Annotated in this window: 87 protein-coding genes, 2 riboswitches and 1 other annotated feature (1 of these 90 running past the window's edge); of the genes, 70 read left to right on the forward strand and 17 right to left on the reverse strand. The window is 45.6% G+C overall.

Annotated elements, in window-relative coordinates:
* Window positions 1-411 precede the first annotated feature (411 nt).
* Together OB236_RS38810 and OB236_RS38815 are read right to left on the reverse strand one after the other, a co-directional pair.
* Entirely contained in the window at window positions 412-1,173 is a 762-nt protein-coding gene (locus OB236_RS38810) for an SDR family oxidoreductase (RefSeq protein ID WP_262688824.1), read from the reverse strand.
* Window positions 1,174-1,203: 30 nt separating this feature from the next.
* On the reverse strand, window positions 1,204-1,572 hold the full coding sequence (locus OB236_RS38815; RefSeq protein ID WP_076236170.1) for a MerR family transcriptional regulator: 369 nt from the start codon (window positions 1,570-1,572) through the stop codon (window positions 1,204-1,206).
* 302 nt (window positions 1,573-1,874) lie between these two features.
* Here OB236_RS38815 and OB236_RS38820 point away from each other — a divergent pair, with 302 nt between their 5' ends.
* The 4 genes from OB236_RS38820 (at window position 1,875) to OB236_RS38835 (ending at window position 5,600) form a co-directional block, all read left to right on the forward strand.
* Window positions 1,875-3,065, forward strand: coding sequence for a macrolide family glycosyltransferase (locus tag OB236_RS38820; protein ID WP_262688825.1), 1,191 nt, complete (start codon window positions 1,875-1,877; stop codon window positions 3,063-3,065).
* Window positions 3,066-3,142: 77 nt separating this feature from the next.
* Complete coding sequence (locus OB236_RS38825; RefSeq protein ID WP_262688826.1) at window positions 3,143-3,553, forward strand: GNAT family N-acetyltransferase; 411 nt, start codon at window positions 3,143-3,145, stop codon at window positions 3,551-3,553.
* A gap of 36 nt (window positions 3,554-3,589) precedes the next feature.
* On the forward strand, window positions 3,590-4,429 hold the full coding sequence (locus OB236_RS38830) for a helix-turn-helix transcriptional regulator (RefSeq protein ID WP_262688827.1): 840 nt from the start codon (window positions 3,590-3,592) through the stop codon (window positions 4,427-4,429).
* 205 nt (window positions 4,430-4,634) lie between these two features.
* The gene (locus tag OB236_RS38835; RefSeq protein WP_262689077.1) at window positions 4,635-5,600 is read left to right on the forward strand and encodes an aldo/keto reductase; all 966 of its coding nucleotides are present in this window, start codon (window positions 4,635-4,637) and stop codon (window positions 5,598-5,600) included.
* A gap of 178 nt (window positions 5,601-5,778) precedes the next feature.
* Here the strand turns inward: OB236_RS38835 and OB236_RS38840 are convergent, their stop codons facing one another.
* A complete protein-coding gene (locus OB236_RS38840) occupies window positions 5,779-7,455 on the reverse strand; it encodes a hypothetical protein (RefSeq protein WP_262688828.1) in 1,677 nt (558 codons plus the stop codon).
* A 635-nt stretch (window positions 7,456-8,090) separates the two neighbouring features.
* Here OB236_RS38840 and OB236_RS38845 point away from each other — a divergent pair.
* The 12 genes from OB236_RS38845 to OB236_RS38900 all read left to right on the forward strand — a co-directional run bounded on the left by OB236_RS38845 (window position 8,091) and on the right by OB236_RS38900 (window position 25,161).
* Complete coding sequence (locus OB236_RS38845) at window positions 8,091-8,789, forward strand: fibronectin type III domain-containing protein (RefSeq protein WP_262688829.1); 699 nt, start codon at window positions 8,091-8,093, stop codon at window positions 8,787-8,789.
* Window positions 8,719-9,189: an S-layer homology domain-containing protein gene (locus OB236_RS38850; protein ID WP_262688830.1), complete on the forward strand. Its 471-nt coding sequence runs from the start codon at window positions 8,719-8,721 to the stop codon at window positions 9,187-9,189. Before OB236_RS38845 ends, OB236_RS38850 begins: the two co-directional genes overlap by 71 nt.
* A gap of 328 nt (window positions 9,190-9,517) precedes the next feature.
* Window positions 9,518-11,335, forward strand: coding sequence for a cache domain-containing sensor histidine kinase (locus tag OB236_RS38855; RefSeq protein WP_262688831.1), 1,818 nt, complete (start codon window positions 9,518-9,520; stop codon window positions 11,333-11,335).
* A gap of 41 nt (window positions 11,336-11,376) precedes the next feature.
* Complete coding sequence (locus tag OB236_RS38860; RefSeq protein WP_262688832.1) at window positions 11,377-12,960, forward strand: response regulator; 1,584 nt, start codon at window positions 11,377-11,379, stop codon at window positions 12,958-12,960.
* Window positions 12,961-13,135: 175 nt separating this feature from the next.
* Complete coding sequence (locus OB236_RS38865) at window positions 13,136-14,017, forward strand: ABC transporter permease (protein ID WP_408638577.1); 882 nt, start codon at window positions 13,136-13,138, stop codon at window positions 14,015-14,017.
* Between the two features lie 2 nt (window positions 14,018-14,019).
* Window positions 14,020-14,889 (forward strand): carbohydrate ABC transporter permease, encoded by an 870-nt coding sequence (locus OB236_RS38870; RefSeq protein ID WP_262688834.1) that lies wholly within the window; start codon window positions 14,020-14,022, stop codon window positions 14,887-14,889.
* A gap of 67 nt (window positions 14,890-14,956) precedes the next feature.
* Entirely contained in the window at window positions 14,957-16,540 is a 1,584-nt protein-coding gene (locus OB236_RS38875; protein ID WP_262688835.1) for a type 2 periplasmic-binding domain-containing protein, read from the forward strand.
* A 200-nt stretch (window positions 16,541-16,740) separates the two neighbouring features.
* Window positions 16,741-17,232: a DUF5597 domain-containing protein gene (locus OB236_RS38880; RefSeq protein ID WP_262688836.1), complete on the forward strand. Its 492-nt coding sequence runs from the start codon at window positions 16,741-16,743 to the stop codon at window positions 17,230-17,232.
* A 155-nt stretch (window positions 17,233-17,387) separates the two neighbouring features.
* Window positions 17,388-18,932, forward strand: a complete 1,545-nt coding sequence (locus tag OB236_RS38885) for a glycoside hydrolase family 43 protein (RefSeq protein WP_262688837.1) — start codon at window positions 17,388-17,390, stop codon at window positions 18,930-18,932.
* A gap of 33 nt (window positions 18,933-18,965) precedes the next feature.
* Entirely contained in the window at window positions 18,966-20,999 is a 2,034-nt protein-coding gene (locus OB236_RS38890) for a beta-galactosidase (RefSeq protein ID WP_262688838.1), read from the forward strand.
* Between the two features lie 37 nt (window positions 21,000-21,036).
* Entirely contained in the window at window positions 21,037-23,049 is a 2,013-nt protein-coding gene (locus OB236_RS38895) for a beta-galactosidase (protein WP_262688839.1), read from the forward strand.
* A 36-nt stretch (window positions 23,050-23,085) separates the two neighbouring features.
* Complete coding sequence (locus tag OB236_RS38900; protein WP_262688840.1) at window positions 23,086-25,161, forward strand: glycoside hydrolase family 65 protein; 2,076 nt, start codon at window positions 23,086-23,088, stop codon at window positions 25,159-25,161.
* Window positions 25,162-25,246: 85 nt separating this feature from the next.
* Here OB236_RS38900 and OB236_RS38905 read toward each other — a convergent pair whose 3' ends face one another.
* Window positions 25,247-25,915: a TetR/AcrR family transcriptional regulator gene (locus tag OB236_RS38905; protein WP_262688841.1), complete on the reverse strand. Its 669-nt coding sequence runs from the start codon at window positions 25,913-25,915 to the stop codon at window positions 25,247-25,249.
* Window positions 25,916-26,143: 228 nt separating this feature from the next.
* On the opposite strand from OB236_RS38905, the gene OB236_RS38910 reads away from it, so the two are divergent.
* Together OB236_RS38910 and OB236_RS38915 are read left to right on the forward strand one after the other, a co-directional pair.
* On the forward strand, window positions 26,144-27,310 hold the full coding sequence (locus OB236_RS38910) for an MFS transporter (RefSeq protein ID WP_262688842.1): 1,167 nt from the start codon (window positions 26,144-26,146) through the stop codon (window positions 27,308-27,310).
* 78 nt (window positions 27,311-27,388) lie between these two features.
* Entirely contained in the window at window positions 27,389-28,822 is a 1,434-nt protein-coding gene (locus tag OB236_RS38915) for an aldehyde dehydrogenase family protein (protein ID WP_262688843.1), read from the forward strand.
* A gap of 102 nt (window positions 28,823-28,924) precedes the next feature.
* Here the strand turns inward: OB236_RS38915 and OB236_RS38920 are convergent, their stop codons facing one another.
* Genes OB236_RS38920 through OB236_RS38930 form a run of 3 tightly spaced genes read right to left on the reverse strand, consistent with a single transcriptional unit; the run spans window position 28,925 to window position 31,668 of the window.
* Window positions 28,925-29,707 (reverse strand): sugar phosphate isomerase/epimerase family protein, encoded by a 783-nt coding sequence (locus OB236_RS38920; protein WP_262688844.1) that lies wholly within the window; start codon window positions 29,705-29,707, stop codon window positions 28,925-28,927.
* Between the two features lie 22 nt (window positions 29,708-29,729).
* The gene (locus OB236_RS38925; protein ID WP_262688845.1) at window positions 29,730-30,611 is read right to left on the reverse strand and encodes a TolB family protein; all 882 of its coding nucleotides are present in this window, start codon (window positions 30,609-30,611) and stop codon (window positions 29,730-29,732) included.
* A gap of 31 nt (window positions 30,612-30,642) precedes the next feature.
* Window positions 30,643-31,668 carry a sugar phosphate isomerase/epimerase family protein gene (locus tag OB236_RS38930; RefSeq protein WP_262688846.1) on the reverse strand — a complete coding sequence of 342 codons (1,026 nt, stop codon included), beginning with the start codon at window positions 31,666-31,668 and terminating at the stop codon, window positions 30,643-30,645.
* A gap of 284 nt (window positions 31,669-31,952) precedes the next feature.
* Here OB236_RS38930 and OB236_RS38935 point away from each other — a divergent pair, with 284 nt between their 5' ends.
* From OB236_RS38935 to OB236_RS38980, 10 genes are all read left to right on the forward strand, one after another.
* Window positions 31,953-33,758, forward strand: coding sequence for a methyl-accepting chemotaxis protein (locus OB236_RS38935; RefSeq protein ID WP_262688847.1), 1,806 nt, complete (start codon window positions 31,953-31,955; stop codon window positions 33,756-33,758).
* A gap of 139 nt (window positions 33,759-33,897) precedes the next feature.
* Window positions 33,898-36,129 (forward strand): AraC family transcriptional regulator, encoded by a 2,232-nt coding sequence (locus OB236_RS38940; protein ID WP_262688848.1) that lies wholly within the window; start codon window positions 33,898-33,900, stop codon window positions 36,127-36,129.
* Between the two features lie 167 nt (window positions 36,130-36,296).
* A complete protein-coding gene (locus tag OB236_RS38945; protein ID WP_262688849.1) occupies window positions 36,297-37,955 on the forward strand; it encodes an extracellular solute-binding protein in 1,659 nt (552 codons plus the stop codon).
* A gap of 22 nt (window positions 37,956-37,977) precedes the next feature.
* Complete coding sequence (locus tag OB236_RS38950; RefSeq protein WP_317259429.1) at window positions 37,978-38,958, forward strand: ABC transporter permease; 981 nt, start codon at window positions 37,978-37,980, stop codon at window positions 38,956-38,958.
* Window positions 38,959-38,979: 21 nt separating this feature from the next.
* Window positions 38,980-39,858, forward strand: coding sequence for a carbohydrate ABC transporter permease (locus OB236_RS38955; protein ID WP_262688851.1), 879 nt, complete (start codon window positions 38,980-38,982; stop codon window positions 39,856-39,858).
* A 271-nt stretch (window positions 39,859-40,129) separates the two neighbouring features.
* Window positions 40,130-40,834 (forward strand): response regulator transcription factor, encoded by a 705-nt coding sequence (locus OB236_RS38960; protein WP_262688853.1) that lies wholly within the window; start codon window positions 40,130-40,132, stop codon window positions 40,832-40,834.
* Window positions 40,806-42,221, forward strand: a complete 1,416-nt coding sequence (locus OB236_RS38965) for a sensor histidine kinase (RefSeq protein ID WP_262688855.1) — start codon at window positions 40,806-40,808, stop codon at window positions 42,219-42,221. Before OB236_RS38960 ends, OB236_RS38965 begins: the two co-directional genes overlap by 29 nt.
* Window positions 42,222-42,316: 95 nt before the next feature.
* Window positions 42,317-42,859, forward strand: coding sequence for an FG-GAP repeat domain-containing protein (locus OB236_RS38970; RefSeq protein WP_262688857.1), 543 nt, complete (start codon window positions 42,317-42,319; stop codon window positions 42,857-42,859).
* 75 nt (window positions 42,860-42,934) lie between these two features.
* A complete protein-coding gene (locus OB236_RS38975) occupies window positions 42,935-43,639 on the forward strand; it encodes a phosphatase PAP2 family protein (protein WP_262688859.1) in 705 nt (234 codons plus the stop codon).
* A 114-nt stretch (window positions 43,640-43,753) separates the two neighbouring features.
* Window positions 43,754-43,888: an FtsW/RodA/SpoVE family cell cycle protein gene (locus OB236_RS38980; protein WP_317259430.1), complete on the forward strand. Its 135-nt coding sequence runs from the start codon at window positions 43,754-43,756 to the stop codon at window positions 43,886-43,888.
* A gap of 60 nt (window positions 43,889-43,948) precedes the next feature.
* On the opposite strand, the gene OB236_RS38985 is transcribed toward OB236_RS38980, so the two are convergent.
* On the reverse strand, window positions 43,949-44,815 hold the full coding sequence (locus tag OB236_RS38985; RefSeq protein ID WP_262688861.1) for a helix-turn-helix domain-containing protein: 867 nt from the start codon (window positions 44,813-44,815) through the stop codon (window positions 43,949-43,951).
* A gap of 221 nt (window positions 44,816-45,036) precedes the next feature.
* Here OB236_RS38985 and OB236_RS38990 point away from each other — a divergent pair, with 221 nt between their 5' ends.
* The gene (locus OB236_RS38990; protein WP_262688863.1) at window positions 45,037-45,981 is read left to right on the forward strand and encodes an aldo/keto reductase; all 945 of its coding nucleotides are present in this window, start codon (window positions 45,037-45,039) and stop codon (window positions 45,979-45,981) included.
* 14 nt (window positions 45,982-45,995) lie between these two features.
* A complete protein-coding gene (locus OB236_RS38995) occupies window positions 45,996-47,003 on the forward strand; it encodes a zinc-binding alcohol dehydrogenase family protein (RefSeq protein WP_262688865.1) in 1,008 nt (335 codons plus the stop codon).
* A 101-nt stretch (window positions 47,004-47,104) separates the two neighbouring features.
* Here OB236_RS38995 and OB236_RS39000 read toward each other — a convergent pair whose 3' ends face one another.
* Window positions 47,105-47,548, reverse strand: coding sequence for a hypothetical protein (locus OB236_RS39000; RefSeq protein ID WP_262688867.1), 444 nt, complete (start codon window positions 47,546-47,548; stop codon window positions 47,105-47,107).
* Window positions 47,549-47,789: 241 nt separating this feature from the next.
* Here OB236_RS39000 and OB236_RS39005 point away from each other — a divergent pair, with 241 nt between their 5' ends.
* The 17 genes from OB236_RS39005 to pdaA all read left to right on the forward strand — a co-directional run bounded on the left by OB236_RS39005 (window position 47,790) and on the right by pdaA (window position 72,330).
* Window positions 47,790-48,470: a response regulator transcription factor gene (locus OB236_RS39005; RefSeq protein WP_262688869.1), complete on the forward strand. Its 681-nt coding sequence runs from the start codon at window positions 47,790-47,792 to the stop codon at window positions 48,468-48,470.
* Window positions 48,467-49,867, forward strand: coding sequence for a sensor histidine kinase (locus OB236_RS39010; protein ID WP_262688870.1), 1,401 nt, complete (start codon window positions 48,467-48,469; stop codon window positions 49,865-49,867). Before OB236_RS39005 ends, OB236_RS39010 begins: the two co-directional genes overlap by 4 nt.
* A 123-nt stretch (window positions 49,868-49,990) precedes the next feature.
* Window positions 49,991-53,941, forward strand: coding sequence for a response regulator (locus OB236_RS39015; RefSeq protein WP_262688872.1), 3,951 nt, complete (start codon window positions 49,991-49,993; stop codon window positions 53,939-53,941).
* 51 nt (window positions 53,942-53,992) lie between these two features.
* Window positions 53,993-55,585 (forward strand): ATP-binding protein, encoded by a 1,593-nt coding sequence (locus tag OB236_RS39020; protein WP_262688873.1) that lies wholly within the window; start codon window positions 53,993-53,995, stop codon window positions 55,583-55,585.
* A gap of 358 nt (window positions 55,586-55,943) precedes the next feature.
* The gene (locus tag OB236_RS39025; protein WP_262688876.1) at window positions 55,944-56,897 is read left to right on the forward strand and encodes a uroporphyrinogen decarboxylase family protein; all 954 of its coding nucleotides are present in this window, start codon (window positions 55,944-55,946) and stop codon (window positions 56,895-56,897) included.
* A gap of 14 nt (window positions 56,898-56,911) precedes the next feature.
* Window positions 56,912-58,081: a trans-sulfuration enzyme family protein gene (locus OB236_RS39030; RefSeq protein ID WP_262688877.1), complete on the forward strand. Its 1,170-nt coding sequence runs from the start codon at window positions 56,912-56,914 to the stop codon at window positions 58,079-58,081.
* A gap of 127 nt (window positions 58,082-58,208) precedes the next feature.
* Window positions 58,209-59,942: a histidine kinase gene (locus OB236_RS39035; RefSeq protein ID WP_262688878.1), complete on the forward strand. Its 1,734-nt coding sequence runs from the start codon at window positions 58,209-58,211 to the stop codon at window positions 59,940-59,942.
* Window positions 59,943-59,964: 22 nt separating this feature from the next.
* Window positions 59,965-61,545, forward strand: coding sequence for a response regulator transcription factor (locus tag OB236_RS39040; protein WP_262688880.1), 1,581 nt, complete (start codon window positions 59,965-59,967; stop codon window positions 61,543-61,545).
* Between the two features lie 146 nt (window positions 61,546-61,691).
* Window positions 61,692-63,038 carry an ABC transporter substrate-binding protein gene (locus OB236_RS39045; protein ID WP_262688882.1) on the forward strand — a complete coding sequence of 449 codons (1,347 nt, stop codon included), beginning with the start codon at window positions 61,692-61,694 and terminating at the stop codon, window positions 63,036-63,038.
* A 75-nt stretch (window positions 63,039-63,113) separates the two neighbouring features.
* Window positions 63,114-64,025 (forward strand): carbohydrate ABC transporter permease, encoded by a 912-nt coding sequence (locus OB236_RS39050; protein ID WP_262688883.1) that lies wholly within the window; start codon window positions 63,114-63,116, stop codon window positions 64,023-64,025.
* A 3-nt stretch (window positions 64,026-64,028) separates the two neighbouring features.
* Window positions 64,029-64,883 (forward strand): carbohydrate ABC transporter permease, encoded by an 855-nt coding sequence (locus OB236_RS39055; protein WP_408638573.1) that lies wholly within the window; start codon window positions 64,029-64,031, stop codon window positions 64,881-64,883.
* Window positions 64,884-64,914: 31 nt separating this feature from the next.
* On the forward strand, window positions 64,915-65,910 hold the full coding sequence (gene mgrA / locus OB236_RS39060; protein ID WP_262688885.1) for an L-glyceraldehyde 3-phosphate reductase: 996 nt from the start codon (window positions 64,915-64,917) through the stop codon (window positions 65,908-65,910).
* A 175-nt stretch (window positions 65,911-66,085) separates the two neighbouring features.
* Window positions 66,086-66,313: a cold-inducible protein YdjO-related protein gene (locus tag OB236_RS39065; protein ID WP_076236146.1), complete on the forward strand. Its 228-nt coding sequence runs from the start codon at window positions 66,086-66,088 to the stop codon at window positions 66,311-66,313.
* Window positions 66,314-66,461: 148 nt separating this feature from the next.
* Complete coding sequence (locus OB236_RS39070) at window positions 66,462-66,605, forward strand: hypothetical protein (protein ID WP_262688888.1); 144 nt, start codon at window positions 66,462-66,464, stop codon at window positions 66,603-66,605.
* 101 nt (window positions 66,606-66,706) lie between these two features.
* Window positions 66,707-68,827, forward strand: a complete 2,121-nt coding sequence (gene abc-f / locus OB236_RS39075) for a ribosomal protection-like ABC-F family protein (RefSeq protein ID WP_262688890.1) — start codon at window positions 66,707-66,709, stop codon at window positions 68,825-68,827.
* A 665-nt stretch (window positions 68,828-69,492) separates the two neighbouring features.
* Window positions 69,493-71,412, forward strand: a complete 1,920-nt coding sequence (gene thrS, locus OB236_RS39080; protein WP_262688891.1) for a threonine--tRNA ligase — start codon at window positions 69,493-69,495, stop codon at window positions 71,410-71,412.
* A 126-nt stretch (window positions 71,413-71,538) separates the two neighbouring features.
* A complete protein-coding gene (gene pdaA, locus OB236_RS39085; RefSeq protein ID WP_408638574.1) occupies window positions 71,539-72,330 on the forward strand; it encodes a delta-lactam-biosynthetic de-N-acetylase in 792 nt (263 codons plus the stop codon).
* Window positions 72,331-72,407: 77 nt separating this feature from the next.
* Here the strand turns inward: pdaA and OB236_RS39090 are convergent, their stop codons facing one another.
* A complete protein-coding gene (locus tag OB236_RS39090) occupies window positions 72,408-73,286 on the reverse strand; it encodes a TetR/AcrR family transcriptional regulator (protein WP_262688893.1) in 879 nt (292 codons plus the stop codon).
* Window positions 73,287-73,526: 240 nt separating this feature from the next.
* On the opposite strand from OB236_RS39090, the gene OB236_RS39095 reads away from it, so the two are divergent.
* From OB236_RS39095 to OB236_RS39110, 4 genes are read left to right on the forward strand one after another with little or no spacing between them, the layout of a single operon-like run.
* Window positions 73,527-74,060 (forward strand): GbsR/MarR family transcriptional regulator, encoded by a 534-nt coding sequence (locus OB236_RS39095; RefSeq protein WP_262688895.1) that lies wholly within the window; start codon window positions 73,527-73,529, stop codon window positions 74,058-74,060.
* Window positions 74,061-74,080: 20 nt separating this feature from the next.
* Window positions 74,081-77,191 carry an efflux RND transporter permease subunit gene (locus OB236_RS39100; protein ID WP_262688896.1) on the forward strand — a complete coding sequence of 1,037 codons (3,111 nt, stop codon included), beginning with the start codon at window positions 74,081-74,083 and terminating at the stop codon, window positions 77,189-77,191.
* Window positions 77,192-77,235: 44 nt separating this feature from the next.
* Window positions 77,236-78,486 carry an efflux RND transporter periplasmic adaptor subunit gene (locus OB236_RS39105; RefSeq protein WP_262688898.1) on the forward strand — a complete coding sequence of 417 codons (1,251 nt, stop codon included), beginning with the start codon at window positions 77,236-77,238 and terminating at the stop codon, window positions 78,484-78,486.
* Window positions 78,487-78,518: 32 nt separating this feature from the next.
* Window positions 78,519-80,297, forward strand: coding sequence for a hypothetical protein (locus OB236_RS39110; protein ID WP_262688900.1), 1,779 nt, complete (start codon window positions 78,519-78,521; stop codon window positions 80,295-80,297).
* Between the two features lie 11 nt (window positions 80,298-80,308).
* On the opposite strand, the gene OB236_RS39115 is transcribed toward OB236_RS39110, so the two are convergent.
* The gene (locus OB236_RS39115; RefSeq protein WP_262688902.1) at window positions 80,309-80,770 is read right to left on the reverse strand and encodes a hypothetical protein; all 462 of its coding nucleotides are present in this window, start codon (window positions 80,768-80,770) and stop codon (window positions 80,309-80,311) included.
* 119 nt (window positions 80,771-80,889) lie between these two features.
* Window positions 80,890-81,059: riboswitch (cyclic di-AMP (ydaO/yuaA leader) on the reverse strand.
* Window positions 81,060-81,565: 506 nt separating this feature from the next.
* Window positions 81,566-81,763: riboswitch (cyclic di-AMP (ydaO/yuaA leader) on the forward strand.
* Window positions 81,764-81,885: 122 nt separating this feature from the next.
* On the opposite strand from OB236_RS39115, the gene OB236_RS39120 reads away from it, so the two are divergent.
* The 8 genes from OB236_RS39120 to OB236_RS39150 all read left to right on the forward strand — a co-directional run bounded on the left by OB236_RS39120 (window position 81,886) and on the right by OB236_RS39150 (window position 91,126).
* Complete coding sequence (locus OB236_RS39120; RefSeq protein WP_076236136.1) at window positions 81,886-82,293, forward strand: hypothetical protein; 408 nt, start codon at window positions 81,886-81,888, stop codon at window positions 82,291-82,293.
* A gap of 193 nt (window positions 82,294-82,486) precedes the next feature.
* Window positions 82,487-82,564 carry a potassium-transporting ATPase subunit F gene (locus tag OB236_RS40290; RefSeq protein WP_408638578.1) on the forward strand — a complete coding sequence of 26 codons (78 nt, stop codon included), beginning with the start codon at window positions 82,487-82,489 and terminating at the stop codon, window positions 82,562-82,564.
* Window positions 82,565-82,647: 83 nt separating this feature from the next.
* Entirely contained in the window at window positions 82,648-84,327 is a 1,680-nt protein-coding gene (gene kdpA, locus OB236_RS39125) for a potassium-transporting ATPase subunit KdpA (protein ID WP_262688904.1), read from the forward strand.
* 21 nt (window positions 84,328-84,348) lie between these two features.
* Window positions 84,349-86,379 carry a potassium-transporting ATPase subunit KdpB gene (gene kdpB / locus OB236_RS39130; protein ID WP_262688906.1) on the forward strand — a complete coding sequence of 677 codons (2,031 nt, stop codon included), beginning with the start codon at window positions 84,349-84,351 and terminating at the stop codon, window positions 86,377-86,379.
* 63 nt (window positions 86,380-86,442) lie between these two features.
* A complete protein-coding gene (gene kdpC / locus OB236_RS39135; RefSeq protein ID WP_262688908.1) occupies window positions 86,443-87,048 on the forward strand; it encodes a potassium-transporting ATPase subunit KdpC in 606 nt (201 codons plus the stop codon).
* Between the two features lie 114 nt (window positions 87,049-87,162).
* The gene (locus OB236_RS39140; RefSeq protein ID WP_262688909.1) at window positions 87,163-89,496 is read left to right on the forward strand and encodes a histidine kinase; all 2,334 of its coding nucleotides are present in this window, start codon (window positions 87,163-87,165) and stop codon (window positions 89,494-89,496) included.
* A gap of 113 nt (window positions 89,497-89,609) precedes the next feature.
* A complete protein-coding gene (locus OB236_RS39145) occupies window positions 89,610-90,791 on the forward strand; it encodes a MalY/PatB family protein (protein WP_262688910.1) in 1,182 nt (393 codons plus the stop codon).
* 92 nt (window positions 90,792-90,883) lie between these two features.
* Window positions 90,884-91,126, forward strand: coding sequence for a hypothetical protein (locus OB236_RS39150; RefSeq protein ID WP_262688911.1), 243 nt, complete (start codon window positions 90,884-90,886; stop codon window positions 91,124-91,126).
* 34 nt (window positions 91,127-91,160) lie between these two features.
* On the opposite strand, the gene OB236_RS39155 is transcribed toward OB236_RS39150, so the two are convergent.
* The 3 genes from OB236_RS39155 to OB236_RS39165 all read right to left on the reverse strand — a co-directional run bounded on the left by OB236_RS39155 (window position 91,161) and on the right by OB236_RS39165 (window position 94,356).
* Window positions 91,161-91,946, reverse strand: coding sequence for a carbohydrate ABC transporter permease (locus OB236_RS39155; RefSeq protein ID WP_262689082.1), 786 nt, complete (start codon window positions 91,944-91,946; stop codon window positions 91,161-91,163).
* 66 nt (window positions 91,947-92,012) lie between these two features.
* Complete coding sequence (locus tag OB236_RS39160) at window positions 92,013-92,957, reverse strand: carbohydrate ABC transporter permease (RefSeq protein WP_262688913.1); 945 nt, start codon at window positions 92,955-92,957, stop codon at window positions 92,013-92,015.
* Between the two features lie 28 nt (window positions 92,958-92,985).
* Window positions 92,986-94,356, reverse strand: a complete 1,371-nt coding sequence (locus OB236_RS39165; protein WP_262688915.1) for an ABC transporter substrate-binding protein — start codon at window positions 94,354-94,356, stop codon at window positions 92,986-92,988.
* Between the two features lie 259 nt (window positions 94,357-94,615).
* On the opposite strand from OB236_RS39165, the gene OB236_RS39170 reads away from it, so the two are divergent.
* The 3 genes from OB236_RS39170 to OB236_RS39180 all read left to right on the forward strand — a co-directional run bounded on the left by OB236_RS39170 (window position 94,616) and on the right by OB236_RS39180 (window position 100,625).
* A complete protein-coding gene (locus tag OB236_RS39170) occupies window positions 94,616-96,415 on the forward strand; it encodes a sensor histidine kinase (protein ID WP_262688917.1) in 1,800 nt (599 codons plus the stop codon).
* Complete coding sequence (locus OB236_RS39175; protein ID WP_262688918.1) at window positions 96,396-97,994, forward strand: response regulator; 1,599 nt, start codon at window positions 96,396-96,398, stop codon at window positions 97,992-97,994. Before OB236_RS39170 ends, OB236_RS39175 begins: the two co-directional genes overlap by 20 nt.
* 201 nt (window positions 97,995-98,195) lie before the next feature.
* A complete protein-coding gene (locus OB236_RS39180; protein ID WP_262688920.1) occupies window positions 98,196-100,625 on the forward strand; it encodes a sialidase family protein in 2,430 nt (809 codons plus the stop codon).
* 137 nt (window positions 100,626-100,762) lie between these two features.
* Here OB236_RS39180 and OB236_RS39185 read toward each other — a convergent pair whose 3' ends face one another.
* A complete protein-coding gene (locus OB236_RS39185; RefSeq protein ID WP_262688921.1) occupies window positions 100,763-101,482 on the reverse strand; it encodes a 3-ketoacyl-ACP reductase in 720 nt (239 codons plus the stop codon).
* A gap of 167 nt (window positions 101,483-101,649) precedes the next feature.
* Here OB236_RS39185 and OB236_RS39190 point away from each other — a divergent pair, with 167 nt between their 5' ends.
* Entirely contained in the window at window positions 101,650-102,399 is a 750-nt protein-coding gene (locus tag OB236_RS39190) for an SDR family NAD(P)-dependent oxidoreductase (RefSeq protein ID WP_262688922.1), read from the forward strand.
* Window positions 102,400-102,423: 24 nt separating this feature from the next.
* On the opposite strand, the gene OB236_RS39195 is transcribed toward OB236_RS39190, so the two are convergent.
* Window positions 102,424-103,302: an AraC family transcriptional regulator gene (locus OB236_RS39195; protein WP_262688924.1), complete on the reverse strand. Its 879-nt coding sequence runs from the start codon at window positions 103,300-103,302 to the stop codon at window positions 102,424-102,426.
* 110 nt (window positions 103,303-103,412) lie between these two features.
* Here OB236_RS39195 and OB236_RS39200 point away from each other — a divergent pair, with 110 nt between their 5' ends.
* Window positions 103,413-105,284, forward strand: a complete 1,872-nt coding sequence (locus tag OB236_RS39200) for an ADP-ribosylglycohydrolase family protein (RefSeq protein WP_262688925.1) — start codon at window positions 103,413-103,415, stop codon at window positions 105,282-105,284.
* A 69-nt stretch (window positions 105,285-105,353) separates the two neighbouring features.
* Here OB236_RS39200 and OB236_RS39205 read toward each other — a convergent pair whose 3' ends face one another.
* Entirely contained in the window at window positions 105,354-107,951 is a 2,598-nt protein-coding gene (locus OB236_RS39205; RefSeq protein ID WP_262688926.1) for a LuxR C-terminal-related transcriptional regulator, read from the reverse strand.
* A 253-nt stretch (window positions 107,952-108,204) separates the two neighbouring features.
* On the opposite strand from OB236_RS39205, the gene OB236_RS39210 reads away from it, so the two are divergent.
* From OB236_RS39210 to OB236_RS39235, 6 genes are all read left to right on the forward strand, one after another.
* Entirely contained in the window at window positions 108,205-109,320 is a 1,116-nt protein-coding gene (locus OB236_RS39210; protein WP_332843824.1) for a sensor histidine kinase, read from the forward strand.
* Window positions 109,256-109,549 carry an ATP-binding protein gene (locus OB236_RS39215; RefSeq protein ID WP_262688930.1) on the forward strand — a complete coding sequence of 98 codons (294 nt, stop codon included), beginning with the start codon at window positions 109,256-109,258 and terminating at the stop codon, window positions 109,547-109,549. The genes OB236_RS39210 and OB236_RS39215 overlap by 65 nt, the downstream gene beginning before the upstream one ends.
* A 23-nt stretch (window positions 109,550-109,572) precedes the next feature.
* Window positions 109,573-109,826: a binding site (T-box leader), on the forward strand.
* A gap of 59 nt (window positions 109,827-109,885) precedes the next feature.
* Window positions 109,886-113,026: an isoleucine--tRNA ligase gene (gene ileS, locus OB236_RS39220; RefSeq protein ID WP_262688932.1), complete on the forward strand. Its 3,141-nt coding sequence runs from the start codon at window positions 109,886-109,888 to the stop codon at window positions 113,024-113,026.
* A gap of 136 nt (window positions 113,027-113,162) precedes the next feature.
* Window positions 113,163-113,546, forward strand: coding sequence for a PilZ domain-containing protein (locus OB236_RS39225; RefSeq protein WP_262688934.1), 384 nt, complete (start codon window positions 113,163-113,165; stop codon window positions 113,544-113,546).
* A gap of 194 nt (window positions 113,547-113,740) precedes the next feature.
* On the forward strand, window positions 113,741-114,682 hold the full coding sequence (locus OB236_RS39230; RefSeq protein WP_262688936.1) for an aldo/keto reductase family protein: 942 nt from the start codon (window positions 113,741-113,743) through the stop codon (window positions 114,680-114,682).
* A gap of 159 nt (window positions 114,683-114,841) precedes the next feature.
* On the forward strand, window positions 114,842-115,343 hold the 5' portion of the coding sequence (locus tag OB236_RS39235; RefSeq protein ID WP_262688938.1) for a TrmB family transcriptional regulator. 293 nt of this gene lie beyond the right edge of the window; 502 of the gene's 795 nt are visible here — the first part of the coding sequence; the start codon lies at window positions 114,842-114,844; its stop codon lies beyond the right edge, outside the window.

Here is a 115,343-nt window from a genome sequence, read left to right on the forward strand (position 1 = left end):
ACGATGGAAGAAGCACTGTTTTTATGAACCGACCGCGGAAGAATGTGAAAATGTATATAATACATTTTAATTTAATAAACGAAAAGAACTCAGGATCTCTTAACCTGACTTGTCACAGCCATGTGTCGGTTGACAAGAACTTTATCTCATGAAGTGCCGCGTAAATCGCGGCTTCTTTGGGTTTAGTGGAATAAAGTTGTTGTCGGGTTAGAGATTGAACTAGCGGAGAACGATGCTTCAAAAACAACCAGAACGCGGCAGCCGTGTTGTGTTTATGGGCAGCTTAGTTGAATCAGGGAGAACTATAATAAGAAAACTCGCCAACATTGCGGCGAGTTTTGCTTTTTTGTATATGCCAATAACAAATTCAAAACACGGTACACATTGTTACCACTTTATTCGCAGTTATGGTCATTCCATTGTGCTTTTCATTGCCTTGTACATATTTTCTACGTGTTTGTCAACATCATCCCGTGACATGCGTAAGCGATCCACGGAAGTACCATATCCAATTTCCTTTTTACCCTCTTCTAGTCCTTTGAAAATTCCATCTGCGAAGGCGTCTAGTGGTTCTCCATGCACATGTAACCCCGCTCCACCTAAATCTGTATTCACTGCTGGAGGAGCAACTTCAATGACTTCTACAGACGTTTCAGAAAGTTGGTGTCTTAGACTCACTGTAAATGAATGAAGCGCCGCTTTTGTTGCTGAATAAATCGGAGCGATCACAAACGGTGTAAAAGCTAGCCCGGATGTCACGTTAATGATAGCTGCCTCTTCTTTTGCTGCAAAATATGGAGCGAACAGCATAGAGAGATGGAAAGGTGCTTCAATGTTGGTTGTGATTTCTTTACTGAAATAACTCCAATTGTTTTTCGCGTCCGCTTGTAACACATTAAAGCGTTGTTGGATCCCTGCATTGTTAACTAATACATTCACTTCTGGATAGTTCGCTGTTACCCAATCAAACAAGGCAACACGCTCGGATTCAATATCCAAATCACTTACACGAGTAATAAGACTTGGGAATTTTTCTTTCGCATTTTGAAGAATATGTTCACGTCGTCCACTAACAATGACTGTATTTTCAGCTTTGATAAAACGTTCTGCAAAAGCTAATCCTATCCCAGCACTTCCGCCGGTAATAAGTATTGTATTTCCTGAAAGCTTCATGATCGTTCCTCTTCTCCATTATTTTTCGTCTTATTTATGTTGAATGCGTTGGGTATAACGTGTAATTTTTACTTGAATTCCCTTTAGGGATTCTGTCATCGATGATATTTCAGCTAGCACAGCTTGCTTGTGATGATTCATCATTTCAAGCCGCAGTTCAATAGTTTTGTCTCCTTCTACCACCCAATCGATATATTGCTTAATATCACTTATTGGCATGTGCGTGCTTTTTAAACAAATAACGGTTTCGAGGAGCGAAATTTGATCTTCTGAAAATAACCGTCTACCAGCTGCATCACGCTCGATTAATGGTAGTAATCCTTTTTTTTCATAATAACGTAACGTTGATTCAGGAATATTGAATTTGGTGGCAGCTTCGCTAATTGAACAATATTTCATTTGGAGACCTCCAAAATATATCTTACTACGTCGACAGGAATATCATACGACTTAAACCTTGGTTTAAGTCAACAAAAAATATTAACGGGTACTATGAGGGGCTTGCTTCGCGGCATCTCCTCTTTTGTTTAATAAACTAACAGCTAGAATAGAGGAATAATATGGTGATCAACATTTTGAAATTTTCAAGTATTGTACTATGATAAACTTAACTTAATTCCATTATTTGATCTGAGCGATGGTAGGGGAAGCCCCTTACTCTTACACAATTTAGAGAATAGTATACCTAAGGAGTGATAGAAATGGCGCGTGTTTTATTTATTAATGGTGGATCAGAAGGACATATCAATCCAACTATTGGAGTTGTGCAAGAGCTTATTTCGCGTGGAGAAGAGGTTGTATACTTTTGTATAGAAGCTTTTCGGGAGCGTATTGAGAAGACGGGAGCTTCCGTACGAACATTTGACGATCAAAAATTTATAAAAGCCTTCATCTCAGGTGGAAGAAACTATTTACTCGAAAGAATCAACGGTCTTTTACTTACGACAGATATAGTCATACCAAGCGTTCTTGAACAGATCAAAGGAGAGCGTTTTGATTACATCATCCATGATTCCATGTTTGGTTGTGGTCGTTTACTTGCTCAAATTCTTAAGCTTCCCGCAATCAATTCCTGTACTTCTTTTGCGCAGACAGAAGCTTCATTCGATAAAATGATGGAACAACTTTCCACAAAAGTCCCTACAGAAATAGTTGATAAATTTCAGAGCCTGATGGGAATGGTGAAGGAACAATATGATGTGGAGATCCATTCTCCTTACGAAGTTTTTTGTAATCCTGCACCACTTACAATCGTTTATACAACTAGGGAGTTTCAACCATTTGGAGAAGCATTCGACCAAACTTACAAATTTGTAGGTCCATCCATCTCCTCACGATTAACTCAAGAAAACTTCGACCTTACTGCAATCAAGGAGAAGAGCCCAATTTACATTTCACTGGGCACTGTCTTCAACCAAGCAATTGATTTCTATAAGCTTTGTTTGGAGGCATTGGGGAACACGGATCATACTATTGTCATGTCTATTGGGAATAAAGCTCAAATTTCTGATTTAGGGGAAATTCCTAAAAACTTCATCGTAAAAAATTATGTTCCACAAACTGATGTATTGAAATACACCAAATTATTTATTACGCATGGTGGAATGAACAGTACCAATGAAGGTCTCTATTACGGGGTTCCGCTAATTGTAATCCCACAAAGCGCGGATCAGCCGATAATTGCCGGGCAAGTTGTTAATATCGGAGCAGGCATTAAATTACAAATGCAAAGCTTGACAGCAAATCAACTACGTGAAGCCGTAGATCATGTGTTAAACCTCTCATCTTTCAATAAAGCTTCTGCACAAATTAGGGAATCCTTTCAAAGATCAGGTGGATATCACCAAGCTGTTGATGAGATTTTCGAATTTAAAAGTCGATATCATATCTAAATTTTATTAGCTACTCTTATTGTTAACTTTTTCTCAGCGGTTACTACAACTTCTTTTGTACATGCAGGGGGATAAATATGAAAATTGTTGTTGCAACGGATTCAGACTATGGGTACATACGAGACCGTGACCATCATATTCTAGAGAGCTTAATATTGCCAAAAATAAAAGAAAATCAAATATACATGCTGCGCAACCAGATTGAAAGTAATATCGGATGGATGAGGTATGGATATTTCTGGGATAACACACCTTTCATGAATATGATTTGGATCGACGAACAATATCGAGGCAAGGGTGTAGGCAAGCAAGTCGTTCACTTTTGGGAAGATGAAATGAAACAAAAGGGTTTCAAATTGGTCATGACGTCAACTCTGGCTAATGAAGAGGCACAGCACTTTTATAGAAAGTTAGGATACCGGGATGCAGGATGTTTATTACTGGAAAATGAGCCATTGGAAATCATGCTAACTAAAATAATAATTTAAATAAAAATTTAATTACGGACACAAGAGGTGATTTCAATGCTCAACCGAAACGGCATTAACGGCAAAATCGTTAGCACGGACATGAATAGCACTCGTGCCAAAACGCTGGGCGTTTATCTGAAATCACGCCGGGCCCAGCTGCAGCCGGAACAGGCAGGGCTGACAAGGTCGCATGGCCAGCGCCGAACACCGGGCTTGCGGCGGGAGGAGGTCGCGATTTTGGCAGGAGTTAGTGCGACCTACTATACGTGGCTGGAGCAGGGACGGGAAGTTGCAGTGTCCCGGGATGTAATCGAAAGCATTGGCAGGGCGCTACAGCTGAACCCGGACGAGCATGTGCATTTGCTCGGGCTCTGGAACGCCAACGAGCCAGAAGCGGTGACGTCGATTACAACGGAAGTAAAGCCGCAATGGCAAGAGATCGTTAATCAGATGGCTTTTCCTTGTTTTATCAGCAATGATCGGGCCGAACTGCTGGCATGGAACCGCGCAGTCGATGAACGGATCGCGGATTTTTCGTCGCGACCTCCGGAGCAGCGGAATATGATGTCAATGCTGTTCACTGATCCGGAGATGCGCAGTCGCCTGGTCAACTGGGAAGAGATGGCGGCGCATTCGGTGGCCATTTTCCGTACCTCATACGATAAATACTCGCATGACCCGTGGTTCGCGCAGTTTGTTGCCGAGCTCTCTAGCAAAAGCGCTGAATTTGCAGCCCTGTGGAAGCTGCATCGCGTGGAAATTAAAAAGGTAACACGGGTTTTCTACAGCATGCCCGGCGATAATCAAGTCCTTGCCTATGACATCAATTCGTTGGCATTTACTGTGGATCATTCCGATCTTCATTTGTGCATTTATTCTCCGGCGGCGGACTAGCGTCATACAGGAACTGTGAACTGTCGCCCTGACTGTGTTGTCCATCCTCTTTGCTCCGGGAGTTAATAATTTGCGATCCTGGTAGTCCTGTTACTAGTAAAAGCGTACTGTGGCTGCTCTCGGAAATGTGGTTTAGAATAAGATCATGTTTTAGCGAAGCATATTCGAACTTGCGGAAAAGAGGCTTACTAAGATGGAGAATGAGATGATACAGCGAAAATTGGGCAGTCTCGGGCTTGAAGTGTCAGCCCTTGGTCTTGGCACGATGATGATGCCGGACAACGAAGAGTCGGTACACACCATTCACGGTGCGCTTGATCTTGGTGTCACGCTGTTCGATACGGCGGATATTTACGGTGATGGATTTATGGAAGGAAAGTTCGGCGGTAACGAGCGGATAGTCGGCCGCGCCTTGAAAGGACGTCGGGACAAAGCTGTGATTGCGACCAAATTCGGTATCGTTTCACCGGATCTGAAAGCACACGGACACCCGGCTTATGTCAAAAAATCAGTCGACGCCAGCCTTCTTCAGCTTGGCATCGATTATATCGACCTGTATTATCAGCATCGCATCGATCCGAATACGCCGATCGAGGAGACGGTAGGCGCCATGGCGGAGCTCGTCCAGGAAGGCAAAGTTCGCTATATCGGCCTGTCGGAAGCTACAGCCGATCAGATTCGTCGTGCTCATGCGGTTCATCCGCTCACCGCGGTGGAAACCGAATATTCACTGTGGAGCCGCGAAGTCGAAAACGAGGTGCTGCCGGTGCTGCATGAGCTCGGCATCGGCTTTGTGCCGTACAGTCCGCTCGGACGCGGTTTCCTGACCGGACAAATTCGGACCTTCGACGATCTGCCCGAAAATGACTATCGCCGCTATTTCCCGCGCTTCCAGGGCGACAACTTCACCAAAAATCTGGAGGTCGTAGCCCTGATTGAGCAGTTTGCCGCCCGCAAAGGCTGCACATCGTCACAACTGGCACTCGCTTGGCTGCTCGCGCAGGGCGAGCAGATTGTTCCGATTCCCGGTACGAAGCGGCTGGACCGAGTGCAGGAAAATCTCCGCTCGCTGTATGTGACGATCTCTGCAGAGGAGTTGGCGGAGATCGAACGCATTTCTCCGAAAGGCATCGCAGCGGGAGAGCGCTACCCGACTTTTTTACAAGCTTGATCCCGGTCAGATGAAAGATTAATTGAACTCTTCTAACAATACGGGTGATTATTTAGGATTAGTCGTAAAGAGTTCGAAATGAGTTTATATTTATGCATATAAACCAATAATTATACAAACAGACGGACGATAGCGTTTATCGTCCGTCTGTTTGTATAATGATCGCTAAGGAAGTCTGCTATTCTAACAGATCCTCGATATTCAGTATGATCCCGTTATATTTAGCATATCCATAGCTTTTGGGCTTACCATCTACATCTGTTTCAAACAACAGCCTAGCAGGCGTAGCTCCTCCAGGTACTGAGAATGTTGCTCTAAGATTCATTTCGCCCTGCTTTGTACCGGTCAATTTAATGTTAGCTTCATACCGACTTTCACCGGCATAATTATAATGGACCTTCTCATATCCATTGTAGAAATTCACACCGTCATCACTAAAGTTGACATACTGCGTTTCCGTTTTTCCTGAGTAATTAGGGGAAACATTGTTAAGATAAGATATATAGCCAGAACGTTTTCCCGCAATTTTGCCATCTATATTTGAATAAACGGAATTTAATACGGTTAAGTCTTTAATACCATACGGGATATTATCAGTAGTTGGTTTAATGGGTACAGGTTTTTCTGGTTTATAATCAAGCAGATTCACTTTTCGAAGCCGCTTTTGTGAACCATTGCTGCCTCTAACCATCTCCACCCACATTGCACGTTTTCCATCCGGATGCCAAGACATGGGGGAGCAAAAAATCCAATTCTCATCAGTAGTGAGCTGTACTCCTTGATATCCTGCCTGGTTCATAGAACGATTAATATCTATCAATACCGGACCAATGTTGCCTGCTCTGAACTTGCGTACTCCATCAACTGAATACATATACAGAATCCCATTAAGACCACCTAAGCTCATGGGGCCGTAGGGTCTGGGCATGAGTCCAAATATTGCCGGATCTGTATTTTTTGAAAATCTGGTGCTCATTACGATTCCCAAACGTTCATCAGGTGAGAAAATGGTTGTTTCATCATATCCAGGTGTATGTGTGATTTGGGTAATATTTCCATAAGTCAAATCTTGTACAACTGAATCCGTTGTAGAGTTTTCCTTAGCCCCAACAAGAGATATTGCGTTTCCTCCCTTTACAAACTGTTTCACTTCTCCTCCCCGTACAGGATTCGGAATAATAAAACCTTGGTGATTCGGGTCATTTTTAAAGCCTTGTACTGTGCTAATAATCTGCACGTGTTCGAGAACATAGTTATCCGTTTTACGCTCCAGGACACCTATAAGTGCAGCAGCACTAAAACCCGAACGGAGCATCGTCCAACTCATATGCTTATTGTCAGGTGCAATGATTATTTCTGACCAATGATGGGTTGTGTTTGCATCTTGTTCGAGGATCGATGGAAATACGATTGGAACTAATTTTGTGCTTTTGCAGTTATCAAGATTGGGCATGCATTCAAGCACATAATCTCCCAGCAATACTCGTTTGTTATCCTGAAATGGCATATACCGGATTCCGTTAGCCTTTGGTTTTGTCGGTATTACTCCAGAGAATATCACCTTAAAATTCGTTCCATCATCGCCCAGAACAGCTAAGTTATAAAAGTCGGTAGTATCGATATCGTTCTCTGTTTTATACGAAATAAGCACCTTACCAGAGTATGTGTAAGTACCATCCAGTAATTTCGCATTATTTGGTAATGGAACACTGCTTACATTTATTTTTCCAATTCCATTACTATTATGTTTTTGGCTCGTACTGTCTGAAGCTTCGTTTGAAGCTAATGTTGGTGTTACCACTGATAATAAAAGACTTAGCATAAGCAGGACTGAAATTATTCTTTTCTTCAGCATAATCGCCTCCTAATTTAATCACTCTGATTTTTTAATATTTTCTATCCTTCTTAGCTCTCGTTTCTATTCACCTCCTGCTTTGTATCCGCTTACAAAATATATAATTTGGAAAAAAATTACACAATGGGTCTTTTTTAAGTTTCATCAGGGTCATTTTTAAGGTGATGCCCTCGGTGTGTTTTCTGAATAGTAAAATAGAGTTTTTTTTCTAAACATCTTAAAAATGACCTATTTGAAACATAAATCAGCCCCCTATAAGTAATTTTGCATAAGAGCTATAATTCAAAATTGAAAACAGCAATCTCCAAATGGTTAGTGATAAGATTGTAGCTCATAACGGGGAATATAACACGTCCGTATACCTTAACCAAACAGTTTGCAGTTGTTGGTATTGGCCCATCAACACAAACGTACTGTTAAACAATTCCTTTGAAGATGAGGTAACAGGAGCAAGTCTATCCTGGGTAGTAAACGAGCCACCAGGTACTGCCGTATCCATAGCTAAGGTACCCAGTGTAGTTAACAGCGTGTATCTCTATGACAATTCAACCGTCAACTCTGCCGAGATTTCAAAAACATTTGCAAGTCACTCATCCACACTGAATGCTGAATGGCGCTTTAAAGGGGAAACGGACTTGACGAATATCAGGTTCCAGCTGAGGAATGGAACTACCGTGGCGACAGATGTGTACGTCAATGCTCCCGGTAGTTTGGAGGCAAATGGAGCTGTTATGCAGAAAGTAAACCTTGGTACCTGGTATACTGTAAAGCTGGTAGCAAATCCAGCAGCGAGTAAGTATGATTTATATGTTAACGATACTGTGAAGGCATCAGGGATACCATTTTCGTCACCAGTAACTAGCTTGGATACGATCAGATTCAGTACCGGAGTAGCTAATAAGAACTCACTCTATATCGATGATGTGGCGATTTATGGCATTACTCCGCCGACTTGGGCTAGCAATAAATCTTTAACCTATACGAGTCGTAACACAAACTCCATCAGCCTGTCATGGAGTGGAGTAGACGACACTACGGTAACTTACTATGTCTATAACGGAACATCATTATCCCATACAGTAGCAGGCGCTACTTACGCAACCATCAGTGGTCTGAGCTTCAATACGAACTATGACTTTACCGTTCAGGCAGCAGATGCTTTTGGAAACGTGAGCACAGATGGTCCGACGCTTGCTGTAGCCACGACATCTTCCAGCAGCAGGAGTTCCGGAAGCTCTTCTAGTGGTGGTGGTGTATCGGCAGATGGATCCGGTACTAGCACAAGTGTCATTGTTGGCGCTGATGGTTCGATCACTCGGTCTCAACCCAGTTAAATCCGATTCCTCGTTCACAGATGTGAAGTCTGATGCTTGGTACGCGGCTGCGGTTTCGACTGCCTCGGCCGCCGGTATTATCAACGGTTACGAGAACAACATGTTCCGTCCCGATGTTCAAATTACTCGTGAAGAGCTAGCCTCTATGGTCGTCCGTGCAATGAATTTCGCTGGTGCGAGCATCAAGGTTGCACCAGAGGAACAATCCAGACTGCTTAGTCAATTCAAGGATTCGAGCAAGATTTTCTGGGCACAAAAGGAAATCGCTGCTGCTATCAATACTAAGCTGATCAACGGTCTAGACGATGATATGCTCAGCTCCGACGGTAAAGCAACTCGCGCTCAAACTGCTACAATCTTGAAGCGGTTCTTGAATGCAATCAAGTTCATAAACGAATAATTATCAAGTATTCGTTAAAAATATGTTTAAGTCACAGCTCAATCAATGACTCTGTGTCGAATTTTTTGAAATCACCTAAAATACCTTAGTAAAATCTTAAAAATGACCCTTTGATTTATTAATATTCTTAAAGTATAGTGATTGAAAATGGATGCAAGCATTACCAGGTGAGAAAGCCAATAATATAGCGTAAGGCACAACGACACTTATGGAGTGTCGTTTTGTCGTATGTTAGAAACATGCTCAGAATCGTGCTCTTGGGTAGCGTCCATGCATCACGCCATGTACAATGATAAGAGAAGACGTTAAACCGAGGAAGGGCTGGAATATGGAGCACAATAGTTGGATACGAAAGGCAGTTTTAATGATAAAAAACATGAAGTTCCAAAACAAATTAATGGCAGGATATCTTCTGGTCTGTGTCATTCCACTGTTGAGTGTAAGCGTGATCATTTTCCATCAATCGACTGCGGGGCTGGAGGATTCTTCCCAGGATTTCGCTGCTCTGTATACGTCCCAGATAAGGACTTCATTGAATGAATTCATGAAAGAATATGACAAGGTCACGAAGTCGGTACTGGTCGACAACGAATTCATCTATGGGCTCGGAGAAGAGAAGGAGCGGTCCATGGATGAATTGGTACTCCAGAAGGTTGCCATCCAGAGGCTGCTGATGCGGGTTGCTTTGCTCAAACCGGAGATGGGTACAGTGATGTTAATCAGCCGTGACAACAGCGTATACCAGTATACCACTGCTACAAGCATGGTGAATGAGAACGCACTATTGTCCCAGGAGTGGTACAAGCAGCTTCGCAGCTCAGACGATACGTTTTTTATTTCCGGGTTACACGACCGATCCTATTACGAGGCTAAAGAGGAAGGAGCCGTAGTGACGGTGGGAAGGGTACTGTTCAGCTCTGGCGGGGCTTATGCGGGGATACTTCTGATCGACCTGGACCCATTCACGCTGCTGCAGCTTGATCATGCCTTCGTCTTGGCTCGGGACAAATACGGCATGCGTGTCATCCTAAGCAATCGTCAAGGGGAAATCGTCTACCATTCCGACGCTGCCAGCGGTCGGCTGTCCTGGAAGCAGGTGTTGGAGTCCGGTGCGGATTACTTGAAGGATGACGCCAGTAATGACCGGATTATTTTGTCAGGAAGCACCCAATTAGGTAATCTATTTATTAGAACTGAGATTCCCCGCGAACTGCTGCTCCAGAAGATCAATCAGATCAAAGGAGTAACCGTGATCGTGATCCTGACGAGCATTCTGGTCATAACTCTTATCTCACTTGGTTTAAGCTACACGATAACCAAGCCAATCAAGGCGCTCCGCAGGAGCATGAAGCAGGCAGAAGCAGGTCAATACATGCCCATTGAGAAAGACCAGACCCATGACGAGATAGGAAGTCTGGTACACAGTTACAATAAGATGATTGTAACGATCCGAGCCTTGATTGAAGATGTGTACATCGCAGAGATCAAGCATCGTAAGGCCAAATTCATCGCGCTCCAGAATCAGATCAACCCCCACATGCTGTACAATACATTGGAATCCATCCGCATGAAGGCGCTGATGAAAGATGACGAGGAGACCGCCAATATGATTAAGATTTTGGCGCGGATGTTTAGGCTAGTCTTAGGCAAGGAAGGCAGGCAGCATTCGGTGAAGCATGAATTGGAATATACGACCAATTATGTGCAGCTTCAGAATATCCGTTTCGATAATAAATTCCGCTTGGATATTAGGATTGCCGAGGAGATGCTGCAGTGCAGTATCATCCCACTGGTATTCCAGCCTATTGTGGAGAACAGCATCAACCATGGATTCCAAGACTACGGCCGGACCATGAATATCGAGATTGAAGGCGTTTGGACGGAAGATGAGGAAATCCTGATCCGGATTACGGACGACGGGGTCGGCATGACTTTGGACAAACAGGAGGAGCTTCATGCTCTCTTGGGAGGGGCGGATTCGGACAAATATAAGCTGGAAAAGATGGATGAACCGGAGGGTAAAGGGTTAGGTCTAAAAAATATTGCAGAACGTATCAAGCTCCATTATGGAGAGCGGTATTATTTATCGATTCATCCTGGAGTCGAGAACGGAACGACTGTTGAGATTTTAATTCCCAAGATCTGAAACAATGTGTTAGTTGGAAATGGAAAGGGTGGGTGCTTGGGATGAAGTTGATCCTGGTAGACGACGAGAAAATTATTGTCGACGGTCTAAAAAAAATGATTGGCCGCTATATTCCGGAGTGCGAGGTTGTCGGCGTAGCATATAATGGCTTGGAAGGGTTTAAATTAATTCAAAAACGGCAGCCTGACATTGTCATCACTGATATACGGATGCCGCAGGCGGACGGTCTGGACATGATCAAAATGCTGAAAGACGCGGACAGCCAGGCTAAATTCATTCTCTTGAGTGGATATGCAGACTTCGAATACGCTCGAAGAGGCATGCAACTGGGGGTGCAATTCTACATCAACAAGCCTGTGGAGGAATTGGAACTGCGCGATTGTGTTTGTCAGGTCATGGAGGTGATCCGTGCGAACAGGGCCAAACTTCAGGAAGTGGACGATTTGAAGCATGAGGTCCACAGCCGTATTCAGGAGAGTGCCTTGAAGGACATCCTTGAAATTGGCAGCGAAAGTACGGACCTTGTGGGAGAGCTGCTTAAAATCGCGCAAATTCCAGCAGAGGGTGCCCGTTTCGTATGCGCCCTGCTTGAATTTGACGGTAGCGTCGATGGCTTGAAGGAATTTGGTCTTCAACCGCTATATCGCCATATAGACCGATTCCTGGGACAGTACCGGGGGGTGTACCGCTTTCGTTATTGGGGAGCCCAAGTTGCTGTGGTGATTACACACGGTGGAGTAATCGATTATGGGGAACTGATCCGTGCGATCCATCGTCTGAAGGAAGCGGTGTTTCGGGAGTTGAAGATGTCCATGGCCGTCGGAATCGGTACAGTGCAGGAACGTGCAGCGGGAATCAGCCAATCCTTTGAGGAAGCCCGTTATGCATTAAACTACAAGGTCATTAAGGGAATGGACGCCGTGATCCCGTTTCTCGAGATCATAAGCCTGACAGGGCAGCACCACACGGTTCCTGATGAAATGATTGCCAAGCTGGAATCCGGCCTCGACAACATGGACGAAGAGGGATGTGTGGGCATCATCCGTGAGATCTTCCAGGGGATGGAGGCTGATCGCGGCATAAGTCCGGCAAATCTCCAGCTTCAGTGCCTAAACATCCTTTTATCAAGCGCAAGGAAAATGTCCTTCCAGCAGCTGCAGCAGAACGACTTCCTGGGGCGCAATATTCTGTCTCTGGAGGGCATCTCGAGGTTTCGGACATTGGAGCGTCTTGAGGAATGGATGATTCAAGTCATCCGGGGAATTATTACGTTCAAGCTGGAGCACAATATTCCCAAGAAGAAGGATATCATCGCCGAGATCAAGGAATACGTATCAAATCATTACAACGAACCGATCAGCCTTGCAGACCTATCCGCTCGTTTTTTCATAAGCCCCTATTATTTAAGTCAGTTGTTCAAGCAAAAAACGGGGGATACCTATATGAATTTTTTGACGCAGATTCGAATTAGCAAAGCGAAGGAGCTGCTGGAGAAAACGGATCTGAAGGTTTATGAAATCTGCCGGCTGGTTGGATATTCGGATACACAGCATTTTGCTCGGCTATTTGAGAAATTGACAGGCTATAGGCCAAGTGAATACCGCAAGAATCCCCCAAGTGCCTAATCGCAAGAAGTCCTTTCGCTGTTCCTACGGTGAAAGGACTTTTTCGTATCTATAAAATGACCTTGTCGAAACTTAAAAACGTCCCATTGAAGGGCATTCATCTTAGAGAGTATACTGTGTAAGCGAATACAACTAGACGCGAGGGGGGAATACATTGCTTAAAGGCAAAATTCAAATGAATGTTTTTTGGCCACTCTATGTGATGGCCATTCCGGGTATCATTTTTCTCATCATTTTCAAGTACATTCCGTTATTAGGCTCTGTGATCGCCTTTAAGGATTATTCGGTGTTCAAAGGGTTTATCGATAGTCCTTGGGTAGGTTTTAAGCATTTTGAGAAGCTTCTCCATTATCCGGATTTCGTCCGTGTGTTTGGAAATACGTTGATGCTCGGCTTTCTGAAAATCGTGCTGGTGTTTCCGATTCCGATCCTGCTGGCGCTGATGATTAATGAAATTCGGAAATCCGCGCTAAAGAAAGGTATTCAGACTGCGCTATATATCCCCCATTTTTTATCGTGGGTCATCGTGTCAGGCATTGTGTTTGACATCTTCTCCTTAAGTGGATTGTTCAACATAGTCTTGGGATGGTTCGGGCACGATCCAATTTTGGCTATGCAAGATAGCGCTTACTTCCGAACTGTTTACGTGCTGACTGCCATTTGGCGGGATGCTGGATGGGGGACCGTTGTGTATATGGCAGCGATCAGCGCCATCGACCCGCAATTATATGAATCGGCCATGATGGATGGTGCATCCCGATTCAAACAGATTCGACATATTACGTTTCCGCTGCTTTTGCCTACGGTACTGGTTCTGTTTTTGCTGGAAATCGGAAACTTCCTGGACTTGGGCTTTGATCAAGTGTTCAATCTCTTGACACCAATGACATACAGCGTAGGGGATATCCTCGATACGTATGTGTTCCGCACAGGTATCCAGCAAGCGCAATACAGCTTCGCAACGGCAGTTGGTTTGTTCCAGTCTGTTATCGGATTTATTCTGGTTTACATGTTCAATCGGTTGTCGAAAAAAGTTTCAGATGGGGGGTTGTGGTAGATATGTTTGAATCTAAGGGAGAAAAAGCTTTTGTAGCAGGCATCACGACCCTTCTTCTGCTATTATCGTTCATTGCGATCGTTCCGCTGCTGTCCGTCATCTCGATTTCTTTTAGCTCGAAAAGTGCTGTTGTGCAAAATCTGGTGTCTATCTGGCCGAAGGAGTTCACCTTGGATTCTTGGGGCTATATTATTGACCGTCCTGATTTGTGGAAGTCATTCTTCCTCACACTAGGTTCAACTGTGATTGGCACGGCTTTGGCTCTATTCATTACAGCCTTGCTCGCTTATCCGCTTTCGAAGCCGGAGTTCCGCTGGGGTTCCGTGATCATGGTGGGTGTGGTCATCGCCATGATTTTCAAGGCTCCGATCATTCCTTATTTCCTTACTGTACGTGGTATAGGCCTGTATAATAATCCGTTGGTCTTGATCGTGCCGCATATCCTGAATCCATTTAATCTGATCATCATGAGGAGCTTCTTCAAGGAGTTCTCTAAGGAACTGGAGGAAGCGGCTATGATCGAAGGCTGCGGTTACTTTCGACTACTATTCCAATTCGTTCTTCCGCTGTCCAAGGCCGTACTTGCTACACTAGCACTGTTCTACGCGGTGGTCATTTGGAACCAGTTTCAGACGCCGTTATTATTTCTCCAAAATACGGACTGGTTCCCGTTACAGATGAAGATCCGCCAGTTCATCACCGATGATAACATGATCATTCCAGGAGCCGCTTCAACGGCTGACTTTAATTTTAACGAAAGAACGTTAAGATCGGCGACGGTTATCTTTGCCATCATTCCGATCATTGTAGTTTATCCTTTCTTGCAAAAGTATTTCGTTAAAGGAGCCATGATCGGCTCTGTAAAAGGATAATTTCATTTGGTTTTAAGGCATAATGAGCCTAGAACATATAATGTCGATTTCAAGGGGGAAACATGACATGGCTATTAGAAAATTTGGGGTACTGGCACTAACAGGCGCCCTTGCCGCTACAGTTATTGCCGGCTGCAGCAGCAATACGGATAAATCCGCTGCTTCTTCACCTGATCCAGGACAAAGCGCTGCGCCAAAGGCAGAGGAAATTGTTGATCTTGAAGTATGGGCAGGTAATAATGGCTTTAAACCAATTACAAAAGGCAGCAAACTTTATGAATTTTATAAAGCAAAGCTGGGAGTCGGCATTATCCAACCCTATGTGGAATGGAATGGTGGAACAAACTACCTTAACCAACTGAACCTGAAGATCGCCGCTAACGAAATGCCAGACGTGTTCTTGCCCTTTCAGGGTATCGAAGACAGTTTAGCTAAAAATGGCGCAATCGCTGATCTAACCGACCTTCTGCCGAAATATGCACCTAACGTATGGAATGAAATTCCGAAGGATGTGTGGGATGTAGTTAGGGCGAACGACCCCACTGGACAGGGGAAAATTTATTATATCCCCAATGTGTTGAATTATGGAAGAACAGCTAGTTTAATTCGCAAAGATTGGCTGGACAAGCTGAGTTTGCCAATGCCAAAAACCCAGGACGATTACGTGAAGACGCTGGAGGCTTTCCGGGATAAAGACCCAAATGGAGACGGCCAAAAGAATGAAATTCCAACAGGTGGTCGGGAGAATATCACCTGGATGGATCAGTTGTTCGCTATGTACGGTGTGGCGACGGTTGAAGGCAGGCCGGATTGGGATATTTACGATGGTAAACTGACTTATTCCGCTGTTTCGCCGAATATGAAGGCTGCTTTAGAGTTCATTGCCAAGCTGTATAAGGACGGATTGATCGACAAGGAATCGCTTCTAAACAACAAGGCCAAATGGGAAGGCAAAATTGATAGCAACCTCGTCGGTAATTACTTCCATTGGGTAGAAAGTGTTCACGAGCGTCTGGAGCCTATTTATAAAAACAAAGGTGTCAAAGCAGATTTCTCCGTGCTCCCAATCCCTGAGGTCTCCGGTTATAAGGGTTTCTATACTTGGAAGAGGGTACAGGACGCAGCTTGGGTCGTTAAGAACAATAAGGATCAGAACAGGTTGATGGCTTCCTTGAAGCTATTGAATAACATGTATGACAAGAATAATCGGAAAGACCTTTATTTGGGCGTAGAAGGCATGCATTATGCGGTGAAAGACGGTATAGCTGCCAGACTTCCGGAAGATAAGAGTACTCAGGAGAACTTATTCCTTCAGCCGTATCAAAATATTGCTAGTGCCGATTTCACATCGGAAATCATCAAGAGCACTAGCTCTGCGGATAGAACTTGGGCGACTGATCAAGAGATTCGAAATATCAAGGATGCACAGAAATACGTGAAAATCATTGCCGGTGACGGGATGCCACCAAGCGTCTACGCAGACTTTGCTGATATCAACAATCGCATTCTTTATGTAGAATATGCCAGTAAAATCATCCTTGGCCAGTACCCGATCAGCAAATTCGATGAATTCGTAGAGAAGTGGAACAAATCAGGCGGTGAAGAAGTCACAAAGCGTGCCAGAGATTGGTATGCGAAGGTGAAGAAGTAATCACCCGGAAATGAATGCATGTTAGGCTCGGAGCAGCTGGTACACCAAGTTGCTCCGATTATTTTCCATTCCCAGTTACCGCTACAAACGTTTTTTACGCAATTGGCGAACATAATGCACTGTGCTTCGCTCCTTTCGGTATCGAAGACTTACTTGCTCCGGCTTTGGATGACGGTGGAGGAGCCGAGAGTATTTTACTAATGGCAGCTCTCAACATTGATAGGTCGGGTTTTACGTTGAATGGGACAGGTCCTTACCTCGCACTTAGTTATGAGCTTCTTGGTAATATGTTGGGAATTATTCAGAAATACCGCGGAACAGGTAAAATGAGGGGATTCGTTCAGCATCATGATCTTGGTTGTGTGTTAGCCTTCTCAAAATACGATTTGAAAATAAGTTATAAACAGCCGCAAGAAGGAAAACCGATATCTGGTGGACTGGTTATAGAAGTCTCGGATGATGAATTTATTATGGTCGGCATCGGGTTTAAGGTTGAGTTTCTGCCTAAAGGCGGAGAACCATGCAAGGTAGGATACATTCGGATTGAGGAAGGGACTTTCATTCAAGATGAATGGATACGAGGCCGTATTCTGAACGGAGATGAAGGAGCATACCGCATAGAAATTGGAAGCGTTGCTGCCGCATTGTGTGTGGAAATGTATAAATACGAATCATTTGTGAGTATCTCATGATTTGGCTAATTCGATAAGTGAAAGTGAAACGAGCCTGAGAATGGTAAGCGAAGGTGAAAAAAATAGTCCGCTGAAAATCATAGCGGAAAGTAAGGGGATCCGCTTAGCTCTACAAGCAGCACGACCTTCATTTGTATGCAAAGGAGAACTAATAAATGCAATATACCAATCCAATCGTAAAAGGATTTTATCCGGATCCGAGTATTTGCAGGGTCAATGAAGATTATTATATAGTAACCAGTTCGTTTGGCTATTATCCGGGGGTTCCGATATTTCATAGTAAAGACTTGGTGAATTGGAAAAAGATCGGCTATTGCTTAAGTAGGGAAAGTCAGTTGCCGTTATTTCAAAGTCATGAATTTCCTAAAAGACTTGTGGGTAAGACGGGAATTTATGCTCCTACACTTCGGTATCACAATGGACGTTTTTATATGGTAACCACCAATCAGGCGCATTATCGCAATTTTGTTGTATGGGCTGAGAAACCGGAAGGACCTTGGTCCGAGCCTCTTGTTTTAGAATGGGGGGGGATTGATCCGTCTCTTTTATTTGATGATGACGGTAAAGTTTATATTTCGGGCACCAGTGCAGGACATGGTGAGCCGGAGGGTATCTATCAAGCAGAAATTGACCTGGAAACTGGAAAATTGGTCTCGGCACGTAAGCTTATTTGGGAGGGGACTGGTGGTCCATATCCCGAAGGACCTCATCTATACCGGATCGGTAATCTTTACTACTTAGTGATTGCAGAGGGTGGAACAGAATATGGCCATATGGTAACAGTTGCTAGAAGTAATCATCCCTATGGCCCGTTCGAATGCTGCCCCCACAACCCAGTCCTTAGTCATAGGAATACTAATTTACCTGTACAGGCAACCGGTCATGCCGATCTGGTACAGGCACACGATGGCAGTTGGTGGGCTGTATGTTTGGGAGTTCGGCCCACCGGGTATCCCTATCATCATAATTTAGGAAGGGAAACCTTCTTGGTTCCGGTGATGTGGTCGGAGGACGGCTGGCCTGTTTTCGGCGATCAGGGCCGTATCCATCTGGCAATGGAAGCCCCTTCGTTTTTTCATGGATATGTTGAAATGCCGGTTCGACGCGATCGATACGATTTCGACTCCGGGACATTGGGTAACGAATGGAACAGCATTCGCAACTCGATGGAAGGAATATGTTCTCTGAAAGATAGACCCGGCTGGCTGGCCTTGTACGGAACGGAATTCGGCTTGGATGATTTAGAAGCTAAGGCATTTGTTGGACGAAGACAGCAGGATTTGATTTGTCGGGTTACGACTTTGATGGATTTCTCTCCAATGAAAGAAGGGGAAGAAGCAGGCTTAACAGCATTCATGAATGAGAACAGTCATTATGACATCGCCGTAACCGGAACGAATGGAAAGAGACTGGTTATGTTCCGTCGTCGTATTGGCTCACTGTGGAAGATTGAACGTGAAGATGAAATTGTCTCGGACAGTATCATTCTATCTATCCGTGCGGATGAGACCGATTACCGATTTACTTATACTTTACCAGGCGGCGAAGAAATCGAAATTGGGAAAGGGGGGATCTTCTACCTTTCGACGGAAGTTGCTGGTGGCTATACAGGCGTATACTTTGGCATGTATGCGACTGGGAATGGGAAAGATTTCCAATATCCAGCGTACTTCGATTACTTTGATTATCAAATTGATTAAGTTTAATAAACATACATTTTAGAGGTGATTAAAATGATTTATGTAGGAACAAATTACCACCCCCATGATTGGCCTCGCGAACGATGGCCGGTAGATATCCGCATGATGAAGGAGTCGGGGTTTAATCTCGTTCGTCTTGGGCATCTATGCTGGGACAGCTTCGAGCCTTCGGAGGGCAACTACAACTTCGCATGGTTCGATGAGATCATGGACCTGTTCGCAGACGCAGGGTTCAAAGTGGTTCTCGACATTGCAACCCGCCCGGCACCGACTTGGCTGCACAAGAAATATCCGGTTATCGATATCACCGACAGGCACCGGAATCGTTTGCATGCGGTGCACCGTTATATGGAAGATGTGGGCAACCCCGTATTTCAAGAATACGCATACGGATTCGCCGAGACACTGACCAAGCGGTATGCGGGTCATTCGGCTCTGTATGCTTTGGGTTTGTGCAATGAGGTGGGCAGTGGCATCCCGACTTTCTCGGAAGAAGCGCGTCAGCGATATATGCAGTGGTTGAAGGCGAAGTACGGAAGCATTGAGGAATTGAATGGCGCTTGGGCTGCACAAAGATGGTCCCGGAAGCTAAGCAGCTTCGAGGATGTAGAGTTTCCGGTTTCTGGTGATATGAACGGTGCACCAGAGAGAATGCTGGATATGAGGCGGTTCTTTTCGGACGAGCAGTTAACCTATCTTCAAGGCTTAAGTGACATTGTACGGAAGTATGCTCCGGATGTACGGGAAACGACGAACCACTGGGGAGAAAATCCTGTGCTCGGCTTCGATTACTTGAAAGAATACAAACAAATCTTTGATTTGCCGGGAATCGGATTCTACCCGGGAGTTAATCCAGAGGACCGAAATGCGTTGTTCGGCGCCTGCCTTACAATGAACCACCGAATTAGCGAGAAGGATGAGCCGATTTGGTGTCTGGAATTCCAGACGGGTTCATTCGGTGCTTATGCGCCTCCGAAAGGTGTTCTTCGCATGTATGCCTATTTATCCATGTTATTTCGCTCGGAGGCAATATGCGCTTGGACTTGGAGATCGATGTTGGGCGGAGAAGAGCAGTATCTATTTGGACTGCTTGATCACGATGGTCTACCCGGAAGGAAGTTGGACGAATTCCGTCAATTCGCACAGGAGATGGAGAAGCTGAAATCGATCGGCTTGCCTTATCTGCCGAAGCCGGAAATTGCACTTGCTTATTCCTTCGAATCGTTTAAAGTGTCCGAAAATCAAAGAGGATATTACAAAACTACGTATCTGGAGCAAATGATGCAGACATTTCTAGCACTTGACGAGGATAATGTGGACTGTAATATCGTTAACCTACGCCATATCGAGAAAAATTATAAGCTTTTGCTAGTTCCTGGCCACTGTATCATGGACGAGGCTTCTGCCCAGACGATCAGGGCATTTGTTGATAAAGGAGGAACCGTCATTATGACGGCCTATTCAGCCAAAGTGGATGAACACAATACGGTATTTGGCACATCGATGCCTGGCAGACTTAGCGATGTGTTCGGTATTCGCGCTAATGCGTTCGAGCGCCCAGTCTATCATTATTCCGATACGAATGAAGGCGGACTTCAAAAGCAGAAAATGAATATTCGGCGTGAAACACCGAAAATTAAGATACATGATAGCATTTTGGATTTTCCGATTGATTACTACGAAATTTTGGAGCCTTCTTCGGCGGAAGTTTTGGCTACATTCACGAACCTGGAGAGCGAGCTGCCTGCAGTTAGCGTCAATGCCTATGGAAAAGGGAAAGCCGTTTATGTGGCAGTTCCTGCACAATATGAGCTTATACAAGCGTTGTTGAACCATTTTTATGTACAACTCGATGTTAAGAAGGGACCGGAAACACCGAAAGGCGTAACGGCGCGGCAGGTCGGTGACAGTGTCCTGTATGTAAATACGACATCATCGGAGCAGTGTATAAATCTTCCCGCAACTGGAGAAGGCAAGATATCGGGACGCATGTACGAGACCACTCTGCATTTGGATCCGTATGAGGTGGAAGTCATTGTAAAGGAGGAGAAAGACGATCACGAATAAGGAGAAAGACTGGAGAACGGAGCAATTTCGACTTGGTGTGTGCTACTACCCGGAGCAATGGCCGGACAATCTGTGGGAAGACGATTATCGACGCATGAAGGAGATAGGCTTCTCGGTCGTCCGTGTGGCCGAGTTCGCTTGGTCGATTTTCGAACCGGAGGAGGGTCGCAATGAGTTCGATCTGTTCGATAGGGCGATCGATCTCGCGCATAGATACGGCATGCTCGTTATTTTGAGTACACCCACTGCGACCCCGCCAGCCTGGTTGACCGCCAAGTACCCGGAGGTTTTGAACGCCAAACAAGACGGAACCGTGTACCAGCATGGCCAACGGCGCCATTTCAACTATAATGCGCCAATCTATCGCGAGCTTTGTGCGCGGATCGTCACGCAGATGGCGGAGCATTACAAAGACCATCCGGCAGTGGTTGGCTGGCAGATTGACAATGAACTGAACTGCGAGGTCAACACCTTTTACTCAATAGCTGATCATGCTGAATTCCGAGTCTGGCTGCAGGAGAAGTACGGTAATTTGCACGCCTTGAACCGAGCGTGGGGTGCGGTGTTTTGGAATCAGACCTATAGCGATTGGTCACAGGTTCATTTAACCAGACCAACGCCCAGCAATTCGCCAAACCCGCATCAGGCGCTCGATGAGAAGCGATTTTTCTCGGATAGCGCTATCTCCTTTGCGAAGCTTCAATCGGATATTCTGCGGGAGAAAGCACCGAACCATTGGGTAACGACGAACGGTATGTTCGGCCACTTGGACAGCCACCGAATGATGGATGAGACACTGGATGTGTTTGCTTACGACTCTTATCCCAATTTCAGCACAATATTTCCAGATAAAGGAGAACGACCGCTGCTTGACCGCAAGTGGAGTCTGAATCTTAGTGCGGCCCGTGACGTTTCGGCGAATTTCGTCGTCATGGAGCAGCAAGCCGGCCCAGGAGGTTGGGTGAATCGGATCGAAATGCCTTCACCGAAACCGGGCCAGATGCGGCTTTGGACATATCAATCCATTGCGCACGGCGCGGATATGCTGCTCTATTTTCGCTGGAGGACGGCGACCATGGGAACAGAAATTTACTGGCATGGCCTTAACGATTACCATAATCGGCCGAATCGCCGCATCGAGGAGGCCGGCCGTATCGGCGGTGAGTTAAAGCGGATCGGCGGGCAGCTGCTGGGCACCAAATATCAAGCTGAGGTCGGCATACTAAAGGACTACGATAATGAATGGGACGGAGAGTTGGATGTTTGGCACGGACCACTCTCTGGGAAAAGTATTTCCGGATGGTTCAAGGCATTGCAGCGCCACCATATCCCAGCAGACACAAAGTACATCCGTTCCTCTACAACCTTGGAGGATTTGGCTATATATCGTGTGCTCATCTATCCGCATCCGGCCATTATGCCGGATTCAACTGCTGAGCTATTGAAAAAGTACGTTGAAAGTGGAGGGACGCTCATTCTCGGTTGCAGGAGCGGCTATAAGGATGTGACGGGTCAGTGCTATATGCAGCCGTTCCCAGGACCGCTTGCCGACTTGTGCGGTATCGAGGTGGAGGACTTTACGCTGATCGGGCCGTTCCAGCAGGCACCAGATATACAGTGGGAAGGCGGTAGTATCCTTCAAGGAGATGCCTTCGTAGACATTCTTCGCGTTACGTCGAACAACGCTGAAGTCTTGGCCTCGTATGCCTCCGATTATTATTCGGGTAAACCGGCTCTTGTACGGAACATGCGCGGTAAAGGGTCCGCCTATTACTACGGCAGCGCATTTACCGAAGCGGCGGCATGCGCACTCATTGCCGAGATGGGCCTGATGTCCCCGGCTGCGGAATGGGCCGAGCTGCCTGAAGACGTAGAGCTTGCGATACGCGCGCATGAAGGTACAGATAAACGATATGCATTTCTGATGAACTATGCTTACGAAGAGCGGTTGGTCACCTTCTTGACCCCGCAGCGCGATCTGCTCACAGAATCTGTCCTTCATGGCGTTTTCACAATGAAGCCTTTTGAAGTGTGTGTTATCGAGATCTAACGATTCAATCTTAGCGACAAGTAGGGATGTGAAAAGATGGATAAAATCAATCGAGAACAATTAGTGCGCCGCCACAACCCCGTTGTCAGGGGTTGCGACAAATTTTCCTCTCTAACTGTGGGAAACGGGAATTACGCCTTCACCGTTGATGCAACCGGTTTGCAGACATTTCCGGAACTCTATGAAAAGGGTGGAGTAGCACTTGGTCATTTGTCCAACTGGGGCTGGCACACTTCTCCCAATCCCATGGGGTACGAGGTAGAGAAGTTTCAAAAGACCTACTACAGCACGTTCAATGGGAGAGCGATCGGATTTCCCTATATGCCGCGCGAAGAGACCAGCGAGGCATACAATTGGCTGCGGATGAACCCCCATCGCCTGCATTTGGGAGCGGTTCAATTTCTCCTTACACTACCTTCAGGCGAACCTGTATTGCCAGAAAACTTACAGGAGATTGAGCAAACACTGGACCTGTGGACAGGTGTGATCTCCAGCAGCTTCTCTTTATCCGGCGAAACAGCCACGGTACTAACTTGTTGTCATCCGAATGAAGATATTCTTGCGATTCGGGTTAAATCTAGTCTCTTGTTGTCAGGCCAGCTTAAACTGGCATTGCGCTTTCCTTATGGGTCAGCATCCTTCGGCGGATCAGGTGCAGTATGGGACCGTCCAGAATCACACTGGACTGAGATTGTAGAATCATCCAGCTACTCTGTTCGTTTAAGAAGAACGCTGGATCAGGACAATTATTTTGCCATGGCAGGGTGGTCAAATGGCACACTCGAATGCGATTCAACTGACCCTCATCTCTTAATACTTACTTCAGATATAGATGAAGTAGAGTTTGTGATTCGTTACTCTAAAGTGGAACTGTCCGCTGCACTTCCTGATTTCGAGGATGTTTTATCACGTTCTAAAAATCATTGGCCAGTTTTTTGGAACAGCGGTGGGGCTGTGGAACTGGCTGGGAGTCAGGACATTCGCGCCCATGAGCTTGAGCGGCGGATCGTGCTTTCGCAATATTTGACCGCCGTGCAGTCGTCCGGATCGCTTCCACCTCAGGAGACGGGCTTGACGATGAATAGCTGGGCCGGCAAATTCCATCTCGAGATGCATTGGTGGCATTCCGTACATTTTGCGCTATGGAACCGTACGGAGCTTTTGGCAAATAGCTTGGGCTGGTATCGTGAAATTCTCTCCAAAGCGCAAGAGCTTGCTCATTCTCAAGGTTACGAGGGTGCCCGTTGGCCAAAGTGCGTAACGGAGGAGGGCATAAATGCGCCCTGCTTTATCGAGCCTTTTCTGATTTGGCAGCAGCCGCATCCCATCTACTTTGCTGAACTGCTTTACACCGTACGAAACGACCGTGACACACTAGAGCGGTATCAAGACATCGTATTCCAAAGTGCAGATTTCATGGCTTCCTTTGCTGAATGGGATGACGTTCGCAAGCGTTATGTTTTGGGGCCGCCGCTTGCACCAGCGCAGGAAATCCATGACCATGCTGTAACGATGAATCCGACCTTCGAGCTTGCTTACTGGGCTTTCGGTTTATCCACAGCGAACCGTTGGAGGGAAAAGCTCGGCTTATCACGAGTGGAAAAATGGGATCACGTGCTGGAACACCTGTCTCCGCTTCCTGTAACGGACGGTCTATATGTGGCAGCCGAAACAGCTCCCGATACATTCAGCGGCCTGGCTGGTATCGACGACCATCCGACAATGCTCGCTCCGCTCGGCATCTTACCCGGTTTGATGACAGATCCTGAGACGATGCGCCGAACGCTTCACGAAGTCATACGTGTCTGGCATTGGGAGGATACGTGGGGCTGGGACTATCCGATGATGGCGATGACGGCGGCAAGACTGGGAGAAGGAAAGCTTGCCGTCGACCTTCTCCTCATTGCTCAGACGAAAAACACCTATCTGCCGAATGGCCATAACTTTCAGACCAGCAGGCTGCCGATCTATCTGCCCGGCAACGGTGGTCTACTGACTGCCGTTGCCATGATGGCAGGTGGCTGGTTGGGAGGTCCCGATACGGCTGCTCCCGGATTTCCACAGGATGGGACATGGACGGTGCGCAGCGAGGGAATCAATAAAATGCTATAAGATTGTATGCTGACTACGAACAAGGGGTCCATAACCAATCGATAGTCCCGTAGCGAGGCTCGTAATCAGAGACCTCGCTTTACTATTACAATGTCCGATTAAACTTTTCTACAATATGATCTATCACTGGTTGAATTTTTGCATCGTCGACAATCGACATCTTTTCCGCTTTGAATAATTGGATTTTTTTGAAATGATAATAATCATAAAGCACTTGTTGAATTGACATTTGGTTATACAGCAAATACTTAACATTAATAATTTCTCGAAGCAATATATCGTCTTGAAGCAAAATAAACTTCTCATTTACTTGATTGAAAACGCCTTTACTTTTGCCATCCTGATAGAATTTAAGGGTCTGCTGTTCGCGTTTGTTCAAAGTACCTTTCAGATCATCGTATAAATCCGGATAAGCTACTTGAAGATCCTTTAAAAATATGTCAGTAATCTTTCCTACAAGCGATACCGACTGTTCAAACAATTGTTGAAACCAAACCCCGAATGATTTCTCGCCATCCTCCATATTCCAATCTTCCTGTGTTTCTATATAATCCACAAAAATACGCACAACGCCTTCGATGACTTCTTCTTTTGAAGAAAAATGCTTATACATAGTGGCTCTGCTTACATCCATGTATTTGGCAATGTCATCCATCTTCAAGCTCTGAAAGCCGTCCTTCATGACGGATGAGATTAATTTTTTTAGCAATTTATTTCGTGCTTGATCCTGCTGTTTCTCTATGGGCATGTTCATTATGTTCCCTTCTGCAAACTCTTCTCCTCATTATACATAACAATGAAATGAATATAAACATAAAATACAAAATAGACAAATTAGATATAAAATGTTTACTTTGAATTTAATCCGTGATATTCTTCTAATCAGCGACAAGAGAGGGGCAGTGAGTACTGATGAGCGTGTAGAACCTCATGGCATGAACGTTATAGCGGAGAAAATGAAATTACAGAAAGAAGGAATACCATGAATTTGAGATCCAGGATTTCATTATTATGCCTGTCAGTAACTGCAACTTTTGGTACTATGATTGCTGCACCGGCGGTAAAGCTATTAGCTGTTGCTTTTCCCGATACCAATGCTTTACTCATTCAATGGGTTGTGACCTTATCTTCCCTATTTATTTTGCCGACTTTATTTATGGCCGGATATCTGTCCAAAAGATTTTCAAGAAAGAACATCTTAATTATTGGACTGCTGCTTTACCTTGTTGGCGGAATTGGACCTGCTTTTGCCAGCTCATTCACCTTGATATTAGTGTTCCGGGCGATTCTTGGCATCAGTATCGGGTTGATTTCTCCGACGTTCAACTCCTTGATTGCAGAAAACTATCAAGGCAAGGAAAGGACACAAATGAATGGTTTCGTTACCGCAATCAATGGAATCGGGGGAGCCATATTTCTATCCATCGGAGGGATTATTGCTTCCTATGGCTGGAGAGAAGTATTCTTCACCTATATTTATGCAGTGATACTTCTTATTCTGGTCCTATTGTTTTTACCTAAATTCCCTCCTATACAATCACATGAACAAGGTACTGAATCATCAGCAAAGCTGCCACGCTTCTTTTATGTAGTTGCGATTGCTGGTGGAGTACACGCCATGTTGTATTTTCTAATACCAACCAACTTGTCGCTATTTGTGACGGATAACGGGATAGGATCCGTATCTGCGGTTGGATATCTATCTGCTCTATCATTGATCGGAGTTTTTGTCGCAGGGTTGGTCATTACCTTGCTAACACAAGTGTTCGGAAGGATGCTTGTCCCGTTCACATTGATGGTGATGGCCGTTGGATTTTTATTGATAAGTGTCGCCCATTCTATCTGGACAGCAGCTATTGCCGTATTTTTGATCGGCTTTGCGGAAGGATTACTTTTTCCGATGACATTTAATAAGACGGCAGAAATCGTTCCGAAGGGAAGTTTAACGTCGGCTATATCAGTATTACTATCATGCATCTACGCGCTTCAGTTCATAAGCCCTTTGTTCATGAAAGGAACTCAATTGCTGTTTCATGTTTCCTCTAGTAGAGAAACCTTTATGTTGGTGGCTGCCGTTTTAGGGTTAACCATGATTGGTTATATACCCTTTGCCATAACAAGAAAGCTGCAAGAAAGACAAAGTGCATAAACCAATTACGGTTTGTACATCATGAAGTCATGAATTGGGGAACGTAAAGCGCGATAATAAAAAGGATGGTGTTTATTCATGAGAAATATAGAACGGATTTATGTAAATGGGCAATTTGTTAAGCCTTATGGCAATGAAGTACAGGATCTCATTAATCCTTCGACTAAAGAAGTCATCGGTCGCGTGACTTTGGGTAATGCTGAAGATGCACGGCGAGCCATAGCTGCAGCAAAGGAAGCTTTCAAAACCTTCTCACGAACAACCGTAGAGGAACGGAGCCAGATGCTGCATAGATTGCACGATGCGATTATGGCATATTCGGATGCCTTGATGGAGGCCAATATTAATGAATACGGTGCTCCCAAACTCGCGGCAATCGGTCGTGTTCATTTGGCAGCTGCGAATTTTCTGGATACGAAGCAAGCATTAGAGGAATTTGAATTTGTTAAATATATTGGAAAAGCTAAGGTTGTCTCTGAACCTATTGGCATTATCGGTATTATTACACCGTGGAACGCAAGCTATTCGCAAATTACAGCGAAACTGGCTTCTGCCATCGCAGCGGGATGTCCTGTTGTGATTAAGCCGAGTGAGCTTAGCGCGATCCAGACGCAGATGATAACAGAATGCTTCCATAAGGCCAATATTCCTGCCGGCGTCATCAATGTGGTTAATGGTTTGGGTCAGACGGTTGGCGCTGAGATGACCCGAAATCCAGACATTGCGATGATATCCTTCACTGGCTCCACGCTAGTCGGAAAAGAGATCCGTAGAGGTGCTGTGGATACGATGAAACGGGTGACTTTGGAGTTGGGTGGGAAGTCGCCCAATATCATTCTGGACGATGCAGACTTTTCTACAGCCATTCCAACCGCGATTAAACAATGTTTTACTAACAATGGTCAAGCATGCGTTGCGGGGACACGATTGCTAGTTCCCAAACATCGACTTGAAGAAGTAAAACGATTGGCTAAGGAAACTGTTGAAACTATGAAAGTGGGTAATCCGTGGGATGAAGATACTATACTTGGCCCTATTGTAACGGAGAAGCAATATAACCAAGTTCAACGATTCATCAAGTCAGGTATTGAAGAAGGTGCGGAATTGGTCATCGGAGGAGAAGGTCATCCTGATGGTCTGCAAAGGGGTTACTTTGTTAAACCAACTGTTTTTGCTCATGTTACTGAAGATATGACTATTGCAAAGGAAGAGATATTCGGTCCAGTATTGTCCATTTTGACCTATACCACAGAAGACGAAGCCATCGAGATGGCCAATAATACGGATTATGGCTTAGGGGCATACTTAAGCTCTTCTAACATCGAGAAAGCAAATGAACTAGCCTCCCGCATTGCGGCTGGGGTTGTGCTCATCAATGGAGCCAGCTTTGAAATGAAAGCACCATTTGGAGGTTTTAAACATTCTGGAATCGGCAGGGAATATGGCGTGCATGGTCTTGAGGAGTGTTTGGAAACAAAAACGATAACGGGTTATGATTCTGTATTGAAATAAGACAGGTGGCCGACAATTGTCTGGATGGACGAACATGAACGACAAGAAAAACTGCCGCTAGCACTGTAACGGCAGTTTTTTGGCGTTCATTACACCAGCTTCTTAAGATTTGCTCTGTGCCTCTTTTACAGCACGTCGTAGCGTTAATAAATCATGTTCTGCTTCCAGGTATTCGTTGGTGCCGCCTCGGAACTCCAAGGACCAGCATCCCTTGTAGCCAGCTTGGTGAAACAGTTGTATCTTTTGCAGCAGCTCCTGCCCCGCAAAATCCACAAAAGCCCGGTCGAACTGAACATGAGCGGTGAAAGGGGCAACTAATTCGTCTCCAATTTCTTGATCTGTCAACCAACGGCTCACATTAAGTACAATGCCGAATCCAGGAGAGGATATTTCTGCATATAGCCGTTTAAGATTGTGGGGGACCTGGGAACCCTTCTGGTGAGTCTGCGGGCCAACCCGAAACCCATGATCATGGGCATACTGCGCGTATTCCCGGTAACGTTGGACACAAAGCTCAAATTGTTCATTTGTCAGCTCTAATGCATTTACGCCCATATCAATCCGCAGTGTTTGAACGCCCCACCTTCGAGCAATGTCAAGGTGTAGGAGCGCCTTGCGATAGCGCTGTTCACGAATGTCAGGATCGTCATGCCAAATGTCGGCGCCATCTACAGCAAGGTTCGCAACGGTCAATCCTTCTTCATCCAGGGTTTCCTTGATGCTCTGTATGTAACCTTCCTCCGTAGATGCCAACATGCCGCTCCAAATATCTGCATGATGAAGTCGATAGCGGTATTTGATGCTTTCTAAATAGCCGAATAGATTGATTTTCCCTGCTTTGAATAAAGCATGGAATGACCATGAACCGATAGAAAACGCTTCCATGTGAACACTTCCCTATTAGTTATTAGTCCTTCAGTCTGTAACTCACAAAAGCCAGCTGTCTGCTGTCAGGTGCCCAGGAGTTGACGTTGATGGTGCCCTGCCCCCCGAACAGCTTGACCAGTGTACGAAATTCGCCTCTTGAACTGGACATTAAGCGAATTTCTACATCTTTGTTTGCTGGATGGTCGCCAGGGGCAACATCGCCCTTGCGGTAAGAGATAAAGGCAGCCGATTGTCCGTCGGGTGAGATATGGGGGAACCAATTATTGCTCTCGTCGAATGTCATTTGTACTTGCTCGCTGCCGTCTGCCTTCATGCGCCACACCTGCATGAGACCCGTCCGTACCGAATTGAACCAAATGTAGGTGCCGTCCGGCGAATATTCCGGGCCATCATTAAGTCCGGGAGAATCGGTCAATCGTGTTTCCTTGCCGCCGTTTGTTGGAATGGTGTAGATATCATACTCGCCGTTCCGCTCTGCGCAATAGGCCAACGTGCTTCCGTCAGGAGACCAGCCGTGCAAATAGCTGGGAGCGAGTGGCGTGACCAGAATTGGATGACCTCCCTGCAGGGGGAACGTGTAAATTCGGGACTGACCGTCTTCATAAGTGTGATGGCTTACCGCGACGTTCGAGTTATCCGGAGACAGCACATGGTCGTTGTTGCATTGAATGGCGTATCCGGACTCGATCACGGTACTTTCCCGAGTTGCCATGTCAAAGGAGTAGAGGCGGCCCAAGCTGTTATATATGAGTCGTTTCCCGTCGTTAGTCCAGTTAGGAGCCTCAATCAGGAAATCGAATTCGGCCAACACACTGCGTTCGCCGCTTTGCACATCCACGGTTTCCAGGCTACTGAACACATTTCTGCCTGCAATTTTGCGGGGTTCTTTTAAAGTATTCATCGTTTGTTCTCCCTTTGTTCCATAGTTATGATTATTTGGTTTTTGTGCTTGCTGAAGCGGCTCTTATTTGTTCAAGGAAATTACGAATTTGTTCAAAAGGCGGTTCGGCGAGCTGGTTCGGATGATTGGGATCACTATTCACCCAAAGCGTCTCGAGCGGAATATGTCCGCGGTAATTGCTGTAGCGAATGCGGGTAAACAGTTCTTCAAGATCTACCTGGACATCCGTATCCGGAGAGGTTGGTTTTTTCTTGACCTGAAAGTTTACGGTATAGGGAAGCACGGCTTCGATATCGTCATACCAGCTATAACCAATTCCGGTACGATCCCCAAATCTTTTGTAGCAGCCTGTATCATTCACCACGCCGATATTGGGGTGATCCACCCATTCGAGAATCCGGATCACCTGGTCGGCTGTTGAAGTCATGTCTCCATGATTTTGCATACCGATCTTGACACCTTTTAGAGCGCCATAATCGGCACATGCTTGTAGAGCGGGCACAATTCTTTCTTTAGCAATCGTTTCCCAGTCTGTGCTCAAAATGTCCTTGGAGATTTCGCCCGTGAACACACGAATGACAGGTGCACCCATGACGGCAGCGACATCAATCCAATACTTGACACGTTGTATATCCAATGCCCTTCTTGCTTCGCTAGGGTCGGCAAAATCGTTCTTAACACCCGTTCCACTGATGGCGATCCCCAGTTCCTCACATAGCTGCTTAATATTTCGGGCATAGGCAAAAATCTCTTCATCCGATTTGGTCGGCATTGTGAGATTATCATACCCTGGAATGTAATACGAGGTAATATCCACGGAATCAAACCCCGCTTCTTTGGCAAATCGGATAGCCTGCATGGTGTCGATTGGAGGTGCACCTTCTGTGCTTCCATTCAACCACGAGCTCAAATTATGACTGAAGCTGTAGAAATTAAGGCCGAGCTTATAATCTCCTGTGTAATAAGAATCTCTGCGGCTGTCAATTAGATAATGGCTGGTAGGAATTTGTTCATAAACGCTAGCGAACTGATCTTCATTAGTTTGCATCGGACTCATGTCATTGCTCCTCTCCATGCTTTCCCATAATAACAATGCTAGTATACTCTATTTTGGTAGTGAAGCCTGAATCAATCTTTTGATTTCTGATGCAATAGTATGATGGAGTCAACGATTTCTTATCATTCGTTTAACAAGATTCATCAATCGATGATGTTCTATAGGTTCATATAGATTTTATCTATTACATTAATCATAATAACAAATAAAATTGATATTCATCTGACATTTCTCCGTTACAGTTATTAATAGGAAGCCAAGCTTGTGATGGAGGAGATTTATGTATGAAGATTAGAGAATTACGGTTACATCGTGGTTGGTTGGACAGGGGATGGGCTGCTATTCAAACTTCGACTCTCACACTCACCGTAAGAAAAAAACTGCTGGGGTCTTTTTTGGTAATGATTGTACTTCTAGGTGTACTTGGATGGATCAGCATGAGCAGAATAGCGTCGATGCAGCAGGAAAACGAGAAAATCACGAGCTCCTGGTTATTTAGTATAGAAACGATTAACAGGATCAATTTGCTGGCTGAACAAATGCTGGCCCTGCAGGCGACGATGATCATGGAGCCAAATGAGGACAACAAAAAGCAGTTTATGCCTGAGGCGGGAGAGCTGTTCACCGCGATTGAAGGCAATATGGAGCAATACGCAACCAAGATTAGAACCGAAGAGGAGCAGGCTTATTTCGATGCGTTGTCTAAAGCGTGGAGGAATTACAAGGATTATTATTCCGATGCCTTTGTCTTGTCAACGAGAGTGAACTTCGTAGAAGGCTCCGGCACGTATGCAGGTCAAATCACGAAGATGCTCACCAGCTCGCAGGGCGCCTATCAAACGATGCAAAATCAGATTAATCTGTTAGTCCAACTGAATCATGATGGCGCAATGGCCTCCACGGAGGAAAGCAAGCGGCTTTATCAAAACGCGCTGAGGGATACGATCATCACGCTTCTTGTTGCTGTAGCGGCAGCCATCGGATTATCGATGGTGATATCCAACCATTTTGCCAATCCTGTCAGGCAGGTCTCGTTAGCACTGCAGCGAATCGCGGAAGGTGATCTGACACTGAACAATCTTCAGGTGAGCAACCGCGATGAAATCGGTCAGTTGGTGACTTCCTTGAACAAGATGTCTTTGAATCTGCGGACACTTTTGTTGCAAATACAAGGCGCATCTATCCATGTAGCTGCTTCCTCTGAACAGCTTCTGGCAAGCTCCGAGAAAAATGCCAAGGCGGCTGAACACGTCACGCAGTCCGTTCAGATCGTAGCTGCGGGGTCGGAGAACCAGATGCAAAGCGCAACGGAAACCAGCATGGCGATGGAGGAAATGACCATGGGCGCGCTGCGGATCGCTCAGTCCACGGCCGAAGTCTCAGAGCTGGCTATCGAAACATCTCGCCAGGCCGAAGCTGGGAACAGCACGATGCAAGCTTTTGTCGGTATTATGAACAACATTAGTGATTCGGTTAGACGCTCCGGGGAAGAGATGCATCGATTGGAAGGACATTCTCATGAAATTGGATCGATTACGAAGTTGATCGGCGATATAGCCAAGCAAACGGTTATGTTGGCACTGAATGCAGCCATTGAATCGGCAAGAGCCGGAGAGCACGGACGTGGATTTGCAGTCGTTTCCCAAGAAGTGCGCAAGCTGGCAGAGCAATCTAATGTAGCTGTTAAACAAATTACGGACATCATTAATAAAATTCAAAATGATACTCAGCATGCTGCAGGTACGATGAGGCAAGGACTACACGCTGTTGAGCAAGGGATCACTGCCATCGAAAACGTAAGCAGCTCTTTTTCAATCATTGTACAGTCCACGGAGAACGTAACTGATAAAATTCAGGATGCAGCCTCGGCGGCACAGCAAATGGCAGCCAGCTCCCAGCATGTTTCCGCCTCTATTCTAGAAATGAGCAGTATCGCACGAACCTCCTCCTCTTCCGCCAAAACGGTGGCAGCCACAACAGACGGACAGCTCGTTTCCGTTAACGAAATTACAGCTTCTGCCTATTCATTAAGTCATGTAGCTCAGGATTTAAGTGATCTGGTTGGCAGCTTTAAGGTAACCGCCGAATAGTCGCTCGACTGCTCTTACAGGGCAGCGTTATACGGACAGAGCAGGCCTGTGTAATCAGGCTCTTTCTGTTTTTTTCTTCTTCATGTATAATATGGAAAAACCTCTGGGATACAGGAGAAAGCAATGAGCAGAAGGCCGTATGAAAAATAAATGGTTCTACCGTCTACTATTTTCTTATTTTCCGATTTTCTTCAGCCTGACGTCCGTGCTGATTATCATGACGTTTCTTCTGTTGAGTGAGCTTTCCCAAAGGGAAACGGTGAACGCAAATCAGCAGTTTGTTCGTCATATCATTCAATTATTCGATCATTCCCTGCAGGAAATCGACAGCGCTCTGATCAAGGAGATCGAGACCGACGAGCGGCTGAGGGCTTTTTTTCATGGGGATAATGGGCAATCTTATTTTGATAAGTATGAAATATCCAAAAAATTCACGCAGATGAGCACATTTGACAGCTTTGTTGACTCTGTTTATTTATACCGTTATTCCGATCAAATGGTGTTAAGCACGAACACCTTTGTGCCGCTGGATCGGTTTGGAGATCGTGAATTTGTGGAAAGCCGCGTTGCTGCCGAGACACTGTATACGCTTTCCAACAGACGCTCCTATAAGGAGTTTCAGGATCAGGAGCGGTTTCCGGCATCAGTTGTCTCGATTGTGCGTAAGTACCCGCTTCTGCAGGGTGGCGAAGGCTTGATCGTGGTCAACATCGGTTTGTCCAAGGTTGACAAGCTGGTAGCCGAGATGTCCGGGTCGAGCAGCTATGTAGTCATCAAGGATGGCAGCGGGCAGCTGATTTCGACACCATCTCGAAAAGACAATAGTCCAGGATCCCAACTGTCTCAGGTGGTATCGGATTATACCGGTTGGCAATTCACCGGAGGCTTTTATGATGATCATACGTTCCGTGTTGCGACCGTATTTTCATACATTTGGGTCGGTGTCGGTTTGATTGTTGTCATGGCCGGCACGATATGGATGACCTACGCGACCCGGCGCAATTACAAGCCGATTCAAGAAATTATGAACCGCATTCAATTGTACTCCAATCATCGAAGCAAGCTCTCCAAGAAGGGACAGGATGAGTTCAAATTCATCGAGCAGGCGCTGGATGATCTAATTGAGCAGTCCAACACCTACGAGAAAATGCATGTGGAGGATTCCGTATATCGGCGGAAGCATTTTTTCTTCGAGCTGCTGGAGGGTTATCGTCTGATTGACATCTATGAATGGGAGAGAGAGCTGGAGCGGCTCAAGCTTCCCACGTCCTTTCATTCGCTTGGAGTGGCGGTATATGAAATCGATAAGTACTATGAGGTGACGGCGAAATATTCTCAGCGCGATTTATATTTGCTCAAATTTGTATTGAAAAGCGTGGTTAAAGAGGTGGCGGAATCCTGCGGTGTGACCGTATGGACGGAGTGGACCGCGCAGCATCAGCTTACGGGTTTGTACCAAAGCATGGAGGAATCGGTGGCGGCGGAAGCACATATCAAGGAAATGGCAGAGCGGGTACGGGCGTGGGTGCAGGCTAATCTGGATTATACGGTGACGGTAGGTGTAGGTGGCTGTGTAGAGCAGATTGCCGATATCCCGGTTACCGACAGTGATGCCATAGCAGCTCTGGCCTATAAAGCCAGTATGGGGCTAAATCGTGTAATCTTGTACCAGGACGCTCGAATAGGAGAAGGACAATCGTATCGGGATTTACAGCTAATTCGCGATTTTGCCCGTGTATTCCGAACAGGCAGCGAGGACTGGAGACTGATTTATGAGCAGATTTTTCAGCAAACGCGTGCAAACCGGCAATCACGGGAGGAGCTTGTACAGCTTCTGAACTTATTTATTGATCATTTATATCGGGAAATGATGGAGCTTTCAGCAGATATTCAGGACGTATGGAAAACAGATACAATACTGCAAATCAACCGGCTGCGGGATACGTTTGATCTTGTGGAGGATGCAGAGGTGCAGCTTGCCAGCATCCTGGCAGCATTCGCGGACCAAATTCGTGACATGCAGCAGCAACGAAGTCACTACTCGTTAATCTGTCAGGTTAGAGCCTATATCGACAAGGAATATGCCAATACGGAGCTATCTTTAACCCACCTGTGTGATTTATTCGGTCTCAATGGCAAGTATGTGAGTCGTCTATTCAAGGAAACGTTCGGCGAGAAGATGGTCGATTATATGATGCGCGTACGAATCGAACGAAGCCAGCGGCTGCTGGAGGAAACTTCTCTATCGTTGCAGCAAATCGCTAACCAGGTTGGCTATATTCATGATATTTCCTATATTCGCGCATTCAAAAAGCTTATCGGCACAACGCCTGGAGATTATCGCAAGCAGTATGAGAAAAGCCTGTCATGACGGGCTTTTTTCTTTTCGGTTTATTGCGGATGTTTGGCTAGTTGCGCGGTTTTGACCATTCGGTTAGTCGTCGGAAACATGTAAATTGCGCTGTTGGTCGTTGGGAAGCTATAGTGCAATCAGGAACGAGGCTGTAAAAAATTTAGACGACAAGGGGAGTACCAGACATGGCACAGCAAGGTTGGAAAACAAGAGTCAGGAAAGGCACGTTGTTATTAGCAGCGACCGGTGTATTTGCAGCAGGTTGCAGCACGAATTCGGGACCCACCAACGGAACAGGCAGTTCGGCAGTGGCTACGACTTCAGAGAAACGAGGGAACATAACCGTATCGATTTACGATCGCAACAATATCCCGCCGGAGGAAGGCAATTGGGAGAGAAATCGTTGGGTAGAATGGGTTAACAAGAACGGGCCAGTGGATGTCAAATATGTGCCGGTGCCGCGCTGGGAATCACTTCAGAAATTTAATGCGCTATTTGCTACCGGTACCGCACCTGATCTTGTTCTGGAATACGATGCTGGCTACCGGAACCAATGGTACAGCCAGAAGCTGCTTATGCCGCTGGATGATGTGATTGAGAAGCATAGCACGAGCTACAAGGAGTTAATGAAGCAGTTCCCGCAACTGAAGAAGCTGGGAACAAAGGATGATGGCAAAATATATGAAATCGGCAAGGTTACGCCTTTATCGGCACTTCACCGCATTTATATCCGTGAAGACTGGCTGCAGAAGCTTGGAATAACAGCACCCAAGACAACCGAGGAGTTTTTGACTGTGGCCAAGGCGTTCGCCTCACAGGACCCGGATGGCAACGGGAAAGCGGATACGTTCGGGCTTAATTTGAGCGGTAATGCGATGTCCATCATATCCCATATGTTCGGTTTTGGCGAGGTGCAGTGGCGCTTTGAGGGGGATAAGTTCATTCACGAGTGGGATCGGATTAAGGCTTCGGTTGCCTTCCAGAAGGAGCTATTTAACGCGGGAACTGCCGATAAGGACTTTCTGGCGGATAAAAACGGTGAAAAGGCTAAGCAGGATTTCCTGTCTGGCAAGCTGGGCATGTATCTGCATCAGGACATCAATGATAAGGATCTGGACGCGTTCAAGAAAAATAACCCAGGTAGTAAGCTCGCGATACTGACACTGCCCAAATCACAATTCGGGCAATACAGCCCGGTCGTTAGCAGCCCGATTCAAATGGTCGGTGCGATCAATGTGGGAGCCAAGGACCCTAAAGCGGTTATGCAATATGTGGATTTCATGATCAAGCCGGACCATGCAAGAACGATTCAAAGCGGTGTTGAGGGTACACATTGGAGCAAGGACGCTGTCGGATGTCCGAAGCCGATCGATGCCGAGAAGAATAAAAAAGAAATCACGTATACGGGTGACCTTGGGATGATGGCATCCACACTGTTATTTGGCAAATGCTCGTTCAGCGCACAGAAGCCACAGGACACGGAAACACTCAAGCAGCTGCGGGAGCTGGCTTTGCAAGCAGACAGCGCATATGTATCCAAGGACCGCCCTATACCGACCTTGAAGCCTGAGTATTTACCGGTATTGCCACAGGATCTGTCCCTTGTCGTCAAAAATTCGGAGCAGCAAATTAAGGACATATGGCTCAAAGCGATTGTCGGCGGAGGAGGTTATACCGCAGAGCAGGCACTTGCCGATGCCAAAGGAATATGGGATAAATCAGGCGGCCTCAAGGTCGACGAGTTTTACGCTAAATGGTATGAGACCAACAAATCGAAGGCGTTTCTGCTTGATGATTTATACAAATTTGGCGAAGACGCTGTGAAGCTGTACTCGGATAAGTAAGCTCGAAGGGAGTGAAGGCCCGATGGGCACATCTAATCGTACGGAATCAAATCGGGTGATTGGCTCTATGCAGCCGCAGGCTGGTAATCGCACTACCGTTAAAGGTTTTGCCAGTAAACGGTTTAATCGTAATCTGCCGTTGTTAATCATGTTCATTCCGGTTATCGCTTTTTTTATTACCTTCCGTTATATCCCGATGCTGGGCGGTATCATCGCCTTCAAGCAGTATAATCTAATGCAGGGTATTTGGGGCAGTCCGTGGGCGGGTCTCGATAATTTTCGCATGATCTTCCAAAACCCTCAAACACTGCAAATCATCCGCAATACCTTTATACTCAGCTTCATCAATATCGTGATCGGCTTTCCTTTTCCGATATTGGCAGCGGTCATGTTGAACGAAGTGCGGCGTGTATGGTTTAAAAAATCGGTTCAGACGCTGCTGTATCTACCGCATTTCTTCTCCTGGGTCATCGTAGGGGGAATTGTCGTGACCCTGTTTGGGGCGCAGGCAGGTATAGTGAACACGGTAATTACAGCGCTTGGGGGCGAGCCAATTCAATTCCTGTATCGGGTAGATACCTGGATGACGATTTTCTTCGGTTCGTCGATCTGGAAGGAAGCGGGTTTCTCCGCGATCATTTATTTAGCGGCCATCAGCTCGATTGACCCGCATTTGTACGAGGCGGCGAGTATTGACGGAGCGAACAAAGCAAAGCAAATCTGGCATGTCACCCTGCCTGGTATATTGCCAATCATGACATTAATGCTCATTATTGCGATGGGTAATGTCATGGAGGTTGGCTTTGACCGTGTGTACAACTTGCAGAATGCCTCCGTTTCAGACGTGTCCAGTGTAATTAGCACATATATTTATACCGTAGGCATTCAAGGCGGGATGTACAGCCTGACAACGGCGATGGGTCTGTTCGAATCGGTGATCGGGCTTGTTCTCGTCGTGCTGGCTAATGCTGCTGCCAAGAAATTTAATCAATCGCTATGGTAACGGGGAAAGGAGTATAACGTCATGAGATTGTCCTTAGGCGAAAAGGTGCTATATGCGGTCAATTATTCGCTGCTCTTATTGGCGGGGCTTAGCTGTCTGATTCCGCTGCTGCATCTGGTTGCCCTGTCTTTAAGTGAATACGACGCAGTGGCTTCAGGGTTTGTCGGCATCTGGCCGGTCGGGGTTAACCTCGATTCCTACCGGTCTTTGATGGATGGCACACCGCTTGTGAAGTGCTTCCAAAACAGCGTAGTCATTACCGGCTTCGGCGTATTGTTCAGCATGCTATTCACGATTCTTGCGGCTTACCCGCTGTCCAAGCCTTATTTTTACTCACGCAAGTTTTTTACAATGGCTATCGTGTTTACGATGTTGTTTGGCATTCAGGTAATCCCGGCTTTTCTCGTTAACCGTGCGCTCGAAATTGTCAACACGTACTGGTCCCTTTGGCTGCCGGGCTTGATCAGCGCCTATAACCTGCTTGTGCTTAAATCGTTCTTTGAGCAATTACCAGAGGAAATGAGCGAAGCGGCGCAGATGGACGGCTGCAATGAATGGAGGCTGCTATGGCAAATCGTACTGCCGCTGTCCATGCCGGTGCTTGCGACATTGATGCTATTCTATGGTGTAGGCTACTGGAACGCTTTCCAGAGTGTACTGATCAATATTAACGATTCCAACAAGTTCAATCTAGCTGTGCTCGTGCAAAATATGATCGCCAACCAATCCTTACTGCAAAGCATGAATAACTTGCAGCCACAGGATATCCAGGAGCTGTTGACACCACAATCGATTCGGTCTGCCGGTATTATTATAATGATCGTTCCGCTGCTGGTTGTGTATCCTTTCCTGCAAAAATATTTTGTTAAGGGCGTCTTGATCGGTGCCGTAAAAGGGTAGCCATCGTTCGATTCGGGTTTAACACCGTGTAACTATTGACAGCCTATAATTTCGAGAGTACCATTCAATATTAAGGACAGGTCCTCGTTAGGTGAGGCTGTAAGTTTGCTTAGTTGAATTTATAATGAAACGAGATATCGATGAAACAGCCAGCTCTCTCTGATCCAAGGGAGAGCTTTTTTTGCGGTGAAGGATATATTCGTAATGTTTACGATCAGTCAATATGCTAGATACAGAGAGCTGAGCGTTTGCGTTTTTGAGGGGGATTGGGTTGGATACTTTAGAACGTAATAAAGTTCTCATCGTTGAGGACGATGATCATATAAGACGTTTTGTAGCGATTAATTTGGATAGAAACCATTTTAGCGTCAGTGAAGCCGCTTTGGGTGAAGCCGCTCTTGGCATGCTTGCTGTAAGTCGGCCTGATGTGGTTGTACTGGACATCATGCTCCCCGATATGGATGGTTTCGAATTGTGCAGAAGGCTTAGAGATTCGGACCCGGATATCGTCATCATCTTATTAACTGCACTCGGACAAGATCAGGATAAAATTAAGGGGCTTGAGCTCGGAGCTGATGACTACATGGTAAAACCGTTTAATCCACTGGAGCTTGTTGCCAGAATCAAAACGGTATTACGCCGTACCCAAAAAGTTGCTGGACTCGATAGAAAGCTGCTTCAGTCAGGCTCGATTATACTTGATCTGGATTCCAATAAGTTATTTAAACAGGATCGTCTAATCGAAGTTACCCCCAAAGAATATCAGATGGTTAAAGTATTTCTGGAAAACCCGGATAAGGCATTATCGAGGGATAAGCTTTTGAACCTGATTTGGGGAGAGGATTATGTGGGCGATCCCAAAACGGTGGATGTCCACGTTCGCAGACTTCGAGAAAAGCTGGAGGACGATTGCTCCAAGCCACAGTTGATCCAAACCGTATGGGGGCTTGGCTATCGTTGGAGAAAGGACGGTTGAATGGGTGGGTATTCAAAAAAGATTAGTAGGAAGCTACCTGATCGTTATTTTGATTACAGTTGCCATTCTGGAAATTTTCCTTATGGTTTCGGTGAAGTATTATTATTACCACAATATAGAGCGCATTCTGATGAATCAAGCGGAATTATCCGCTTCTTTTTTTCATCAGTATTTTGCAGATGAAGATTTACCGAAACAATCGGAACGATTATTGAACGGATTTGCCCAAAACTCCGCTGCACAAGTGCAGATCATAGGTTCAACCGGGCAGCTTCTTCAAGACTCTACGGGAACTCTAGCCGGTAAAAGCTTGATCGAATATCAGGATGTGCAATCGGCGATCAACGGAAAGGTCGGAATATGGAGAGGGAATGAGCTATCCACGCATGAAAATATATTGGCGGTGTCCTATCCGTTACAGGCTAAGGATATCACCGTTGGGGCGGTCAGATTTGTAACTTCGCTAACCGAAATGACAGAAACGATCAACCGTATTTTTACGCTCTTTATTACAGTAGGCTTATTTGTTGTCGCTATTGTCACGGTTCTCGGCATCTTTTTGTCCAGGACTATTACGACTTCAATTACCGAGCTTAAGCTGGCTGCAGATCAAATGGCGGAAGGAGATTTTTCGGTGACAGCCAAGAAACGATATCGAGATGAGTTGGGTTCGTTGGCAGATACGTTAAATACGATGGCAGCTACGATTCGGCAAAACAATCAGCTCAAAAATGATTTTATTTCATCGGTTTCTCATGAGCTACGCACTCCTTTAACATCGATTAAGGGCTGGGCTGTAACTTTAAGGACGAGCGATGAGGACAGTGGTTCCCTACTCAAGGATGGTCTTGAAATCATCGAAACGGAAACAGACAGACTAACCGAGCTGGTCGATGAGCTGCTTGATTTTTCCAAATTGGATAATGGACGTATGATTTTAAACTGGAATTCACTACATATGACGGAATTCATTCAGCATATTGGTAAGCAGTTGGCTCCGAGGGCTGCTCGACAAAGTATTTCGTTGTACGTTCACGTTAACGATAAGTTTCCTGTTATTCAAGCCGACGAAAATAGGCTGAAGCAGGTGCTGATTAACCTTTTAGATAATTCACTTAAATTTACAGATCCACATGGCAGTATTCAGCTGGCCGCTGACTCGGATCACGAATATGTCATTATTTCCGTAGAGGATACAGGACAGGGGATTCCTGAGGGAGACCTAGCTCATGTTCTTCAAAAGTTTTACAAGGGAAGTAGCCATGCCGCAGGAAGCGGTCTCGGGTTATCCATTTCGGAGCAAATCATCAGGCTGCACGGCGGGCGGCTGCTCATAGAAAGTCAAGAGGGAGTAGGAACAAAGGTCAAAATTTTTCTTCCCAAGTAGATAAGAAATCAATTTTAACTTTTTCATAACCTTTTGTTTACAAAAAAAATATAAAATAAAATTTGAACAGTCATCAATGAGGAGTAGGGGGACAAATGGTAAATAGGCTGATTTCGACAGGTCTCATCGTGACGAGTATATTATGGCTTGGCGGGTGTGGAATGCCTGCTTCTCCCATCGATTTGATAAAGCCTCCGGTCTCTGAAGGGACTTCCCAAAAGGATAAGTGGAGTACAACCCTGCGAGCCTTACTGCCTGACGGAGCACGGCTATTAGCCTCTGTTCATGGAAAAGAGAGCAATGGCACTGTATTCGGAGATATGGATGGAGACGGGATCAATGAGGCCATAGTTGTATACGAAGAGGACGTTCTGAATGAAAAGAAGCTCAAAGCTGCCTTATTAAAGCAATATAAAGAGGATTGGCGAATCGTGTGGGATACTTGGGGATCTGGTTACGGTCTGGATAATGTGGGGTTTGCAGATGTTAATAAGGACGGTCGACCCGAGGTCGTTCTGGGATGGTCGTTGGGTGCAGGAGGAAATGGATTGGATATTTATGAATGGACCAACCATACATTACAGCTCTCCATGAAGAAAGGATACCAGGGACATCTGGATTTGAATCAAATTCCCTAACGATTACAGGATACTTGCGAGTTACTGATTGATTTACATGGTGTATTCATTTATGGATGAAAGTGGGATTTATAATTGAGACCAAGAAAAACACGTTCTAAACGTTCTAAGCGTACCTTGATGATCTTCAGCTTTTTGCTGATTATAGGCTTTGGCGTATTAGCATTTATAGCCAACCAATACCCATTAAATTCTTTTGATCTGAAGCTGGCTGGTTTCGTACAAAGCTTTGAACACCCGGCTCTTACTAAATTCATGGAAGTGTTCACTACCATAGGCTCGACCAAGGTTTGCATAATTCTTGCTGTTTTGGTGATGCTTTTTTTATACTTTGTGCTTGGGCACCGTATCGAACTGATTTTCTTTATTGGAGCATTAGGTGGATCAGCTGTTGCAAATCAAATTCTAAAAGCGATCTTTCACCGGGAGCGTCCGAGCGTATATCGTTTGATAGAGGAAACCGGATATAGCTTTCCGAGTGGTCATTCGATGGGAGCCCTTGCGTTGTATGGGGCCTTGGCGTTTCTACTGTGGCGTCATACCTCTACAAGATTAGGACGAGGTTTGCTGATCGTACTGAGCAGCTTTATGATTGTCATGATTTGTATAAGCCGAGTTTATCTTGGTGTGCATTATCCAACTGACATTATCGGCGCATTGATGGTCAGTGGGTTCTGGTTGACGCTTATGATCTGGATTTTCCAATCGTATATGGAAAACCGGGAACTAAGATCATCGTCGAAGCTGCAAGCGAATACGAACAAAAAACTAAATGTGTAAAGTTTGGTTAAGTTCTATCATCCAACATTAGAGTCTGCTAAATGGCAGTCTCTTTTTTTGCTTGCATCATGGGGAGTTGAATTTAACCTTTTATTTTCCTGCGATGTTGTCAGTATGATCGGAATCCAATTTTTGTTCAATACTGGAGCTGTCACAGGGTGTTTGCCAATAACCGGGGTGTCACTTCCATTGATAAGTTACGGAGGCTCTTCTTTGTTGGTTGTATGGCGGGTATTGGCATCCTGCTGAGTATTTCCCGATAGAGAAATCGATTGCGTAATATGAAGTTAACTTAGGATTCCCAACCATTTACCTCCTCCGGTACACGGCGGGGGTTTTACCTGTTATCTTTTTAAATATACGGTGAAAATGGGGCATGCTCTGGAAACCGCATTGCTCAGCCAGCACTTCAATGGCGAGATCAGTATCCTTTAGCAGGCGCTTAGCCTTCAGAATGCGTTTCGTATGCAAATAATCGGTCAAAGGCATTCCGGTCATTTGTTTGAAAACCCGACTGAAATGCTCAGGACTTACATGTGCTTTCTGGCTTAAGAAGGAGAGAGTCAGGCTGCTATGAAAATTGTGCTCTATATAGGAAGCAATTTCCTTCATCCAAGGAGAGCTGGTCGTCGTAAGCGAGCTTGGCTCCCTATAGGTGGAGCTTTGTATGCGTGATAAGGCCACAATAATTCTGTGCAGCGTTAGCATGACGGCATAACGGGAGCCTTGCTGTACCTCCTCTAATTCTTGCCTGATGTCTTCGATTAACATTTGAATGTGCTCTTGATCAGTGCCTTCCAAGGATAGCCTGAACTGCTTGGAGCTGCGAAGCTGTTCGAATATCGCCGTCAACGAAAAAGTATCGCCAAGAGATAGATCGGGCAGTATAGCCGAACTGAAATAAAGAATGGTTGAAGTAACAGGCTCGCTTCTTTGCGGCATGGCACGATGAATCGTATTGCGCGGAATGAGAAACACATCTCCAGGCATCATCTCGTAAAAGGAACTGTCAATGAAAAACATCCCGTTACCGCTATAGACATAGACGATTTCGTACCAATCATGCAGATGATCAGGAAGCTCGGATTGAGGACTTTTGGTATCCTTAAAAACAAGCTGGAAAGGAAATTGCTCAGACATAGGGAATTTTTTGCGAATGGCTTTAATCAGAATCACCTCTGTTATATCCTACATCAAAATCAGGTATAAATATATCAAATAATGCGATTTATTGTTCAATTATAGCTGTTATAATGAGAACAGATCTTAAATTAGAAAAGGATGAAGGTTATGCCGAAAGGGGTTCTTTCTCCCTTTGAAAGCGCAGACAAAACCGTGTTGAGGGGCTCCTTGCGTTAATGATATGGAATCAACCAAAATGGAGGTAGAGTCAACTTATGAAATTCAGAGCATTAGGCAAGACGGGATTGGATGTATCGATTCTGAGCTATGGTGCTTCTTCACTGGGGTCCGTTTTTCGGGATATTAATGAAGCAGAGGGTATTAAGGCGGTCCATACTGCGCTCGATTTAGGTATCAATTACATCGATGTGTCCCCTTATTACGGTTTAACCAAGGCGGAAACGGTGCTCGGTAAAGCCATTAAGGAAGTCTCGCGGGATCAATTTATCCTTTCCACAAAAGCGGGTCGTTATGGAGCAGATGAATTCGACTTTTCCGGAAAACGAATTCGTCAAAGCCTGGAAGAAAGCTTACAACGCCTTCAAACCGATTATGTGGATATTTTGCTTCTGCATGATATTGAGTTCGAATCACTGGATGTAGTTCTGGAGCAAGGTATTCCGGCGCTGCAAAAGCTAAAGGAAGAGGGTAAGATCCGTTATTATGGTGTGTCAGGCTTGCCGCTTGATATTTTTTCAATGACGCTTGCCCAAGCAAAACTGGATGTGATTTTGTCATATTGTCACTATGCCTTGAATGATACTTCTTTATTAGGACTAATTCCTACATTAAATCAACATGAAGTAGGTCTGATTAGCGCATCTCCATTATCCATGGGTTTGTTAGGCGACCGTGGCATTCCAGCCTGGCACCCTGCAACAGATTTCATTCGAGAAGTTTGCCAGCGTGCAGTCAGCTTCTGCCAGGAGCAGGGGAAAGATATGACTAAATTAGCTATTCAATATGCTGTTCATAATGAGCTGATTCCTACTACCTTAGTGAGCACTGCCAGCTCAGATAATATTCGCAGAAATATCGAGTGGACTGAAGAGCGGCTGGACGAAGCGCTTCTTCACGAGGTACTGCAAATTTTGGAGCCCATCCATAATCATACCTGGTCAAGCGGAAGACCTGAATATAATCAAAATATTATTGTGTAAAGGGGAGAATGAGGATGAAGAGTATTGTATGCATGCAGCCCAATGAATTGAAAATGATAGAAGCCCAACCACCTGTTAGGGGGCAAGGGGAAGCTTTGGTACAAATTCGCAGAATTGGTATTTGCGGAACGGATCTTCATGCTTACAGAGGAAATCAGCCGTTTTTTACGTATCCCAGAGTACTTGGACATGAGCTATCAGGGACTATCCTGCAATCAGACTCCAGTGATTTTCAAATAGGAGCGCAGGTATCGGTCATTCCCTATTTGGAATGTGGAAGCTGTATCGCGTGCCGGAATGGTAAAACCAACTGTTGTACACAAATGAAAGTGCTTGGCGTACATACCGATGGGGGTATGCGAGAGATCATAGCTGTACCCACCTCGCATTTAATTAAAACGGATGGCATTAGCCTTGATCAAGCGGCTTTATTGGAGCCGTTAAGCATTGGCGCTCACGCGGTAAGAAGGTCGGGATTGCAACAGGGGGAGCTGGCGCTTGTCATTGGTGCAGGACCCATCGGATTAGGTGTAATGGTGCTGGCCAAGCAGCGGGGCGCGAAAGTCATTGCCATGGATATGAATGAAGAACGATTGCGTTTTTGCCAGGAATGGGCGCAGGTCGATTACACGGTAAATGTGCTGAACCAACCCTTGGAAGCGTTGGCGGAAATAACAGATGGAGATTTGCCGACAGTTGTATTTGACGCTACTGGTAATGCGAAGTCGATGATGGATGCCTTCACCTATGTATCCCATGGCGGCAGGCTTGTATATGTAGGCTTGGTCAAAGCCGATATTGCCTTCAATGACCCGGATTTTCATAAAAAAGAGCTTACTCTTATGAGCAGCCGCAATGCTACAAGAGAGGATTTCGATACCGTCATCCAAGCCGTTCGTGATGGCGCCGTTGATATCGATCGATACATTACCCATCGTGTCAGATTTGATCATATGATTGATGAGTTTGAGAAGTGGTATGATCCCGCTAATGGTGTTATTAAGGCGATTGTAGAATTGTAACCGTGAAAAGAAAGACACCGACTGCGGCAATGGACCAAGCTTGGACCAGGCACCTTGCGCAGTCGGAATCATATTTGGCAATGCATAAGATTTCCATAGGTTTAAATTTTTATACTCACAACCAGCACAACGGAAAGCGTGAGAACAATAACCGTACTGATCGCAAACATATAACCTGATAATTTGACGTGATGAGCCTCTCCCGGGATGCTCAAGCGTTTTTTAACTTTACTTCCCAGGATACCGGTGAATATTAGGCCAAGCAATATAATCGTACCTCCTCCCTTTTCCATGACCTCCAGCCATAACGGCTTCCCGGACCCCATCCCCATTTGAATAATCATCAAAATCCCACTGATTAATACGAAGACAGCACTCGGGTGAGCAAACCTGCTAAAGGTGCGAATAATGCGCTGTGCTAATGTATTGGATTCAAGCGAACCCAACTGTTTGTTTAACATAATCAGCATGATCATGATGGCAAACAAGGAACCGAGCCAAATGACCAAGCCAGCAAGATGTAAAAATAACATAAAACCAAACATGTGATTTCCCCCGTTTATAATAAGTTGAGATGCACGGAGGCGCTGGCCTCGCGTTACCGTCTCACATGATGTATTGTAGGCTGACAATATGAATGGACGATGTACGAATGATTACAGCTGTTGTAATATCCCGTTCATCGTCCGTTCATATTGTTTGTTTAAGCTACATTCATGTATGTTGACTATATTGTTGGAGAAATATTAAGGGATAACCTCAGCGAATTCGAAAAGGAGTGACACATTGAGAACTCACATTTTGGTTGTGGATGATGATCCCCACATTCGGGAACTATTAGCTTTTCTTTTAAAGAAGGAAGGGTATATCGTTATAGAAGCAGACAATGGTGATCAAGGGTCAACCATCCTGGAAAATGAACAGGTCCATTTGGCCGTGGTGGATATTATGATGCCGCAGAAGAATGGTTGGGAGCTTTGCAAGGAAATTCGCAAACACTATGATATTCCGGTCATTATGCTGACGGCTAAGGGAGAGATTGAGGATAAAGAAAAAGGGTTCTTGTCCGGTACAGACGATTACATGGTGAAACCGTTCGAGCCGAAGGAACTGATGTTTCGAATAAAAGCCTTACTGCGTCGATATCAAATGGTTTCTTCGGAATTAATCCGGTTGAACGGTACGACGATAGACCGTAATAGCTTTGAGGTGAAGACGGGTGACTCTGTTCTCATTTTACCGTTGAAAGAATTTGAGCTGCTGTCCCAATTGGCGAGTCAACCCGGACGTATTTTCACGCGAGAGCAGCTGCTGCAGCTGATATGGGGGTCGGATTACGAAGGAGGCAGCCGGACTATCGATGTACATATTAAGCGTTTGCGTGAACGGTTTGCAGACAGAACAGATGACTTTATCATCACTACGATCCGCGGCTTAGGGTATAAGATCGAGGTGCAGGGAGGATGAGAAGTCTTTATATCCGCATTGTCGTAACGTTTGTTCTGATTTCGCTTGTTAGTGGGGTGTTGGCTCTTTTATTGGCTAACGTTTATTATGTACAAAATCTGATCAACTATAACGAGCAAAAAATATTGAATATCGGTAGTGAAGTCAAGACATTATATGAAAAAACGCCGGATCTGGACTTGGGGCAATATTTGTCACATATCGCGAACATGGGATTCCAGATTTATGCTGTGGATGACCAGTTGCAGGGTACATTTTATGGTTCTCCTTTCAAAAATAAACAAATGGCTGCTGAGCAGATTCATCGCGTTTTAAATGGAGGGATTTATAAGGGGATTTTGGAGGAACGCCATCTGCTGATGGTTAACGGGCTTTTTGAAAACAGCATCCAGAACAGCATCGGATTACCCATCATGGCAAAAGGGACTACACACGCGGTGTTTATTCGTCCAAATCTGGAGCAGCAGTTTGGTGAAGTACGAACCCTGCTGGCTATACTTTTAGTGTTCAGCTTTTTGTTCAACATCGGGTTCATTGTTATTTCCACGCGATACATCGTGAAGCCTGTTAAAAAATTGACCGAAGCAACCCAACAAATCGTGAGCGGCAGCTATGACATCGAAATGGATGTTTCGCGCCGCGATGAAATTGGTAATTTGGCCAGATATTTTACGCAAATGGCGCAGTCACTCAAACAGCTCAACGACATGAGGCAGGAGTTTGTAGCTAATGTATCTCACGAAATTCAGTCGCCTTTAGCGTCTATTCAAGGGTTTTCACAGGCTATCCTTGAACAGAAAGCTACACCAGAAGAGGCACAACGATACCTGCGCATCATCGAGGAGGAAAGCCGACGCTTATCGTCAATGAGCAAGAAGCTTTTGACTTTAGCAGCACTGGATAAAGAAAAGATGGTGGTCAAACCGACAACTTTTCGGCTGGATGAACAGATTCGGCAGGCCTTGATCATGACCGAATGGCAGTGGGCGGAAAAGCAGCTGATCGTCGAACTGGATTTATCCGAAGTCGTTATTACCGCAGATTCCGGGCTTATCTATCAAGTATGGTTGAATCTGATTATCAACAGTATCAAATTTTCATTGCCAGGAGGAATGATCCGGATCGGAATCTTAGTCGAACATGATATTACGGTGAAGATCAGCGATACGGGCATCGGAATCCCCGAGGACGAACTTCCCCACATTAGTGAACGCTTTTATAAAGCTGATAAAGCCAGAAATCGTGCCCGATCCGGCAGTGGACTCGGACTTTCGATTGTGAAAAAAATCGTCGATCTGCACCATGGCTCGATACAATTACAAAGCAGGCTAGGAGAAGGGACAACGGTTATTGTAAAGCTGCCTAGAATGCTAGACTCGAAATATCATAACGATTAGTTTAAGGATAAACTATATCTTTACTTTTAATTGTGTTAGTATAATCAGTTAAGGCTAATTTGGAATTTTGAGTGAAAATGATGGAACGTTTGTTTGGCGAGATGGAGAAATGAGGGTATCTGAATGCTCTGGATAAAGAACTTGAAAATGAACAGCAAGCTGGTAGTGATGGTTTTGATTCCAATGCTGGGTTTGCTGTATTTTTCAATCACAGTGGTTATTGCCAAAATGAACGATCGAACTGAGTTAGGTCAGTTAGAAACCAAGACCAAGCTCCTGGTGAAAACCATAGACTTGATCCATGAGCTTCAAAAGGAACAAGGAATTACAGTAAGCTATTACGCTGATCACACAGAACTCAAACGAAATCAAATGCTGGAGCAGCGAAAGAATTCCAACCAAAGTATAAATAATTTTAATCAATATTCGGATGTTTTAACGAAAAATGAGCTGGATGCGACTACAAGAAACAATCTGGAACGTTCCATAGGGATATTGGACAAGCTCGATGCAGAGCGGGGTTTAATCGACAAACAAAAAATGGATGCAAATTCGATCCTTACGTACTATGATGATACGTTCGGGTCTTTTTTTATTTTGATGGATCAATTGAAATTGGCAAGCTCGAATCTTGAAATCGCAGCTAGTCTGTCTGCCTTCCACAGCTTCTCTCAAAGCAAAGCAGCGCTCAGCAAGGAACGAATCCTCATCAGCCGTATTCTTCAAGCTCATCAAATCCAAGCGACAGATATATATAACTTAGGTTCATTGGAAAAAGAGCGGCAGCTATATTTGAACAGCTTTACTTCAAATGCAAGCTCGGAGTGGCTTGGTCAATATAAGTCGATCGTTAAAGGACAAGTAGTTGATGAGGTCAATCGTATTCGATACAACGTATTGGATGGAGCAGATGGTAAGAGTTCTGCCGTTGACCCGGTATACTGGTATCTGCAATCGACAGATGTCATCGATTTAATGAAGCAAGCTGAAGATCAATATGCAGTGGCTTTGCTCGACCAACTGGATCGAAGCAGGAGTGGAGCTTTAAACTGGCTCGTCTTTATGAATCTGATGAATCTTCTCATTATTTTAGTTTCGCTATCTCTGCTTATTCAAGTATGGTTTACTTTCCAGGAAATGATGGCAGAAAAAGAAAGACAATATTGGTTGAAGGCTGAATTGGCCCGTTTAACGGAGCTTTCCCTGGGAATAACCGACCTGCAGCAGCTGATAAAAATGCTTATTTCAGAAATTTCCAAGCTGATCGAGGTTGGACAAGGTGTATTTTATGTAAAAGAGACAAGGAAAAACGCTGAGCACACGGGTGATTTTATATTGCTCGGCAGTTATGCTTATAAGCAACGGGAAAATATTTCGCATCGTTTCCGTTCGGGAGAAGGCCTGATCGGTCAATGTGCATTGGAGAAGAAGCCGATATTGCTGACACAAGTACCTGATGAATATATTCAGATCAGTTCCGGACTTGGAGAACACAATCCGCTGACGATTTTTGTAATGCCGATTATTTTCGAAGAAGAGGTAGTGGCGGTAATTGAATTAGCCTCGTTCAAAGCTTTTACGCCCATACAACAAAATTTGCTTGAACTGTTGTCCACACCATTAGGTGTTATTATTAACAGCACCTCCAGTCGTCAGCGAACGGAAGAATCCCTATTGGAATCACAGCTTCTTGCCGAAAAAGCGCAATTATTAGCCGAGGAAGCACAAATACAGCAGGAAGAATTACGTGTATCCAATGAAGAGTTGGAAGAACAAACCAAAATGTTAAAGTATTCAGAAGAGAAGCAAAAACTGCAAAGTGAAGAACTGCAAGTTATTAACGATGAGATGGCGGTTAAGACCAAACGCTTGGAAATGCAAACGATGGATATTATTAAACAAAACGAAATGATCCAATTATCCAAGGACGATCTTGAGGTGAAAGCCAACGAGTTGGAGCTGGCCAGTAATTACAAGTCGGAGTTTTTAGCGAATATGTCGCATGAATTAAGAACCCCACTTAATAGTTTGCTAATATTGGCGAAGCTTCTCGTTAATAACAGGGAGGGGAATTTGACGGGGGATCAGATCGAGTCGGCTCAAATCATTTACAGCGGCGGCTTGAATTTGTTAACACTGATCAATGATATTTTGGACTTGTCCAAGGTAGAAGCAGGTAAGTTAAATGTGATGCCGGAGGAAGTTGAGCTGGAATCGATTGTCCACAATCTCAAGTATCAGTTCAATGTGATAGCACAGGATAAAGGACTGCAGTTCGAATTGCAAATAGAAGAAGGAATTCCGTGGACCCTCATAACAGATGGCCAGAGAACCGAACAAATACTCAAAAACTTTTTGTCCAATGCATTCAAATTTACATCCAAAGGAGCGGTTTCCTTGACGATCTGCCGCCCTGCAGCGGATGTTCACTTTATCAATACTACTCTCACAGCAAACAATACGGTGGCTTTTATCGTAAGTGACACAGGTATTGGAATTGTACCGAATAAGCAAAAGGCGATATTTGAATCATTTCAGCAGGCTGACGGCTCTACCATTCGCAAGTACGGCGGAACCGGTCTGGGCTTGACGATTTCCAGAGAGCTTGCCAAGCTGCTTGGCGGCGAAATTCATTTGGTGAGTGAGAAGGACGTAGGGAGCACTTTTACATTAATTCTCCCGCTTGACATGAATCATATCTCTTCTATTGGAGACCCCACGAACGGAATGGCATCCTCTAACGATATGGTTACTTCTATGGTCCATTCGTCTGAGAAAACATTATCCGAAGCTCATATGGAGCAGTCTATTACCGTCGCGGCGGCAGAAATGGTCAAAACTCCACAAGCTATCAAAGTGTTTATTGCTGATGATCGGGATCAGATCGAGCCACACATGAACGAGAAGGTAATCATGATTATAGAGGATGACAAAAGCTTCGCCAAGGTCTTATTGGATATGTCTGCTGCCAAGGGCTTCAAATGTATCGCGGCGGAAGATGGCTTCAGTGGTCTTCAGCTGATAAAGAAGTATATGCCCAGTGCCGTATTGCTGGATCTGGGTCTGCCAGATATCGATGGGCTTAAATTGCTCGAATTGCTTAAGCACGACAGCGAAACACGGCATATTCCAGTTCATATTATTACTGGCAAGGAAGATAGGCAAATCTCGCTGGATAAAGGGGCAGTCGGTTTCCTCACAAAGCCTATTAGTGTCGCAGACTTTGAGTCTGTTTTTGCCAGAATCGAAGTCATTTTGCAGGAGCGCATTCAACTGGTGCTTGTCATAGAGGATGATGCACATAATCAGAAAGCCATATATGAAATGCTCATCCACAAAAAAATAGAAATTCATTGTGTTCAAACGGGTGCGGAGGGCTTGGAACGATTGCGATTACAGGATTACGATTGTGTGATTCTCGATTTAAAGCTTCCCGACATGACTGGTTTGGAATTACTTGCGAAACTGTCCAACCTTCAGAAGACACATGTACCGCCGATTATTGTCTATACCGGTAAGGAGTTAACACAAGAGGAATACAAGGAATTGAATCATTACACGGGTAGTATTGTAATCAAAGGTGCTCATTCCCCGGATTGGTTGTTGGATGAAGTTTCTCTGTTTCTGCAGCATGTGAATAAATCGCTACCCTTTGAACAGCGTCATGGGATCAACATGCTGCACGATGGTGATGAGACTTTAAAAGGTCGGAAAATATTGTTGGTGGACGACGATTTGCGAAATACATTTGCTTTGTCCAAGCTGCTGCAGCATTACGAAATGGACGTAATTATGGCGGATAATGGTAAGCTTGCTCTGGAAATGCTGGATCAGGCTGCCGGAATTGAGCTGGTTATTATGGATATTATGATGCCCGTCATGGATGGCTACGAAGCCATGCGAAGAATTCGTGAGAATCCTGAGTTCAATAAACTGCCGATTATCGCGTTAACGGCTAATGCGATGGTAGGTGACAGAAATAAATGTATTGATGGCGGCGCCAACGATTACTTGACAAAACCGATTGACACCGACAATCTGCTTTCCTTGTTGCGAGTATGGCTGTTTAAATAAACATTTGTTTACGAAGTAAGGAAGCTCCGCAGACTATAAGGAGGGACATTCATGGTACCTGCAAAGGAAAAGCTAGCAGCTAAAATACTTGTCGTTGATGATCGTGAAGAAAACTTGTTTGCCATGGAGCAAATATTACAAACGCTAGGCTGCGAAATTTATAAAGCTCATTCGGGAAATGAAGCCATGTCATTCACGCTGCGTCATGATTTTGCATTGATTTTACTTGATGTGAATATGCCGGAAATGAACGGATTCGAGCTGGCCGAGATTTTGCGCGGCAATAAGAAGACAAAGCTCATTCCGATTATTTTTGTGACGGCTACCCATAAAGAGGAAGCGAGCGTGTATAAAGGTTATGAGACCGGCGCTGTCGATTTTTTGTTCAAACCGGTTAACACAGATATCCTGCTTAGTAAGGTAAAGGTATTTATTGAATTGGATTTGCAAAAAAAAGCGTTGGAATCGGTCAAAGCAGAGCTTGAAAGAAGCAACAAAGGCTTGGAACGATTCAGGGAGGCAGTTACCCTGTTCGAGCATCATCCAGATCTTATTTATTCATTGGACTTACTTGGAAATTATACATCGGTCAACCCGGCTTTTGAGCAAATAATAGGGGTAGCAAGCGAAGAAGTGGAACAGGGTCAGCTAAATTTCCGCGCTTTTACCTCAGAAGACAATTTACCGGGTATCGAACACTATTTTCAACAAACAGTAAACGGGAACGTGCAGCGCTATGAAACAAAAGAGATGAGCCCAAATGGTGAAATCGTCATCTATGATGTAATCAGTTTTCCTATCGTACTGGAAGTGAAAGTGGTTGGGGTATACGTCATTGCAAGGGATATAACGATACGGAAAATGTTGGATATTGAGCTATTGCAAGCTAAAGAAGAAGCGGAAAATGCGCTGCTTGTTAAATCTGAATTTCTGTCCATGATGAGCCATGAAATTCGTACACCGATGAATGGTGTGATTGGGATGGCGGATTTACTGCTTGAAATGGATCTTGAGTCAGAACAAAGAAAATATGCTGGGATTATACGGAATAGTGCGAATGCCTTAATGTCCGTAATCAATGATATTCTGGATTATTCAAAAATTGAATCCGGCAAAATGGAACTGGAGCAGGAACCGCTTGAACTGAAAGCTTTGGTCCAAGAAACGTTTGAACTATTTACAGCCGCTGCCTTGGAGCGCAACCTGATTCTGGAGTATGACATCGATGAGCAGCTTCCTCAACTTATTGCTGGCGACCCGACCCGACTTCGCCAAGTCATGATTAATTTAATCGGAAACGCTGTTAAATTTACGAAAAGCGGCGGGATTCATGTGATGGTTAATCAAATTTCCGCGCAGGACGATTCCCTTGAGATTGAATTTGTCATAAAGGATAGTGGAATCGGAATTCCCCCGCTGAAGATGGTTGATTTGTTCAAGCCCTTTTCGCAGCTGGATTCGTCGATGGCACGTAAATATGGAGGTACAGGGCTTGGGCTAGCGATCTGCAAAACGCTGGTAGAATTGATGGGTGGAAAAATTCATGCGCAAAAAGATGTTGAGCGTGGAGCCATATTTATATTTACGATTCAAACCACCGCCTTTTATTTTACGGAAATGTCCTCCATCATGAAAAAGCGGTAGTGGAAATAAGCGATCATGACTACGTCCATTTTTGTACATAAGCATTCTCAGCGGGCCGAAAGTGAGTATCACTTGCTGGTCTTCTTTGTTGTACCCTCATGCGGGATGAATGATCCTACCAGTGAGGATTTTGGTTTTTCACAAAAAGATGTCTCCTTTTTTTATGTTTATTTCAGAATGAAGATAGTACACTTACTCTAGTTTCAACCCATGTTTGTAACAAGCTTAAAGGTTAAGAGGTGATAGGTTGAACAAACAGAGGAAGAGGATTATAAATGGTAAATAATGTAAATTAAATCCTCTATAGTTTATGAAGGGATAGTCTCCATACAAATCAAATCAAAGGACAGTGATCTCATTGGATAAAAAAACAAGAGTATTACATGCACTTAACAAGCAACCGGTAGATAAGGTTCCGGTAGGCTTTTGGTTTCATTTTTCAGGTGAAGAGGCTGTGGGCGAAGCGTGTATGGATGCACATGTGCAATATTATCAGGAAACCGATATCGATTTTATTAAAATTATGTGTGACGGTTACTTTGCATTTCCGATCACAGCGGAGATCAAGGAAGCAGCGGATTGGCGTAAGCTTCAACCTCTGGGCAAGGACCATCCTTATATCAGGGAACAAGTAGAGAGAGCCAAAGGTATCAATGAGCGGATTCATGGGGAATGCTGCACGTTCTATAATATTTTTGCGCCATTCTCCTGCATTCGGTTTGGTACGTCTGACGAGCTTGTCATGCGCCACTTGAAGGAAGACCCTGAGGCGGTATTGTATGGATTGGACGTCATTGCCCAGGATCAAGCCATGCTCGCAGAGCTAATTATTACAGAAGGTCAATGTACGGGTATTTATTATTGCTTGCAGGGTGGTGAGGTAGATCGGTTCACGCACGATGAATACCGGAAGCTGGTTACGCCGAGCGATACCTACGTTCTGGAACATGCTAATGAGTATAGCGACAACAACATGCTCCATCTTTGCGGCTGGGCAGGAATCAAGAACCGACTGGAATGCTGGCAGGATTACCCGGCCAAAGCTTTCAACTGGGCTGTATATGTTGAAGAGCTTGGATTGAAGGAAGGCATGGAGCTTTTTGGCGGAAAAGCAGTACTGGGCGGATTCGATAATACGAAGGAAGGCCTGTTATACAGCGGTGAGAAGGCAGAGGTTGAGCAATTTACGGCCGATTTAATTCGCCATACTGGTAATACTGGACTTTTATTGGGTGCGGACTGCTCGCTCTCTGGTGATATTGACAGACAGCGGATCAGTTGGGTTGTTGAGGCGGCCAAGTTGGTCATATGAAAGAGGGGATTCGCTTGAACTCGCACAAGAACCCTTTACCGTATACGTTAGTTGCCCACGACAAGCATGATGAGAGGCATCATGGGGCTGTCACCATCCCGATCTATCAGAATACGTTATTTTCCTTTGCCAAAAGCGATGAACCTGGACATGCCTTCAAGTACAGCCGGATGGGAAATCCGACCGTGCAGGAACTGGAGAAACGGCTGGCCGCACTGGAATATGGTGAGAAGGCCCAGTGCTTCGCTTCCGGTATGGCCGCCATTTCTGCAGCTATTTTATCAACCGTACGTACGGGCGATCATATCATTTGTGTGGATCAGGTGTATTTTGGGACTCGGGAATTTTTTGAATTTTTTCTGACACGTTACGGAGTTGAGGTAACCTATGTGGATGGCACCTCCATTCAGCAGATATCCGAAGCCATACGTGACAATACTACACTTATTTATTTGGAGAGTCCGACCAGCTACTATTTTCAATTACAGGATTTAACGGCTTGTGTACAAGCAGCCAAAACACGCCATATTAAGACGATCATAGATAACACATGGGCTTCGCCATGCTATCAAAACCCGCTGCGGCTGGGGATTGATCTGGTGGTACATTCATTGACCAAATATGTCGGCGGACACAGTGATGTCCTTGGCGGAGCCGTCGTGGGTTCGGCAGAGCTGCTGGATAAATTGAGCCGTGTCGACCATCAGCTGCTGGGAGGGGTTATGACACCTCACACCGCCTCTTTACTGCTGCGCGGAATGCGGACCCTCCCACTCAGGATGGAACGTTTGAGCAAGTCAGCGTTGACAATGGCAGAATATTTTAGCAAGATCCCTTGCATTCATAAGGTCAACTTTCCTGGTCTTCCTGCACATCCTCAACATAAGCTGGCCGTGTCCCAAATGAGCGGCTGGGGCAGCTTGATGTCCATTGAGGTGAAAGGGACGCTGGAGCAGGCCAAAGCATGGGTCGACCAGCTGCAATATTTTAGAATCGGGCTTAGCTTCGGAGGGTACGAAAGTCTCGTTCTAGTGGTTGGTTTGGTAGCGAATGCAGTGAAGGATCATCCTGTAACGTTGATCCGGTTTAATATCGGCTTGGAGGATCCGGTTGATTTGATGGAAGATATCAGCACGATTCACACATTTTTTTCGCTTAAACAAAAGCCTGCTGTATCGGGCTAAGTCTTGATCCTATCTGTCTTCTAACCTGTTTATCGAAAAATCGGACGGTTCTTTCCCGCACCGATTTTTCGAGTTTTACGAAGTTCAGCTGCTATGCCTTATGGTATACTTTACAAGGGTGATGACATTGAGGAATCTAAAGATCAAGCATAAATTGTTTATTTTCATAATCCTGGGAGCGTTTCTAACGAGCTTTCTCGGTTGGCTGTTTGTTCAGCTTACCCAATCGTTGTATGACGAATTGATTTATCGTGAAACTACGGAAAAGTTTCATTTGTTTTCAAGTCGAATCGAAGAAAAATTAGTAAACATAGATAAATTGTCTCTTTCGATTATGTCGGATGCAGATGTACAACAATATTTATACATCATCAAGACGAATCCCGATACCTTTGAGTCCTACTATGCCGCCAATGAATTAAAGAAAAAATTACTGACCTATCATCTTTTTGATTATGCGGTTTCCTCTATTGCGATCATCGATACGAACAATAACTTTCATGGAGCCGGGTTGAATATTAACAATTTCAGTTCCTCCGACCTGCATCATTTAAAGGGAAAAGCGGAGCAGCAGCAAGGAGGAAGCGTATGGGTGGGTGGGATTGCCGAGGATAGTTCCTTCTATTCCCTTCGTGAAATCCGTGAGGTGAATGATTCCAGTATGGAACCGCTGGGGACCCTGCTGATTCGAATCTTTGCTGATAAAGTGATGTATTCCTCTTCAGATGAAAGCAGGCATTATAATTCAACCATGCTGATCATATCAGACAATTCTGTGATTTATCCCAGCCAGAGTCCAATCAACTATCAAGACTTGCATTTAAATGAAGGAGATAATTTTAGCTTGATCACGTTGAATCAGAATAAATATTTGGCTGCCTATTTTAAACTGCAATATACCGGTTGGACCTTCATACATCTGGTGCCATACGGATCGATATTTAAAAACACGATCATTATGAAAATCGCTTTGCTCGGTTTGTATGCTTTGATTCTGCTTATCATTTTATGGATAGGCTTACAGTTTTCCAGAAGTATTACGAAGCCGATAGAGAAATTGATGAAGAAAATAGGACAGGTGGAGAAAGGCAGGTTTGAGCTCGAAAGACTGGAATTTCCGGAAAATCGGGATGAAATCGGACACCTCAGCCTTAATTTCGATAAGATGATGGACAAGCTGGATACATTGATCAAAGAAAATTATGTGAAGCAGATTATGCTTAAGGACGCGGAGTATCATGCACTCAAAGCCAGGCTGAATCCACATTTTTTATATAATACCCTTGATTCGATTAATTGGTTAGCAAGGTTAAACGGTCAGCAGCAAATATCGGGGATGGTTAAAGCGCTCGGTAATCTGCTGCGAAGCACAGTGAGTGATAAGGAGTTTATAACGATCCGGGAAGAAATAAGTAACTTATCCAACTATATTTACATTCAACAATTCCGCTTCGAGGAACGGCTTCTTTACCGTATGGACATACCGGAGCATCTGCATGCGTACTATATTCCCTGCATCATTATCCAACCCATTGTGGAAAACAGTATTAAATACGGCGTCGAGTCTGGTTTGGCCGTATGTGAAATCACGGTCTGTGCCGAGGAACTGCCGGATAAGCTTCGGATTATCGTCAAAGATACAGGGCCGGGTATGGATGCGAATTATTTGAACAAGCTGGAGCTAGGAGAGGTAACGGCACAGGGAACCGGGATCGGTTTGAAAAGCATTAACGATCTTTTGAAAATATTATTTGGAGAAGAATACGGGCTGGAAATCGAAAGTGGAGCTGACCAAGGTACGGCCATTACAATCAGTCTGCCTTATACGAACAGTCTGACAAACAACAAAACGGCAATTTAAAAACAAATGCGAGGTGAATGATTTGACCCTGCAAGGTTATAAGGTGTTTCTCGTCGATGATGAGAGGATTATAAGAGAAGGAGTTAGCCAACTGATCGAATGGGACCGGCTTGGATTGTTTTTGACAGGCTGTGCCCCGGATGGTTTATCTGCTTATGATCAAATCATACAGATTAAACCGGATATTATCATTACCGATATCAAGATGCCGCATATGGATGGTCTTGAGCTCATTGAGCGCACTTTCAAGCTGCTGCCGGACACTCGCTATATTGTTTTGTCAGGTCATGGAGAGTTTGATTATGCAAGCAAAGCGATGCAATACGGAGTCAAGCATTATTTGCTAAAGCCCTGTGATGAAGTGGATATTATGGATGCTCTGCAGCAAATTATTAGTGAGCTGGATATGCAAAAAAGCAGGTTAAGCTTCTACGAACTGATGGAAAAACAGCTTGCAGAGGCGCTGCCAAAAGTAAAGGAGCAGTTACTAAGAGACTGTTTGCTGAACCGAACGTTTTTCAAGCACGAAATGGAGCATTACAAAAAAATTCTTCGTATTCAGGATGAAAAGGTACGATTAATTTTGTTTCAACTGGAGGCTGCTTTTGAATATGTTGAGTTATATGCGCTCAAAAACATTTCTGAAGAGATCATACAATTTCGCAACATCATGCTCAGCACGATAGTCGGAGACAAGTTTATTATTATGATCGAAGATATGGAGTTACCTGATATCGTGATCCTGACTAGCCAAATCAAGGAGCAATTCGAGAAGCTCTATAAAGTCGATTTGACTTTGGCGATCAGTAATCATTGCACCTTTGCAGATATTCCCCAGGTTTATCATGATGCCCTGCAGTATTTGAAATACAGGTTTTACCTCGGGGAAAGTAGTATTATCACAAGTGAAGAGATCGATTTGGAAAGGTCATCTACGGAAACGACAACAGCAAATTTGAATTACAATAACATTGTCATGGCTATCAAGATAGGAAATGCGGAAGATCTGAAGGTTGAATTAGCGCTCTTTTTTGATAAATTACATGAACTCAGGTGTGAAATTAATGTGGCCATCAGTTTTTGTATTGAGTTGATCACCACGATAGTAAGGCAAACGATGCCGGATAAAATCAATGAGAATATTACGAAAATTGTTCCGATTCTTGAGATGAAGACCTTGGAGGAAATCCACAAATATATTTTAGGAGTTTCGTGTGTCATAACCAAAGTCAATTACGAAGTCTACTCGCAAAAAAACCTGATGCTTGTGCACAGTATGGTCCAAAAAATTCAAGAGCATTTAGGAAATGAGGAACTGTCACTGCAATGGCTTGCCAAAAATTATTTTTATATGAATGTGGATTACCTGGGCAAGCTGTTTCGCAAAGAGATGCAGGAGAAGTTTTCGCAATATGTGACGAGAGTCAGGATCGATTGGGCCAAGGAGCTTATGGCGAATTACAGTCATTCCAAAGTATATGAAATTGCGGAGCAAACAGGTTTTGGCAAGGACCCGCAATACTTTAGCAATATTTTTAAAAAGTATACAGGATTTACACCTATGGAGTATAAAACGATGATCAAGCAGGGCACTCATTACTGATTTTTTAGTAAAAAGTGTCTGTTTTTTTTATTATCAATAGGTTCGAAAGCAAGTAGAATGAATTTAAAGATGCAAGCAGGCGGGGCCAACCTGGTTCATTTTGTATAGAAAATGGTTTCAGAAAATCAATGATGGAGGGTGTCGTTATGAAACAGAAAGTTACAACGATTAGTATAACTGCGTTAATGGGCTTATCTCTCACTCTTGCCGGATGTTCACAGGGCTCTACTCCTGCTGCCGGCGATTCCACAGGTAAGCAACCATCCGCAGCACCAAGCAAGGCTCCCACGAAAAATGAACCTGTTACATTAAGAATGACCTACTGGGCAGGTTCACAATTGACGGTGGATAAGAACAACGCGGTTATTGAGCTGTTCCAGAAGGCGAACCCGAATATAAAAATAGAAGCAGAGTACTATGCTGGAGATGCCTATAATGACAAAATTAATGTTCAGGCCGCTTCGAATAGCTTGCCGGATATTGTGCGGATTGATTATGCGCAAATTCAGAATTATGTCAACAAAGGTATCTTAAAGCCTCTGGATGAGTACATAGCGAATAAAACGATAGATATGACCGGCGTTGCGGATGTGAATATGAAGGGTGGCATTCTGAATGGTAAAACCTACGGAATTAACATCGGCAACAATGCGTTAGTCATGTTTTATGATCCGGAAAAGCTGGAGAAAGCCGGAGTCAAGGCACCTGGTCCGGATTATACATGGGAGCAATATGAAAAAGATATGCAGACGATCAAAGAAAAGCTGAATATATACGGCGATACACACCTGATGCAGACTCATTTTGAGGTATGGCTGAGACAGCATGATAAAGCTTTATTCAATAAAACACAAGACGCGCTTGGATATGAGGATGACAAGCTGTTCATTGAATTTATGGAACAACAGCTCCGATGGCAGAAAAAAGGTATTATAAGCCCGATGGGGGTTGAGCTTGAAATCAGAGGCTTGGAGGATGGCCCGTTTCCAAAAGGTCAAGCCGCATTCGGTGGCTTCTCTTACTGGAGCAACCACGCCGATATTATGGAAACGCAGCTGAAGAAACCTTTAGGTTTTGCGATGTATCCGGGATCTGGGGACGGCAAGGGCATGTATATGAAGCCATCCTTCTTTCACGGGATAGCAGCTTCCTCCAAGCATCCGGATGAGGCAGCCAAATTTATCGAGTTTTTCACGAATAATCTGGACGCAGCCAAATCACTTAACGCCTATTTCGGTATGCCTTATCATCCGAAACTCGTTGCCGGTATGCAGAACACGTTCAGCGACACTCAAAAAAGAGTTTCCCAGTATCTTCAAATCGTTGAGAAGCATTCAAGTGTTATTGATCCTCCTGCACCGGTCGGGGGAGCCGAAGTAGGCAAATTGTTTACCAATATTCGTGCTGAAGTGTTCTACGAAAAAATAGCGCCGGATAAGGCAGCGGAAAGATTCAGAAAAGAAGCGAATGCGATATTAGGCAAGAAAAAGTAAAGAAATGCTTGGGATAAGCCTGCGCCTGCAGTGGATAGGCTTATCCTGCTAATAATCTTAAGGGGGGATAGAGCTTTGAGTGGAGCGGACAACAAGACATTCTGGAAATCGGACAATGTGGCGGGTTATGTATTTATATTCCCTTGGTTGTTTGGGTTTCTTGTATTTTCCATTATTCCAATAGCTGCTTCGCTTTTTCTTGCTTTTACCAAATATGATATTCTGTCTCCTCCGCAATGGGTAGGCTTGGACAATTTCAAAGTCATGTTTACGGAAGATACGCGATATTGGAAATCCGTGAATGCAACATTAATTTTTGTATTTACTGCTGTACCGTTACGCCTTTGTTTTGCGCTTGCGGTGGCGATGCTGCTGAATTTAAAGCTGAAATGTCTCGGTTTTTTCAGAACTACCTATTACTTGCCGACGTTGATCGGTGGCAGTGTGGCGGTTTCGGTCATGTGGCGCCAGCTGTTTGGAACAACAGGAGCTTTTAATTCATTTCTGGAAGTGTTTTTTGGGGTAACAGACAAGGTATCATGGATTACACATCCATCTACAGCACTGATGTCGCTTATCCTGTTATCGGTATGGCAGTTTGGCTCTTCCATGCTGATTTTTCTTGCAGGCTTAAAGCAAATACCTGCCGGTTTGTATGAGGCAGCCCATGTGGATGGCGCCAATGCATGGGAGCGATTCAAAAATATTACCTTACCTATGCTGACGCCTGTGATCCTCTTTAATTTAATAATGGGTCTTATCAATGGCTTTAAGGTATTTACCGAAGGGATGATTGTAACAGGGGGAGGACCCTTTGATAAGACGTTGTTTTACGTTTTGTATTTATATGAGAAATCATTTCGGTACTATGAAATGGGTTATGGTTCCTCGATGGCGTGGGTTCTGTTGTTAACGATTGCCTTCTTTACTGCTATTGTGTTCCAAACATCCAAACGATGGGTACATTATGAATCGAAAGGGGATTAAGGCATGAACAGCTCTGTCAAAGCCATCCGATTATCTAGAAGTATTATTGTTCATGTCTTCGTTACTTTATTTGCCTTTCTCATGATCTATCCATTGTTATGGATGTTATCCAGCTCGCTTAAAGACAATACGGACATCTTCATTAATGCGCACCAATTAATTCCTTCCAAATGGAACTTTGATAACTATGTGACCGGATTTAAAGGATTTGCCGGCATATCGTTTGCTGTGTTTTTTAAAAACTCGTTTATTATCACGATTTTGTCTGTCATCGGTACGGTCATTTCATCTACGATGGTAGCTTACGGATTTGCCCGAATCCGATTCAAATGGGCACCCTTCTGGTTTAGCTGCATGATGCTAACGATGATGCTTCCGGGTGAGGTCCTCATGATTCCGCAGTATATCTTTTTTCACAAAATCGGCTGGATTAACACCTTCTTGCCCTTGATCGTGCCTTCCTTTTTTGGTGGAGCCTTCTTTATCTTTTTAATTATCCAGTTTTTGCGAGGTATACCGAAGGAATTGGATGAATCCGCACATATCGACGGCTGCGGGAAGTATCGGACTTTTATTCTGATTATGATTCCACTGTTGGTTCCACCGATTATTACGGTATCGATTTTTAAGTTTTATTGGACATGGGACGATTTTTTCAGTCCATTGCTGTATTTAAATTCACCCAAGCTGGCGACGGTTTCCTTGGCTATAAAAAGTTTTGCCGATCCTACCATGAAAACCGATTGGGGAGCTATGTTTGCGATGTCGATCTTATCTTTGGTTCCTATCTTTATTATATTTTTTGTTTTCCAGAAATACATTGTTGAAGGCATCAGCACCACAGGATTGAAGGGCTAGCACCTTACTATGAAGGGAAAGGTACATACTTATGACAACTTATTTAGCTAATGAGGACAGGTACGATTCAATGGTGTACAACCGTTGTGGGAGATCAGGACTTAAGCTGCCTGCAGTTTCATTAGGATTATGGCATAATTTCGGTGATGTCGATACGATGGCAAACGCGAGGTCGATGATCTGCCGTTCCTTCGATTTGGGAATCACTCATTTTGATTTGGCCAACAACTATGGACCTTCAGCCGGGTCGGCGGAGGAAACCTTTGGACGCCTTTTAAAATCGGAATTGTCCGCTTACCGCGATCAGTTAATCGTATCTACCAAGGCAGGTTATTACATGTGGCCAGGACCTTATGGGGAATGGGGTTCCAGGAAAAATTTGGTATCGAGTCTGGATCAAAGCTTGAAGCGGATGGGGCTCGATTATGTGGATATTTTTTATTCCCACCGACCTGATCCACATACACCCATGGAAGAAACAATGGGGGCTCTGGACCAGATCGTCAGACAAGGGAAAGCACTTTATGTTGGAATTTCGAATTATAATGCGGAACAAACTAAACAAGCTATTCAAATCTTAAAGTCTCTGGGGACTCCTCTGCTCATTCACCAAGCGACCTATTCCATGTTTAACCGTTGGGTAGAAAATGGACTTTTGGACGAGCTGGAGGAAGGTGGGGCCGGCTGTATCGCTTTTAGCCCATTGGCTCAAGGTATGCTGACGAATCGTTATTTGACCGGTATTCCGGGTGATTCCCGAGCTGCAAGCTCCAACAGTCCGTTTCTTAAGGAGCATGATATAACTGAAGAGAAATTGACTACAATCAACCAACTCAATGAGTTTGCTGCAGGACGTGGTCAGTCCTTGGCACAGCTTGCTCTTGCTTGGGTACTCCGCCAAAAGCAAATTGCGTCTGTTCTGATAGGAGCAAGCAAAGTGAGTCAAATCGAAGATAATGTAGGTGTACTTAATCGTTTATCTTTGTCTTCAGAGGAAGTAGAGCAGATTGAAGCGATATTGAAGTAGGTATTTACTATTAATTCGGTAAAACGTTAAAGTGACAGCAGAGTAAAGTGTTAATACAGTAACTTAACAAAGGAATGAACTTGCGGATTCTCTAATGAAAATAGGGCTTGCCAATAGTCGTCTTCTGTATAATAATAAGAAGTCTAGAAATTAATGCAGGGAGATCTGATTGGAAATGGCAACTACGACATTAGAGGAACAAACGCAAGAACTGGAACACATAGAAATATGGAAATGCAAACAACCTGAATGCAAAGCATGGACACGTAAGGAATTTGTAACAGAAGAATTGCCTGACTGTCCTTTATGTAAAAGCCCGATGGTACGGAGCTATAAACACTTACCGGTAATGGACAAAAAGACGAAGAAAAAGTTTCTGGTAGGTAAGGGACGCTCCAAATAGGATGAGATGGAACAAAAAGGCTGCCGCCGTTCGTGCAGCCTTTTTTGCTGCCCATAGACTTAAAGTATTCAAGCTGGGAGAGTAGACATTGCATTATCCGTGCGTTTTATGCTACAGTTACAATATTACAAACAAGGAGGTGAGGTAGGTGAATCACGAAATGGTGAACAACCGTATTAGCCAGCTGCCGATTGCTATGGCTGGCATCGTTCATACTTTTCCGAACATCGGGAGAAGTCTGTCTGATTATTCAAATACGGTTGTACCATTCGCGAGAAGACGCCTACCTTAACCGATACGGATTGCTGTACCATCCGAAGGGTCGCGGGCTTGCTGCTGCGGCTCTTTTTTGCTGTTGAGTTAGGGTCTTCATCTCTAGGAGGATCCTTTATTATGATTATTATTAACGGCCAAAATATTAAAAAATACCACGGTGCCCACCTTGTGCTGGACGGGGTTACTTTTGAAGTGCATGAAGGAGAAAAGGTAGGTCTTATCGGGCGAAACGGATGCGGAAAATCGACACTGCTGCAGCTCATTTCCAGACAATTGCATGTGGATGAAGGCATGTTGACGCTGAAGAAGGATATTCAGGTGGGATATTTGCCACAAATCCCTGTTGAATTTGAAAGTATGAAGGTGTATGAAGTGCTCGCTTATGGTTACCTGGAGCTGACGAAATGCCAGAAGGAATTAACCGAATTGGAGCACGAAATGTCCGACCCAGAGGCGGCATCGAGTCCCGAACGGCTTGAGCAGCTTCTGAAAGCCTATGCTGCCGTACAAGAGCGTTTTGAACGGGGTGGCGGCTATGAAATGGATGCCAGCATTGATCAAGTGGCCCAAGGCTTGCAAATTCCGAAGAGTGCGTACATGCGCAGCTTCAGTTCACTGTCCGGAGGCGAGAAGACGAGGGTAGCGCTAGCCTCACAGCTGATTGTTCGACCCGAGCTGCTGCTGCTCGACGAGCCAACAAATCATCTCGATCTGAAAGGCATTGAATGGCTTGAGCAGTTTTTACGGAGTTATACGGGTGCATGTATGGTTGTGTCGCATGACCGTTATTTTCTCGATCGTGTAGCTTCCAAAATGATTGAGCTGGAGGATGGAGAAGCTCATACGTATACGACCAATTACAGCGGGTATATGAAGGAAAAGGAAGAACGGCTGCTGCAGCAGTTCGCTCAGTATCAGGAGCAGCAAAAGGTGATAAAAAAAATGAAGGAGACGATTCGTCAGTTGGAGGAGTGGGGACGGGTCGGCGGAAATGAGAAGTTTTTTAAGCGAGCAGCTTCAATTCGCAAAGCGTTGGATCGTATGCAAAGGGTGAAGCGTCCGGTGCTGGAGCAGAAAACGGCTGATTTTGGGCTGGTGCCGCTGGATCGCTCCGGTAATAGAGTGGTATCCTTCGAGGCAGTATCCAAGTCTTATGGTAGTCGGGATGTGCTGTCTGGGGTGGAAGGAAGTCTACAGTACGGGGAAAAAGTAATGCTGCTAGGAGACAACGGGACAGGCAAAACGACTTTGTTCAAGCTCCTCTTGGGCGAAGAAATGCCCGATGGTGGAGAAATCAGGCTGGGAGCCCGCGTGGAAATTGGATACTTGGCACAGCAAAATGCGGTACTGGACCGCAAGCAGACGGTGCTGGACTATTTCCGCACGGAAGCTGGCTTAGAGGAAGGCGAAGCAAGGGGGATTCTTGCGAGGTATCTGTTTTACGGAACGGATGTATTCCGTCCGGTAAGCCTGCTGTCTGGGGGTGAGTGGTCACGGCTGCGACTTGCGCTGCTCGTTCTCTCGAAGCCTAATCTGCTTCTGCTCGATGAGCCGACGAACCATCTGGATATCGCTTCGCGCGAGGCGCTGGAGGAAGCTTTGGAGGAATTCCCGGGAACTGTGCTTGCGATCTCACATGATCGCTATTTTATCAATCGGCTGGCGCAGCGGGTATGGTTGTTAGAGGAGGGTAAGGTGGCCCCATATCTCGGGAATTTTGACGAGTTCAGGGCGAAGAGGCGGCAGCAGGAAGAGGAGGTTTCCGAGCGCGGAGGAAACGGTTTTGTCAGCGGTGCACGCCGGAATGGCGCGCGTGTGGAGGGCAAGCCGGACTTCCATGGCGCAGCGGGAGTCCTGTCACCGGTGGCGGAAAGCTACGACAATGCGGGAGCGAAAGCACAAGCACCGACGGGAAGTCAGAGCTCTGCTGGTGCGAAGGCTCAGGCAGCGAGCAGTCATGCCGCTGGCACTGCATCGCGAAGCGCAGCAGTTACCGCGCCGCCAGCAGCATCGGCAGCAGCAGCTGGCAGCGCCCGTGCGTCCGAGCGGCGGCGTCTGGAGCTCGAGCGACAGATCGCAGCGCTCGAAGCGGACATGGCCGCAGCAGACGCAGAGCTGCTGGAACTTGGTGCTAGTATCAGCGGCGATACAGAGCAACTGGAGGTACGATGGCGTGAGCGCGGGCTGCTACAGGAGCGGCACGACGAACTGCTCGCGGCGTGGATGGAGCTCGCGTGAGGTCATTAATTTTGGCAATTGATTTTACGCTAGTTCAATACCCCTTGACAAAATAATCTCCATTCGTTATTCTAATTAACAAATAAAAGCAAGGCAATAACCAAGGACATGAACACTTAGGGATACTGAACAGAAAGAGGGGTCACCGGCTGAAAGCCCCTTCTGTGGAAATAAGTGATTTACCCCCTTGCAGCTGCGATATGGAAATCATGCTTACTCATGAGAGTAAATATCGCCGGGAATTCCCGTTACAGAAACCAATGAGGATCTGCTTTTATCAGCAGGTTATAATCAGGGTGGAACCACGAGCACATTCGTCCCTTTTCGGAGACGAGTGTGCTCTTTTTGTTTTTTTAAATAACCAAATAACCTTTAAAAGCAATAACCAAGGATATGAACACTTATGGAAGCTGAACAGAAAGAGGGGTCACCGGCTGAAAGCCCCTTCTGTGGAAATAAGTGATTTACCCCCTTGCAGCTGCGATATGGAAATCATGCTTACTCATGAGAGTAAATATCGCCGGGAATTCCCGTTACAGAAACCAATGAGGATCTGCTTTTATCAGCAGGTTATAATCAGGGTGGAACCACGAGCACATTCGTCCCTTTGCGGAGACGGGTGTGCTCTTTGTGTTTACAAAAATGATCATAATGGAGGAGTTAACATGGCAAATCAAGTGAAAGTGAAGCTGCCCGACGGAGCTGTAAGGGAGTATGGTTACGGTACAACAATTGAGCAGATAGCAGGGTCAATTAGTCCGGGGCTAAGGAAACTTGCGGTGGCTGGTACAATCAATGGCGAAATGGTTGATTTGAATCGGTCTATTGAGCAGGACTGCGATATAGCAATCATCACACTCGATAGCGAAGAAGGATTGAAGGTATATCGCCACAGCACGGCGCATGTGATGGCGCAAGCGCTTAAGCGCATATATGGCGAAAAGGCAGTTAAGCTCGGTATCGGGCCGGTCATTGAGGATGGCTTTTATTACGATATCGATATTGAAAAACCTTTATCCAGTGAGGATCTTGCCGCAATTGAGCAGGTGATGAATAGCATTGTAGCGGAGAACCTGCCGATTGTCAGACGGGAGGTAGACCGTGATGAGGCCATTCGGATATTTGAGCGGCAGGAGGAGCCACTTAAGCTGGAGCTTATTCATGATTTGCCGGAAGCTTCGGTCATCACAATTTATGATCAAGGTGAATTTTACGATCTATGTCGTGGACCCCACCTCCCGTCTACAGGCCGTATTCAGGCGTTCAAGCTGCTGAGTGTAGCAGGTGCCTATTGGCGAGGTGATTCCAACAATAAAATGCTGCAGCGTATATACGGAACTGCCTTCCCCAAAAAACAGCAGTTAGAAGAGCATTTGTTCATCTTGGAGGAAGCGAAGAAACGCGATCACCGTAAGCTTGGCAAAGAACTGGGATTGTTTATGTTCTCAGAGGAAGCGCCGGGAATGCCATTTTACTTGCCCAAAGGCATGTCGATTCGTACGGAGCTGGAGAATTTTTCGCGCGAGGTACAGGTGCAGCAGGATTACCAGGAGGTCCGTACTCCACTCATGATGAACCGACGGATGTGGGAGCAGTCCGGGCATTGGGATCATTACAAGGATAATATGTATTTTACTGAAGTTGACGATACGCATTATGCGCTCAAACCGATGAATTGTCCGGGACACATGCTCATCTTTAAAAATACACTGCATTCCTATCGCGAGCTTCCGATACGACTTGCCGAATTCGGCCAGGTTCATCGCCATGAATTTTCGGGTGCCTTGAACGGGATGATGCGTGTGCGCACGTTTTGCCAGGATGATGCGCATATTTTTGTAAGACCAGATCAGGTCGAGGAGGAGATTGGACGCGTAATTGCTTTTATCGATCAAATTTACCAGGTGTTTGGCTTTGAGTATACAATCGAGCTGTCTACACGTCCTGAGGATTCGATGGGATCGGCGGAGCTATGGGATCTGGCAGAAGCATCCCTTCAGCATGTATTGGATCAGAGTGGTATTGCCTATCGAATGAATGAAGGTGACGGGGCCTTTTACGGACCGAAAATTGACTTCCACATTCTGGACGCGCTTAAACGCAGTTGGCAGTGTGCGTCGATCCAGCTTGATTTTCAAATGCCTGAGAAATTTGATCTTTCCTACATCGGCGAAGATAATCAGAAGCACCGTCCTGTTGTCATTCACCGTGCAGCCTACGGGTCCATAGACCGCTTCATCGGTATTTTAACAGAGCATTACAGCGGTGCGTTCCCGGTTTGGCTCGCTCCGGTTCAAGCAAAAATATTGCCAGTGTCCGATGCTTTCATCGATTATGCACTGCAGGTGAAGCAAGCACTGGAAGCTGCAGGTATTCGTGTAGAAGTAGATATACGAAGCGAAAAGCTTGGTTATAAAATCCGTGAGGCACAGCTTGAAAAGGTTCCCTACATGCTTGTAGTCGGCGAGAACGAGCGGTCAATGAATAAAGTGGCTGTCCGCAAACGTGAAGAAGGCGATATCGGATCGATGGGCATAGCAGAGATTACGGAACAAATTGCAAGTGAAATTCGAGCGAAATCGTGATCAGTATCACTGATTACAAGCTTTCTTTTCTTTCACTAAGCGGATGATTCATTTCATCCTGAGCAATACTACCTTTAGGCAGCTATGAGACATGAAGGATGTCAATTCAGAAAAGAGGGTGCATGGATGAGACGTGCCATACAGGCCGTGGTGTTTTTAATGGTAATGGTTAGCGTTGTACAGCACTCTGGTCAGGTGTGGGCTCAGGACGATAATCGTCCTTATCATTTTGGCTTTAAAAAAAGCAAGGATGGAAAGCTTCCTTCAATCGCGGAGGAGGGCTTTATGGGCATTCTTCAAAAGCATGGAGCTATTTTTTTGGGGGATACCGAGAAAAAGGAACTTTATTTAACCTTTGATAACGGGTATGAAAACGGATATACAGCTCAATTGCTGAACGTATTAAAGGATAAAAAAGTGCCCGCGGCCTTCTTTGTGACCGGGCATTATGTGAAGGATCAACCGGAGCTGGTCAAGCGAATGGCTGAAGAGGGTCACATCATTGGCAACCATTCCTGGAGTCATCCGGATATGAGCAGTATATCTGCGAGCCGTATGAAGGATGAGCTGGACAAAGTCAAAGTGGAAATAGCCAAACTGACCCCTCAAAGCGAAGTTAAGTATTTGCGACCGCCAAGGGGAATCTTTAGTGATCAGATGCTTGGAGTCAGTCAAAATATAGGCTATACCAGTGTTTTCTGGTCCGTGGCTTACAGGGATTGGGATACAAAAAAACAGCACGGCTGGAACTATGCCTATCAACAAGTGATGGCACAGCTTCATCCCGGTGCTGTCATTCTGCTTCATTCCGTTTCTCAGGATAATGCAGAGGCAATGGGCAAAATTATTGACGATGCCCGAAGTCAGGGATATGAATTCAAAAGTCTCGATCAAATGCAGTTGAAGCAATACCGCTAAGCAAATACTTTGTGAATGAATTGTTCATTCAATCAGGTTAACCGGAAACTCAGGTTAGCCTTTTTTTTCTCGGTAAATTAGCAAATACGGGCACAACCGAATGATTTGTTGAATACGGCGATAATATCCGAATCACCCTCTGCCAAGGAAATCAGATAATTAACCATTCCCTTGATTATGATATCGTTGGGCTCTTCTTTGTTGGCCTCCTGCACGATTACATCCAGAGACTGAAGCATGGTGCACATAACCATAGGGGCTTCGACATGCGATTCAATCCAACCCTTCGTTGTAAGCGCTCTCTCAATCAGGCTTTCGCGAGTTGTTTCTGAACTGCGATCTGATAAAATAACAGCTTTGGAAAGGATGGGAACGGTGGGTTTACTCAGAATCCCATAAATAACATCGTCCAGACGGTTCATTAAATATTCGGCCAGCTGCCCGCCTTCAATAGGATGTCCGAAAACGATATGGCAGAAATAAAACTCCTTGATCATCCCGTTAAATAAGTTGGCACAATCAAATGAATGCGGTCTGATTTCCGATCCATAGAGCTCAATGATACGCTGGTCAAACCATATAACGTTTTGGTTACTGTGATCAATCATTAAATCCTGTAGAGCTTTATTTAAAAAGGTGATCCCTTTTAGCTGCATCGCAATAAAATCTTTATCTTTGATGAAGGCTTCGCATTGATATTCAATGGATTTAAATAATCTTTCCCGAGCGCTTAACGAGGGGTCCTGAAGAATCTCCTCCAGATATGAGCGGTACGATTCCATATAATGATTGAAAATATGAACGAGCAATTCCTCTTTGGAATGGAAATGTAAATAAAAAGCTCCCTTGGATACTCCGGCAAGACTGACAATATCTTGAACGGATGTTGTATGGTAGTCACGTTCTCCGAACAGCTTGATTGCAGCCTGAACAATTTGTGTTTTTTTGTCATTCATTCTGTTCGACACTCCTTGTTTCCAAACTTGGTACATCACATGTATACAGCAATTGTATACGTCGAACATATTCATGTCAACATTATGACTGACTGGTCACAAAATTGGTTTAAGTAACGAAATAAAATAAAAAAAGGTTGATTTAAAGCTGTATATCCATTATTATACTTTCATAATGACCAGTCAGTCATAATGTGATTGTAACTTTAATATCATTCTTAAAGTTACGAATGAACTTACATGTACTTGAAGGAAGGGGCCACCAGCAATACGATGTTACAGACTCTCGATGAAATGAAGTTAAGCACGAGTCATTTTATGTCCATGCACCTGGAAAAAGAAGGCTTCAGTCCGCTCGTTGGCAGGCTCTTTACACTGCTTCTGTTTTCAGCAGAGCCCTTATGCTTGCAGCAGATGGCTGAGGCATTATCTGTCTCCAAGGCCGCGATCAGCGTTCAAATCCGGAATATGGTATCGCGACATTTGTGCAATAAGGTTCCGGTTCAGAATGACAGAAAGGATTACTATTACATAACGGATGATTTTGAAATCCATGTTTTCGAAACATACAAAGAGAAGATCAAATCGGTTCAACAAACGCTGAAACGGAATTTGCTCGCTTTACCGGAACAAGAAGGTCTGGATTCTGCGGATCAGGAGACATGTCGCGTTGTCGAACAAAGATTCAGCGAAATTTCATTGTTTTGTGACATATACATGTCCAGAATGAAAGGCTTCAACGAGGAATGGCTGCTCAAAAAGCAATTATTGTAATTTGATAAAGGAGTAAAATGATGAACAAATTTACTGATTTTTCTTTGAAAAATGCGGCAGCAATTATTATTATCAGCTTTATATTGCTCCTTGCAGGCACATTCTCCGCATCCACATTGAAACAGGAAAGTATGCCGGATATTTCCTTGCCGATCGTATTTATTAGCACGGTATATCCCGCTCCTCCTAAGGACGTTATGGATAATGTAACGAAGGTTATCGAGAAGCGGGTTGTGGGTGTGGAGGGTGTAAAAAAAGTTTCCTCCAGCTCGAATGATAACTTTTCGTCGATCACGGTTGAGCTAGTAAACGGCAGAAAGCCTGATGATGCGAAACGTGATATCGAAAGCTCGATCAAGGACATTGTGCTGCCAAAAGGAGCAAGTGAACCGAAAGTTTCCAAGTTTGGAAGCAGTGACTTCCCGGTATACTTTGCTGCGATTAATGGTAACGAGAATATGAACCATGACGAGCTGAACCGGATTTATAAGGATGTTATAGAGCCTACCTTAAGCGCCATGGATGGGATTGATCATGTAGATTCAATTGGACAGCAGGAAGCTACCTTGAAGCTTAAGCTGAATATTAGCGCGATCAATAATTATGGCATGACACCTGCGCTTGTTTCACAAAGTATACAAACTGCGCTCATGACGAGCCCGGCAGGTAAAGTCGATTTTAACGGAAGCTCCCAATCGGTTCGGATCGAAAGTGATTTGAACACGATATACAATTTGGAAAACATGAAAATTACGTCCCCCAAGGGTGACACGGTCATGCTTAAAAATATTTCCAAGGTTGAAGCCATTTCCGAATCCAAATATATTGCCCGGTTGGACAGCACTCCGGCTATCGGCCTCACGCTGTTCAAAGGAAAAGATGCCAATACGGTCAAATTTGCCGATGATGTTGACAAATTGTTCGCCGGCTGGAAAAAGGAATATCCGAATTTGCAATTTTCACCTGTTTACAATGCAGCTAATGATGTCAAAAAATCGATAAACGGGATGCTGAAGGAAGGGATTATGGGGGCGGTTCTGGCTTCCGTCATGATCTTATTGTTCCTGAGAAATGTGCGTATGACCTTGATCGTATTGGTGTCAATTCCTTTGTCGATCTTAACTACATTATGCGCAATGGCATCACTGGATATTACACTCAATATTATGACGCTCGGCGGTTTAACGATTGCCGTTGGCCGGGTTGTCGATGATTCGATTGTTGTTATTGAGAATATCTATAGTGAACTGCAGCGGGTCAGTGACCGTAATGAATCTGTTATTAAGATAGCAACTTCAAAGGTAGCTTCGGCGATCACCTCATCCACGATTACAACTGCAGGTGTATTTTTACCGATAACCTTTGTTGGCGGTGTATTGGGGGATATATTCAGACCCTTTGCGATTACCTTGATCGTGGCCTTAATGTCCTCACTGATCATCGCATTGACAGTTATTCCGATGCTTGCCAAATTGATGGTGCTCAAAAGTAATAAGATCAAGCATCACGATGAAGAGCAGGTCGGTAAGCTGGGTGGCAGTTATAAAAAAATATTAAATTGGTCGCTCGATAACCCGAAGAAGACGGTGCTGGCGGCGGTACTGGCGCTTATCATTTCGATAGGAGGAACGGTTCCTTTTCTTCCGATGGCCTTTATGCCGGATAGCGAAACCAATAAGCAGGTTCAGTATACGTTGAAGCTGCCACAGGATACTTCCTTTGAATCGATGGATTTGAAGGTTAAAGAAATCGAAGGGATGCTTCGGGAATCCAAGGATTCTGCTGGACAACCGGCCTTTGACTATTTTGAATCGATGGTTGGTTATGATCAGCAGAACACGAGCGGAGAACGAACACCTTACAAAGCGAGTATTATTGCTTCGGTATCAGCGGCCTCCAATGCCAAGGAAATGGCTGAAACGTTTAAGAATAAAATGATAGAGATGACCCCTAAAGGATCGGAAATTGAAGGTGCGCTGTTAGCGCCAAGCATGGGCTCTGGAGATGATTTTGCCTACCTGCTGAAAGGTGAAGACCTGAATCAGCTGATTGCCGGTGCCGAGTTGGTCAAAGCGAAGATGCGGGAATTCCCGGAGCTGACAACGATTAAAGACAGTCTGAGTGAAAAGAAGACGCAGGTCGTTGTCAGTGTAGACCAAAATAAGGCGCGTGTGTATGGTTTATCCTCGGCACAGCTGACAGACACGGTGCGATTGTGGCTTGCAGAGGCACCGCTGGGTGATATCAAATTCGACAATGTAACCTTTGAAACCAAGGTCATGGTAGATGATGATTTCAAAAATTCAATGGAAAAGCTGGGGCGCATACAGCTGACAACCTCAACCGGTGCGGTAGTCGCTCTTAATGATGTAGCCAAAATCAAACAGGTAGAGGCACCGGCAGCGATCACTAGGGAAACGCAGGAGCAATATGTGAAAATCACCGCCAAAATCGAAAGTAAAGACAAAGGTGGCGTGAGCACCAAAGTTACAGAAGCTTTGAAAACAGTAGAACTCCCTGGAAGTGTTCGTACGCAGGCACAAGGGGTTAATGACGATATTCAGGAAAGCTTTGGTCAAATGGCGGTTGCCATGGGTGCTGCGATTTGTCTCGTTTATCTCGTCATGGTTATTGCTTTTGGGAACGCGAGTGCGCCGTTTGTTATTCTCTTTTCGGTACCACTGGCTGCGATCGGCGGACTTATCGCGCTGCTGATTTCAGGCGAGTCGATCAATATTACATCACTCATTGGATTTTTGATGTTGATCGGGGTTGTTGTTACCAATGCCATCGTACTGATCGACCGGGTACAGCAGCTTCGCGCTGATGGATTATCGGTTCGTGATGCTTTGGTTAGAGCGGGCTTAACAAGACTTCGCCCCATTATTATGACCGCGGGTGCCACAGTGATGACTTTGCTGCCATTGGCGCTGGGTGTTTCGGATGGATCACTGATTTCCAAAGGCTTGGCAGTTGTTGTTATCGGCGGTTTGATCACTTCGACCGTACTGACTTTGATTGTTGTACCCGTGATTTACGAACTTATCGATAAAATGAATGTCGGAATCTCGCGGTTTATGAACAGAAATGAAAACCGAGTCGCCAAAACCCCGACAGTAGAAGGCATGTAGGTACGAGTAGCTGACAGATATATATCGAAAAGGAGCAACATTCCATGAAACCATTTAGGGTCAATCCAGTTCATACAGGTGTAAAAGCTATGGGATTAATGTTAGTTGGAGCGGTCATGCTTGCAGGCTGCTCCGAAACGCCCAAAGCCCAACCGGCACAGGCTACTGAAGTACAGCTCAAACAGGTTAAGGTAAACAAAGTGGCGAAGCAAAAAATAAGTGAGCCTTTGGAGCAGGTGGCTGATATAGCCTCCTCCATTCAGCTCGATGTGTCAGTCAAGGTAGGCGGCGATGTCAAGGAAATATTGAAGAAGCGTGGAGATAACGTCGAAAAAGGTGAAGTGATTTTCAGACTTGATCCAACCGATGTGCTGATATCCAAAGAAAAAGCGACTGTGACGATATCCTCAACGAAAGAGCAGCTGGTGAAAGCGCGGGAGGATTTGGCTAACAGCAAGCAGGATTTGCAGAACGGTATCGTGAAGCTGGAAGCGGCAATTAAGGAAACCGATAAGAATTATAATAAAATGCGCAACGACTTTGATTTGGGGCTATCTACGAAATTCCAACTGGAGCAGATAGAAACCCAGTTAAACAATCTTAAGCTTGATTTGCAGAGCAGCCAGCAGAAACAAAAAACGCTGGAAACGACTAATTCCTTATCACAACTGGAACAGGGCTTACTAATATCGGATGTGTCAATTCGAGAGGCCGATCGGACATTGGAGCATATGGAAGTGAGAGCAAGTGTTAGCGGAGTGCTGACGGATTTGCCGATTGAAGTTGGCATGATGCTTCCAGCGGGCTTCCGTGCTGCACAAATTCAGCAGCTGGACCCTATCAAGATCAAAGCTGAGCTTACCGAAGAGGCGGCGGCGCTAGTTCGCGGGAAGCAAGAGCTATCCTTTTACATATCCGGTTCAACTGAAAAATATAAGGCCAAAGTGAGCTATTTGGCTGATGTTGTCAGCACCCAATCCAAAGCCTACTCGTTGGAACTTGAATTGCCCAATCAGGATCGCAAGTTCAAGCCGGGAATGAAGGCTCAGGTTCTGCTGACAGAGGATCAGGATCAAATCGTAGTCACCGTGCCTACCTTAAGTATTGTTCGTGAAAGTGGAGAGAGCTTCGTATTTGTTATGGCGGGAGATACCGTGGAGAAGCGTAAGGTCACGCTGGGTCGTTTAAGTGATACGTATCAAGAGGTCATAAGCGGTGTCAAGGAAGGTGAACCGTTGGTAACCTCGGGGCAGAATCAACTGAAGGATAAAGAAAAAGTACAGCTAGCTCAATAAACCATGTTTGTCACAGGAGGAGAACGAAACGAATGAATAGAAGGTTAACCGTCATCGTAGCATCAGCCGTGTTATCGGCATCGATCACTGGCTTCATGAGCCCTGCTTTTGCAGAGGTAGCCGTAACCACGAGCTTGGGAACGAATAGTTCTGTACCCATCAGCGAACAAACAGCTTCAAGGCTCAGTCCTGCACAAACCGTTCAACCCATTGCTGCCGTATATCCATTGACGGATGTATTGAATGTACAGATCAAAAGTGTTTTGACAGAGGAAATTCTCGGAGGTACCCGGATCGGTATTGTGATCAAAATGGAAAATACAAGCACCTCGATCACCAAGGTTCCCGATTATGAGGTTCGTGCACGCACCAGCAAAGGGATAACCTATACGCTGCAGCCAAGCACAGCGAATCCAAGAGTCATACAGCCCCAGACCACAACCGATATTAGCTACATGGTCGTACTGGATCGTGCTGAGAAAATAACCATTAGTGAAGTCAATTGGACGGATGTAGATTACTATGTATATCCCAAGAAAGAAACACTCATGGCCTCAGTCCCGATTACGATCCAGCCTTGGCATGGTGTAGATACGTCCATGACTGATTCGGCTGCGATCCGCAAGTGGTCTGACGCTTTCCGGATTCCTGCATTGGATTCCCCAATCGAATACACACCCGTAGATATTCATAAGGAATCTACTAAGACGGGTAATGTATATGTCGTTCAATTACTGGCTTATAACCCGTCGAGTCAACGGGAAACCGTACCCGATTTTGCCATAGATGGGAAAAACGATAAAAAGGTGTTCATAGGCAGCCGATTAGAGAAAGATACGATTCAATTGGATGCCAAAGAAGAAAAGTATATGCATTACGCAATTCCAACCGATCAGGATACAGAGCTGCTAAGCTTAAATCTGTTGACTGCTGAAAGCTTTACATCAGGAGCTTCCAACGTGGTTAGTTATCAAGTGGGCAGACTGAATATATTGCTCCCGGGCGATGCTGCTCCACAAAATTATGAAGCTTATGCATTAGGCACCTCCATGAAATTCGATATGCGAAGTGAACTTATCCATCCGGATTTGCAGGTTTCATTGGTTGAGCTTCATATGAACGATAACCAGGATGAAGGTAGCAAGCAAGTAACAGCTAAATTCCGTTTGTATAACCAAAGTGCCCGACCGCTCGCTATCCCCATGTTTCAAACGGAATTGATCGGCAGCGGAGGTTACCAATACAGTGGCAGACGGCAAGTGCTGGCGGCAACGTCTGTACTGCCCAACACCGGAACGACCATCAATTACACGTATGTGGTACCAGCGACCGAGACTGGAACGGGGCTTGCCTTAAAGCTTCAGGATACAACGGCACAAGCACCGTACAAATCAACGATTGCCGCTTACAGTGTGAATTTACAAGCACCGGACAAAGAAGACAAATTTAGTCTGTATCCGTTTAATGTAGCGATCGAACGTTGGGACATTTCCTTCTTGTTCAATTCAGCGACTCATCAATATACGTATAAAGGCAAGTTTTCCTTCGATATTGAACGCATCAAAGAGACCCAGGTAGATGAAAGCTTCCCGCAGCTTCAATTTGAACTGCATGATTCATTGGGAAGGCTCGTGGGCACCTCTGTGAAATCGTTGATTGGGCAGGAACGCCTGGTTACTGGAGAGAACAATATTGCCTTTACCGGAAATTCTGAACAATTCGACACGCCGCTGACTTTAAAAGTATACGAGATATTCAAAACGGAAAATGGAGATGCCAAACGTCTATTGACTGAATTAAGCAGATCGTGATCTTAGCCTACTCAAAAGGAAAAATAAGATCGTGACTGTTCGATTAGTCTGGATCGTTCCAGAATGATACTATTCGCATCAGGTAGCTGCTTGCTATTCTGATTGTAGATTTGAGTGACAAGGTCATGTAAAGCGGCTTTGACCAACTCACACCGCTCTGTTCCCCATGCTTGCTGTTTGGTATTGACAAAAGCAAACGCATCGGTAATGGAAAGTCCCTTTAATTTGATTAAAACCGAAGCCCATTGGATCAGGTCGAATTTATTGCCGCAGCAGGGGAGATTCCATTCTGCCCAACCATTCCATCCGCGGCTGGATATTTTCAATAATCCGCAGGAGCCATTGGAAGTGATTTGCGAGATTCGGCTTTTCAATAGAAGACAATCAAATTGGTAAATCTCCATGGAACCGATTTTGTAGGGTACCAAGGAATGTTCAGTGGGTACGGTCAATGGGTCGGCGAGCTTTAGCATGATACTTGCACTCCTCTACATTTTTTGAATTTGGACAAACCAAAGGAAGCCCGAGAGCAGAGAAACTCTACTCTCGGGCTTCCTTTGCATGAATAAATAAGGTCAGGGAGACACGAGTGTGCTTCTCTCTCAATTCGCTTACGAGGTTAGCTGTCGGATTCGGGCTTGAGAGTGCCCTACCCCCGGGCATCGAAGATGCCCAGAGGATTCACCCCTATAAGCTATTTATCATAAATAGCTTAAACTGGGTCCCCCGTTTCCCTATATGGGAATTAAGCGTTGAAAATGGATGATATGGAGTTGTTAAGTTAATGAAATGTATCATACGCTGGGCGTTAAATAATGTAAAACCCCAATCCGCATCATAATTAAGCCTTTTTTGCTTAAAAGCTCGATGAAAGCGGAATCAATCCTGATTTCCCTTTATTATCTATATCTATGCTAGCTCATGCTGGGTATTTGAATATTTCTTCGTAAAATGGAGATATCGAGAGATGGATGCAGATATCGAGAGCATGAAAAGGATTTGGATGCTATGCAAGTCAATTATAGCCTTGTATGCCGTGCGGTATTTATTTACAGTGTTAAGCGGCTGGCGTATGATACATCTCATGATTCCAAACAAAGTTTTCCAAGTAACGGCTGAACATCTTCAGCCCTATGAACCGGTTCATAGGGGAACGAGAGCGTCGTTTTTATGAGAGAGGATGATGAAGCTTGTGATCGTGTTCAACGACCATGAGGTATATATGAAATGTAGATTTGTAGGGATCGTCTGTAATTGAAAATGAAACATGCACTTTATCGCTGAGTCCTTGAATTTAAAAGGAACGGGGGAACCAAAGAAGCGCGTAATCCCTGATTCGTTAATTCGTAGTCAGATACACGAGCTTCATGGGGTGAATCCTCTGGGCATCTTCGATGCCCTGGGGTAGGGCTACTCTCTAGCCCGAATCCGACAGCTAACCTCGTAAGCGTATAGGGAGAGGCAACAATTGTCGTGCGTAAGACACGGTTTGTATAACTGTGTTTTCAGAAGCCACGAGAAGAGTTCCGCTCTTTTCGTAGGCTTCTTTTTGTTGTCTCCTTTTTGACATCATAGGAGGAAGATTGAAATGGAACAACAGGAAGTCATTTTGGTTTCGGCACCCAATAAAACGGGAGAAGGCTTCATCCTTCAATTGCTGAAGCAAGGCTTGCGTTTTGCAGCTATTGCCAACAACCAGGGAGAAAAGCAAAGACTGGTCAATATTGGTGTAAAAAATATTGTAATGGTAGATACTACAGAACAAATCAACTGGACTCTTCCAGAGTTTACTATCGGGAAGGTGTTTATTTTTGAGCGAAGCCTGAATCTGTGCTGCCGTTATATTCAAATGTGCCGCAGATGGACCTCCAAGCCTATTTATGTCATTACCCATACGAGTAATCCGCGTCTGGTCTACAAAGGACTCGGCGCTGCCTATGTGATTCATACGACGAGCGAGGATGTTTCCTTTTTAATTCAAACACATGTGAAGTAAGGGCAAGCTTCTAATAATGTATATGCAAAACTCAGATAATGCTTACGAAGAAAGCTTCCTAAAGGAAGCTATTAGGAGGGGTAACCATGTTGGATCTATATATGGTACTGATGCTAGCCATTGCTTACACGCTGTTCAGTGGATTTTTGTTGTGGTGCGGGCGAGTTATTGAAGACTCAGGAGGCGAGCGTTTATGATTGTTGTCATTATTTTCACAGTATTTATTTTTCTTTATCTGGCCTACGCCTTGGTTAATCCAGAAAAATTTTGATTTATTAAATTTCTTACGAAAACTCAGCACATGCTTACGAAGAAAGTTTTGCTAAAGCAAAACTCTAAGGAGGAAACAAACAAATGGGCATTTTGCAAATTACCGTCGTTATTGTCATTTTGGTGCTGTTGGTTAAACCTGTAGGCACCTATCTCTATAACGTATTCTCTAATGAAGCGAATCGGACTGATAAGTGGTTCGGGTTCATCGAAAGACCGATTTTTGCAATGATTGGTTTAAAGGAACGAAAGGGTATGACCTGGAAAACCTACGCGCTCAGTTTTATTGTTACGAATATCGTACTCGTGGCCATAAGCTATTTGATTTTGAGGCTGCAAAAATATTTGCCGCTTAATCCGAACGGGATTGACAACATGGAAGAAACGCTGACCTTCAATACGGTCATCAGCTTTATGACCAACACGAATCTGCAGCATTACAGCGGGGAGTCGGGCTTGTCGTATTTTTCACAGATGGCTGTCATTATCATGATGATGTTCACCTCGGCAGCAACCGGGTTTTCCGTAGCCATTGCCTTTGTCAGAGGAATTACGAGTAAAGGGGAAACGATAGGCAATTTTTTCGAGGATTTTGTAAAAGCGCATATTCGTGTATTTTTCCCGTTTGCTTTTGTAGTGACTCTTCTGCTTGTGGCTCTTCAGGTTCCGCTGACTTTGCAGCCTACAATAACCGCAACAACGCTGGAGGGGGCCGAGCAGCAAATAGCTATCGGACCGGTGGCGGCACTGGAATCGATCAAGCATATCGGTACGAATGGCGGCGGATTTTTTGGAGTGAACTCGGCTCATCCATTTGAGAATCCGAATCCGCTGACCAATGTGATTGAAATTTTATCGATGTGGGTTTTATCTGCTGCGCTTCCTTACACGTACGGCTTATTTGCCAAAAACCGCAAGCAGGGTTGGGTTATTTTTTCCTCGATGATGATCTTATTTATTATGTTTCTGTCCCTTATTTATGCTGCGGAATCGAGCGGTAATCCCGTCATGAACAGATTGGGCATCGATGCAGCACAGGGCAGTATGGAAGGTAAAGAGGTCCGCTTTGGTATCCCGCAATCGGCACTGTTCGCTACAGTAACGACAGCGGCGACAACTGGCAGTGTCAATACGATGCACGACACACTAACACCGCTTGGCGGCATCACGCCAATGGCTCTCATGATGCTGAACTGTGTATTTGGCGGTAAGGGCGTTGGGCTCGTTAATATGCTGATGTATGCAATTTTGGCGGTATTCCTGGCGGGGTTAATGGTCGGGCGAACACCGGAGTTTCTCGGTCGAAAAATAGAAGCACGCGAAATCAAGCTGATTGCTATTGCGATTCTGGCGCATCCACTCATTATTTTGGCGTCAACCGCAATTGCGCTGGCTACTGATTTAGGAAAAGCGGGAATAACGAATCCGGGCTTTCATGGCATTTCACAAGTTTTGTATGAATTTACATCCTCCGCGGCTAACAATGGTTCAGGATTCGAAGGATTGGGCGATAATACGCCATTCTGGAATATATCTACGGGAGTTGTGATGCTGTTCGGCCGCTATATTTCGATGGTAGCGATGCTGGCGGTAGCGGGGTCGATGCTGCGCAAGCAGTGGGTTCCCGAAACTATCGGTACTTTTCGCACAGATAACCGTTTGTTCGCCGGTATTCTAATAGGAACTGTTTTAATTATAGGCGCTCTGACGTTCTTGCCTGGTATTGTATTGGGCCCGATAGCCGAGCATTTGACGATTCGTTAATGGAAGGAGTGGACATGATTCATGCAAACCAATAGAAAAAAAAGCTTATCTGGTGACATCCTTCGCAATGCCGTCAAAGACAGCTTTGTGAAGCTGAATCCGATGACGATGATGAAAAATCCGGTCATGTTTGTTGTTGAGGTTGGCACCTTGATCGTGCTGCTGATGACGATTTTTCCAGGATATTTTGGTACGGGTCAAAGTACGGGTTTTAACGTAACTGTATTTGCGATTCTGCTCTTCACTCTGCTGTTTGCAAATTTTGCAGAAGCACTTGCTGAAGGCCGCGGGAAAGCACAGGCCGATTCACTGAAAAAATCCAAAAAAGAGATCAGCGCCAATAAAGTGGTGAACGGAGGATTGAAGCTGGTTCCGTCCACCGAGCTGCGTAAAGGAGATATCGTCGTTGTTTCTCAAGGAGAAATGATACCGGGCGATGGAGAAGTGATTGAAGGATTGGCTTCTGTAGACGAATCTGCCATTACAGGAGAATCGGCTCCGGTGATTAAGGAAGCAGGAGGCGACTTCAATTCGGTAACAGGCGGTACCCGTGTTGTCAGTGACAAGATCAAAGTGAGAATTACGAATGATCCTGGGGAATCGTTTATCGACCGGATGATTGCTTTGGTTGAAGGTGCCAAGCGGCAAAAAACACCGAATGAAATTGCGCTGAACACGCTGCTCACCAGTTTGACGTTGATTTTCCTTATTGTTGTCGTCACCTTGGCTCCGATTGCCAAATATCTGGACATTCAATTGGATATACCGGTATTGATTTCTTTGCTGGTATGTTTGATCCCGACGACAATTGGCGGTTTACTATCAGCTATCGGGATTGCAGGGATGGACCGCGTGACCCAGTTTAATGTTCTTGCCATGTCAGGTAAAGCGGTCGAAGCCGCTGGGGATATTAATACGATGATTTTGGATAAAACAGGGACGATTACATTCGGTAACCGGATGGCCAGCGAGTTTACTCCTGTAGACTCCGAGAACATGGCGGTTTTGGGTGAATGGGCTGCAATCAGCTCGCTCAAGGATGAAACACCGGAAGGGCGTTCGGTGCTGGAATTAATGAAAAAGCAAGGAATGGCCTATGACAGCTCGATTGCCGAGGACGGGGTATTTATCGAGTTTAAAGCGGAAACCCGGATGAGCGGGATCGATTTGTCAGATGGACGTAAGGTACGTAAGGGAGCTGTGGATTCGGTAAGAAAATGGGTGGAATCTCAAGGTGGAGCCGTTCCGAGTGATCTGGAGCTCAAAGGCAACACGATTGCATCAGAGGGCGGTACACCGCTCGCTGTAGCAGTCGATAACCATATTCTTGGGCTCATATATTTGAAGGACACCGTGAAGCCGGGGATGAAGGAACGGTTTGAGCAGCTTCGCAGGATGGGCATCAAAACGATCATGTGTACGGGTGACAATCCGCTGACTGCAGCTACCATTGCCCGCGAGGCTGGTGTGGATGAGTTTATAGCCGAGAGCAAGCCTGAAGATAAAATTGCCGTTATCCGTAAAGAGCAAGCGGAAGGAAAGCTGGTTGCAATGACTGGTGACGGTACGAATGATGCTCCGGCACTTGCACAAGCGGATGTAGGGCTTGCGATGAACAGCGGTACGACAGCCGCCAAAGAAGCAGCCAACATGGTTGATCTGGATTCGGACCCATCCAAAATTATCGAGGTAGTGGCAATTGGCAAGCAGCTGCTGATGACGCGTGGTGCTTTGACAACCTTTAGTATCGCTAATGATGTGGCCAAATATTTCGCTATCATCCCGGCTATGTTTACGCTCGCGATTCCACAGATGGAGGCACTCAATATTATGAGGCTCGGCTCCCCATTGTCAGCGATTTTGTCAGCCTTAGTCTTCAATGCAATTATTATTCCGCTCTTGATCCCGCTTGCTATGCGAGGGGTTGGCTATAAACCGATGAGCTCAAATAAGCTCCTGCAGCGTAATCTGTTTATTTATGGATTTGGCGGGATCGTAGTGCCGTTCTTAGGCATCAAGCTTATTGATCTGATGGTGCATTTATGGATTTAGAAGTACGGTGAATCTTGATCTCGCAGCAGTATCAACATCTATCAGAAAAGAGGGTATAAAAGAATGGATAAATCGGAACATGCTGCGTCAAGCACAGCTAGCTTTTCTTTGGGAATCGTGATTCGGGTTAGTCTAGTATTTCTTGTATGTTGTGGAATCATTTATCCTCTGGTATGCACCGGGGTCGCACAGGTGCTGATGCCCGCAAATGCGAATGGCAGTATGATTTACAACAGCAAGGGACAGATCGTGGGCTCGGAACTGATCGGACAAAAGTTTGCTGATCCCAAATACTTTCAAGGCAGAGTATCAAGTATTGATTACAAGGCAGAGGCTTCAGGGTCCAATAACTATGCGGCATCCAATCCCGACATGTTGAAGCGAACACAGGAATCGATTGAGGACTGGAAGACCAACAATCCTGCTGTTCCCGTGAGTCAATTGCCAATTGACCTGATTACCAACTCAGGCTCGGGACTTGATCCGCATATCAGTCCGCAATCGGCTCTCGTTCAGGTTCCAAGAATCAGCAAGCTGAACGGAATTCCCGAAGCCAAGCTGCAGCAGCTTGTAGAGCAAACGACCGAAGGAAGGGACTTGGGATTGTTCGGTGAACCCCGGGTCAATGTGTTAAAATTAAACTTGGCATTGAGCGCCTTGCTGAAGTAGCTCTTTATAGAAGGAAAAGTTCTGGTAAAGCTATGGCTTTATCGAGCTTTTCCTTTTCCTCATCCTATGAGTGGACACATATAAACGATCGAATCAATGTGCATGGAGGCGTTCATGGAAAATTTTAAACGCAAAACACCAGAGGAGATTTTGTTATCGATTTCCAAGCTGCATAGAGGTCGATTAAAGGTATATATTGGTGCGGTCAGCGGTTCGGGGAAAACGTATCATATGCTGCGTGAAGGTCAGCATTTGAAAAATCAGGGTATCGACGTGGTAATATGTGCCGTGTCCACCATGCAGCGTCCCGAAACGGTCGAGCAGATCGGAGATTTGGAACGGGTTCCAAGCATACATTGGATGAAAGAAAATGTTGAAAAAAAAGACTTGAACCTGGATGCACTCATTAAACGTAATCCCGAAGTGGTATTGGTAGATGGTTTGGCTCATCGCAATCGCAAGGATGCCCAGTACGCCACACGTATGGAAGATATTCGATTCTTAATCAACCACGGGATTAGCGTGATCTCAACAGTCAACGTATACGAGCTGGAAGGGGTTACGGAATTAGCCAGGAAATTAACGGGAGTGGAAGCCCAGGAAACCGTACCTGCAGATACACTGGAAATTGCCGATGAAGTTGTACTGATCGATGCCACGCCGGAAACCTTGTTAAATCGGGCAGCGGAGGGGCACCTGCATTTTGGCAAAGGATCTGCTTTATTCAAGAGAGGTAATCTGGCTGTGCTGCGGGAATTGTCTTTGCGATTAATGGCTGAGGGTGTAAATGAATCCCTGGATAAGCATAGAGATGAGTTAGGTTTGATAGGTCCCTCTGGTGCAACAGAGCGTATTCTCGTATCAGCGCAGTACCATTGGAATGGATCGATCTACGTACGAAGAGGCCAGCAAATCGCCAAACGTCTGAATGGCGACTTGCGAGTGGTTACTTTTGTCAATCCTCAAAAAGAGCTGTCCAAGGTGGAAGCGACCTTCAAGCGGTCCATCGTCAAATTGGTTAAAAAGGTAGGCGGAGAGTTCGACGAGCTTCCGCTTTGTGCCCGTCGTGCCCTGCCCAAGGTTCTTGTTAAGTACGCTCTGGATCATAACGTAACCCGAATTGTTCTCGGTCATTCCAAGCAATCACGCTGGGTGGAGTTCTGGCAAGGCTCTATCGTCCACGATATGTTGAAGCAAACGAGAAATATCGACATCTTCATGGTAGCAGATCGCGCGGAGCATGAAGGGGAGCGAATTCTGCCTGCCAGGCTATCGAAACCTAAGGAAGAGGAAGAGTGGTTTCGCCGCTTGAGTTCTCAGGAGGTTGAACGCAAAATTATGCAGATCAAACGCGGAACATTTAAAGTGTATATAGGCGCTGCGCCAGGCGTGGGCAAAACGTACACCATGCTGCGTGATGGCAACGATCTCGATAAAAAAGGAATTCAGGTGCTGATTGGTCTGCTGGAAACACACGGTCGCAAGGAAACGGCAGCACAGATCGGCGCACTGGAGCTGATTCCACGTAAGGTTATGGATTACCGGGGAACTCGTCTGGAGGAAATGGATGCAGAAGAAGTGATCCGGCGTAATCCGGATGTGGTTCTTGTCGATGAATTGGCACATACGAATGTACCGGGAAGTAAAAATAAGAAAAGGTACGAGGATGTGCTTGATATTTTGGCGGCAGGGATCTCCGTCATTTCAACCGTCAACGTGCAGCATCTGGAAAGCCTGAATGATGCTATAGAACAAATTACGGGAGTCCGTGTCAGGGAGACGGTTCCAGATCATATTCTGAGACTTGCTGACGAGGTTCAACTGATCGATGTAGCTCCGCAATCGCTGCAGCAGCGGATGAGAGAAGGCAAAATCTATGCGATGGAAAAGGTGGATCAAGCCATTAACAATTTTTTTAAAACCGTTAACCTGATTGCCTTGAGGGAGCTGGCCTTGCGAGAAATCGCGGATGATGTGGATGAACGTCTGGAATCCTGGGAGAGAAGCAATTCTCTGCGTGGTCCTTGGCGCAGACAGGAGGTTATTTACGTATGTATTGATGCCACCCCACAGGCAGAGCGCTTGATACGTCGAGGCTTTCGAATTGCCCATAGATTGAAAGCGGCCTGGTATGTCACCTATGTGCAAATCTCGTCCACAGATGAATTACTGGAGCGCGTTGAGGCGCTAAGGAAGCTGACAAGCCGCTTGGGTGGAACCTTTGAAACGCTGAAGGCTGAGCATCGCAAGCAAATACCCGAGGCTTTGGTAAGTAAGGCAAATGTCTACAAAACCACGCAGATCATTATGGGACAGTCAAGGCTATCGATCTGGAAGGAGCTGTGGCAAGGCTCGATAGTGAAAAATCTGCTTCGCCGCGCAAGGCATATGGATGTGCTGGTAGTTGCGGATTGCGAGATCGATACCAGAATTCTTAACAAAGCATAGAAGCTGTAGTCCATAGGTAAAGCTTCGTTTATCGGGATGTTCAAGAAATGTTGTTATACAGGGCTCGCCACTAATGGTATAATTTTAAAAAATCGATAATGAGGTGACCTTGTTTGGCTTACAATTTTGATCAATTAAACGATAGACGGAATACTCGCTCATATAAATGGGATCAAGGCGGCAAGCTGTTCGGGGAACCGGATATTCTCCCGCTATGGGTAGCTGATATGGACTTTTTGGCTCCTCCTGCCATACAGGAGGTACTGAAGCAGCGTGCCGAGCTGGGTATTTATGGATATGCAATCCGCACGGACAGTTATTTGGAATCGATTGTAAACTGGTTTAAACGCCGTCATAATTGGGATATTGAGACCAACTGGATAACGGATTCACCAAGTATCGTGACCTCGCTAAGTCTGGCAGTGGAATTGTTCAGCGAGCCAGGTGGACAGGTAGTCATCCAATCTCCTGTGTATTACCCTTTCTACGATGTGATTCAAAGCAATGGACGTGTTGTTGCCAAAAACTCGCTGCTTCTGCAAAATGGGCGCTTCGAGATGGATTATGAGCATTTGGAGTCATTGTTCAAGGGAGGCGCCAAATTGCTGCTGCTGTGCAGCCCTCACAATCCGGGAGGACGTGTGTGGGAGCGTGAAGAGCTGCTCAAGCTGGGAGAGCTTTGCCTGCAGTATGGGGTAATCGTCGTCTCCGATGAGATTCATTGTGACCTGACCTTCCCGGGACACCCTCACATACCGTTCGCATCGTTGTCTCCTGAGCTGGCCGACATCACGATTACGTGCCTGGCTGCTACCAAAACGTTTAATTTGCCAGGACTGCACACATCCTTTATCGTGACCTCTAACACCAGCCTCAAACGGACAATCGATCAGCGTCTCAAAACACTCAGCCTGCATATGGCGCAGCATTTTGCACAGGATGCCGTTGAGGTTGCCTATAATGAAGGCGAAGCTTGGCTCGATGAAATGATGGTCTATGTCAAAGGAAACCTGGATTACACACTTGGCTTTTTGGCTGAGCATTTACCGGAAGTAAAGCCGTTATATCCGGAGGGTACCTACTTATTGTGGATGGATTGCCGGGAGCTTGGAATGGACATAAAAGGGCTTAAGGACTTGATGTTCCGTCAGGCAAAAGTGGCATTTAGCGAAGGATCCGTATTTGGGACCGAGGGAGAAGGCTGGCTGCGTATCAATCTGGCTTGCCCAAGATCGATTGTGGAGCAGGCGCTTAGGCAGTTCTGCGATGCTGCAAACAGCAGTAAGCGCGGATAAGCAAGGTGAAGCAGATTCAAAAAGCGGAAAGACACAAATAATCGTAGAGCAGCCACAAGTGGGCTGCTCTTTTTAAAAGGTGGTCACAAATTATGGTCGAGTGCCCTCATTGCTCTCAACAAACGGAGTTTAAGCGACTTTGCTCTCATTGTGGTGGAATTGTCATCCACACAACGGAAGAAAAATTTAATCTGATGGCTGATTCCGTTCAGAAAGTGCTTCAAGTAGAAGCTACCAAAAGGAAAAATAAAAAGTCAGTAAGAAACCTTGTATATATCGTGATCATCTTGGCCGTATTAACGTTGATTATGGGCTATGTGGCGTTACGGATGTAACGGTATCTAACAGGTATCTACAAGATATCGTCGGCTATCCCTTAACACTTCCGGCTGTCATGCCTTCAATCAGGAACCTCTGGATCAAAGCAAAGATCAGGATGATCGGCAATATCACGATGACACCGCTTGCCATCAGTCCGCCCCAATTCGTGGAGCCCATGCTTTCCATCAGCTCAGCGATCCCGACCTGAACCGTCTTGGCTGAAATCGAGTTGGTCAAAATCAATGCGTACTGGTAATCGTTCCAGCCAAGAATGAACGCATACAGGCTGATGGCTACAAGTCCTGGCAGCGCGAGAGGAATGATCACGGTGAATAGTGTTCGCAGCTTTCCGGCCCCGTCCATGTAGGCAGCTTCCTCCAGCTCGATAGGGATCGTTTTGAAAAAGCCGCTCATGATCCAAACCCCAACCGGGATCGTCAATGTACCATAGATAAGCACCAGAATCGATTTCGTGTTTAATAGAGAAAAGGCGGAAGCCATCTTATACCATGGAATCATGATAAGCGGACCCTGGATCATTTGCGCCAGTACGATTAGAATAACGACGAGTCCGATACCGGGAACCTTATACCTCGCCAGTCCATAACCGCTGATGCAAGCAATAAAGCCGGTAATGAAGGCAGTAATGGCACAGACAATGATGGAATTCATAAGCAGTCTGGTTAGCTGCAGGCCCTTATCGTTCAGCGCCCACAGGTAATGCGACCACGTAGGCTCCTGTATCCACCATGTGGGGATGGTCGCGAACATTTCGGTATCTTTTTTGAACGTCGTATCGATCAGCCAGAAAAAGGGCAGCAGAGTAAAAGCCATCAATAGCAGCAGCCAGATGTATTTGGATATGTGGTGTACAGTGGATTCTTTCAGGTTCAGCCCCTCCTAGTCCATATTTCGGCCGAACAGCCGAGAATAAAGCATAACAATGATGATGACGAGCAGCATGGACAAGGATGCAATGGCTGAGCCTTTACCCAAATCAAAATATACAAAAGAGTTCGTATACAGGTAGGTCGGCAGTATGCTGGTGGCATATCCAGGTCCGCCGCCGGTCAGCGCCCAAATCATCTCGAATTTCGTCCAAGAGGACACAAGGCTGACCAGTCCGGTGACATACATGATCGGCTTGAGCAGTGGCAGTGTAATGCGGGTGAACCGCTGCCAGGCTGTAGCTCCATCCACATGGGCGGCCTCCAACATTTCCTTGGAAATTCCTGTAAGTCCTGAAATGAGCATCAGTGCGATGTAGGGGAATCCCTTCCAAGCAGAGGTGAGCAGAAGAGCGGGCCAAACCAGCGTATCGTGGCCGAGCCAGATGACATCGTCCTGGATCAGATGCAGACTTTTTAAATAATAATTGAATAACCCATAATGACCGTCATAAATCCATTTCCATACGATGCCGATAATGACCACAGGGGACACCCAAGGAACCATCATCAGCCCCCTCCATAAACCGCGCCCACGGATTTTGGAGAACAGAATCAAAGCAGCCGGGATGGCAATCAGAAATTGCAGTGCCGTAGAGCCGATCACCCATACGAGACTGTTAATGAAAATTCGCCAAAATGCTTTGTCATTGGTCAGTAATTCCTTGTAATTTCCGAAGCCTGCAAATGTCATCGGTTTGCCCGAAATCAGCGAGTAATCGTAGAAGCTCAGTCGGATCGTTTCAAACAACGGATAAAACTGAAAAGCGATCAGGTACAAGACTACAGGCGCTAGCAATACATAACCGAAGCCATGTGAGCGAACAAAAGATTTCCATCGGCCCCTACGGAAAATTTCCTGTGGAGCCGCTTCTCTAAATTCCAGTATTTTCGACATTTCTCTTCACATCCATTCCGTCCAAGCTCTATTTAAATTTATCCTTGATTTTATCAATGCCTTCCTTGATTCCTTTATAGGTTTCCTCTGTTGTGCTTTTACCGGTCAGCATCTTGACGATCTGCTCCTGAACGACGGTTTCCATCTCGCTTTGGCCGGGGATTTTATCCATCGGTACGCCGGACGTTGCCAGTAATTCGTTAAAATCCTTAAGCAGCACTTTGTGGCCCTCGATTGCTTTCGGGTAAGCCTTCTCTGCTTTTTTGACGATTTCGTCGAGGTTTGTGCTTTTTAAAGCGGTTACGTTAACGACAGCAGCCTGCGTGCTGTTATATTCCTGTGAGGACCACTCCTCCATCAGCTTCCAAGCCACATCTTTATTTTTGCTGCCCTTGAACATCGCGACACCTACGTTGGATACCGGAGCTTTGGCTTTCGTGCCGGAAGGACCCTTCGGATAAGCGATTGCCCGTGAAACCTTGACAATATCAGGATTGATGCTGTACACATTTGCCGTAAAATACGTTCCCGCTGCTATCATCCCGACCTCTCCATTACTGAAGGCGCGGAACATTTCAGGATAGCCCCAGGTGATATGTGATTTGGGCTGGTAAGCTTCGAGATTTTTGAAATGCTCCAGCGTCTCCAGATACTTTTTCTTACTCGCCTCGGTCGTATCGTTAAGCACCAGATCGTTGCTGTAAGCGGCGGTAAACGGAACGCGGAATGCAAAACGGGGCACACCGAGCGGGTAGCCAAAGCCGTATTTGCCATCCTTGGTCATCTGCTTGGCTGCTTTTTCCACATCTGCCCACGTTTTTAGCTCATCGAGCTTCATGCCAGCCTCATTCAGCATCTTCTCATTGACAACCAACGTGAAGGAGTTCGCGAGATTCGGAACCGCATACAGCTTGCCATCCTGCTGGGCATATTCCATTGTCCCAGGAAGGAAATCCTCCTTCTTCAGCTGCACGCCTTGCTTTTGAAAGTAAGGAGTGAGATCCTCTAATCCGCCAAGCTGCACGAGGTTCGTTACATCCTGAGTTTGTGTAATATCGGGACTATCTCCGGAGCTGATCATAACGGCCAGCTTTTTCTCCATATCCGTCCAGGACAAGTACATGTATTCGATGTTGACGTTCGGGTATTTCTCTTTCATTTTTGTCTTGAATTGCTCGGCCAGCTCTTTTTCCGCCTCGGAAGTACCTGGGAACACAAAGCGAATATCCGCTTTTACCGTTTTCCAATCGATGTCACTTGCCTGCGGCTTTGCTGTTTTATCGGTTGCTGCAGCAGGAGCCTTACTGTCCCCGCACCCCGTAAGTGCTAGTGTAAGCGCCAATGCGGCTGCACCTGTCCGGATCGATCCTCGGTTCCATTTGTTCAAATTCTGATTCATGGTTAACCCTCCCTGTGGTCATTCTCAATTTCTACACTGTCTATCTTATCTGCCTGAACGATCTGCAACAATGTGACAAAATAAAGGTTTGGTGGACTTTATAAAGGGAAAATCAACAATCGACGAATAATCCTTGAACACTAAAAGCACCTTCTGTTAGATTGAATGGAGAGAGACATCCGCCTGCTCAGCAGTAGGCTGCCATTTGGCATACACTCTTACCGTTTATAGTAAGTCGGTTTCAGGGAGGTATCCGGTTATGTTCATTTTCAAACGTCTGCAGGTCAAGCTGTTCGTGTATTTCTTGCTGCTCGTTTTGATCCCTTTAATTACATTGGGATACTTTTCCTATACAATGGCAACTCGTTTTCTGGAGGAAGAGTCCGTCCGTAATCAGTCACAAACGATGAAGCTGATCGGCAATAATATTAAGCTGATGCTGGATGATGCGGGGGATATCACTTCCTACATTACGAATAACGAAAGCTTGCAGTATGTCCTTGGCGACAAAGCGTCCCAATCGCTAACAGCAAAGGAAGGAGCCAGCTTTGATTATCTGGAAAACATCAAAATCGCCAAAAAATATGTGACCTTCCTCGTGATTTATGGTGAGAACGGTTTCCTGTACCGGGACTTCAGCGAATATTTTCGCCAGGTTATTCCCTATACCGAAGTGATGGATCAGCCCTTATATGTCGCAACCGCGGCCAGAGATGGGCGTGCCTACTGGACCTTTTCCGGTACTTCGCTTTTTACCTTTGGGCACAGCTACAATGAAATTATGGTAGGCCGCAAAATTGTCGACTCCTATGATCATGATAAAAGCTTGGGGATGCTGTTCATGGGCGTCAATCGTGATTCCATCGGAGAGATCATTAAAGATATCGAAATCGTCAATTCCGCGAACATTTTTATTTTTGACAATAATTATAACCTGGTTACAAGCAAACATGAGGATGCGGCTCTGAAAAAAAGACTGACCGACGATCTGAAGCTCAAAGAGAAGGTATTTCAAAAGGACCACTCCGAAAGCTACACGATCGGGGGCAAGGATTATTTTGTTTCCAGCACCATCATCGAGCCGTATGAATGGAATATTGTCAGCTTTATACCGCTAGAGGTGATTCATAAGCAGCACGGCATCCTGTTGAAGGTGACGCTACTGTTATCACTAACCTTGTTGGTAGTCGTCGGGCTGATTTCGGTCGTATTGTCCAAGAGTATCACGTCTCCTATCAAAATACTGTTGAAATCGATGAATAATTTTAAAAGAGGCGACTTCAAGCAAAAGGTTGCTGTAACCTCGCAGGATGAGATTGGCATGCTGAGCCACAAGTATAACGAGATGGTGATGGAAACGAATGAATTGATTCAGAAGGTGTATGTGAGTCAGACGCATCAAAAGATCATCGAGCTGAAAACCTTGCAAACCCAGATTGAGCCTCATTTTTTATATAATACCCTTGATTTTATTTTTCTTAATTCCAAAATCAATGGCGATGAGCAGACCGCAAGGGTTGTTCATTCACTTAGCGAGCTGTTCCGACTGTCATTGAACAAGGGGCATGATTACTATACGTTGGATCAGGAGATTAACCAGATCAAAGCCTATATCAGCATCCAGCATGCGCGATTTCCAAAACGGTTTACACCTAAATATGACATAGATCCTGAGGCAGGCTCATATTTGACGATGAAATTGCTGCTGCAGCCAATTGTGGAAAATGCGATTCTACACGCCTTCAACGAACGGAAAAACGAGCCGGGTGTGCTCATCATTTCGGGTCGCATTGTGAACCACCAGATTGTGATGGTTATCGAGGACAACGGCTGCGGTCTGAGTCCTGACAAGAAGGAGCAGTTGCTAAACGGTTCCGCCTCAGGCAAGCAGGGCTTTGGAATTCGGAATGTGAACGAACGGCTGCGGATGATGTTTGGTCCGGAGCATGAGCTTATGATTGACAGCAAGCCGCTCGTCGGAACTAAAGTGACACTGCGTCTTCCGATGATCGAGAGCGAGGAGCAATGGAGGTTATTGTATGAAAATCATGGTCATTGATGACGAAGAAATTGTGCCCCGGGCGCTTAGAGCGCTCATTAATTGGGAGGAGCATGGATTTGTCTGGCTTCCAGCAGCGGAGAATGGCAAAGAAGGCTTGGAATTTATACATAAGAATGAACCTGATTTGATACTGGTGGACTGTCAGATGCCGGGAATGGATGGTTTGCAGCTGCTGGAGGAAGTGGGTAAAAGAAACCTGCCGATCAAAGCCGTCATATTGAGCGGGCACGATGAATTTGCTTATGCACAAAAGGCGATTAAGCTCGGTGCGTCCGACTATTTATTGAAGCCGCCGGATATTGACCAGCTGTTAAAGGTTTTACTGCAAATTAAACGCGATTGGGAAGAGGAAAAGAAGCTCAAAAACCAGCTAAAGGAAAACTTGCCGCTCATCGTTTACCGGTTTATGCTATCGCTTCTGGAGGGAGCCAAAATTAACGCAGAATCTTTTGCGGAAAAATCGGCCTTTTTACAGATCGGGTTGAAGGAGGGGGCTTATGTATTGGCCGTGCTGGAGGTGGAGGAGGACCCCGATCATCCCAAGCCCTACAGCTATGAGGATCAGCAGCTGATGAATTTTGCTATTATCAATATTGCTGAAGAAACGTTAGCCTGCTGGAAGCACAAATTTATTTTTCATGAAGCCCATCAACGATTTGTTATTGTGATTAATGGTTCCACGAGCGATAAAGAACAGCTGCGAACAGACCTGCTTTTATTAGTCGGCAACCTGCGCAGGACGCTTCACTATTATGCTACCTTAGGCGTTTCCGGAATCGGTGCCAGCTTCAACATTGATGCCAAGGCCAGCTTTGAATCGGCCAAAACGGCGTTGGAGTACAAATATTATACAGGCCCTAATGAAGTTATTTGGCTCGATGATTTGGAGTGGGAGCATGCTGACGTTGTGGAGAAGTCGATTGCTTTTTACCCGATAGATGAGGACTTGCGTCTGGCTTTTAAAGTTGGCAACCCTGCGCAGCTGAGGAACTGGACGACTTCCTTTGTCACCCATCTGAAGGAACGCGATTATCCAGTTCAAGTGACCAAATCGATGACCCTGCAAAATATGAGCTCGGCCGCTCACGTGCTGGTTGAAATGCATCCGAGACTGACGGCAGACGAATTGCTGACCACCGATCAAATCTCGCGGTTTATTGAAGTAGCCTCTCTGGAGCAGCTGGAGGATGAAATCTGGCTGTATTTGGAGCGCTTGTTCACCATCACTGTGGACCTGAGAAAAGCGGGGAAAAATGCGGTTGTGGAGAAAACGAAACATTTTATAAGGGATAATTATCATTTAAGCATTACGCTGGAATCGATTGCGAAGGAAGTATACCTGTCACCCGTTTACTTGAGCTTTTTGTTTAAGCAGGTCGAGGGAGTGAATATGACGGATTATATTATGGAAGTACGGCTGGACCAGGCCAAACAGCTGCTGAAAGGCTCCAATTTAAAAACCTATGAGATTGCCATGAAAACCGGATATACCGATGAAAAATATTTTAGCCGTCTGTTCAAAAAACGTCTGGGCCTTACGCCAAGTGAATTTAGAAAGCAATCGGCAGCTCCTTGAGTAAGTCCACCAAATCTTGAGATCGTCTCATGTTGCCGCTTTTCCTCTCATGTTAATATAGAGTTGAAATTACGGGAGATGCCAGCGGCATCTCTCTTTCAGGCTCATGGAAAGGAGGATATATACTTAAAACTGTGAGAAGGAGGGATAGAAGACGGTTATTTGTAAGCGCTTAATAAATCATTAGAAGGAGATTATATAATGTCTATTCGTAAGAAAATACAAGACCTGTACGTGGTGCGCCTCCTCATACTCACACTTCTTGCTGGAGGCTTGCTGCTTGGCTTTGCCTCCGTCAGTGCTGCTGCCGGCTTTACCATTGAAGAGAAAACGATCTATACCAACAACGGACAAAACAACTTCTGGTGGACGCATCTGCGCTGCACACCGATACCGAATGGAGCTTCACCTGATATTCTTTGTACGGTATCCAAGGATCCGAATGAAAGTCCGAATTTAAGTGATGTGTTCTACGATATTGCCTATACCAAGAGCAGCGATCTGGGGGAAACGTGGAGTTCGTTCACAACCATTCCGCAGTACCAGTGGAAAGTGCTCCCTGACGGCTATTCCGGTATGCTGATTGATCCGGTTCCTGTCTACCATGCCCAATCCGGTAAGGTCATTGTATTCGGTATGGCCCAATCGTACGATGTCGCCCGTGGTTATGCCAAAAAGCACAATTATCCGGCATATGCTATCTATGATCCGGCGTCTTCGACCTGGAGCAGCGACTGGTATTTATTCAGTTGGCCTCAAGTATATGGGCATGCTGGCAGTGTTTATCCTTATATGACAGAGGATGGGTCCATATTGTGGCCGTTGAATTCGCTGGATGGGCTCGGGACGCTGCAGGTTGTCAAGGCTTCGTTTGATGGAAGCACGCTTCAATACGTGAGTCAAAGCGGTACGGTGGCCAATGTCGGGAGCAATGGCAACCGATCCGGTATCGAGCCTTCACTTACCCGGTTCAACAACGAATACTTTATGACCATCCGTGATGATACCCAGAACCGGCTGGCGAAAAGCAGCGATGGTTTGACCTGGCAGTCTGCCGTTACACTGAAGTGGGATGACGGAACGACAGTGACGGGAAGCAATAATACCCAGATGCATTGGCTCACACAGCCGGGTGCACTGTATCTGGTGTATACACGGCAGGACGCATCCAATTCCGATATTTTTCGTTATCGGGCCCCTCTATGGATGGCCGAGGTCGATCCAATCACACTTCGCCTTAAGAAAAGCACAGAACGAATTGCGATGGGGATCACGGGCAATCGAGCCCAGCTTGGCAATTTCGGAACCACCGCGATCACCCCCAAGCTTAGCCTGGTTACAAGCAATGAATGGAACACAGTCGTTCCGAATCGTGCGATAATTTCATTCATTCGCTGGGATCGTTCCTTACTGGGCAGTTGGCCGCTGGACGAGAACTCCGGGTCGATTGCTGGAGATGCCACAGGAAATGGGAACAACGGCACGATAGTTAATGCCGTATATAACACCAATGGCAAATTCGGGGGATCGCTCACCTTTGCTGGCAACGGTGATTATGTGAATCTGGGAGACCCTTCGAGCGGAGCCTTCGATTTTGGAACCACACAAAATTTCAGTGTCTCCGCATGGGTGAAAACCAACAGCAGCGGTGGGATTAAATATATAGTGAACAAAGGCGATACCAACTCTTCCTACTGGCTCAGGTTCGAGGCTAATAATACGATTAAGTTTCTGCTCGATTATGGCAGCACCTATGATGCAGCACAGTCGACGGCAACCTATACGGATGGGAAATGGCATCATGTTATCGGTACGGCGGATCGAATTGCCGGGCTTAAGCTGTATGTGGACGGGGTACTGGTTGGACAGGACAGCAGCCTGACTGGAGGGGATATTTCCAATGCGCTGCCGTTGACCATCGGTGCGAATTCGACGAACACCATGAACGGCCAGATTGATGAAGTGAAGCTGTTTGGATATGCGTTGACGAGTAAGGAGGTACAGGCCGTATATGGTTTGACAGCCCATTGGAAGCTGGATGAAGCTTCTGGTGCTGCTGCCCTTGATGCGACCGGCTATGGAAATGACGGGACCATCGTCAATGTGGTCCGCACCGCTAACGGTAAGTTCGGGGGCGCACTAAGCTTTGCCGGCAGTGGCGATTATGTCACGGTGAATGATCCGACCGATGGTAATCTCGACTTTGGAGCTACCCAGGATTTTTCTGTTTCGGCGTGGGTCAAGACAAGTGCAGCGGGCACAACAAAGTATATCATCAACAAGGGCGATACGAATCACGGCTACTGGTTAAGGTTCGAGGCAAATAACACGCTGCGGTTTTTGCTTGACTATGGCAGCACCGCTGATGCCGTACAGACTACTGCAACCTATACGGATGGACAATGGCATCACGTCGTGGGTGTTGCCAGCCGCAGCACTGGGCTTAAGCTGTATGTCGATGGTGTGTTGGCTGGAACGAACAACAGTCTGACGGGCGGAGACATCTCAAGCTCGCTTCCATTAACACTCGGGCATGCTGCAGCCAATACGATGAACGGCTTACTTGACGATGTGCGTATTTACAACTACACGTTAAGTGCTGCCGATATTCAGACTTTATATACTCCTTAGTCCCTTATGATTACAGAAGCCGCCTCCGGTTAGCCGTGGGGCTTCTTTAATGCGTGAAAAAAGAACCCGACTCCTTGTGTGAAGGAGAAGGGTTCTGCCAATGCAGTATGACCACACACAGTACATCCGTATGCAAGCTATTGCGGGTTGGTTGTCCAGATTCCAGCGGTCTTAATGAAGACGCGATCTGGCAATTTTAAAGTAACCAATACCAGCTCGGCGACATCCTCCGGCTGCATCATACGGTCCTCATCACCTATTTTCAATCCTGTATTGACAGCCAATTCTGTATTTACCGTGCTTGGAGTGAGAGCAGTTACACGAATATTGGATTTGCGAACCTCCTGCATCAAGGCTTCAGTCATTCCAAGAACGGCGAATTTGGAAGCGCAGTAAGCGGAGCCCGTTGCAAAGCCTCTTTCGCCGGCAGTTGAGGCGATATTGATAATGCTGCCGCTGCTTTGGCTGAGTAGAGCTGGCAGTACAGCACGGGTCATATAATAGGTACCCATCAGATTCGTTTGTATAATGCGCTCCCAGTGAGCGGGCTCCATATCAATCAGAGTACCGAATTGTGCGGTTCCCGCATTATTGATGAGGATATCTATGGAACCAAGCCTTGAGCTCAAGGCGGTAACAGCTTCATCAACCTCTGTCTGAATTGCGATATCGGCGGTTGCGATGAACACATCCACTCCGTAGGCTGTGGTCAATTCTTCCTGAAGGGTTTCCAGATCGGCACTGCTTCTGGCGATAATACCCAGATGAACGCCTTCTTTGGCTAATGCGATCGCTATCGCTTTTCCGATACCTTTTCCCGCCCCAGTAATCAGTGCTTTTTTATTGCGTAATTCCATATTGATCGCTCCTCATATCATTTGTTATCGTATTGCCGACATTAACATGGTATACCAAGGCCCAAACAAGGTCAACTTTCTGCCATTCGTGGAGAGTCTGAATCGGTGGCTGGTGTCCGGATCGGTTATAATAGTGCAGTAACCTATTCCTGAAAGGAGCATTTACCTTGAGCAAATTCGAGAATCAAGTGGTTGTGATTACGGGAGCGGGAGGTGGTATCGGAAGGGTACTTGCTGTGAGTTATGCAACTGAGAATGCCCAGGTCGTACTTATAGATAAGGATGAGCATAAGCTGGCGGAAACCAGTGAACTGCTGCGGCAATCGGGGTTCGAGCCTTATGCGATACAACTGGAGCTTAGTGACGGTAAGGCGATCGCCCCTGTTTTTCAGCAAATTGAAGCCAGATTTGGGCGTATTGATATTTTGATTAATAATGCAGGTCTTGGCATAACCAAATCACCCTATGAGCTGGACATGGATGAATGGGATTATGTGATGAATACGAATTTAAGAGGATGCTTTTTGTGTTCGAGAGAAGCGGCTAAGGTAATGAAGAAGCAGGGTAGAGGCTCGATTGTTCATATTTCCTCAACAAGGTCGACGATGTCGGAAGCGAATACTGAGGCTTATGCCGCATCCAAAGGTGGGATTGATGCATTAACGCATGCGCTTGCGGTTTCGTTGGGCCCTGACGGGATTCAGGTGAATGCGATTAATCCCGGATGGATCGAAACGGGTGACTACAGCAGTCTTCGCACGAAGGATCATGAACAGCATCCAGCGCAGCGTGTTGGAAAACCGCAGGATATTGCACGTGCCTGCCTGTACTTGACGGACCCTGAGAATGACTTTGTGACAGGCACGAATCTGACGGTAGACGGTGGTATGACCAAAAAGATGATTTACGTTCATTAACCGCTGATTTTCGCTCAGCACCCGTCATTTTTGTCGGAAGTGTTGAGGGGAAATGCCTTCGACTCGCTTGAATATTCGACTGAAATAAAACGGGTCGACATAACCTACCGATTGACCGATTTCCTGAACGCTTTGAGCCGTGTGAAGGAGCAGATGTTTGGCCTGCTGGATTTTTAATTGATGCATGTAATGGACCATTGTGGTTCCTGTGTATCGTTTGAAAATCTGGCATAAATATTCATACTTCCTGTCGGTCATCTGCTCGAGAGCCTCTTTGGTAATATCGGTTTCGTAGTTGTTATTGATATGACTTAACAGCTTTCGGAAGGTCGTATAGGAAGACGGGAACGCACTGTCGGTATGGCTTTGCTCGAGAAATTCGCTTGTTAATATGAATAAGATTTCTCCTAGCAGCAGCGTTGCCTGGAAGCGGAAATAGCCTTTGGGCTTTATTAGTAGCTGGACAAGCTCCTCGAAGCAGCTGAGCAGCTTGTACCTGTTGCGGGTTTGAAACCGTCTTGGCAGGACCAATGCTTCTTCAAAATGCTGCTGAGAGGTCGATGTCTGGCCTGGAGGCGCATGGACGATTTTAAGCTGGGGTGCCCGGTTATAGTCCAGCTCGGTAATATCGGGAGTAGAGGCAAACTGAACCCAAAAAAAATGCCCCTGCCTTTCATTTGGTTGCCAGCCGCGGTGCTGCTCCCATGGCATCAGCAGCAGGGAATCACCGGCATGAAGCGTTAGCTTCTCTTCACCTGCCTGCAAATAAACCGTTCCATCGGCAACCAGAATCAATTCGTAATAGGGATTGTGATGGAATTCCTGAAAGGATTCCTGATTGGCATCAAACAAATCGGCCCATTTCACATCAAGTGCCGAGAGTCTGGAAAGTGAATAGTACATGGCTTCCTCCAAGGTTTTACTGCTTGTAAATCGTAATTATCTGCATGGCTATCTTCCGGGGTCTGACCTTATACTCAACAGTATACCAAAGATCAGAAGGAGCTGCAGTGATGACTATAAGCATTTTGAATGAACAGGATTACTATCGAATCGTTTATGGAGGCTGGCTGGGTAAAAATATCGGGGGCACGCTAGGTGCGCCAGTAGAGGGTGTGAAGGAACTACTGAATCTGGACTTTTATCCTGAGCTTCCGGATGGTCCATTGGAGAATGACGATCTGGATCTGCAGCTCGTATGGCTGCATGCGCTGGAGCAATATGGACCGTCTTTAACTAACAAGGAACTGGGGCAGGAATGGATCGATCATATCTTCTTCCCCTTCGATGAATATGGCTACGCGCTGACGAATCTGAGACGAGGTCTGATAGCCCCGGTAGCTGGCTGGTTCAACAATCCGTTTAACAACTGCATGGGGTCCCCAATCCGCTCGGAAATCTGGGCGATGGTAGCGCCGGGTGCACCGGAAACAGCAGCCCGTTATGCATATGAGGATGCAACAGTTGACCATGCAGGGGGAGAAGGCGTATATGGCGAAATGCTGTTTGCCTCGATTGAGAGCGCTATCTTCTTCGAGCAGGACCGTGACCGTTTGATTGAAATCGGACTTCGTTATATACCCGCTGATTGCCGCACCGCACTTGCTGTAAAGGACTTGCTGCGGTGGCATCAGGAAGGCAAAGACTGGATCGAGGCAAGAGCTCTGATTCTGGACCATCACGGACGGGAGAACTTTACGGACGCTCCACAAAATATCGCCTTTACGATTCTCGGCTGGCTTTATGGAAAAGACTTCGAGGATGCGATTCTGAAAGCGACGAACTGCGGCTACGACACGGATTGTACGGCGGCTACCTTGGGTGCCATATTGGGTATGATTCTCGGTCCTGAGGGCTTGCCTGCGAAATGGGTGCAGCCCGTCGGTGATCGTGTAGTGATCAGTCCCCCGATCAAAGGCTTTCCGGCTCCACAAAATCTGGATGAGCTTACACGACGCACGATAGCTGTAGGGAAGCAGGTTCTGGCTGCATGGCATACAGGAATTATTGTTCATCCAGAGCTTCCTACTACCTTGCAGGATAGAGTGGAGGAACGTGACAGTATAGAGGCCATGTGGAATCGACCTGTAACGGAAAACCGTTATCTGCTGCCAAAAGGTACGTCCAGCCAGCCGAATCTGGAGCTTGTTCTGAATTACGGAGACGAAGGCCCAGCGATTGGAATTGATCAGTCCAAGAACCTCACTATCACTGTGACGAATCGTTCACTGGTTTTGTTGGAAGGCAGCTTGTCACTGGAAGTTCCAGCGGGCTGGAGTGGACCTGCTGCAGAGGTGACTCGTTTAAATCCTGGTGAATCAACGAGCTGGAAAGTAGTTGTCAAATCTTCTTCACAGTCTGAGTCATCCTATCGCTTGGCATTGAATTGGACGCGTTATCATGATGGACACGTATGGTCTGAGGAACGTATTCCCTTTGCTCTGGTAGGTGCTGCACATTGGACAATATGGGGACCGACTAAGGCAGAAAATGGTATCGAAGTTGTGTGTGCGGGAAACAAAATCAATTGGCAAGCCGTCTCTGAAGGCAATTTGATTGGCACGTATCGTGCGAGAACAAACCTGTATAATCCTTCAACTCGCAAGCTGCGTCTGATCGCAGCCGCTAACGCTCCAATTTCTGTTAAGCTGAATGGCGAAACCGTGATCGATTGTCAGAAAATCGTCGAATTCATGCCGGCCTACCACCGTCCAGCGACAGAACAACTGTATGAAGTAACACTTGCAGCTGGAACACATGTGGTTGAGGTGGAGGTGACAGGACAGGGAGAAGATCTTGAAGTGTATGTCCTCCCGGTAGCTACACTGGATACCACGTCGCCAGGTAAGTATTACTATTACACGGATATGATGTTTGTCAAATAAATAAGGGTTAGAAATACAAGGAGCACTCCTCAGGGGTGCTCCTTGTTGTGCATCAGCAGGCTGAATCGATTATTCTTCCAACTCCAGCTCTTGTGAAGCAGCCATAGCTTGGGTACGTGAGGATACTTGAAGCTTCTCATATAGACGCGAGAGATATACCTTAACTGTCCCTTCGGATAGAGTAAGCGCTGCGGCCATTTGCTTATTCGTGAGACCTTGGCGGATCAAGCGTAACAGATTGACTTCCGTCCGATTCAGCGGTTCAGCAGGAAGGGAGGTACGCTCGGTTGACGGTGTGCTAGACTCATGAAATAACTGTAGCAGCATCGCTGGATAGGCTTCGGAGACACCTGTCCATTTCGTTTCGCAAGCTTGTCCTTCTCGATGGTTGCGGTACATTGTCAGTAGTTTCCGCATCGCTGTGCCCTCATCAAGAAAGCTCCTTATGTAACCATTCCTCTCTCCAATAGCAAGCGCTTCGTGAATGTACATCAGGGCTGTATTCCTTTGTCCGCGCTGAGCTTCCAATAGAGCTTGCAAGCATGAAATTTCAACGAGGCTGGAGAGCAGCTGCTCTCTTTCCGATTGGGGCTTCAACTGCTCCAACAGACGTAGAGCCTCAGGTTCCTTTCGTTGTTGGCCGAGCAGTCTGGCTAACGTCAGGTAGGCATACTCTTGATTGAAGGTGGGTCTGACCTTATGTGATATTCCCAACCGAGCGATCAATTTCTTGGCCTCGGAGATCCGGCTCTCCTGCAGATATATTCGGATTCTGAACAGTTGAAGAGTTTCGACCCAGACAGCCTTATAGGTAAACTGCAATGCCAGTTCCAACGCCTCCTCAACTCGATCATGAGCCGATTGGTAATACCCCTCAACAAGATGAATACGTGCTTGTGTAATTATGACGGGGATATGTAGTCCAGGTATGTGCTTGTTCAAAGCGGCTCTTGTGAGCGATGGAAGCAGTTGATGGCAGTCGTGCAATCGGTTCCATTCGTAATACCCCTCACATAGAGATTGCTTAACGTATAAATTGATTAGTGAATCCTGCCAGCCATGTGCGTCGAGCACACCGGTGAACAAGGTACCAATCGTTTCCGTATCCGGAGTAAGCATTCCTTTTAGCCCTAAGGCCGTTCTTCTAACCAATGGTTCGCTCGGGTTGTAATTAAAATTATAATAGATCGGGTCCTTGGGTAAATTGTGTTCGAGAATTCTTTGCGTATAGGTAAACCATTTGCCAAAATCCCCGTTAGCAAACACGAGATTGGATCTCACGAACAAAATTCCACTCTGCAGCTGTTTATGGTGATCCTTTTGCTCCATACCTTCACATATTTGTTCAATACGGGTCAATTGGATCTCTGCTTGCGGCAGTTGGCTGGTCACGACAAGTATAAAGGCATATAAAAGCGACAGCTCAGGAGAAAGCGTGAACGACTGTGGGACGCTGTGAAACCAGTTCAATAAGGTGGTCATTTCCCCACGCTGCAGCATAGCTGGAATGTGCTGCTCCAAATAGGTTTCCATCAATGAATAGTCCTCTGCTGCTATAGCATGATCGATAGCATCATCCATCAAGCCAAGTTCCGATAAAGCAGTACTTGCCATTCGGTTGGATCTCAGCCATTGTTCAGGATCGGTTTTCTTCAGCAGCCCTCGCAAAAATTGAGAAAATAAATGATGATATCGGAACCAGTCATTATGATCATCGAGCGGGATCAGAAACAGATTCAGGCTTTTGACTGTCTCCAGCATTAGAGCACCATTCGTACTTTCGGTGACTGCATTACAAATCGAAGCCTCCAGCTTGCCAAGAACAGAGGTTTGAACAAGAAATTGGTAAATATCGATTGGAAGCTTGTTCATGACCTCGTGGAACAAATAATCCGATACATCCCGGTGATTACCTTGAAAGGCTTCAATAAAACGGTCGTAATTGACTTCGGCTCGCAGGGAAAGCGCTATTAATTGCAGCGCCGTAATCCAGCCCTCTGTCTGCTGCACCAACAGCTCAATGTGCCGATGCGTTAGCTCTGCCCCCGATAGCTCCCGATAAAATTGTTGGGTTTCCATCGCTGTGAATTGCAGCTGCAGTGTATCAATCGCATTGCGTTGCTCCTTGGCCATCCATTTTATCGTCGAAAATGGCAGCTCGGCACGGCTGGAGATGATCAAATGTGTGGTTTCGGGCAAATAATCGATCATATAAGCCAGGCTGTCATGGATACCCGGGTTCTGAATGGTGTGATAGTCATCCATAATGACAGCAATATCCTGCGTGAGAGCGAACAGCTCGTTAAGCAGAGCATCCAGAAAGGAAGTCGTCGATAAAGTAGGCAGTGCATCAGCCAACTGCAGCATTTGCTTACCGTTGTCTGGTGGTACGGACCTGGCTAGCGCATGGGTCATATACCGCCAAAAACGAATAATATCATTATCCCGCTCATCGAGTGATAACCAGGCACAGGGCAGCTGCCGGGTGTATGCCCACTGGGACAGCAGGGTGGTTTTGCCGAAACCAGCGGGGGCGCAGACTATGGTAAGACGGCCCTTCAGGCCGTAGGTTATAGAATCGACCAATCGTTCTCTTGGAATTAGGCGTTCTCTGGGAATAGGCAGAGTGATTTTACTTTGTAACAGGATTGAATCCATGGATTTCATCAGAATGCCTCCGTAACTTGCGACCACCTATCGCTTCCATATCGTACAAGCTTACGATTTATTATACGAAAATCCTAGCGAAAAGTTAACTTGAATAAGCAGTCATAGTGTTGTTATTCTATATATCCTGTACAATAGACGGGGGAGGGATAGCCATTAATTATTTTGTTACATTTTTGATTAGCTTGAGTGTCCTGATTACGTCTGCATACTTATTCAATTTATGTTTTAAATACATATTTCAACATGCAACCTGGAAAGTAAAACAGGCTGGTCTAGTCGGCATTTTCATTTTTGCGGGCTGGCTTGCCATGTTTTTGGTGTACAGGGCCAAGGATCGACACTGTTCGATTTACGTGCGCTGCCGATTGTGTTTGGCACGCTTTTTTTTCGTGATCCCCGGCTCGTGCTGATCATTAGTGTCGGAATTGCAATTTCTCGGTATACCATTTCCGGGTTCACGGCTCAGGCATTTACCGGTTCCATTAATATATTATTGCTCGGTTGTCTGGCCGCATTTCTGGTTGCCTTGTATCGAAAAAAAGCATGGAGCTACAATAGAAAAGCTATCATCCCCATCATCTCGATGAATACGCTTCAGGTGATCGGTATCGCTACTTTTGCTTCTATACCGAGGCTCAATTACTTGCAGCATATTGGCCCTTATACGTACCCGGCTGCACTTTTGTTGAATGCCTTCTTCGTATTCATTTTGAAGGATTTCTATGAGGAACAGCTGCGTGCGCAGAAGAATAAGACGATGAATTTGGTCCTGCGTAAGCAAAAAAGGGAGCTGGAGGAGAAAGCACTGCAGCTGCAGCTGGCCTCCCAATACAAATCTGAGTTTATTGCCAATATGTCGCACGAGCTGAAAACACCACTGAACAGCATCATTGCGTTATCCCAGCTGCTTCAGGAGGAGGACAGGTCCCGCTATTCGGAGGAAGAGATCAGCTATGGCAAGATTATACATACCTCCGGCAATGAGCTTTTGAAGATGATCAATGATATGCTGGATATCTCCAAAATGGAAACAGGTAAAATGGAAATCGTATTAGAAATGGTATCTGTAATGGAATTGGTTCAGCTTGTCCAGCATCAATTTGTTCCAATTACGAACCAGAAAAGCTTGCAATTCAAGGTGGATCTTCAAGAGAGTGTCCCTGTGTTCATCGTGTCCGATGCCCAAAGGCTGGTTCAAATTTTACGTAATTTGCTCACGAATGCGGTCAAATTTACAGATCAGGGCAGCATCACCATGCAGATCTATATGGATAAAGACTCTCGGTCTGGACACAATAGGCTTGAAAAGTCGGAGGATTGGATCGTATTTTGTATACAGGATACAGGATACAGGCATCGGTATTGATAAGGATAAGCAGCATCTGATATTCGAGGCCTTTCAACAGGAAAATGGTACGTTTACCCGCCGTTATGGTGGAGCAGGGCTTGGTTTATCGATCAGCCTGAAATTGGCCGGACTTCTCGGTGGCACACTTGATTTGCAAAGCACCAAAGGAGAAGGTAGCAGCTTTTTCCTGCGTTTGCCTGTGCAGCCTGTTGCTCTCCCCATTGACAATCATCCGAAAATGTTGTAAAAGTAGATTAAGTTCAACATCATTTAAATTCGTTAACGAGAAAGAGTATACTAATCACTTGTTCCCCAGAGAGTTGGCGCTTTGCTGAAAGCCAATGTTCATGTGTTAGTAGAAAATCCTCTCCGAGAAGTAAAGCTGAAGTCACAGTAAGCTTTAACGGGATCCCGCCGTTACAAGGGCCGCGCATGTTGGTGCGTAGTTTGAGGTGCTGTGAAGGCTAGCAAGTTAGCTTAACACAGAATTAGGGTGGTATCGCGAGTTCAATCTCGTCCCTTACAGGGGCGGGATTTTTTTGTTTTTTTACCAACATTTTGATTACCAAAAGGAGTGGATCGTATGCGTACAGTTGATGTGAAAGAGCAGGCAGCCAAGAGGGAAAAGCGGGTATATGAGCAGTGGGTACAGGAGCAAACATTCTCCAGGTCCATCAATCAGCGGTTAGGCAAGCCGAGGTTTGTGTTCTACGAAGGGCCGCCTACTGCCAATGGAGCACCCCATATAGGGCATATGCTGGGAAGAGTCATCAAGGATTTTATATGCCGCTACAAGACCATGTCTGGCTACCAGGTATTGCGTAAGGCGGGTTGGGATACCCACGGTTTACCCGTAGAGCTGGGCGTGGAAAAGGAGCTTGGAATCTCGGGCAAACAGGAGATTGAAGCATATGGCGTCGAAAAATTTATTGAAAAATGCAAAGCGAGTGTCTTTCGTTATGAAAAGCAATGGCGCGAGCTGACGGAATCCATCGGCTATTGGACCGATCTGGATTCGCCGTATATGACGTTATCCAACGATTATATCGAAAGTGTGTGGCACATTTTGTCCCATATTCACAAGGAAGGCCTATTGAATAAGGGACATCGCGTCAGTCCATATTGCCCAAGCTGTCAAACGACGTTAAGCTCACATGAATTGGCGCAGGGCTACGAGGATGTGAAGGATCTTAGCGCGACCGTTAAATTCAGGACTCCTGCAGGTGAGAGCTTCCTTGCCTGGACCACAACACCCTGGACCTTGCCGGCCAATACGGCGCTTGCTGTTCATCCCGATCTGGATTATGTCAAAGTCAAGCATAACGACGAAGTGCTCATTTTGGCCAAAAGTCTGCTCACCCAGGTGATTCAAGGCACCTATGAGATCGTGTCCGAGCATAAAGGCCGTGAATTTGTGGGTATTACCTATGAAGCTCCTTATCCAAGTGAAAGTGACGAGCCCCAACGTACAGTGAATCAAGCGAATTCGAATGCAGCGGGTTCTCCAACCCGATATATTGTCATCGGTGCAGACTTTGTCAGCGACTCCAGCGGCACAGGAATCGTGCATATCGCTCCAGCTCACGGGGAGGATGATTACCGCGCGGCGCAGAAGCAGGGGATTGGTATGCTGAGCGTGGTCGGTTTGGATGGCTGCTATACCGAAGCTGTTCCACAATTCGTCGGTCGGTTTGTTAAAGACTGTGACGTTGATATTGTCAAGGATCTGTCCAAGCGGGGATTACTGTTTGCCAAGGAGAGATACGAGCATAGCTACCCTTTCTGCTGGCGCTGCCATACACCGCTTTTGTATTATGCGATGGAAAGCTGGTTTATCCGGACAACCGCGATCAAGGAGCAAATGATAGCCAATAACCGTTCCGTGGAATGGTATCCAGGTCATATTCGGGAAGGGCGTTTTGGCAAATTTCTCGATGAGCTGGTCGATTGGAACATAAGCCGTAACCGTTACTGGGGAACCCCGCTGAATGTTTGGGTCTGTCAGGATTGCGGATGCGAGCATGCACCAGCAAGCGTAGCTGATTTACGTGCCCGGTCCGTACAGCCTTTGCCGGATAATCTGGAGCTTCATAAGCCTTTTATCGATGACGTGAAGCTGAATTGCTCTGAGTGCCCGGGTGAAATGGTTCGGACATCTGAAGTGATCGATGTATGGTTTGACAGTGGTTCGATGCCTTTTGCCCAGCACCATTATCCGTTTGAGAATCAGGAAGCCTTTGCCGACCAGTTTCCGGCGGACATTATCTGTGAGGGGATCGATCAAACCCGCGGATGGTTTTATAGCTTGCTAGCCGTATCCACGCTGTTCACAGGTAAAGCTCCCTATAAAGCGGTGATGGCGACAGGTCATATTCTCGATGAGAACGGTCAGAAAATGTCGAAAAGTAAAGGCAATGTCATCGATCCCTGGGAAATCATTGAGGAATTTGGTGCGGACGCTTTCCGTTGGGCGCTCCTGGCAGACAGTGCACCCTGGTTAAGCAAACGTTTCTCACGAAATATTGTAGCATCAGCCAAATCCAAAGTCATCGATACGTTGGTGAATGCCCATTCTTTTTATGTAATGTATGCGACTATCGATCATTATGAACATGCATTGGACCACAAGGCAGGTTCTGACCATTCGCTGGATCGCTGGATCATTTCCCGGCTTAACCATACGATATCTGTGGTGAGCGAAAGCTTGGAAGGCTTTGATTTTATGACTGCGGCTCAAGCCATTGAAGGTCTTGTCGACGAATTCAGCAACTGGTATATCCGCCGCTCACGGGAGCGCTTTTGGGGTCATGGTCTGACGGAGGACAAATGTGCTGCTTACCGAACCATGAGGCAGGTGCTCCTGGATATCAGCAGGATGATAGCTCCGTTCACCCCATTTCTCGCTGATGAAATCTATATGAACCTGGCGGATGGAGGCAGCGTCCACTTAGCTGATTATCCTGCCCTGGATTCGACAGCCATCGATGCAGCTTTGGAGGATAACATGGCCCGTACCCGGCAAATTGTGGAGCTTGCCCGCAACATCCGTAATGATACAGCGATCAAAAACCGTCAACCGTTATCGGAATTGATCGTAATTACGGATCAAACACTCCATGTTGCTGATTTTGAGGAGATTATTAAGGATGAAATGAATGTAAAATCGATTCGAGTTGAGCAGCATGATGATAATTTAACTGATTATGCACTGAAAATGAATCTGAAGGTTGCGGGTCCCAAGTATGGGAAGCTCGTATCCGGCCTGCAGTCCTGCTTGCGAAATATGGAGCAGTCGGAAATCAAGAATGCACTACAGGTTGGTTATGTGGATTACCGTCCAGCAGACGGAGAGCTCGTCCATGTCCCTACGGAGGAAATGTTAATCGAACGTCAGGCCAAGATCGGCTACGCATCGGCTACAGGGTATCAAATGACCGTATCACTGAACACAACCATCACACCGGAGCTCGAAAAAGAGGGGATGATCCGTGAATTGATCCGTGCCGTTCAGGATCTTCGCAAGAAATATGATCTTCCGATTGATCAACGAGTGGAGCTTATCATTGAAGCAGATGACGAAACCCGAAACAGTATCATGGAATTTGAGTCTTTAATCCAGGACAATGTGCTGCTGCGTTCTCTGAAATTTGGCAGCATCATTGAAATGGAGCAGGTTCAGATCTCGGCAGCAACGGTGAAAATAGGGTTAAATGCTTCGGTGTAACTACCAGGGTTGAAGCCCAAGCTGTGCCGCCAGGATTTCATAACGATTTGAATTCCACTTGACTAAAGCTTTAAAATGATCAGGAACATCCTGTGCTATACTGATCGTATTAACTTATGTCTTGAGGTGAGCTAGTTTGGCAGCCAGTCGAAGAAAAGAACCACTCCGATATCAATTTGCCGAGAATATTGAATCTCCATTTACGATTATTGAAATCAATGGTATGGAAATGAATAGCAAAGATGTGGGAGCCAGGCTTGTTGACTTGAGTCAGAACGGATGTCAGATTGAGTCTTTCTTAAATCTCAAAGCAGCAGATAACGATATTAATATTACCGTGAAATTTACCCTTCTGAATCAACATATAGAAATTACAGGCCATATCAACTGGCAGCGGTCAACGACCTATTGCCACTATTACGGTATTGAATTTGTCAAATCAAGCGTAGGCGATTATGCCTTCATTATGCAGTACCTTAAATCGTATTCCAGAAGCAAAAGTCAAAGCATAGCAACTTAGCTCGGTTCATAAAAATAATCAGAAATAGCCGTTAAATCTCCTCTAAGGGGCTTTAACGGTTTTTGTTGTTGTATAAGTTTCCTATAACTTACTGCAAAGTTACTAAAGGAACAATTATTCAGTACTTACCTTGGAATGAACTTTAACTTACAATCAATAGGTAACTTAAACTCATTCCATGGAGGTATAACTTAATGAAATATCGTAGACTTGGTGGTAGTGGTTTGAAGGTCAGTGAAATCAGCCTCGGTAGTTGGATGACTTATGGAGGTTACGTGGAAAATGAAAAAGCCGTCAAATCTATTGAGCAGGCGTATGACCTCGGCATCAATTTTTTCGATACGGCCAATGCCTATGAACGAGGCGAAGCAGAAAAGGTGGTAGGCCAAATATTAAATGCTTATCCTCGTGATTCTTATGTTCTGGCAACCAAAGTATTTTGGCCGATGGGCGATGGCCCGAACGACCGCGGTTTGTCACGTAAGCATTTGATGGAGCAGTGCCAGGCGAGCTTGAAGCGTTTGGCTGTGGACTATGTTGATATTTATTATTGCCATCGGTATGACCCACAAACTCCAGTTGAAGAAACGCTGCGGGCGATCGATGATCTGATAACGCAAGGTAAAGTACTGTATGCGGGCATCAGTGAATGGACTGCAGCCCAAATGCAGGAAGCATTGGCAATTGCAGATAAATATTTGTTGGACCGGATCATTGTTAACCAACCGGTCTATAACATGTTTAACCGTTACATTGAGAAAGAAATCATTCCACTCGGTACCAAAAGCGGAATCGGTCAAGTCGTGTTCTCACCGCTTGCGCAAGGTATATTGACAGGCAAATACCGTCCTGGTTCTGCTATACCAGCCGATAGCCGCGCAGCAAGCAAAAATTGGGGAGAGAATAATTTAAAAGAAAGCCAATTAATCCAAGTCGCGCAGCTGGAGAAAATCTCCGACGAATTGGGTATTAAACTTTCGCAGTTAGCCTTGGCGTGGATTTTAAGACAGGAAAATGTCGCCAGTACTTTGGTCGGTGCTAGCCGCCCGGAACAGGTAATCGAAAACTGTGCCGCTTCTGGCATTACTTTGGACAGCGAAGTGCTTGAGAAAATCGAAGCTATATTAAACAATTAAAACCAATTTCGATCAGCGATTGAAGGATACATTCACGATTCCGAGGATGTATCCTTTTTTGTCATTGTAAACCGCAATTTTATTTGATAATATGGAATCAACATCAATAGTGATTACTATAATAGTAACTAATATCTGGCGTAGAAATGGGGATTGCGAATGGAAGAACTGTTAGGGAATATTCAAGCTATGGGGTTAACTCAATATGAAGCCAAGGTATACCTTTCCTTGGTTCCGCTCGGACTCTCAAATGCGTATCAGATCAGTAAAATATCGGGGGTACCGCGGGCGCGAGTGTACGATGTGCTCGATGGCCTGGTGCAGCATGGATTGGTCATGAAGCAGGAAAGCGAGGGTGGAGCCCACTACTCGTCTTTACCGGTAGATGTCTTCCTCGAGTCGATGAAATCAAAATGGGAAGAAACGTACAGCAGTCTGGAAAAAGAATTGAAAGCGCTTGAGAAGCAGGAGCGCGAGCCTGAAATCTATGTTTCTACAGTAAAAGGGGAGGACAACATCCTCTCTTTTTGCCGGGTCCTTATTCGACGTGCCCGCAAGCGTATCGTACTTTCCATGTGGGAACCGATGTATTGCAATCTGATGGAGGATCTGAAGAAACGGCAGGAAGGCTGCTTGCTGAGAGGCATATTATTCCAGGTGA

The organism is Paenibacillus baimaensis (assembly GCF_025567575.1).

Bases quoted from the DNA above. Each gene is read 5' to 3' on its own strand.
- OB236_RS38810 (WP_262688824.1), bottom strand. From the start codon at position 1,173: ATGAAGCTTTCAGGAAATACAATACTTATTACCGGCGGAAGTGCTGGG.
- OB236_RS38815 (WP_076236170.1), bottom strand. From the start codon at position 1,572: ATGAAATATTGTTCAATTAGCGAAGCTGCCACCAAATTCAATATTCCT.
- OB236_RS38820 (WP_262688825.1), top strand. From the start codon at position 1,875: ATGGCGCGTGTTTTATTTATTAATGGTGGATCAGAAGGACATATCAAT.
- OB236_RS38825 (WP_262688826.1), top strand. From the start codon at position 3,143: ATGAAAATTGTTGTTGCAACGGATTCAGACTATGGGTACATACGAGAC.
- OB236_RS38830 (WP_262688827.1), top strand. From the start codon at position 3,590: ATGCTCAACCGAAACGGCATTAACGGCAAAATCGTTAGCACGGACATG.
- OB236_RS38835 (WP_262689077.1), top strand. From the start codon at position 4,635: ATGATACAGCGAAAATTGGGCAGTCTCGGGCTTGAAGTGTCAGCCCTT.
- OB236_RS38840 (WP_262688828.1), bottom strand. From the start codon at position 7,455: ATGCTGAAGAAAAGAATAATTTCAGTCCTGCTTATGCTAAGTCTTTTA.
- OB236_RS38850 (WP_262688830.1), top strand. From the start codon at position 8,719: ATGGATCCGGTACTAGCACAAGTGTCATTGTTGGCGCTGATGGTTCGA.
- OB236_RS38855 (WP_262688831.1), top strand. From the start codon at position 9,518: ATGGAGCACAATAGTTGGATACGAAAGGCAGTTTTAATGATAAAAAAC.
- OB236_RS38860 (WP_262688832.1), top strand. From the start codon at position 11,377: ATGAAGTTGATCCTGGTAGACGACGAGAAAATTATTGTCGACGGTCTA.
- OB236_RS38865 (WP_408638577.1), top strand. From the start codon at position 13,136: ATGAATGTTTTTTGGCCACTCTATGTGATGGCCATTCCGGGTATCATT.
- OB236_RS38870 (WP_262688834.1), top strand. From the start codon at position 14,020: ATGTTTGAATCTAAGGGAGAAAAAGCTTTTGTAGCAGGCATCACGACC.
- OB236_RS38875 (WP_262688835.1), top strand. From the start codon at position 14,957: ATGGCTATTAGAAAATTTGGGGTACTGGCACTAACAGGCGCCCTTGCC.
- OB236_RS38880 (WP_262688836.1), top strand. From the start codon at position 16,741: ATGGCAGCTCTCAACATTGATAGGTCGGGTTTTACGTTGAATGGGACA.
- OB236_RS38885 (WP_262688837.1), top strand. From the start codon at position 17,388: ATGCAATATACCAATCCAATCGTAAAAGGATTTTATCCGGATCCGAGT.
- OB236_RS38890 (WP_262688838.1), top strand. From the start codon at position 18,966: ATGATTTATGTAGGAACAAATTACCACCCCCATGATTGGCCTCGCGAA.
- OB236_RS38900 (WP_262688840.1), top strand. From the start codon at position 23,086: ATGGATAAAATCAATCGAGAACAATTAGTGCGCCGCCACAACCCCGTT.
- OB236_RS38905 (WP_262688841.1), bottom strand. From the start codon at position 25,915: ATGAACATGCCCATAGAGAAACAGCAGGATCAAGCACGAAATAAATTG.
- OB236_RS38910 (WP_262688842.1), top strand. From the start codon at position 26,144: ATGAATTTGAGATCCAGGATTTCATTATTATGCCTGTCAGTAACTGCA.
- OB236_RS38915 (WP_262688843.1), top strand. From the start codon at position 27,389: ATGAGAAATATAGAACGGATTTATGTAAATGGGCAATTTGTTAAGCCT.
- OB236_RS38920 (WP_262688844.1), bottom strand. From the start codon at position 29,707: ATGGAAGCGTTTTCTATCGGTTCATGGTCATTCCATGCTTTATTCAAA.
- OB236_RS38925 (WP_262688845.1), bottom strand. From the start codon at position 30,611: ATGAATACTTTAAAAGAACCCCGCAAAATTGCAGGCAGAAATGTGTTC.
- OB236_RS38930 (WP_262688846.1), bottom strand. From the start codon at position 31,668: ATGAGTCCGATGCAAACTAATGAAGATCAGTTCGCTAGCGTTTATGAA.
- OB236_RS38935 (WP_262688847.1), top strand. From the start codon at position 31,953: ATGAAGATTAGAGAATTACGGTTACATCGTGGTTGGTTGGACAGGGGA.
- OB236_RS38940 (WP_262688848.1), top strand. From the start codon at position 33,898: ATGAAAAATAAATGGTTCTACCGTCTACTATTTTCTTATTTTCCGATT.
- OB236_RS38945 (WP_262688849.1), top strand. From the start codon at position 36,297: ATGGCACAGCAAGGTTGGAAAACAAGAGTCAGGAAAGGCACGTTGTTA.
- OB236_RS38950 (WP_317259429.1), top strand. From the start codon at position 37,978: ATGGGCACATCTAATCGTACGGAATCAAATCGGGTGATTGGCTCTATG.
- OB236_RS38955 (WP_262688851.1), top strand. From the start codon at position 38,980: ATGAGATTGTCCTTAGGCGAAAAGGTGCTATATGCGGTCAATTATTCG.
- OB236_RS38970 (WP_262688857.1), top strand. From the start codon at position 42,317: ATGGTAAATAGGCTGATTTCGACAGGTCTCATCGTGACGAGTATATTA.
- OB236_RS38980 (WP_317259430.1), top strand. From the start codon at position 43,754: ATGATCGGAATCCAATTTTTGTTCAATACTGGAGCTGTCACAGGGTGT.
- OB236_RS38990 (WP_262688863.1), top strand. From the start codon at position 45,037: ATGAAATTCAGAGCATTAGGCAAGACGGGATTGGATGTATCGATTCTG.
- OB236_RS38995 (WP_262688865.1), top strand. From the start codon at position 45,996: ATGAAGAGTATTGTATGCATGCAGCCCAATGAATTGAAAATGATAGAA.
- OB236_RS39000 (WP_262688867.1), bottom strand. From the start codon at position 47,548: ATGTTTGGTTTTATGTTATTTTTACATCTTGCTGGCTTGGTCATTTGG.
- OB236_RS39010 (WP_262688870.1), top strand. From the start codon at position 48,467: ATGAGAAGTCTTTATATCCGCATTGTCGTAACGTTTGTTCTGATTTCG.
- OB236_RS39015 (WP_262688872.1), top strand. From the start codon at position 49,991: ATGCTCTGGATAAAGAACTTGAAAATGAACAGCAAGCTGGTAGTGATG.
- OB236_RS39020 (WP_262688873.1), top strand. From the start codon at position 53,993: ATGGTACCTGCAAAGGAAAAGCTAGCAGCTAAAATACTTGTCGTTGAT.
- OB236_RS39045 (WP_262688882.1), top strand. From the start codon at position 61,692: ATGAAACAGAAAGTTACAACGATTAGTATAACTGCGTTAATGGGCTTA.
- OB236_RS39055 (WP_408638573.1), top strand. From the start codon at position 64,029: ATGAACAGCTCTGTCAAAGCCATCCGATTATCTAGAAGTATTATTGTT.
- mgrA (WP_262688885.1), top strand. From the start codon at position 64,915: ATGACAACTTATTTAGCTAATGAGGACAGGTACGATTCAATGGTGTAC.
- OB236_RS39065 (WP_076236146.1), top strand. From the start codon at position 66,086: ATGGCAACTACGACATTAGAGGAACAAACGCAAGAACTGGAACACATA.
- abc-f (WP_262688890.1), top strand. From the start codon at position 66,707: ATGATTATTATTAACGGCCAAAATATTAAAAAATACCACGGTGCCCAC.
- thrS (WP_262688891.1), top strand. From the start codon at position 69,493: ATGGCAAATCAAGTGAAAGTGAAGCTGCCCGACGGAGCTGTAAGGGAG.
- pdaA (WP_408638574.1), top strand. From the start codon at position 71,539: ATGAGACGTGCCATACAGGCCGTGGTGTTTTTAATGGTAATGGTTAGC.
- OB236_RS39090 (WP_262688893.1), bottom strand. From the start codon at position 73,286: ATGAATGACAAAAAAACACAAATTGTTCAGGCTGCAATCAAGCTGTTC.
- OB236_RS39095 (WP_262688895.1), top strand. From the start codon at position 73,527: ATGTACTTGAAGGAAGGGGCCACCAGCAATACGATGTTACAGACTCTC.
- OB236_RS39100 (WP_262688896.1), top strand. From the start codon at position 74,081: ATGAACAAATTTACTGATTTTTCTTTGAAAAATGCGGCAGCAATTATT.
- OB236_RS39105 (WP_262688898.1), top strand. From the start codon at position 77,236: ATGAAACCATTTAGGGTCAATCCAGTTCATACAGGTGTAAAAGCTATG.
- OB236_RS39110 (WP_262688900.1), top strand. From the start codon at position 78,519: ATGAATAGAAGGTTAACCGTCATCGTAGCATCAGCCGTGTTATCGGCA.
- OB236_RS39115 (WP_262688902.1), bottom strand. From the start codon at position 80,770: ATGCTAAAGCTCGCCGACCCATTGACCGTACCCACTGAACATTCCTTG.
- OB236_RS39120 (WP_076236136.1), top strand. From the start codon at position 81,886: ATGGAACAACAGGAAGTCATTTTGGTTTCGGCACCCAATAAAACGGGA.
- OB236_RS40290 (WP_408638578.1), top strand. From the start codon at position 82,487: ATGATTGTTGTCATTATTTTCACAGTATTTATTTTTCTTTATCTGGCC.
- kdpA (WP_262688904.1), top strand. From the start codon at position 82,648: ATGGGCATTTTGCAAATTACCGTCGTTATTGTCATTTTGGTGCTGTTG.
- kdpB (WP_262688906.1), top strand. From the start codon at position 84,349: ATGCAAACCAATAGAAAAAAAAGCTTATCTGGTGACATCCTTCGCAAT.
- kdpC (WP_262688908.1), top strand. From the start codon at position 86,443: ATGGATAAATCGGAACATGCTGCGTCAAGCACAGCTAGCTTTTCTTTG.
- OB236_RS39140 (WP_262688909.1), top strand. From the start codon at position 87,163: ATGGAAAATTTTAAACGCAAAACACCAGAGGAGATTTTGTTATCGATT.
- OB236_RS39150 (WP_262688911.1), top strand. From the start codon at position 90,884: ATGGTCGAGTGCCCTCATTGCTCTCAACAAACGGAGTTTAAGCGACTT.
- OB236_RS39155 (WP_262689082.1), bottom strand. From the start codon at position 91,946: ATGGCTTTTACTCTGCTGCCCTTTTTCTGGCTGATCGATACGACGTTC.
- OB236_RS39160 (WP_262688913.1), bottom strand. From the start codon at position 92,957: ATGTCGAAAATACTGGAATTTAGAGAAGCGGCTCCACAGGAAATTTTC.
- OB236_RS39165 (WP_262688915.1), bottom strand. From the start codon at position 94,356: ATGAATCAGAATTTGAACAAATGGAACCGAGGATCGATCCGGACAGGT.
- OB236_RS39170 (WP_262688917.1), top strand. From the start codon at position 94,616: ATGTTCATTTTCAAACGTCTGCAGGTCAAGCTGTTCGTGTATTTCTTG.
- OB236_RS39175 (WP_262688918.1), top strand. From the start codon at position 96,396: ATGAAAATCATGGTCATTGATGACGAAGAAATTGTGCCCCGGGCGCTT.
- OB236_RS39180 (WP_262688920.1), top strand. From the start codon at position 98,196: ATGTCTATTCGTAAGAAAATACAAGACCTGTACGTGGTGCGCCTCCTC.
- OB236_RS39185 (WP_262688921.1), bottom strand. From the start codon at position 101,482: ATGGAATTACGCAATAAAAAAGCACTGATTACTGGGGCGGGAAAAGGT.
- OB236_RS39195 (WP_262688924.1), bottom strand. From the start codon at position 103,302: ATGTACTATTCACTTTCCAGACTCTCGGCACTTGATGTGAAATGGGCC.
- OB236_RS39200 (WP_262688925.1), top strand. From the start codon at position 103,413: ATGACTATAAGCATTTTGAATGAACAGGATTACTATCGAATCGTTTAT.
- OB236_RS39205 (WP_262688926.1), bottom strand. From the start codon at position 107,951: ATGAAATCCATGGATTCAATCCTGTTACAAAGTAAAATCACTCTGCCT.
- ileS (WP_262688932.1), top strand. From the start codon at position 109,886: ATGCGTACAGTTGATGTGAAAGAGCAGGCAGCCAAGAGGGAAAAGCGG.
- OB236_RS39230 (WP_262688936.1), top strand. From the start codon at position 113,741: ATGAAATATCGTAGACTTGGTGGTAGTGGTTTGAAGGTCAGTGAAATC.